The sequence below is a fragment of the Flavobacterium cucumis genome (assembly GCF_900148835.1).
In the GTDB taxonomy this organism is placed as follows: domain Bacteria; phylum Bacteroidota; class Bacteroidia; order Flavobacteriales; family Flavobacteriaceae; genus Flavobacterium; species Flavobacterium cucumis.
In genome coordinates this window covers 1-115,343 of the sequence record NZ_FRYK01000001.1, presented here as the reverse complement: position 1 = coordinate 115,343, position 115,343 = coordinate 1, and the positions used below count along the sequence as shown (strand labels likewise).

General features: G+C 33.3%; 107 protein-coding genes (1 of these 107 running past the window's edge). 45 read left to right on the top strand and 62 right to left on the bottom strand.

Annotated features, from left to right (window positions below; genetic code table 11):
• From BUE95_RS00535 to BUE95_RS00495, 9 genes are all read right to left on the bottom strand, one after another.
• On the bottom strand, positions 1–473 hold the 5' portion of the coding sequence (locus BUE95_RS00535; protein WP_143165206.1) for a leucine-rich repeat domain-containing protein. 64 nt of this gene lie to the left of the window's left edge; the window shows 473 of its 537 coding nt (coding positions 1–473); it begins with the start codon at positions 471–473; its stop codon lies beyond the left edge, outside the window.
• Positions 474–493: 20 nt separating this feature from the next.
• Positions 494–961, bottom strand: coding sequence for a hypothetical protein (locus BUE95_RS00530; RefSeq protein WP_143165205.1), 468 nt, complete (start codon positions 959–961; stop codon positions 494–496).
• Positions 962–992: 31 nt separating this feature from the next.
• Positions 993–1,334 carry an FEKKY domain-containing protein gene (locus BUE95_RS00525; RefSeq protein WP_073580432.1) on the bottom strand — a complete coding sequence of 114 codons (342 nt, stop codon included), beginning with the start codon at positions 1,332–1,334 and terminating at the stop codon, positions 993–995.
• Positions 1,324–1,656 carry a hypothetical protein gene (locus BUE95_RS00520; RefSeq protein WP_143165204.1) on the bottom strand — a complete coding sequence of 111 codons (333 nt, stop codon included), beginning with the start codon at positions 1,654–1,656 and terminating at the stop codon, positions 1,324–1,326. The genes BUE95_RS00525 and BUE95_RS00520 overlap by 11 nt, the downstream gene beginning before the upstream one ends.
• A gap of 25 nt (positions 1,657–1,681) precedes the next feature.
• Entirely contained in the window at positions 1,682–2,575 is an 894-nt protein-coding gene (locus tag BUE95_RS00515; protein WP_073580428.1) for a hypothetical protein, read from the bottom strand.
• A gap of 2 nt (positions 2,576–2,577) precedes the next feature.
• Positions 2,578–3,111, bottom strand: coding sequence for an RNA polymerase sigma factor (locus tag BUE95_RS00510; RefSeq protein WP_073582322.1), 534 nt, complete (start codon positions 3,109–3,111; stop codon positions 2,578–2,580).
• A 126-nt stretch (positions 3,112–3,237) separates the two neighbouring features.
• Positions 3,238–3,933, bottom strand: a complete 696-nt coding sequence (locus BUE95_RS00505; protein WP_073580426.1) for an ABC transporter ATP-binding protein — start codon at positions 3,931–3,933, stop codon at positions 3,238–3,240.
• 20 nt (positions 3,934–3,953) lie between these two features.
• Positions 3,954–5,417: a DUF5687 family protein gene (locus BUE95_RS00500; RefSeq protein ID WP_073580424.1), complete on the bottom strand. Its 1,464-nt coding sequence runs from the start codon at positions 5,415–5,417 to the stop codon at positions 3,954–3,956.
• A 49-nt stretch (positions 5,418–5,466) separates the two neighbouring features.
• A complete protein-coding gene (locus tag BUE95_RS00495) occupies positions 5,467–6,288 on the bottom strand; it encodes a DUF6929 family protein (RefSeq protein WP_073580422.1) in 822 nt (273 codons plus the stop codon).
• Positions 6,289–6,370: 82 nt separating this feature from the next.
• On the opposite strand from BUE95_RS00495, the gene BUE95_RS00490 reads away from it, so the two are divergent.
• From BUE95_RS00490 to BUE95_RS13610, 7 genes are all read left to right on the top strand, one after another.
• A complete protein-coding gene (locus tag BUE95_RS00490) occupies positions 6,371–7,246 on the top strand; it encodes a PPK2 family polyphosphate kinase (RefSeq protein ID WP_073580420.1) in 876 nt (291 codons plus the stop codon).
• A 17-nt stretch (positions 7,247–7,263) separates the two neighbouring features.
• Entirely contained in the window at positions 7,264–7,833 is a 570-nt protein-coding gene (locus BUE95_RS00485; RefSeq protein WP_073580418.1) for a cob(I)yrinic acid a,c-diamide adenosyltransferase, read from the top strand.
• A gap of 177 nt (positions 7,834–8,010) precedes the next feature.
• Entirely contained in the window at positions 8,011–8,232 is a 222-nt protein-coding gene (locus BUE95_RS00480; RefSeq protein ID WP_073580416.1) for a DUF2795 domain-containing protein, read from the top strand.
• 86 nt (positions 8,233–8,318) lie between these two features.
• A complete protein-coding gene (gene secA, locus BUE95_RS00475) occupies positions 8,319–11,672 on the top strand; it encodes a preprotein translocase subunit SecA (RefSeq protein WP_073580413.1) in 3,354 nt (1,117 codons plus the stop codon).
• A 132-nt stretch (positions 11,673–11,804) separates the two neighbouring features.
• Positions 11,805–12,377: a hypothetical protein gene (locus BUE95_RS00470; RefSeq protein WP_073580411.1), complete on the top strand. Its 573-nt coding sequence runs from the start codon at positions 11,805–11,807 to the stop codon at positions 12,375–12,377.
• A 1-nt stretch (position 12,378) separates the two neighbouring features.
• Complete coding sequence (locus tag BUE95_RS00465; protein WP_073580409.1) at positions 12,379–12,783, top strand: hypothetical protein; 405 nt, start codon at positions 12,379–12,381, stop codon at positions 12,781–12,783.
• A gap of 128 nt (positions 12,784–12,911) precedes the next feature.
• A complete protein-coding gene (locus tag BUE95_RS13610; protein ID WP_159433486.1) occupies positions 12,912–13,055 on the top strand; it encodes a hypothetical protein in 144 nt (47 codons plus the stop codon).
• A gap of 2 nt (positions 13,056–13,057) precedes the next feature.
• Here BUE95_RS13610 and BUE95_RS00460 read toward each other — a convergent pair whose 3' ends face one another.
• Together BUE95_RS00460 and BUE95_RS00455 are read right to left on the bottom strand one after the other, a co-directional pair.
• Positions 13,058–14,455 carry an FAD-binding oxidoreductase gene (locus BUE95_RS00460; protein WP_073580407.1) on the bottom strand — a complete coding sequence of 466 codons (1,398 nt, stop codon included), beginning with the start codon at positions 14,453–14,455 and terminating at the stop codon, positions 13,058–13,060.
• 236 nt (positions 14,456–14,691) lie between these two features.
• The gene (locus BUE95_RS00455; protein ID WP_073580405.1) at positions 14,692–15,600 is read right to left on the bottom strand and encodes an AEC family transporter; all 909 of its coding nucleotides are present in this window, start codon (positions 15,598–15,600) and stop codon (positions 14,692–14,694) included.
• Between the two features lie 96 nt (positions 15,601–15,696).
• On the opposite strand from BUE95_RS00455, the gene meaB reads away from it, so the two are divergent.
• Positions 15,697–16,782 (top strand): methylmalonyl Co-A mutase-associated GTPase MeaB, encoded by a 1,086-nt coding sequence (gene meaB, locus BUE95_RS00450; RefSeq protein WP_073580403.1) that lies wholly within the window; start codon positions 15,697–15,699, stop codon positions 16,780–16,782.
• Positions 16,783–17,061: 279 nt separating this feature from the next.
• On the opposite strand, the gene BUE95_RS00445 is transcribed toward meaB, so the two are convergent.
• The 6 genes from BUE95_RS00445 to BUE95_RS00420 form a co-directional block, all read right to left on the bottom strand.
• Positions 17,062–17,292, bottom strand: coding sequence for a hypothetical protein (locus BUE95_RS00445; protein ID WP_073580401.1), 231 nt, complete (start codon positions 17,290–17,292; stop codon positions 17,062–17,064).
• 26 nt (positions 17,293–17,318) lie between these two features.
• On the bottom strand, positions 17,319–18,728 hold the full coding sequence (locus BUE95_RS00440) for an MATE family efflux transporter (protein ID WP_073580399.1): 1,410 nt from the start codon (positions 18,726–18,728) through the stop codon (positions 17,319–17,321).
• Positions 18,729–18,831: 103 nt separating this feature from the next.
• Positions 18,832–19,533, bottom strand: a complete 702-nt coding sequence (locus tag BUE95_RS00435) for an ABC transporter ATP-binding protein (protein WP_073580397.1) — start codon at positions 19,531–19,533, stop codon at positions 18,832–18,834.
• A gap of 96 nt (positions 19,534–19,629) precedes the next feature.
• Positions 19,630–20,451: an O-methyltransferase gene (locus tag BUE95_RS00430; RefSeq protein ID WP_073580395.1), complete on the bottom strand. Its 822-nt coding sequence runs from the start codon at positions 20,449–20,451 to the stop codon at positions 19,630–19,632.
• A gap of 73 nt (positions 20,452–20,524) precedes the next feature.
• Positions 20,525–22,387: an ABC-F family ATP-binding cassette domain-containing protein gene (locus BUE95_RS00425; protein ID WP_073580393.1), complete on the bottom strand. Its 1,863-nt coding sequence runs from the start codon at positions 22,385–22,387 to the stop codon at positions 20,525–20,527.
• A 115-nt stretch (positions 22,388–22,502) separates the two neighbouring features.
• The gene (locus tag BUE95_RS00420; protein WP_073580391.1) at positions 22,503–24,353 is read right to left on the bottom strand and encodes a CocE/NonD family hydrolase; all 1,851 of its coding nucleotides are present in this window, start codon (positions 24,351–24,353) and stop codon (positions 22,503–22,505) included.
• A 91-nt stretch (positions 24,354–24,444) separates the two neighbouring features.
• Between BUE95_RS00420 and BUE95_RS00415 the strand changes: the two genes are divergently transcribed.
• The 10 genes from BUE95_RS00415 (at position 24,445) to ftsY (ending at position 31,938) form a co-directional block, all read left to right on the top strand.
• Positions 24,445–25,563, top strand: coding sequence for a glycosyltransferase family 2 protein (locus tag BUE95_RS00415; protein ID WP_073580389.1), 1,119 nt, complete (start codon positions 24,445–24,447; stop codon positions 25,561–25,563).
• A gap of 83 nt (positions 25,564–25,646) precedes the next feature.
• A complete protein-coding gene (locus tag BUE95_RS00410) occupies positions 25,647–26,966 on the top strand; it encodes a dihydrolipoamide acetyltransferase family protein (RefSeq protein ID WP_073580387.1) in 1,320 nt (439 codons plus the stop codon).
• An 81-nt stretch (positions 26,967–27,047) separates the two neighbouring features.
• Positions 27,048–27,818, top strand: a complete 771-nt coding sequence (locus BUE95_RS00405) for a 3'-5' exonuclease (RefSeq protein ID WP_073580385.1) — start codon at positions 27,048–27,050, stop codon at positions 27,816–27,818.
• Between the two features lie 73 nt (positions 27,819–27,891).
• Positions 27,892–28,503: a fumarylacetoacetate hydrolase family protein gene (locus tag BUE95_RS00400; RefSeq protein ID WP_073580383.1), complete on the top strand. Its 612-nt coding sequence runs from the start codon at positions 27,892–27,894 to the stop codon at positions 28,501–28,503.
• Between the two features lie 2 nt (positions 28,504–28,505).
• Entirely contained in the window at positions 28,506–28,850 is a 345-nt protein-coding gene (locus BUE95_RS00395) for an Hpt domain-containing protein (protein ID WP_073580381.1), read from the top strand.
• Between the two features lie 47 nt (positions 28,851–28,897).
• Complete coding sequence (locus BUE95_RS00390) at positions 28,898–30,145, top strand: CinA family nicotinamide mononucleotide deamidase-related protein (RefSeq protein WP_073580379.1); 1,248 nt, start codon at positions 28,898–28,900, stop codon at positions 30,143–30,145.
• A gap of 79 nt (positions 30,146–30,224) precedes the next feature.
• Positions 30,225–30,467, top strand: a complete 243-nt coding sequence (rpmB, locus tag BUE95_RS00385; RefSeq protein ID WP_008253904.1) for a 50S ribosomal protein L28 — start codon at positions 30,225–30,227, stop codon at positions 30,465–30,467.
• A gap of 21 nt (positions 30,468–30,488) precedes the next feature.
• A complete protein-coding gene (gene rpmG / locus BUE95_RS00380) occupies positions 30,489–30,671 on the top strand; it encodes a 50S ribosomal protein L33 (RefSeq protein ID WP_008253902.1) in 183 nt (60 codons plus the stop codon).
• A gap of 8 nt (positions 30,672–30,679) precedes the next feature.
• A complete protein-coding gene (locus BUE95_RS00375; RefSeq protein WP_014389076.1) occupies positions 30,680–30,832 on the top strand; it encodes a DUF4295 domain-containing protein in 153 nt (50 codons plus the stop codon).
• A 125-nt stretch (positions 30,833–30,957) separates the two neighbouring features.
• The gene (gene ftsY / locus BUE95_RS00370) at positions 30,958–31,938 is read left to right on the top strand and encodes a signal recognition particle-docking protein FtsY (protein WP_073580377.1); all 981 of its coding nucleotides are present in this window, start codon (positions 30,958–30,960) and stop codon (positions 31,936–31,938) included.
• Positions 31,939–32,146: 208 nt separating this feature from the next.
• Here ftsY and BUE95_RS00360 read toward each other — a convergent pair whose 3' ends face one another.
• Entirely contained in the window at positions 32,147–33,211 is a 1,065-nt protein-coding gene (locus tag BUE95_RS00360; RefSeq protein WP_073580373.1) for a serine hydrolase domain-containing protein, read from the bottom strand.
• A gap of 106 nt (positions 33,212–33,317) precedes the next feature.
• Here BUE95_RS00360 and BUE95_RS00355 point away from each other — a divergent pair, with 106 nt between their 5' ends.
• Together BUE95_RS00355 and BUE95_RS00350 are read left to right on the top strand one after the other, a co-directional pair.
• Positions 33,318–33,734: a lipocalin family protein gene (locus tag BUE95_RS00355; RefSeq protein ID WP_073580371.1), complete on the top strand. Its 417-nt coding sequence runs from the start codon at positions 33,318–33,320 to the stop codon at positions 33,732–33,734.
• Between the two features lies 1 nt (position 33,735).
• The gene (locus BUE95_RS00350; RefSeq protein WP_073580369.1) at positions 33,736–34,032 is read left to right on the top strand and encodes a DciA family protein; all 297 of its coding nucleotides are present in this window, start codon (positions 33,736–33,738) and stop codon (positions 34,030–34,032) included.
• Positions 34,033–34,094: 62 nt separating this feature from the next.
• Here the strand turns inward: BUE95_RS00350 and aceA are convergent, their stop codons facing one another.
• Entirely contained in the window at positions 34,095–35,372 is a 1,278-nt protein-coding gene (aceA, locus tag BUE95_RS00345) for an isocitrate lyase (RefSeq protein ID WP_073580367.1), read from the bottom strand.
• A gap of 81 nt (positions 35,373–35,453) precedes the next feature.
• Entirely contained in the window at positions 35,454–37,034 is a 1,581-nt protein-coding gene (gene aceB / locus BUE95_RS00340; protein WP_073580365.1) for a malate synthase A, read from the bottom strand.
• Positions 37,035–37,225: 191 nt separating this feature from the next.
• On the opposite strand from aceB, the gene BUE95_RS00335 reads away from it, so the two are divergent.
• The gene (locus tag BUE95_RS00335) at positions 37,226–38,704 is read left to right on the top strand and encodes a helix-turn-helix domain-containing protein (protein ID WP_073580363.1); all 1,479 of its coding nucleotides are present in this window, start codon (positions 37,226–37,228) and stop codon (positions 38,702–38,704) included.
• A gap of 56 nt (positions 38,705–38,760) precedes the next feature.
• Here the strand turns inward: BUE95_RS00335 and BUE95_RS00330 are convergent, their stop codons facing one another.
• The 3 genes from BUE95_RS00330 to BUE95_RS00320 form a co-directional block, all read right to left on the bottom strand.
• Positions 38,761–39,180: a nucleoside-diphosphate kinase gene (locus BUE95_RS00330; RefSeq protein WP_073580361.1), complete on the bottom strand. Its 420-nt coding sequence runs from the start codon at positions 39,178–39,180 to the stop codon at positions 38,761–38,763.
• Between the two features lie 47 nt (positions 39,181–39,227).
• Positions 39,228–40,823 (bottom strand): bacillithiol biosynthesis cysteine-adding enzyme BshC, encoded by a 1,596-nt coding sequence (gene bshC, locus BUE95_RS00325; protein WP_073580360.1) that lies wholly within the window; start codon positions 40,821–40,823, stop codon positions 39,228–39,230.
• A gap of 69 nt (positions 40,824–40,892) precedes the next feature.
• Entirely contained in the window at positions 40,893–44,924 is a 4,032-nt protein-coding gene (locus BUE95_RS00320; RefSeq protein WP_073580358.1) for a DUF7948 domain-containing protein, read from the bottom strand.
• A gap of 108 nt (positions 44,925–45,032) precedes the next feature.
• On the opposite strand from BUE95_RS00320, the gene BUE95_RS00315 reads away from it, so the two are divergent.
• From BUE95_RS00315 to BUE95_RS00300, 4 genes are all read left to right on the top strand, one after another.
• Entirely contained in the window at positions 45,033–47,249 is a 2,217-nt protein-coding gene (locus BUE95_RS00315) for a B12-binding domain-containing radical SAM protein (protein WP_073580356.1), read from the top strand.
• 90 nt (positions 47,250–47,339) lie between these two features.
• Positions 47,340–47,825, top strand: a complete 486-nt coding sequence (locus tag BUE95_RS00310) for a biotin/lipoyl-containing protein (protein ID WP_073580354.1) — start codon at positions 47,340–47,342, stop codon at positions 47,823–47,825.
• 118 nt (positions 47,826–47,943) lie between these two features.
• Positions 47,944–49,383, top strand: a complete 1,440-nt coding sequence (locus BUE95_RS00305; RefSeq protein ID WP_073582320.1) for an acetyl-CoA carboxylase biotin carboxylase subunit — start codon at positions 47,944–47,946, stop codon at positions 49,381–49,383.
• Between the two features lie 42 nt (positions 49,384–49,425).
• On the top strand, positions 49,426–50,967 hold the full coding sequence (locus tag BUE95_RS00300; RefSeq protein WP_073580352.1) for an acyl-CoA carboxylase subunit beta: 1,542 nt from the start codon (positions 49,426–49,428) through the stop codon (positions 50,965–50,967).
• Positions 50,968–51,038: 71 nt separating this feature from the next.
• On the opposite strand, the gene BUE95_RS00295 is transcribed toward BUE95_RS00300, so the two are convergent.
• Positions 51,039–52,487 (bottom strand): glyceraldehyde-3-phosphate dehydrogenase, encoded by a 1,449-nt coding sequence (locus BUE95_RS00295; RefSeq protein WP_073580350.1) that lies wholly within the window; start codon positions 52,485–52,487, stop codon positions 51,039–51,041.
• Between the two features lie 126 nt (positions 52,488–52,613).
• On the bottom strand, positions 52,614–53,996 hold the full coding sequence (locus tag BUE95_RS00290; RefSeq protein WP_073580348.1) for a Do family serine endopeptidase: 1,383 nt from the start codon (positions 53,994–53,996) through the stop codon (positions 52,614–52,616).
• 124 nt (positions 53,997–54,120) lie between these two features.
• Here BUE95_RS00290 and dapF point away from each other — a divergent pair, with 124 nt between their 5' ends.
• The 5 genes from dapF to BUE95_RS00265 all read left to right on the top strand — a co-directional run bounded on the left by dapF (position 54,121) and on the right by BUE95_RS00265 (position 58,171).
• The gene (gene dapF / locus BUE95_RS00285; RefSeq protein WP_073580346.1) at positions 54,121–54,909 is read left to right on the top strand and encodes a diaminopimelate epimerase; all 789 of its coding nucleotides are present in this window, start codon (positions 54,121–54,123) and stop codon (positions 54,907–54,909) included.
• Between the two features lie 15 nt (positions 54,910–54,924).
• Positions 54,925–55,455 carry a GNAT family N-acetyltransferase gene (locus BUE95_RS00280; protein ID WP_073580344.1) on the top strand — a complete coding sequence of 177 codons (531 nt, stop codon included), beginning with the start codon at positions 54,925–54,927 and terminating at the stop codon, positions 55,453–55,455.
• Between the two features lie 11 nt (positions 55,456–55,466).
• Positions 55,467–56,507, top strand: coding sequence for an endolytic transglycosylase MltG (gene mltG / locus BUE95_RS00275; RefSeq protein WP_073580342.1), 1,041 nt, complete (start codon positions 55,467–55,469; stop codon positions 56,505–56,507).
• A gap of 10 nt (positions 56,508–56,517) precedes the next feature.
• Positions 56,518–57,429, top strand: coding sequence for a DUF2279 domain-containing protein (locus BUE95_RS00270; RefSeq protein ID WP_073580340.1), 912 nt, complete (start codon positions 56,518–56,520; stop codon positions 57,427–57,429).
• A 97-nt stretch (positions 57,430–57,526) separates the two neighbouring features.
• Positions 57,527–58,171: a peptidoglycan-binding protein LysM gene (locus tag BUE95_RS00265; protein WP_073580338.1), complete on the top strand. Its 645-nt coding sequence runs from the start codon at positions 57,527–57,529 to the stop codon at positions 58,169–58,171.
• Between the two features lie 2 nt (positions 58,172–58,173).
• Here the strand turns inward: BUE95_RS00265 and BUE95_RS00260 are convergent, their stop codons facing one another.
• Genes BUE95_RS00260 through dnaA form a run of 3 tightly spaced genes read right to left on the bottom strand, consistent with a single transcriptional unit; the run spans position 58,174 to position 60,799 of the window.
• Positions 58,174–58,908 carry an SAM-dependent methyltransferase gene (locus tag BUE95_RS00260; protein WP_073580336.1) on the bottom strand — a complete coding sequence of 245 codons (735 nt, stop codon included), beginning with the start codon at positions 58,906–58,908 and terminating at the stop codon, positions 58,174–58,176.
• A 4-nt stretch (positions 58,909–58,912) separates the two neighbouring features.
• Complete coding sequence (locus tag BUE95_RS00255; protein WP_073580334.1) at positions 58,913–59,368, bottom strand: low molecular weight protein-tyrosine-phosphatase; 456 nt, start codon at positions 59,366–59,368, stop codon at positions 58,913–58,915.
• Between the two features lie 3 nt (positions 59,369–59,371).
• Positions 59,372–60,799 carry a chromosomal replication initiator protein DnaA gene (gene dnaA / locus BUE95_RS00250; RefSeq protein ID WP_073580332.1) on the bottom strand — a complete coding sequence of 476 codons (1,428 nt, stop codon included), beginning with the start codon at positions 60,797–60,799 and terminating at the stop codon, positions 59,372–59,374.
• Between the two features lie 204 nt (positions 60,800–61,003).
• On the opposite strand from dnaA, the gene BUE95_RS00245 reads away from it, so the two are divergent.
• Entirely contained in the window at positions 61,004–61,414 is a 411-nt protein-coding gene (locus BUE95_RS00245) for an acyl-CoA thioesterase (protein WP_073580330.1), read from the top strand.
• Here BUE95_RS00245 and BUE95_RS00240 read toward each other — a convergent pair.
• From BUE95_RS00240 to ribD, 4 genes are read right to left on the bottom strand one after another with little or no spacing between them, the layout of a single operon-like run.
• Positions 61,411–62,025, bottom strand: a complete 615-nt coding sequence (locus tag BUE95_RS00240) for an IMPACT family protein (RefSeq protein ID WP_073580328.1) — start codon at positions 62,023–62,025, stop codon at positions 61,411–61,413. The genes BUE95_RS00245 and BUE95_RS00240 overlap by 4 nt on opposite strands.
• Entirely contained in the window at positions 62,026–62,886 is an 861-nt protein-coding gene (locus BUE95_RS00235; protein WP_073580326.1) for a DMT family transporter, read from the bottom strand.
• A 6-nt stretch (positions 62,887–62,892) separates the two neighbouring features.
• A complete protein-coding gene (locus BUE95_RS00230; protein ID WP_073582318.1) occupies positions 62,893–63,495 on the bottom strand; it encodes an HAD-IA family hydrolase in 603 nt (200 codons plus the stop codon).
• On the bottom strand, positions 63,488–64,546 hold the full coding sequence (gene ribD, locus BUE95_RS00225; protein ID WP_073580324.1) for a bifunctional diaminohydroxyphosphoribosylaminopyrimidine deaminase/5-amino-6-(5-phosphoribosylamino)uracil reductase RibD: 1,059 nt from the start codon (positions 64,544–64,546) through the stop codon (positions 63,488–63,490). The genes BUE95_RS00230 and ribD overlap by 8 nt, the downstream gene beginning before the upstream one ends.
• A gap of 81 nt (positions 64,547–64,627) precedes the next feature.
• Between ribD and BUE95_RS00220 the strand changes: the two genes are divergently transcribed.
• Both BUE95_RS00220 and prmC read left to right on the top strand, forming a co-directional pair.
• The gene (locus BUE95_RS00220; protein ID WP_073580322.1) at positions 64,628–65,104 is read left to right on the top strand and encodes a GNAT family N-acetyltransferase; all 477 of its coding nucleotides are present in this window, start codon (positions 64,628–64,630) and stop codon (positions 65,102–65,104) included.
• A gap of 41 nt (positions 65,105–65,145) precedes the next feature.
• A complete protein-coding gene (gene prmC, locus BUE95_RS00215) occupies positions 65,146–66,027 on the top strand; it encodes a peptide chain release factor N(5)-glutamine methyltransferase (RefSeq protein ID WP_073580320.1) in 882 nt (293 codons plus the stop codon).
• Positions 66,028–66,133: 106 nt separating this feature from the next.
• On the opposite strand, the gene BUE95_RS00210 is transcribed toward prmC, so the two are convergent.
• Positions 66,134–67,375, bottom strand: a complete 1,242-nt coding sequence (locus tag BUE95_RS00210; RefSeq protein WP_073580318.1) for an ABC transporter permease — start codon at positions 67,373–67,375, stop codon at positions 66,134–66,136.
• A gap of 155 nt (positions 67,376–67,530) precedes the next feature.
• Here BUE95_RS00210 and BUE95_RS00205 point away from each other — a divergent pair, with 155 nt between their 5' ends.
• Both BUE95_RS00205 and hisS read left to right on the top strand, forming a co-directional pair.
• Positions 67,531–67,893: a four helix bundle protein gene (locus BUE95_RS00205; protein WP_073580316.1), complete on the top strand. Its 363-nt coding sequence runs from the start codon at positions 67,531–67,533 to the stop codon at positions 67,891–67,893.
• 56 nt (positions 67,894–67,949) lie between these two features.
• On the top strand, positions 67,950–69,320 hold the full coding sequence (gene hisS, locus BUE95_RS00200) for a histidine--tRNA ligase (protein WP_073580314.1): 1,371 nt from the start codon (positions 67,950–67,952) through the stop codon (positions 69,318–69,320).
• A 60-nt stretch (positions 69,321–69,380) separates the two neighbouring features.
• Here the strand turns inward: hisS and BUE95_RS00195 are convergent, their stop codons facing one another.
• The gene (locus tag BUE95_RS00195) at positions 69,381–70,160 is read right to left on the bottom strand and encodes a zinc ribbon domain-containing protein (protein ID WP_073580312.1); all 780 of its coding nucleotides are present in this window, start codon (positions 70,158–70,160) and stop codon (positions 69,381–69,383) included.
• A 2-nt stretch (positions 70,161–70,162) separates the two neighbouring features.
• Positions 70,163–71,278, bottom strand: a complete 1,116-nt coding sequence (locus BUE95_RS00190) for a Nif3-like dinuclear metal center hexameric protein (protein WP_073580310.1) — start codon at positions 71,276–71,278, stop codon at positions 70,163–70,165.
• 111 nt (positions 71,279–71,389) lie between these two features.
• Here BUE95_RS00190 and BUE95_RS00185 point away from each other — a divergent pair, with 111 nt between their 5' ends.
• The 4 genes from BUE95_RS00185 to BUE95_RS00170 are packed head-to-tail and all read left to right on the top strand — an operon-like array spanning position 71,390 to position 73,702.
• A complete protein-coding gene (locus tag BUE95_RS00185; RefSeq protein WP_073580308.1) occupies positions 71,390–71,644 on the top strand; it encodes a DUF2683 family protein in 255 nt (84 codons plus the stop codon).
• Positions 71,620–71,901: a Txe/YoeB family addiction module toxin gene (locus BUE95_RS00180; RefSeq protein ID WP_073580306.1), complete on the top strand. Its 282-nt coding sequence runs from the start codon at positions 71,620–71,622 to the stop codon at positions 71,899–71,901. Before BUE95_RS00185 ends, BUE95_RS00180 begins: the two co-directional genes overlap by 25 nt.
• A gap of 3 nt (positions 71,902–71,904) precedes the next feature.
• On the top strand, positions 71,905–72,918 hold the full coding sequence (lpxK, locus tag BUE95_RS00175; RefSeq protein WP_073580304.1) for a tetraacyldisaccharide 4'-kinase: 1,014 nt from the start codon (positions 71,905–71,907) through the stop codon (positions 72,916–72,918).
• Complete coding sequence (locus BUE95_RS00170) at positions 72,890–73,702, top strand: purine-nucleoside phosphorylase (RefSeq protein ID WP_073580302.1); 813 nt, start codon at positions 72,890–72,892, stop codon at positions 73,700–73,702. Before lpxK ends, BUE95_RS00170 begins: the two co-directional genes overlap by 29 nt.
• On the opposite strand, the gene BUE95_RS00165 is transcribed toward BUE95_RS00170, so the two are convergent.
• From BUE95_RS00165 to BUE95_RS00140, 6 genes are all read right to left on the bottom strand, one after another.
• Complete coding sequence (locus BUE95_RS00165) at positions 73,677–75,806, bottom strand: tetratricopeptide repeat-containing hybrid sensor histidine kinase/response regulator (RefSeq protein WP_084530203.1); 2,130 nt, start codon at positions 75,804–75,806, stop codon at positions 73,677–73,679. The two genes, BUE95_RS00170 and BUE95_RS00165, sit on opposite strands and share 26 nt — an antisense overlap.
• A 137-nt stretch (positions 75,807–75,943) precedes the next feature.
• A complete protein-coding gene (gene gap / locus BUE95_RS00160; RefSeq protein ID WP_073580300.1) occupies positions 75,944–76,954 on the bottom strand; it encodes a type I glyceraldehyde-3-phosphate dehydrogenase in 1,011 nt (336 codons plus the stop codon).
• Between the two features lie 103 nt (positions 76,955–77,057).
• The gene (gene lipA, locus BUE95_RS00155) at positions 77,058–77,933 is read right to left on the bottom strand and encodes a lipoyl synthase (protein WP_073580298.1); all 876 of its coding nucleotides are present in this window, start codon (positions 77,931–77,933) and stop codon (positions 77,058–77,060) included.
• Positions 77,934–78,133: 200 nt separating this feature from the next.
• Positions 78,134–78,697, bottom strand: a complete 564-nt coding sequence (locus tag BUE95_RS00150; protein ID WP_073580296.1) for an RNA polymerase sigma factor — start codon at positions 78,695–78,697, stop codon at positions 78,134–78,136.
• Positions 78,688–79,797 carry a glycosyltransferase gene (locus tag BUE95_RS00145; RefSeq protein ID WP_073580294.1) on the bottom strand — a complete coding sequence of 370 codons (1,110 nt, stop codon included), beginning with the start codon at positions 79,795–79,797 and terminating at the stop codon, positions 78,688–78,690. The genes BUE95_RS00150 and BUE95_RS00145 overlap by 10 nt, the downstream gene beginning before the upstream one ends.
• 12 nt (positions 79,798–79,809) lie before the next feature.
• Complete coding sequence (locus tag BUE95_RS00140; protein WP_073580292.1) at positions 79,810–80,013, bottom strand: membrane or secreted protein; 204 nt, start codon at positions 80,011–80,013, stop codon at positions 79,810–79,812.
• Positions 80,014–80,182: 169 nt separating this feature from the next.
• On the opposite strand from BUE95_RS00140, the gene BUE95_RS00135 reads away from it, so the two are divergent.
• Positions 80,183–80,530 (top strand): hypothetical protein, encoded by a 348-nt coding sequence (locus tag BUE95_RS00135; protein ID WP_143165202.1) that lies wholly within the window; start codon positions 80,183–80,185, stop codon positions 80,528–80,530.
• Positions 80,531–80,619: 89 nt separating this feature from the next.
• On the opposite strand, the gene BUE95_RS00130 is transcribed toward BUE95_RS00135, so the two are convergent.
• The 4 genes from BUE95_RS00130 to BUE95_RS00115 all read right to left on the bottom strand — a co-directional run bounded on the left by BUE95_RS00130 (position 80,620) and on the right by BUE95_RS00115 (position 87,638).
• A complete protein-coding gene (locus BUE95_RS00130; RefSeq protein ID WP_073580288.1) occupies positions 80,620–85,218 on the bottom strand; it encodes a DUF8202 domain-containing protein in 4,599 nt (1,532 codons plus the stop codon).
• A 273-nt stretch (positions 85,219–85,491) separates the two neighbouring features.
• Positions 85,492–86,436 (bottom strand): tRNA dihydrouridine synthase, encoded by a 945-nt coding sequence (locus BUE95_RS00125; protein WP_073580286.1) that lies wholly within the window; start codon positions 86,434–86,436, stop codon positions 85,492–85,494.
• 27 nt (positions 86,437–86,463) lie between these two features.
• A complete protein-coding gene (locus BUE95_RS00120) occupies positions 86,464–87,141 on the bottom strand; it encodes a carboxylesterase family protein (RefSeq protein WP_073580284.1) in 678 nt (225 codons plus the stop codon).
• 296 nt (positions 87,142–87,437) lie between these two features.
• A complete protein-coding gene (locus BUE95_RS00115; RefSeq protein ID WP_073580282.1) occupies positions 87,438–87,638 on the bottom strand; it encodes a hypothetical protein in 201 nt (66 codons plus the stop codon).
• A 266-nt stretch (positions 87,639–87,904) separates the two neighbouring features.
• On the opposite strand from BUE95_RS00115, the gene BUE95_RS00110 reads away from it, so the two are divergent.
• The 4 genes from BUE95_RS00110 to BUE95_RS13705 are packed head-to-tail and all read left to right on the top strand — an operon-like array spanning position 87,905 to position 89,570.
• A complete protein-coding gene (locus tag BUE95_RS00110) occupies positions 87,905–88,663 on the top strand; it encodes a hypothetical protein (RefSeq protein WP_073580280.1) in 759 nt (252 codons plus the stop codon).
• A 32-nt stretch (positions 88,664–88,695) separates the two neighbouring features.
• Positions 88,696–89,088, top strand: coding sequence for a DUF5675 family protein (locus tag BUE95_RS00105; protein WP_073580278.1), 393 nt, complete (start codon positions 88,696–88,698; stop codon positions 89,086–89,088).
• 31 nt (positions 89,089–89,119) lie between these two features.
• Complete coding sequence (locus BUE95_RS00100; protein ID WP_073580276.1) at positions 89,120–89,404, top strand: hypothetical protein; 285 nt, start codon at positions 89,120–89,122, stop codon at positions 89,402–89,404.
• Entirely contained in the window at positions 89,397–89,570 is a 174-nt protein-coding gene (locus tag BUE95_RS13705) for a hypothetical protein (RefSeq protein ID WP_200778593.1), read from the top strand. Before BUE95_RS00100 ends, BUE95_RS13705 begins: the two co-directional genes overlap by 8 nt.
• 206 nt (positions 89,571–89,776) lie before the next feature.
• Here BUE95_RS13705 and BUE95_RS00095 read toward each other — a convergent pair whose 3' ends face one another.
• The 17 genes from BUE95_RS00095 to BUE95_RS00010 form a co-directional block, all read right to left on the bottom strand.
• The gene (locus BUE95_RS00095) at positions 89,777–90,970 is read right to left on the bottom strand and encodes a hypothetical protein (RefSeq protein ID WP_073580274.1); all 1,194 of its coding nucleotides are present in this window, start codon (positions 90,968–90,970) and stop codon (positions 89,777–89,779) included.
• Positions 90,971–91,146: 176 nt separating this feature from the next.
• Positions 91,147–91,569, bottom strand: coding sequence for a DUF6943 family protein (locus BUE95_RS00090; protein WP_073582314.1), 423 nt, complete (start codon positions 91,567–91,569; stop codon positions 91,147–91,149).
• A 1,296-nt stretch (positions 91,570–92,865) separates the two neighbouring features.
• Positions 92,866–93,030: a hypothetical protein gene (locus tag BUE95_RS13535; protein ID WP_200778592.1), complete on the bottom strand. Its 165-nt coding sequence runs from the start codon at positions 93,028–93,030 to the stop codon at positions 92,866–92,868.
• Between the two features lie 61 nt (positions 93,031–93,091).
• Positions 93,092–93,547: a heme-binding domain-containing protein gene (locus BUE95_RS00080; protein ID WP_073580270.1), complete on the bottom strand. Its 456-nt coding sequence runs from the start codon at positions 93,545–93,547 to the stop codon at positions 93,092–93,094.
• The gene (locus BUE95_RS00075; protein WP_073580268.1) at positions 93,548–94,279 is read right to left on the bottom strand and encodes a DUF3347 domain-containing protein; all 732 of its coding nucleotides are present in this window, start codon (positions 94,277–94,279) and stop codon (positions 93,548–93,550) included.
• 11 nt (positions 94,280–94,290) lie between these two features.
• Positions 94,291–96,072, bottom strand: a complete 1,782-nt coding sequence (locus BUE95_RS00070; protein ID WP_073580266.1) for an efflux RND transporter periplasmic adaptor subunit — start codon at positions 96,070–96,072, stop codon at positions 94,291–94,293.
• Between the two features lie 2 nt (positions 96,073–96,074).
• Entirely contained in the window at positions 96,075–97,295 is a 1,221-nt protein-coding gene (locus BUE95_RS00065; RefSeq protein ID WP_073580264.1) for a TolC family protein, read from the bottom strand.
• Positions 97,288–101,112 carry an efflux RND transporter permease subunit gene (locus tag BUE95_RS00060; RefSeq protein ID WP_073580262.1) on the bottom strand — a complete coding sequence of 1,275 codons (3,825 nt, stop codon included), beginning with the start codon at positions 101,110–101,112 and terminating at the stop codon, positions 97,288–97,290. Before BUE95_RS00060 ends, BUE95_RS00065 begins: the two co-directional genes overlap by 8 nt.
• A 126-nt stretch (positions 101,113–101,238) precedes the next feature.
• On the bottom strand, positions 101,239–101,580 hold the full coding sequence (locus tag BUE95_RS00055; RefSeq protein WP_073580260.1) for a heavy-metal-associated domain-containing protein: 342 nt from the start codon (positions 101,578–101,580) through the stop codon (positions 101,239–101,241).
• A 186-nt stretch (positions 101,581–101,766) separates the two neighbouring features.
• The gene (locus BUE95_RS13530; protein WP_073580258.1) at positions 101,767–102,123 is read right to left on the bottom strand and encodes a hypothetical protein; all 357 of its coding nucleotides are present in this window, start codon (positions 102,121–102,123) and stop codon (positions 101,767–101,769) included.
• 71 nt (positions 102,124–102,194) lie between these two features.
• Positions 102,195–104,186, bottom strand: a complete 1,992-nt coding sequence (locus BUE95_RS00045; RefSeq protein ID WP_073580256.1) for a heavy metal translocating P-type ATPase — start codon at positions 104,184–104,186, stop codon at positions 102,195–102,197.
• A 6-nt stretch (positions 104,187–104,192) separates the two neighbouring features.
• The gene (locus BUE95_RS00040; RefSeq protein ID WP_072780921.1) at positions 104,193–104,558 is read right to left on the bottom strand and encodes a DUF3703 domain-containing protein; all 366 of its coding nucleotides are present in this window, start codon (positions 104,556–104,558) and stop codon (positions 104,193–104,195) included.
• A gap of 22 nt (positions 104,559–104,580) precedes the next feature.
• Entirely contained in the window at positions 104,581–105,849 is a 1,269-nt protein-coding gene (locus tag BUE95_RS00035; protein ID WP_073580254.1) for an efflux RND transporter periplasmic adaptor subunit, read from the bottom strand.
• Positions 105,850–105,860: 11 nt separating this feature from the next.
• Entirely contained in the window at positions 105,861–110,177 is a 4,317-nt protein-coding gene (locus tag BUE95_RS00030; RefSeq protein WP_073580252.1) for a CusA/CzcA family heavy metal efflux RND transporter, read from the bottom strand.
• A 96-nt stretch (positions 110,178–110,273) separates the two neighbouring features.
• The gene (locus BUE95_RS00025) at positions 110,274–110,600 is read right to left on the bottom strand and encodes a DUF6660 family protein (protein WP_234977613.1); all 327 of its coding nucleotides are present in this window, start codon (positions 110,598–110,600) and stop codon (positions 110,274–110,276) included.
• Positions 110,601–111,279: 679 nt separating this feature from the next.
• On the bottom strand, positions 111,280–112,335 hold the full coding sequence (locus tag BUE95_RS00015) for an endonuclease (RefSeq protein WP_073580246.1): 1,056 nt from the start codon (positions 112,333–112,335) through the stop codon (positions 111,280–111,282).
• Between the two features lie 183 nt (positions 112,336–112,518).
• Positions 112,519–113,715, bottom strand: coding sequence for a type I restriction enzyme HsdR N-terminal domain-containing protein (locus tag BUE95_RS00010; RefSeq protein WP_073580244.1), 1,197 nt, complete (start codon positions 113,713–113,715; stop codon positions 112,519–112,521).
• A gap of 231 nt (positions 113,716–113,946) precedes the next feature.
• On the opposite strand from BUE95_RS00010, the gene BUE95_RS00005 reads away from it, so the two are divergent.
• The coding region (locus BUE95_RS00005) for an IS1182 family transposase (RefSeq protein ID WP_073580240.1) at positions 113,947–115,343 on the top strand (1,397 nt) is incomplete at its 3' end.

The following is a 115,343-nucleotide window of genomic DNA, read 5'->3' as shown; positions in this document are numbered from 1 at the left end:
TTAATTTCTGTTGTTTCTAATTTTGGATTATTTGCTACATTCAAAGTGTCAGCTCTTTTATCATTATATAAGGGCATTTCAATACTAACTAGTTTATTATTAGATAAGTTCAGATTTTTGATAATTCCATTTGTGTAATAGAAGGATTCTATTTTATTATCAGAAAAATTAACAGATTCAAGATTTCTTATCTCATTAAAAACAACTTTTTTTGAAATTCTATTATGACTAAAATTTAGTTTTTTAATTCCTTTGGGAAGTTTGTTTTCTTCGAAAGTTGCTATTCTATTTTTAGAAATATTAAGATCAATAATCGTGAATTTTGATAAATCAGGTTGTGTTTTTAAATTTCTATTCGATAAATCAAGATGATAAATGGTGTCATATTGATTTAATTCATTCATATTGAATTTTGTGTAAGTTTTACAGCTTGATAGTTGAATAAGTATTATTAATAAAACAGCTTTCTTCATGAATTTTTTTTAAAGTAAAATTATAACTTCTTGAGTGTGTAATTATAAGGGTTATTAGATTCTAAATGCATAGTAAAATGTAAGTTACCATCCTTAAAATAGAATGATGCTTCTTTTTTTATTTTAATATTTGCAAGATTTGTTAAATCCAAAAACAGTAAGTTTTTGATCATTTCATAAGTTCCTTTGAAAGTTGGGTATATAGCTTTTTCTGAAAAAAAATAATAAAACTCATTCTCATTTCTAAATTCGAAAATCACTTCTCGATTATCGCCTCTAATTGAAGCTTTATAATCTTGTTGCGAAATTTTATTGCGATAGCGTTTTTGCATTTTTTCCGATAAAACTATCGAATCGTTTTCAACTTTATAAAAATAATCATTATTGAAAATTTCAATAACTTTCCATTTGCCAAGTAAAGCTTTGTTCTCTTGGCCAATTATCATATTCGATAAAAATACTATTAGAATCGTAATTATTTGCTTCATAAAAAGATATTTTTAAATTTCATTCCAAAATTCATTTCTTCTTCCACTTTTCAAAACCCATAACACTTGACTTGATTTCTTTTTGCCATTGCTTTCCAAATACTTTGTTGAGATGCTCAAAAATCAAGGCATTTTTAGCTTCATATTCTTTAAAATTTATCGGAGCTATACAACCAAAATCATGAAATTTCACATTGTATTTTTTAGCAAATGCCAAATCTTCTTTTGTGATTACAGAGGCAATTCCACCTAAGACATAAATTGTTTTAGTATTCGAGTTGATTTCGATTTTAATCGTGTCGTTTTGTTTCTTCTCTTGTGCATGAAGTGCAAAGCTGAATAAAACAATTATGATAATTTGTTTAAAGTTCATCTTTAAATTCTTTGTAGATTTTTATTCGTTTTTCTTTTGAGATGTTTTTTGTCGTAATGATGATTACACCAAATTTTCCTTTTTCACCATACATCGATTTAGCTTTTTCATCTTTCCAAACGGTTACAGATTCAATCTCATTAGGATTTAAATATTCCATAACTTCATATTTTAAAATGGAATCATTTACTACAATCAGAGGTTTTTCTCTATTAATTATGTTTGTAGACTTTTTTGGTTTAGTTATTATGGTGTCTTGACTGAAACTTAAGTGGAAAGTCATAAAAAATAGCAATAAGAATAGGATTAATTGTCTTTTCATAAATTGATACTTTAAGTATATTTTTTTATTTTTTGATTGTGATGATCACTACCCCTTTTTCTCCTTTTTTACCATAAATTTTTACAGCATCTGCAGGTTGGATGACTTCAATTTTTTCAATTTTTTGTTTGCTCAATGGTGCATACGGACTCGTAGGTTTTTCTCCAAATAACGATTCTTCTGAATATTCCACTCCGTTAATAAAATAGACAGGTTCTTTTAGTTCAATAATCGATTCAATTTCTTCTGGATTGATATTGTTTAGTGATTTTTTACTCACTTTTCCATCAATCAAAAGTAAATCGTCGTTGGTTGTTTTTTTGTCTGTTTCCTGAGTAGTTTCAGCTAAATTCATTGTGAAATCATAACGCTTCCCTTTTGCTAAATAACCAGAATCATTTGCAGAAGCTGAATTTGAAATGTTATTATTGTAAGTTGGAACCAAACTCGTTTTTGCCATTTCTTGAACTTCTTCCATAGCAATAGGAACCGGAATCATAATTTCTTTTTTTGATTTATAATTTATGGTGTCGTTAATTACAATGTTGTTTTGAATCACAATTTGTTGTTGTAAAATTTTTTCGGCGTCTTTTTTAATTTCGGGAGTTGTATTTACAAGTCCATTTGCTGTTTCGGGTGTTGAAATATTGTTTTTTGATGAATCAATTGTAGTAACTCTATTTTCTGGAGTAACTACACTTTCTTTTTTTTGTAGCAAGAAAAACGTTAATGTTCCCACCAAAACTAGCGATGCTGCAACCGCTAATTTTTTCCACAAATGTTTCTCCTTTTGAAGCGTTTGGGTTTCCATTTTGTCTTCCACGCGCGCCCAAATTTTCTCCATTCCTGGGAAGTCTTTTTGGGCTGCGTTTTCGGCAGCTTGTTGTATTTTTTTATATAATTTTTCTTCTGTTCCCATGACTATTTTGCTTTTTGATAATAAAAAGTTCTTACCAATTCTTTTAATTTACTTTTCGCCGCATTTAATTGCGATTTTGATGTTCCTTCACTTATGCCAAGTTGTTCTGCAATTTCTTTGTGCGAATAGCCTTCGATCACAAATAAATTAAAAATGGTTTGGCATCCATCGGGAATGTATTGGAGTAAATTGAGCAAATCTTCTTCTTCTAAATCGGTCACTTCATCGGCTAAGGGTTGCGAATTGTAACTCACATCTTCCAAGTACAAATTAAAATTAATGTTCTTTTTAATTTGTAACAGGCAATTGTTTACCGTTATTTTTCGTGCCCAAGCTTCAAAAGCCAAATCCTCTTTTAATTGATCTATTTTCGTAAATACGGTAAAAAAAGCATCGGCCAATACCTCTTCAATTTCTTCCTCCTTTTTTAAATACCGCTTGCATAAACGATAAAGTTTGGGTGCCATTATTTCATACACCAAGCGTTGCGCTTCGCGGTGTTGTTTTCGACAGCCTTGTATGTGTTTTACATCCATTGGTAAACTTGCTTTTTTATATAGAGAAGGAAAGTTGATAAAAGGTTGGGACGACTTTAAAATAGTTACATAAAAAAATCGCAAGCGATTAAACTTGCGATTATAAAAGTATAAAATAATATAGTGTTACACGGCGAAAAACGCTTCTAATTCTTTTAAGGTTTCTTCTGAGGTCATGATGTCTTTGACTACTTCTCCTTTATTTAAAGCTACAATACGATTGCAAACTTCAACAGTATGCATTAAATCGTGACTCGATATTAGAACAGTTACATTTGGATTTTCTGCCAATTCTTTTATAATTTTTTTTAATCGGTTTACCGTTGTTGGATCTAAATTAGCAAAAGGCTCGTCTAAAATTACCACTTCAGGATTTCCAATTAGAGTAGCGATGATACCTACTTTTTTCATGTTTCCTTTCGATAAATCACGTAGGTATTTTTTGGTGTTAAGAATTTCGTTGTTAAAAAATTCTTCATATTTTTTTAATAAAGCATCTACATCTGCTTTATTTTGACCGCGTAATTCCCCAATAAAATAAAAATATTCTTCAGCTGTTAAATAACCAATTAAGAAACTTTCATCTAAAAAGGCACCTGTGAAATTTTTCCAATTTTCGCTAGTATTTACGGCTACATTGTGATTGATAATGCCTCCAGAAGTTGGTTCGATTAAATCTAATAGTAAACTGAAAAAAGTTGTTTTTCCAGCACCATTATTCCCCACTAAACCAAAACTTTGTCCTTTAGGGATTTCTAGTTCTTGAATGTTTAAAACAGTGGTAGCGTTATATTTTTTGGTAAGATTTTGTACTTGTATCATGATAATTTATGGTATTTAAATTAATTTTTTTGTTTGTAAGCTACAATGGCATTGTATTTTTCTTTCTGAAATATTTTTTCAATAAGAAAGAAGATTCTCGATTTGAAAAGTAATCCTAATATTCCGAAGCAAGCAATTAAAGCTAGCCCGATATGAATATTATCTGCTAATAGGCCAACCCCAAATAGTAAAATTGGGATTATCATCTGAGACAGAGAAAATAACAACGTTTTTATATTGAACGCTTTTTTATCACCAAAAGCTCCCTTAGCTGATTCTAAATCTATTGCTGTTCGGGTGTAAGCTCCGGTAAATAACACTAAGAAAGAGTTAAATCCGATGTTATAAACTCCAACAGCTAAAATTGTTACGTAGATTTCCCATCCAAAGTAAATATAAAATGAGGCCAATAGCATGCTAATTGCTGTTCCTATCACCATTAACCACCATTTTGAATTCAAATATTCTTTATACGAAATACTTTGTGTCATCATGAGTTGATAATAGGAACTGTCCCAGCTAGGAACAAATTGTCCGAAGTTAATTAAAAATCCACCTGTTACGAAAACAGCTGCAAAGGCTTGCATTACCGAATTCTTGTAAATATCTTGGGTGAAGAAGATCAAACCATAAAGCAAGAAAAAGAAACTCATGTATAAAGTTGTTTTTGCTCGTTTGTTTCGCATTAATAATTTGATATCGTTTTTTAAAAAAGTTCCTAAAGTTCCAAACTGATTTAACCAAGTTAGATCGTTGGATTTGGCTAGATTCTTTTTTATGTGCAATCTTTCATCTAATGTTAAATCTTTTTTGAAGAAATTAAATGTAAAATAATAGATGATTAATAAGGCTAAAATTGGAAGTAAAACCATCCAAAATTGTTCATATAGACCTTGGAATAAGGATTGCGTATATATCGTTATGTCAAACAATTGATAATATTGAGATGCAATTAACCCTATAACAATTGTAACAACAATTCCAAAAAGTACATCTTTGTTATTGATTAAAATGTTTAAGAAATTAATAAATAGAATTACACTTAAAATTCCAATATGCCAAGTGATTACGCCTAAAGCATTATATCCATTTAATAGTAAAATAAGACTAAAGGGGATAAAGAAGAAAGCGTGTGTAGTGTTGAAATAGTTTAAAACTGTTTTGCCTAATGAAAAATGTACAATTGTGTCTTTTTTTATTGGTAAAACCAATAAAGGTCGAATAGTTAATGTTGGGATTTTTTGAAAAAAGTAACGCATTGTCATATCGACAAAAAGGTAATAAATCATGTATTTATTTACCGTTTCTAATGGTTCTAGGCCTACTTTTTTTAATCCGTAAAAAGCACCAATACCAGCAAAAGCAAACATGGTAGCAAAATATAAAAATAGAAGTGCCATGAAAATTTTAAAAGCCAAATTGGTTTTAAACGATGCCGACCGAACGAAAGATTTCCATTCAAGGGTAAGAAAATGTTTAATCATAATTTTTTAGTTTCTTATTTGTAGTATTTTCTTATCAATTGTTACGAGTTTATTTCAGAAAGTTTAGTTTGTATATTGTAGTTTCTAAAGTTTCGGTATCATTATCTTCACACAATAAGAATTCTAATTCGTTTTTAGTTTCATTGTAAAGTGTAATCCCTTCAAATTTTTGATGCTCTGAAAGTAAATGAATGTCAATTATTTCAAATGTTGGTGCATGCATAACGCCTAGAATAGTTCCTAAAACTTCACCATCTTCATAAGTAGATTCCGTATTTTCGGCACAAGCCAAGAAATATATTTTGTCGCCAACTAAAATGGCATCTGTAAAAGTTGTTTCAACATCATCTAGAGTAGGAAGTGTAATTGGTAGAAATCGGATACCATCTTCTTGATTGTTTGGAATTATAAAAATACCATTCTTGCCGTTTTTAGAGTTTCCTCTTTGGAATAGAAGCATGGTTTGATATGCATAAATGGCACCTTCAATATTCAATTGGTCATCGGTAAAAGAACCAACGGTTTTTAATTTTTGGTATAATGCCGTTAGATCTTGTATTTGCAGCACATCTGAACCCAAATCTAAAGTGAACATCGTATTTCGTTTTTGGGTAGAACCCGAACCCAGCATGATAAGCTGATTCCCATGTTGTGTAATGCATTCCAAATCGAGTTTGTGTTCTTTTTCGATATTTTCTCGGGCCTCTTTTACTAGTGGAAATTTTAATAAAAGTTTTTTATCCATGTCATATTGGTATAAAAAACTACTAGAATCGGAAATTACAAATAAGACCATTTGGGTGTATAATAGACCTGATGCAGCCGAAATACCTTTTATGGTAAAGAAGTTAGTAAGTTTGAATTTTTCCATATTTTTACAGAATAGTTATAAATTTTAGCGCAAATTAGTGTCTAAAAGTACTATTTTTACAGATATTTAAAAACCAACGTCGATGGAAAATATCAATATTGAAGATTTTAAAGTAAAAGGTAAAATAGAGTTGGGTGATTTTCTAACCAAGCTTCCAATTGATACGGAGAAAGAACAAGAAGAATTAGCTTTAGATGCGATTCAAAAAAAACTTTCTAAAAAGCAAGATGCTATGTATGCCCACAATCGTTATGCATTTTTAATTTGCTTGCAGGGAATGGATACCAGTGGAAAAGATAGTTTAATTCGTGAGGTTTTTAAAGAATTTAATCCCCGTGGAGTAGTAGTTCATAGTTTTAAAACGCCAAATGCAACGGAGTTAGAGCATGATTATTTATGGAGACATTATTTGGCGTTGCCTGAAAAGGGAAAATTTGCTGTTTTCAATCGTACCCATTATGAAAACGTATTGGTAACTCGTGTACATCCCGAATATATTTTGTTCGAAAACTTACCTGGAATTGAAAAAGTAGAAGATATCACGCCTCAATTTTGGGAAAACCGAATGGAACAGATTGTAAATTTTGAAAAGCACATTTCGCAAAACGGAACTAAAATTTTGAAGTTTTATTTTCATATGAGTAAAGAAGAACAAAGAAAACGTTTGTTGAAGCGTTTAGAGAATCCAGAAGATAATTGGAAATTCAGTACGGGCGATTTAAAAGAACGTGATCGTTGGGACGATTATATGAAATATTACGAAGAAGCGATCAATAAAACGGCTACTGATTTTGCCCCTTGGTATATTGTTCCTGCAGATGATAAAGGTGTTGCAAGATATATTGTAGCTAAAACGATCTGGGAAGAAATGCAAAAACTAACCGACATTACTGAACCTGAATTAGATCCAAAAGTAAAAGCGAATATTGAAGTGTATCGTGAACAGTTAAAAAAATAATTTTAAGAATACTAAAAATGAAAGTATATACAAAAACAGGTGACACCGGAACTACAGCATTATTTGGGGGTACACGTGTGCCAAAACATCATATCCGAATTGAGAGCTATGGGACAGTTGATGAATTGAATTCACATATTGGGTTGATTCGTGATCAAACCATTAATGATTTATATAAAAGTGTTTTGATTGAAGTACAAGACAGATTATTTACAGTTGGTGCTATTTTAGCAACACCACCTGAAAAAGAGACATTAAAGAATGGACAGCCTCGCTTACAAAACTTAGGAATAGTTGAATCAGATATTGAATTCTTAGAAAATGAAATCGATACCATGGAAGCGTCTTTACCGCCAATGACACATTTTGTGCTACCTGGCGGACATACAACTGTGTCATATTGTCATATTGCACGTTGCGTATGTCGAAGAGCTGAGCGTTTAGCGGTACACTTAAATGACATTGAGCCTACAGATGCGCGTGTAATTAAGTATCTAAACCGACTTTCTGACTATCTTTTTGTGTTGGCACGAAAGTTGTCTCATGATTTGAACGCAGATGAAGTACAATGGATTCCTAGAAAATAGTGTTCGGTACTTGGTTTTTAGTGTTCGCACGTATTAGTTTTACTAGAAAATAGTGTATTTAATTCATTTTTTGAATACTAAAAAAATACGTTCTTAAAAATTATTAAAAAAAGTAAAAAAAAACTTGATTTTTTGAGTAATAAATTTATTTTTGCATAAACTTAAATCGATAAAAAGATGTATTGGACATTAGAATTAGCGTCATATTTGAGTGATGCCCCTTGGCCAGCGACCAAAGACGAACTTATCGACTATGCTATCAGAACTGGAGCACCATTAGAAGTGGTGGAAAACTTGCAGTCTATAGAGGACGAAGGCGAAATCTATGAAATGATGGAAGAGATTTGGCCAGATTATCCTACGGACGAAGATTATCTTTGGAATGAGGATGAGTATTAAAAATAAATAAATGCAACAGAAAAAAGTCTCTTTACTGAGACTTTTTTTGTGGTTTCATGAGTAATTAAATAAAGAAAATTAAAATTATGAGTATCATCAATTCCATATTGAAGGCTTTTGTTGGAGATAAATCCGAGAAAGATGTAAAAGCAATTCAACCTATAATCACCAAAATAAAATCATTTGAGAGCGCTTTGCAAGCATTGTCTCATGATGAATTACGTAATAAAACAGCTGAATTTAAAGCTAAAATTCAATCTGCTCGTGCAGAAAAAGACGCTAAAATTGTTTCGTTAAAGAAAGATGCAGAGCAGACAGATGATATAGATGTACGTGAGGATATTTATGCTGAAATTGATAAAATCGAGAAAGAGGCTTATGAAATTTCTGAAAAAGTATTAAACGAAATTCTTCCAGAAGCTTTTGCAGTGGTAAAAGAAACCGCTCGTCGTTTTAAAGAAAACACTTCGATAACAGTAACAGCAACATCAAAGGATAGAGAATTATCAGCAACAAAAACATATATTGCTATAGAAGGGGATAATGCAACGTGGGCCAATTCATGGAATGCTGCAGGAAAAGCAATTACTTGGGATATGATTCACTATGACGTTCAGTTAATAGGGGGTGTTGTACTGCATCAGGGTAAAATTGCTGAAATGCAAACAGGAGAAGGGAAGACTTTGGTGGCAACATTACCATTGTATTTAAATGCCTTAACAGGAAACGGTGTGCATTTAGTTACGGTTAACGATTACTTGGCAAAACGTGACAGTACGTGGAAAGCACCATTGTTTGAGTTTCATGGTTTAACAGTGGATTGTATTGATAATCACCAGCCCAATTCTCCAGAAAGAAGAAAAGCATATGAAGCGGATATTACTTATGGAACAAATAACGAGTTTGGTTTCGATTATTTAAGAGATAATATGGCGCATGCGCCTGAAGATTTGGTACAACGTAAACACAATTACGCTATTGTTGATGAGGTCGACTCTGTGTTGATTGATGATGCAAGAACGCCTTTAATTATTTCTGGACCAGTTCCACAAGGAGACCGTCATGAGTTCTTAGAACTAAAACCAAAAGTTGAAAACTTGGTTACTTTGCAACGTAAATTAGCAACTGATTGCTTGACCGAAGCAAAGCGTTTGTTCAAAGAAGGGAATTCAAAAGACGCTGGTTTTTATTTGTTGCGTTCCCATAGAGCACTACCAAAGAGTAAAGCCTTGATCAAATTCTTATCAGAAGAAGGCGTTAAGCAATTACTCCAAAAAACAGAGAATTATTACATGCAAGATAACAACAGAGAAATGCCGAAAATTGATGAGGCATTATATTTTGTTATCGAAGAGAAAAACAATCAAGTTGAGTTAACAGATAACGGAATCCAGTTTTTATCAACTGATACGGATGCTCAGTTTTTTGTTTTACCTGATATTGGGACTGAAATTGCTAAAATAGAAAAGGCTAATCTTACTACAGAAGAAGAAGCAGAACAAAAAGAAGAATTGTTCAAAGATTTTTCTGTTAAATCAGAGCGTATTCACACATTAACCCAGTTGTTAAAAGCGTATACTTTATTTGAAAAAGATACCGAGTATGTTATCATGGACAATAAAGTAATGATTGTAGATGAGCAAACAGGTCGTATTATGGACGGTCGTCGTTACTCAGATGGTTTGCATCAAGCAATTGAGGCGAAAGAGAACGTAAAAATTGAAGCTGCAACGCAAACATTTGCTACGGTTACATTACAGAATTATTTCCGTATGTATAGTAAATTAGGAGGTATGACAGGAACTGCGTCAACTGAAGCAGGTGAGTTCTGGGAGATCTACAAATTAGATGTTGTAGAAATTCCTACCAATCGTCCGATGGCTCGTAAAGATAAAGATGATTTAATTTACAGAACGGTTCGTGAAAAATTCAACGCGGTAATTGAAGATGTGGTTGCGTTGTCTAATTCGGGAAGACCTGTACTGATTGGAACAACATCAGTAGAGATTTCAGAATTATTAAGTCGCATGTTGAAAATTAGAGGTATTCAACACAATGTATTGAATGCTAAAATGCACAAAAGTGAAGCTGAAATTGTAGCAGAAGCCGGAAAACCAGGAGTTGTTACGATTGCAACCAATATGGCAGGTCGTGGTACCGATATTAAATTATCAGACGAAGTAAAAAGAGCAGGAGGTTTAGCAATTATTGGAACGGAACGTCACGATTCACGTCGTGTTGACCGTCAGTTGCGTGGTCGTGCGGGTCGTCAAGGAGATGTGGGTAGTTCGCAATTTTATGTTTCTTTGGAAGATAACTTAATGCGTTTGTTCGGTTCTGAAAGAGTTGCGAAAGTGATGGATAGAATTGGTCTAAAAGAAGGAGAAGTAATTCAACATTCGATGATGACAAAATCTATCGAGAGAGCACAGAAAAAAGTAGAAGAAAATAACTTTGGAGTTCGTAAGCGTCTATTGGAATACGATGACGTTATGAATGCTCAAAGAGAAGTAGTATACAAGAGAAGACGTCATGCTTTACATGGCGAACGTTTGAAAGTGGATATTGCTAATATGATGTATGATACTTGTGAATTGGTTGTAGAACAAAATAAATTAGCAGGAGATTTTAAAAACTACGAATTCGAATTGATTCGTTACTTTTCAATTAGTTCGCCCGTTTCAGAAGCTGAATTTACTAAGCTGTCTAACCGAGATATTACAGGAAAAACGTACAAAGCTGTTTTAGAACATTACAACGATAAAATTGCTAGAAATGCTGCGGAAGCATTCCCAATTATCAAAAATGTTTATGAAAACAACAACGGTCAATATTTACGAATTGTTGTTCCTTTTACAGATGGAATCAAATCGCTGAATGTAGTAACCGATTTAGAAAAAGCATATACTTCAGAAGGAAAATCATTGGTAGCTGATTTTGAGAAAAATATCACTTTAGCTATTGTAGATGAAGCATGGAAAAAACATTTACGTAAAATGGATGAGTTGAAACAGTCGGTACAATTGGCTGTTCATGAACAAAAAGATCCTTTATTGATTTATAAATTTGAAGCATTCAACTTGTTTAAAAAAATGATTGATGATGTAAATAAAGAAGTGATCTCATTTTTATTCAAAGGAGATTTACCTTCTCAAAGTCCGTCAGAAATCCAAGAAGCAAAGCAAGTACGTCAAAAACAAAATTACACGGAAACTAAAGAAGATTTAGATAGTGATGATGCTGCTTCACAAGCAAGAAGAGCTGGAGAAATGGCAAGTCAAAGACCTCAAGTAACCGAGACTATTACTAGAGAAATGCCGAAAATTAATCGTAACGACACCGTTACTATAAAACATGTACTAAGTGGGAAAACTGAAACCATGAAATTTAAAAAGGCTGAAAGCATGTTGGCTTCTGGAGATTGGGTTTTGGTGCACTAAAAGTTTAGCACATAAAGTGAAAAGTCCTCAATTATTTTGTAATTGAGGATTTTTTTATGTTTTAAATTTACCGATAATCGTATTAAAAATTGTGGTTAATTTTCTATATTTGATAAATTTAAAACTTTTCAAATGAAATCTAAAATCCTTTTTATCGCAATCTTTGTTTTGCAAACAGTTACTGGTTTTTCACAAGACATGAACACTTTAAAGACAGAAGCTTTAAAATCATATAAAGCCGGTGCTAATATGAACTATGACGTAATTTTTGAAACGACTTACCCTAAGTTATTTGATATTATACCTAAAGAACAAATGAAGGAAATGTTTTCTCAAATGATGGAGAACGAACAGTTCATTTTAAAATTAGTTGAGGTGGAGCCTAATTTTTCATTTTCTGAAATTAAAACGGTTGAAAACAAGAAGTTTTGCGTTATTGATCATAGAAACGTTATGGTGATGACTTTTAAATCACCAGTTACAGAGGTAGAAGAAATGAAAAGTAGTTTTAAAGAAATAATGGGTGCTGAAACCATTGAATTTGACAAAGCTACGAACTCGTTCAGAATCGAATCTCGTGCTACATTATTAGCTGTTTCAGATGAGTTAACAAATGGAACATGGAAATTCTTAAACAAAGACAAAGACAATGTAATTTTTGCAATGGTTTTCAATGATAAAATTCAAAAAGAATTAGGATTTTAATATGAACGAAAACGAAATTATATTTTCTGATTTTTTCAACCAAGTTAGAGCAAGTATTACTAATGGCACTTTTGCTAAGTTAACGCTTGCTAAAACGGTTGGGAAACCAGAGTTACAAAACATTTACGTAAAAACTATCGTAGAAGACAACAGTTTAAAATTGGCGATGACGTATAAGATTTATACGACTGAAAAACAAGAATTGGTAAAAATCTGCAAATTAGACGATTTAGAAGCAGAACTCATTCCACATATCAATAACCCATTTTTATCCGCTTTGTTATTTACAACCGAAGCTGATATTACTATGAAATTGAATAAAAAGAGAAATGCTAGCATTATCGAACAACCACCAACGTTCAAAAATGCGGATGTAAGTTTGGTGGAGTTTTTGAATTTAAAGTAAAAAATGAAACCTACCATTTTAATAAATGGTCTTTAGTTATATTCGGAGGATTTTTATTCTCCGTTTTTAGTTTAACTTGTTTGCAAAATTTTCTAATTCCTGTCTCCTGTTATTATCATTCAAATGAAATGAATTATTTTATAGGTTTATTTTTTAGTGCATTATTCGCCAGAAAAGAATATCCTGATCCAAATTTAACAAATTTTATTGTTACGTCTTTGGTAGGAAGTTCAATTGGATTTGTGATTTTTAAAAAGTTTACGAAGCAATAAAATTATTCTCCATCAGGAAAAATCTTACCAGGATTCAAAACATTATTTGGGTCAAAAATGGCTTTAATGCGTTCCATTAATTCCAAATGTACTTTTGAAAACGCAATATCCATGTAGTTTTTTTGTACTAAACCAATACCGTGTTCACCAGAGAGTGTTCCTTTTAAACCAACGGTTAATTCAAAAATTTCACGAATTCCTTTTGGGACTTCCGTTTTCCAATTTTCATCGGTCATGTTGCCTTTGATGATGTTGACGTGTAAATTACCATCGCCCGCATGTCCATAACAAACCGATTGAAAACCATATTTTGTGCCAATTTCTTTGATACCTTTTAATAATTTTGGTAATTCATATCTTGGAACAACGGTATCTTCTTCTTTATAAATCGAATTCGCTTTCACCGCTTCCGCTACAGAGCGACGCATTTTCCAAAGGGCATTTTTTTGTTCTTCGGAGTCGGCAAATAATACTTCGTCAATTTCAAATTGCTCTACGACTGCCAAAATTTGTTCGGCTTCTTGCATCAAAATTTCTGGATAATTGCCATCCACTTCAATCAACAAATGTGCTTGAACGTTATCTTTGACTTCTACATTCAAATCCTCGACAAATTTCAAAGTCCAATCAATCGCATCGCGTTCCATAAATTCTAAAGCGCTTGGCACAATTCCTGCTCTAAAAATAGCTGACACCGCTTCACATGCTTGTTCTGCTTTATAAAACGGTACCAAAAGTAAAACGTTGTGTTTATTTTGAGGGATTAATTTCAATACAATTTTGGTTACGATTCCTAAAGTTCCCTCGCTTCCCACCATCAATTGGGTAAGGTTGTAGCCAGTCGAATTTTTCAAAGTATTAGCGCCTGTCCATATGATGTCACCAGTTGGTAAAACCACTTCTAAATTTAGTACATAATCTTTGGTAACACCATATTTCAGAGCTCTCGCACCACCTGAATTTTCAGCAATATTTCCACCAATAAAACAACTTCCCATGCTACTTGGATCAACAGGATAAAACAAGCCTTTTTCAGCAACCGCTTCTCTTAAAACTTGAGTAATTACACCAGGTTCGGTAGTAACTTGTAAATTTTGTTCATCAATTTCAATGATTTTATTAAAGCGTTCCATTGAAATCGCAATGCCACCATAAATCGATAAAGCGCCACCACTCAAACCCGTACGCGCTCCAATCGGCGTAGTCGGAATTTTATAGGTGTTGGAGATTTTTAAAATTTGCGCTACTTCTTCTGTATTGGCAGGTTTCACCACAACATGAGGCGGAAAACTCAGATCTTCTGTTTCGTCGTGACCATACGTTTTTCGTGTAGCTTCATCAGTAAAAATATAAGCCGAACCAACAATATTTTCAAGCGCAAGTATTATTTCAGGATTCATAGTGTGAAATTGAAGTGTAAAGATAAGTATTTGGGAAATAATTTTTTATTTTTTGGAACACAGATTTAACCGATTAGACGGATTTACAAAGATCTTTCATAGCAAACTTTTCATGCTGCAAGTCTCTCTTTTATGTATTTGGGCACACAATGAATTCAACTTAAACTTATATGTCTAATATGTTTAAAACATAGTGAAACTTCGTGCAAAACTTTGAGAAACTTTGTGCTAGAAAACTACAAACTCAAAACCCAATACCAAAAAGCCACCGTCAACAAAGACAATGGAATTCCAATTCCAATCATCATGCTACTTAATTTTGGTTTTAATCCGTAGTTGGTGGCTAAAATTGCTCCCGTAATCATTGGCGCCATGGCAGATTCCATGATAGAAACATCGATTTCTAATCCTTTTCCGTTCCATACTATTTTGTAAAGTAAGAAGAAAAAAGCGGGCATCAAAATCAATTTGAAAAGTAAGCCTAAAGTTAAGAAACGCCAATGTTTACTTCGCGTATCAATCTTTAATTGCAATCCAACGGCTACTAAAGCTACTGGTGTTACTGTATTTCCGATTCGTAAAAATGAACGCTGTAAAGCTTCTGGAAATTCAAGTTTAAAGATAGTACAACAAAGTGCAATCGTAAAAGCGATAAAAGGCGGGAATTTTACAATTTTCAATACGATTTCGGAAGTACTTGAATTCCCTCGTGAAAAACTCGCTGCGACTAGAATTCCTAATGTAGTTACGACTACGAATGAACCCGGCTGATCAACGATGATGGCGGTTTTCAATCCTTCGGCCCCATATAAAGCTTCAATAATAGGGAAACCAACGAAGGAAGTATTGCTTAATCCCCCTGTTAAAATCAAACAGCCAATTAGCTTTTTCGACCATTTGAAATAGGTTCCTAATGTATAGAAAAAAACAAATGACAATCCAAAACCTAACCATGCAATTCCTAACGGATATAATAAAGCGAGTGAAATGGTGATTTTTGGAATATAATATAGTGCCATTGCAGGAAGCGAAACGTATATTACGTATTGATTTAAACTTTGATACGCATTTTTAGGAAATTGCGGCACCTTTTGAAGCGCAATGCCTAAAATTAAACATAAAAATAGAAGAATAATGTTTTCCATGTCATAAAATCAAGTTCACAAAGGTAAATAAACCCTGATATTTAAATGTTTTGAATTCCTACAATTTTTGTATTTTTACAAAAAGCAAAATTCCTTTTGAAAACACCTAGTAAAAAATCGGCACTTTCAGAAATTCATGGTGTAGCCCAACCCGATACGTTGAGTACGGTTGTCGCGCATCAAATTCAACAATTCCGAAGAAAACAACCTTCGGCAGAGGAATTGATTGCTGGAATTTTAAAAGGTGATAAAACCGCTTTGAGTCGCGCTATTACTTTGGTTGAAAGTACTAATCCTGAACATTTAGCTAAAGCGAATGAAGTGATAAAAGGTTGTTTGCCACATGCGAATGAATCCGTTCGTATTGGAATTACGGGTGTTCCCGGTGTTGGAAAAAGTACGTTTATTGAAGCTTTTGGAAAATATCTCACTTCCATCGGAAAAAAAGTAGCTGTTTTAGCGGTTGACCCAAGTTCATCTATCAGTCACGGAAGTATTTTGGGCGATAAAACCCGAATGGAAGAATTGGTAAAAGATGAAAATGCTTACATTCGGCCAAGTGCTTCAGGTGATACATTAGGTGGAGTTGCCAGAAAGACTCGTGAAACTATCATTCTTTGTGAAGCTTGTGGTTTTGATACGATTATTATTGAAACCGTTGGAGTAGGGCAAAGTGAAACTGCCGTTCACAGTATGGTCGATTTCTTTCTATTGTTAAAAATTGCAGGGGCAGGCGATGAGTTACAAGGTATTAAACGCGGTATTATGGAAATGGCGGACACAATTGTCATTAACAAAGCGGATGGTGATAATGTGGCGAAAGCGAAATTAGCTAAAACCGAATTCAATAGAGCCTTACATTTATTTCCAGCCAAATCTTCGGGTTGGATTCCGAAAGTGACGACTTGTAGCGCATATGAGAAAACCGGAATTGATGGGATTTGGGAAATTATTTCCGAGTATTTCGAATTGGTAAAATCGAATCACTATTTCGAAGAAAAGCGTCAGAATCAAAACCAATTTTGGATGATGGAAACAATTAATGAACAATTAAAAAATCATTTTTACAATCATCCGAATATCATGCAACTATTAGAAGAAAATAAAAAAGCCTTGCAAAACAATGAAATTTCACCTTTTGCAGCGGCTATGAGTTTGTTGGAACGATATTTTAAAGGCTAAGAATTAATTTTATTAAACAGATAAATGCCCCAAAAAGACAAATAAAAATAAATATCCAATATTTTATAATATTGCTTTTTGTTGTTATTTCTTCAAATTTTTTCGTTCTTCTTACAGAAATATTCCATTGTTTTAATCCATAAAATATAAATGCAGAAAGTAAGAAAAAACAGGTGTAGAAAAAATTTTCCCAGCTTTTTGACTGAAATTCTAAAATTGAAAGAAACATTACTCTCTAATTAATTTAATATCTGAACACTTTTTACTTATCACTGAACACTATTCCTCCTCGTAACGTTCAATTTCTCTATCGTAGAATTCTCCGGCAATGGTAATTAAATGTTCCATTTCTGATTCCAATTCTTTTTCGTCTTCTTCTTCGATGTCTTCTAAAAATTCTACTTCGTCATCTTTTAAATTGATAACGAATCTTGGATATTCTAAATGGATTACGAAAATATCTTCTGGAAAATCGGTATTATCACCGATTACAAATTTTGGTAAGTTCATGTTTTTATGATTTTAATTTCTTCTTTTTATTGTAATTGAACTTGTCCCGAAGCTTCGGGATTGGTTTGCACTTGAACCAGTTTTTTGGTTAGATAATTAAAGCGAATATACAAAAAGATCGCTGCAGCTGTTAATCCAGCTAAAAGTCCAATCCAAACGCCAACGGCTTTTAATTCGGTTTCTAATCCTAAGTAGATGGATATTGGAAATCCAATTACCCAATATGCTATAAAAGTAATATACATTGGTATTTTCGCATCTTGCAATCCACGAAGTGCTCCTAAAACCACTACTTGTAAACCATCAGAAATTTGAAAAACAGCAGCTACCAAAAGTAAATTAGACGAAATCGCAATTACCTCCAAGTTTTCGGTTAGGTTTTTAGCATCGTTGATGTCTACAAAAATATAAGGTAAATGGGAGTGTAAAACCACAAATAATAAAGCAAAAAAGACTTCGATAATAATGGTTAATAAGAAAATGGAAATCGCTACTTTTCGCAAGGTCACATAATCATTCAAGCCTTTTTGATTTCCAATACGAATCATAGCCGTGACACTTAATCCCATAGCAAACATAAAGGTTACAGATGCCAAACTCAAAGCAACTTGATTAGCGGCTTGACTGGTTGTCCCAATCATACCACATAACCAAATAGCACCCGTAAACAAGGCTACTTCAAAGAACATTTGCATGGCGGAAGGCATCCCAATTTTTATAATTTTTTGATTGACTTCTTTTTTAATTTCTTTCAAACTAAAACCTTTGAAATAAGGATGAAATTTTGGTTTTAAATTCATCATGTAATGCATAAAACCTAACATCACAAAGCGAGAAACAATTGTTCCTACAGCAGCACCTACGATTCCCCATTTTGGAAAAATCCAAATTCCGTAGATTAAAAAATAGTTGATAACCACATTGGTAATATTTCCAATGATAGTTGCCCACATGGAATATTTCGTTTCGCTTAAACCATCGGCAAATTGTTTGTATGCTTGGTACATAATTAAGGGAATCAACGAAAAACCTACGATATCAAGATACGGTTTTGCCATCTCCACTACAGCTTCTGGCTGTCCCATGTAAGCAATAAGTGGTTTCGAAAAGAAAATTAAAGTGAATAAAGCCACACCTAAAATCGTACACAAATACAACCCGTGATGAAAAGCAGAACGACCGCCAGCCACATCATTTTTTCCATCAGATTCGGCAACTAAAGGGGTAATGGCAGTTGAAAATCCGATTCCTAAAGACATTGCAATGAAAACAAAACTGTTTCCTAATGACACAGCGGCCAATTCGGTTGGGCCTAATTTCCCAACCATGATGTTATCGACAATTCCTACAATTGTATGGCCTATCATTCCTAAAATAATAGGGTAGGCAAGTTTCAAGTTATATGAAAATTCTTTAGAGTAGTCAGAAAAAGTCATTTTGGCAATTTTGTGGCAAAGGTAGTTATTTTGAAAAGTAATTCAATGAAAAAAACCTGTCAGGATTCTAAATCGAGACAGGTTCAAATATGGTGAGTTAATTTTATTCTTTTGTATGAATATTTCGTGTATCACTTTCTATAATCCCATCTCGTAAACGAATAATTCTGTGCGCATAAGCGGCAATATCTTCTTCGTGTGTTACCAAAATTACCGTATTTCCGTTGGCGTGAATTTCGTTGAATAAATTCATGATTTCTACCGACGTTTTACTATCTAAGTTTCCGGTTGGCTCATCGGCTAAAATGATAGAAGGTTTGTTCACCAAAGCTCTCGCCACCGCCACACGCTGACGTTGACCACCCGATAACTGATTCGGTTTATGGTCCATACGGTCTTGAAGTCCCACTTGTGTTAATACTTCAGTAGCACGCTCCACACGTTCTGATTTCGAATGGCCTGCATACACCATTGGTAAAGCAACATTATCCAAAGCCGTCGTTCTTGGCATCAAGTTGAAGGTTTGAAAAACGAATCCAATTTCTTTGTTACGAATTCCAGCCAATTCGTCGTCTTGCATTTCACTTACGTGTTTTCCGTTCAAAATGTAAGTTCCAGAAGTGGGTGTGTCCAAACAACCTAAAATATTCATTAAAGTGGATTTTCCAGAACCTGAAGGTCCCATCAACGCTACATATTCGCCTTTATTGATTTCTAAATCGATGCCTTTTAATACATATACGATCTCGTTTCCTAAAGGAAAATCTCTTTTGATATTGGTTATTTTAATTAACGGATTTGCCATAATGAAATTAGAATTTAGCCTCTCGACTTCACTCGAGATGACACTATTATTGATATAACACTATTATAAGTAGAAAAACAAAGGAATTTGTTACAATTAAAAACGAATTCTTTCAAACAAGTGAGAACTAATCGTTTTATTCGGATTGATGATGAAATGTTCTTTTTCTTGCTCGGCTCTAAAAAACACGATTCCCCATTGAAAGGTGTCAATTGTCACCGAAACTTTTGGATGATTTTTGATAATTTCCCAAGCTTCTTCCATATCGGCTGACCAATGAATGTCATCGAAAATCCAAACGGAATCATTTGAAATCGTTGGTAGTAAAGCCTCAAAATAATCTAAAGTAGCTTTTTTGGAATGGTTGCCATCGAAGTAAATTAGTTGGCAGTGTTCAGTGTTCAGTTTACAGTTACTCAGATAGTCTTCAAATCTTGTGTTTACACATTCAACATTATTGATATTGAATTTTTGTAATTGCATTTGACATTGATTAGTTGTACTTAGACAACCTTCTAATGAAATTATTTTTGCATTTTTATTGCCTAATGATAGGGCAGAAGTAGCCAATCCTAATGAAGTGCCAATTTCTAAAATGCTTTTGGGTTGAAAATAACGAACAATTCTAAAAAGTAGTTCTGCATTTTTTGGATTAATTCCAGCGGTTTGTGCAATTTTTGAGATTTCTCTTGTATTCGATTTAAAAACTCTTGAACCTACGCCAAAATCCGTTACTTCAATCGTATTTTTATTTTCTAAAAGCGATTTTCGATACGATTTTAATACTTCATATTCTAGATATTTGGTGTTGTCATAAAAACATTTCGTAACCAAATCAAACACAAATGGTGAATGCACTCCATGTTCGTTTTTGGAATGGAAAAGGAATTTTAGATATGATTTGATTAAATGCTGCATTTTATAGTGATTAGTGAAAAGTGACTAGTAATTAGTCTGGCTATTCACTAATTACTATTCACTAATTACTTTATTATTCCATTTTCGAACTCAATTCAAACCAACGTTCTTCTTTTTCTTCTAAAGTTTGAATAATTTTTTGCAACTCGTTAGCTTTCACTTCAATTTTATCGTCTGTCACTTTTCCGTCGGCGAATTCTTGTTCGATTTGTTTTTTATTATATTCTAAATCTTTGATTTCTTTTTCAATTTTATTGAACTCTTTTTGCTCATTGAAACTCAATCCTGTTGAAACCGTTTGTTTTTCTTTCCAATTTGTTTTTTCAGTACTAACCGAATTCAGAACTTTTGGTTCAGCCGAATCTTCATACGCTCTAAAATCCGAATAATTTCCTGGAAAATCTTCAATTTCGCCTTCGCCTCTAAATACAAACAAGTGATCCACGATTTTATCCATGAAATATCTGTCGTGACTCACCACTAACAAACAACCAGGATAATCTAAAAGGAAACTCTCTAAAACATTTAGTGTTACAATATCTAAGTCATTCGTTGGCTCATCTAAAATCAAGAAATTTGGATTTTGAATTAAGACCGTACATAAATATAAACGTTTTAATTCGCCACCACTTAATTTTTCTACGAAATCATATTGTTTTTTAGCATCAAATAAGAAACGTTCCAATAATTGCGAAGCTGAAATAATTTTCCCTTTCGTCAACGGAATATATTCGCCATATTCTTTGATGATATCAATTACCTTTTGTCCTGGTTTCGGATTGATTCCGCTTTGTGTGTAATAGCCAATTTGAATCGTATCACCAATAATCACCTTCCCCGAATCAGGTTGCATGGTTTGGGTTAAAATGTTTAAGAAAGTCGATTTTCCTGTTCCATTTTTACCAATAATTCCAATGCGTTCGCCACGCTGGAATGAATAGCTGAAATCTTTTAAAATGGTTCTATCAGGGAAGTTTTTATTCACTTTTACCATTTCGATAATCTTACTTCCCATGCGCTCCATGTTGATCTCGAGCTCTACTACATTTTCTTTTCTTCGACTTTCGGCAACTTCTTTGATTTTATAAAAATCATCTTGACGTGATTTCGATTTGGTAGTTCTAGCTTTGGGCTGACGACGCATCCAAGCCAATTCTTTTACAAATAAGTTTTGAGCTTTATCGATACTCGCATTTTCAGAAGCTAAACGCTCTTCTTTTTTGGCTAAATAATAGGAGTAATTTCCTTTGTATTGATAGATTTTACCGTTGTCTAATTCGATGATTTCATTACAAACACGTTCTAAAAAGAAACGGTCGTGTGTCACCATGAACAAGGTTATATTTTCTTTTGCAAAATAATCCTCAAGCCATTCAATCATCTCTAAATCCAAGTGATTGGTTGGCTCATCTAAAATCAATAAATCAGGTTTACTAATTAAGATAATGGCTAACGATAATCGCTTTTTTTGTCCACCCGACATGTTTTTGACTTTCATTTTCAAGTCTTCCAACTTCAGTTTGTACAAAATTTGCTTGAATTGCGTTTCAAAATCCCAAGCATTATGGCGATCCATATCATCAAAAGCTCTTTGATACGCTTCTTCATCATTCGGATTTTCTAGAGCTTTTTCGTAACGTTCAATTACTTTTAGAATTTCATTATCCGAAGCAAAAATATTTTCTTCAATGGTTAATTCGTCTTGCAAATTATTGTTTTGCGACAGAAACGCCATTTTAATTTCTTTACGAATGATAACTTGACCTGTATCGGGTTCATCTAAACCATTAATCATGTTCATAATGGTGGTTTTTCCAGAACCGTTTTTAGCGATAAAAGCTATTTTTTGATCCTTGTTAATGCCAAACGAAACGTTGTCAAACAACACACGTTCGCCGTAGGATTTCGATATATTTTCGACTGATAAGTAATTCATAGTAATTTAGAATTCAGAAATTTGAATTTAGAATTGCAAAAATAGACTATTGCAATTGATGGTACAATGTTTTAGAATAAATAAAAAGCCATCATTTCTGACGGCTTTGTATTGATTATTTTAAAATTTCTACTTCTAAATGACTTTCTTCAAAGATTTTAATTAAAGCCTTAGTGTAATCTTGTTTTTCAGCCAAGTATGGATTCTCTAAAAATTGCTGTGGGTTAACAGCAATTAACGGATACCAAGTACTTTGTACTTGAATTTGAATTTTATGTCCTTTTTTGAAGGTGTGTAACACATCTTGCAATCTAAAATTAACTTCCGTTGTTGCGTTTGGTGTTAAAGCTTCTGGTTTTTCGAAACTATTTCTAAAACGAGCGGGCATCACTTCGCTACGAACCATTTGGTGATAGTTGGCATAAAGTACATTTGGTTTGTCCTTATTTTGAGGTTCGTCTGCGGGATATACATCGATTATTTTTACAATAAAATCAGCATCAGTTGCAGTTGAAGCAATTTTTAATTTAGCCATAATTTCACCTGCTAGCGTAACATCTTCTGTTAAGTAATCAGTAGTAAACGTAACGACGTCTGGACGACTTAAAGCAAATCTTTGGTCTTCCGTCATGTAATTTCTTGGTGTAAAACCATTATATTCTGCGTAATTGATACTGCTTGGAACCGGATTGTTCGGATCGCTGTAGTATTCGCTGAAATTTGCTGATTGACCTTTTTGGGTTTCTAATTTTCCATTTGAGCTTAGATAGAAATTCAGTTTAGTACTTTCTTTTGGAGGCCAATTTTGGAATGTTTTCCATTCTTTTTTTCCTGTATCAAACATATAAGCTTCTGGAAGTTGAGCAGCTTCTTTAGATTTTTCTTTTAAATAATGATTAAAGAATTTATGTTCGATATTCTTTTGATAAAAAGTAGCGATACTATCTCCAAAATAGATGTCGTTGTGATAATGTTTACCTGCTTCTCTCGACCATCCTCCGTGAGAAAATGGTCCCATTACGATGGTGTTTTTTGCTTTAGGATTATTTTTTTCAATTGTTTTATAAATGTTCAATGGTCCGGCTAAGTCTTCAGCATCGTACCAACCACCTACGGTCATCACTGCGTGATCAATTCCCTTTAAATGAGGCAATAAATTTCTTGATTTCCAGAAATCATCATAATTAGGGTGATTTACAATTTCTTGCATGAAAAAATTATCCTTGTAATATTTATCTACACCATCTTTTAAAGTACCCATTTCTCTGTAAAAAATGGAACCATCTCTTGAAATTGTTTTGATGGATTGGTCTGAATACCAAGATTTGGTTTCAGGTTTCGTTTTTTGAACTCCAAAAACAGGGAAAGTTTTGAAATATCCCATTAAAAATGCACCATTATGATGAAAATCATCGAAAAAGAAATCTGAAATTGGAGCTTGAGGCGAAGATGCAACTAAAGCAGGATGATTGGCTAAAGTTCCAACAGCAGTGTAAAATCCGGGATATGAAGTTCCATATTGTCCAACTTTTCCGTTATTATTTTTGATGTTTTTGATTAACCAGTCAATCGTATCGTAAGTATCCGTACTTTCATCAACATCTTTCTTTGATTTTTTGGAAACTTGAGGCGTCATGTTGGTAAATGTACCTTCACTCATGTATCTTCCTCGAACATCTTGATAAACAAAAATGTATTGGTCCTTTTGTAAAAATACATTTGGTCCCAAAGCCTTTTTATAATTGTCTTCCCCGTAAGGTGCAATGCTATAACAAGTTCGTTGCATCAAAATAGGATATTTTTTACTTGAAGCAATATCTTTTGGAGTGTAGATGGCTGTAAAAAGTTTTGTACCGTCTCGCATAGGAATATACACTTCCTTTTTGTCATAATTAGCTTTTATATCCTCTTGCGAGAAAATTGAAAATGATAATAAAAATAAAATTAGGGCAATTATTTTTTTCATAAAAATTATTTTAATTTTCGAAGATATTAAGTTTTTGTTCAAAATTTAGATGGACTAATGTTAAAATTAAACTTTTAATTATATTCGCATCATGCAACTATCCGTAATCATCCTTAATTATAACGTTCGCTATTTTTTAGAACAATGTGTTCTCAGTGTTCAAAAAGCATTAGAAGGCATTGATGGAGAAATTATTGTGATTGATAATGCTTCGTCTGATGATAGTTGTGAAATGATGAAAACCAAATTTCCGCACATCAAGCGTATTGAAAACAGTGAAAATTTAGGTTTTCCAAAAGGAAATAACATCGGAGTCGCTCAAGCCAAAGGCGAATACATTTGTATTTTAAATCCCGATACTGTGGTTGCAGAAGATACTTTTTCTAAAATTCTGAACACTGAAAACTGGACACGGAACACGGGTATTATCGGTTGTAAATTAATTGACGGTTCCGGTAATTTCCTTCCCGAAAGTAAACGTGGTGTTCCGACTCCTTGGGTGGCTTTCACGAAGATTTTCGGATTGTATAAAATCTCCAATTATTTTGGAAAATATTATGCCCAACATTTATCAGAAAACGAGTCGGGAAAAGTGGATATTTTAGTAGGCGCTTTCATGCTGATGAAGCGCAAATTGTATCTTGAAGTTGGTGGTTTTGATGAAAATTGTTTTATGTATTCCGATGATATCGATTTGAGTTATTTGGTTTTGAAATCAGGGAAATCGAATTATTACTTTCACGAGACTGCGGTGATTCATTACAAAGGGGAAAGTACCGTTCGCGATGGAACGTATATGAAACGTTTCCGTGAAGCGATGCAATTTTTCTATAAAAAACATTTTAAAAAATCATGGTTTTTTGATGTGATGATGCAAGTAGGAAGTTTTGTTTTTAGTCTTTTAAAGAAGCATCAGCAAAAGAATGAAGTTCGAACTATTGATGAATATGTCGTTTTTTCAAAAAGAAAATTAAAATTAGAACAGTCTAAAAGAACAACTTATTTGTCTGATTTTAATCAATTTGTACATCAGCCTCAAAAAAATATTGAAATAATATTTGATACAACCACATTTAATTTTACTGAAATTATTACTTTTATGCAGTTAAATAAGAGTAAGAATCTAAGTTTTAAGAATTACATTTCGAGTTCGAATTATCTAATCGGAAGTAATAATTCGAATGATAGAGGAGAAATAATTTTATTATAAAAATTATGTAATTCTTTATAAAACGAATGAAAAATTAGTATTTTTGCAAACCAAATACAAAAACACAACTTTAGTTTAAAGATATGGCAAAGTTTGAATTGAAATTACCTAAAATGGGAGAAAGTGTTGCTGAAGCAACTGTAACCAACTGGTTAAAAAAGGTTGGTGATAAAATTGAAATGGACGAGGCTGTTTTAGAGATCGCTACTGACAAAGTAGATAGCGAAGTGCCTTCTGAAGTTGCAGGAACACTTGTTGAAATTTTATTTAATACCGATGATGTAGTTCAAGTGGGACAAACAATCGCTATTATCGAAACCGAAGGTGGTGCTGTTGCATCAACTCCAGAAGTTAAAGCAGAAGCGCCTGTTGCAGTTGCTGAAGTTGCGAAAGCAGTAGAAGTTGCTAAAGAAACTGTTGCGCCAGCTGATTTTTCTGCATCTGATAAATTCTTTTCGCCTTTAGTTAAAAACATTGCGAAAGAGGAAGGGATATCTTTAGCTGAACTTGAGTCAATAGCTGGTTCTGGTAAAGATGGCCGCGTAAATAAAGAAGATTTATTAAATTATATCAAAAATAGAGGAAGTCAAGTTGGTGTTCAGTCAACAGTAACTAGTGTTCAGCCTGCATTGGAAACAAAAACAACTTCAAACGTGAAACCTCAAGCTTCAACAGTTCCAGTGTCATTAAACGGTGGTGACGAGATTGTGGAAATGGACAGAATGCGTAAGTTGATTTCGGGTTACATGGTGGCTTCGGTTCAAACTTCGGCTCACGTTCAATCATTCATTGAAGTAGATGTGACAAACATCGTAAAATGGAGAGATAAAGTTAAAAATGCTTTCGAAAAGAGAGAAGGCGAGAAGTTAACTTTTACGCCAATCTTCATGGAAGCAGTTGCAAAAGCATTGAAAGATTTTCCAGGAATGAACATTTCAGTTGATGGTGATTTTATCATCAAACGTAAAAATATCAACTTAGGTATGGCAGCTGCTTTACCGAATGGAAACTTAATTGTTCCAGTAATTAAAAATGCAGATCAATTGAACTTAGTTGGAATGGCAAAAGCGGTTAATGATTTAGGAAACCGTGCAAAAGCAGGAAAATTAAAACCAGACGATACACAAGGCGGAACTTACACGGTAACTAATGTTGGCACTTTTGGCTCTGTTTTTGGAACGCCAATTATTAACCAACCACAAGTAGGTATTTTGGCTTTAGGAGCGATTAGAAAAGTACCAGCAGTTATCGAAACACCAGAAGGAGATTTCATTGGAATCCGTCAAAAAATGTTCTTATCGCATTCCTATGACCACAGAGTAGTAGATGGGGCGTTAGGAGGAAGTTTCGTAAAACGCGTTGCAGAGTATTTAGAAGCTTTTGATGTGAATAGAGATTTCTAATTTGAAATAAATTATAAATGTAAACCCGATAGTTTTTAAAAGCTATCGGGTTTTTCTATCTTTGTCACATATATAAATGCTATGGAATTAAAGTTAACACGCCCTATCTGCTTTTTCGATCTTGAAACTACAGGAATTGATGTGGCAAGAGACCGAATCGTTGAAATCTCAATATTTAAAGTATACCCAAACGGAAATAAAGAAAGCAAAACTTGGTTGGTAAATCCAACGATTCCAATTCCACCACAAACTACGGCTGTTCATGGAATTACCGATGAAAAAGTGGCTAATGAACCAACATTCAAAGAATTAGCATCCCAAATCCATAATATGATAAAAGATTCGGATTTGGCTGGTTTTAATTCAGATCGATTTGATATTCCGCTTTTAGCAGAAGAATTACTTCGTGCGGAAGTAGATTTTGATATGAAAAACAGAGTTTCTGTTGATGTGCAAACGATTTTTCATAAAATGGAAGAGCGTACTTTGAGTGCAGCGTATAAATTCTATTGCGGACAAAGTTTAGAAAATGCCCACAGTGCCGAAGCGGATACGATGGCTACTTACGAAATTTTAAAAGCACAATTAGATCGTTATGAGAATTTGGAAAACGATATGAAATCGTTAGCTGAATTTACAACGCGTAAAAAGTCGGTTGATTTTGCGGGTTTCATCGCTTTAAATAACGAAGGGAAAGAAATTTTTACCTTTGGAAAACATAAAGGAGCTTTGGTGGATGATGTTTTTGATAAAGAGCCGGGTTATTTTGGTTGGATTCAAAACGCGGATTTCCCTCTATATACAAAAAAAGTACTTACAGGAATTAAATTAAGAAAGTTAAACACTAAATAGGGTAATTGGTAATAGGTAATGGGTAAATGGTTTTGCCCATCACCCATCACCCATCACTCATCACCCAAGAAAAATGAAAATAATATGTATTGGACGCAATTATGCTGACCATATTTCGGAATTGAATAATGAAAGACCAACAGAACCTGTTATCTTTATGAAACCGGATTCTGCTATTTTACCCAATAAAAATCCATTTGTGATTCCGGCTTTCAGTAATGATATTCATCATGAAGTGGAAATTTTAGTTAAGATTTGTAAAGTTGGGAAACATATCGATGCTAAATTTGCTCATAAATATTATGAAGAAATCGGTTTGGGGATCGATTTTACAGCTCGTGATGTGCAAAGTAAGTTAAAAGAGAAGGGTTTGCCTTGGGAAAAAGCTAAAGCATTTGACCATTCAGCGGTAATTGGTGCCTTTACGTCGAAAAAAAATTATTCTTCATTAGAAAATATTAACTTTGAGTTAAAATCAAATGGTGCAATCGTTCAAGAAGGTAATACCAATTTAATGTTGTGGAAAATAGATGAATTGATTTCATATGTTTCACAATACTTTACATTAAAAATAGGAGATATCATTTTTACTGGGACTCCAAAAGGTGTGGCAAAAGTAAATGAAGGAGATGTTCTAGAGGGTTTTATAGAAGGAAAGGCGATGTTTAAAATTCAAATCAGGTAGTTATGGCATTACAATACAATTTGGCAAAAGTTTATGAGATTTCTGAAAATGATATTGAATTTGCATTACAAATTGTGACTTTGTTTTTAGAAGAAGTTCCTGCAGAAATCAAATCTATAAAAATGGCAATTAAAGAAAAAGATTATTCTCGTACTTATTCTTCTTGTCATAAAATAAAGCCTACGCTTGACTTATTGGGAATGGATTTAGCTTATGAAGAAAACATTCAAATTATGACTTGGGCAAAAGCCGAAGGAAAAAGAAAAGAAATTAAAGAAGTGTTCAATTCTTTAAAAGATAGAATTAAATTAGCAGTTAAAGAAATTAAGAAAGATTTTAAGCTATAATTTTTCTTTCAACCCCAACCTCCAAAAAAAATCTAGTAAATTAAAAGATGAAAGCTGCTATAGTAACCATTGGTGATGAAATTCTTATTGGTCAAATTGTCGATACGAATTCTTCTTATATTGCAAAAGCTCTTGATAAAATTGGAATTGCAACACATGAAATGCTATCCATTTCTGATGATAAACAACATATTTTAGATACTTTTCATTCCCTTCAAAATAAAGTAGAAGTAGTTATTGTAACAGGTGGATTAGGGCCTACAAAAGATGATATTACAAAAAAAACTTTTTGTGAATATTTTGAGGATGAATTATTAGAAAATGAAGTAGTTCTCAGTCATGTAAGATCTATTATAGAAGGGATTTACAAACGTCCTATAACTCAAATTAATAGAGAGCAGGCTTTGGTGCCAACCAAAGCTAAAGTACTTTTTAATCAAGTTGGAACAGCTCCAGGAATGTGGATGGAGAAGGAAGGAACTGTTTTTATTTCCTTGCCAGGCGTTCCATATGAAATGAAATATTTAATTGATAACGAAGTGATTCCAAATCTGGTTCAAAAATATGAGCGTCCTTATATAGTGCATCAGACGATTATGACGTATGGTCGTGGGGAAAGTATGATTGCGGAGCAAATTGAGGAATGGGAAAACAATTTGCCCAATTTCATTAAATTGGCTTATTTACCTAGTCCAGGGAAGGTTCGTTTGAGATTAACAGCTAGAGGCTTAAATGAGGAGTTGTTGAAAAATGAAATAAAAAGACAAGTTGAAAAATTAGATTTGTTGTTGCACGATATAATTGTAGGGTATAATGAGGATGAGCCAATTGAAGTGGTTTTAGGGAGGTTGTTAACTGATAAGAAAGTTACCATAGCGACGGCAGAAAGTTGTACAGGGGGAAAAATTGCGGCAACTTTATCAGCAGTTCCAGGAGCATCTAATTATTTTAAAGGAGGTGTTGTAAGTTATGCTACTCAAGCTAAAATAGATGCATTAGGAATTGATGAGAATTTGGTAACAAAATATGGGGTAGTAAGTGCTGAAGTGGCTATTGCTATGGCGAAATCGGTTCAGCATATGATGAATTCAAATTATGCAATTGCAACTACTGGAAATGCAGGGCCAACAAAGGGGGATGACGGAGCAGAATTGGGAGTTGTTTTCATTGGAATTGCAACACCTGATAAGGTTTTTGTAGCGGAATTTAATTTTGGTCAACCTCGTGAAAAGGTTATTGATAGAGCGGTAAGTAAAGCGTTGGAACTCATTTACAAAGAAATTTTAAAAAAATAGCAAAAGATAGTTGTGTATATGAAATGGATTTTGTTTCTTTGCACCCTGATTTTAGATAACGAAATAAAGATTAGAAATAATGTCAAGAGTTTGTGAACTTACAGGTAAAAGAGCGATGGTAGGAAACAATGTTTCTCATGCTATGAATAAAACAAAGAGAAAATTCTCTGTTAACTTAGTTAAAAAACGTTTTTATATTCCTGAAGAAGATAGATGGGTAACGTTGAAAATTTCAACTGCTGCTTTAAAAACGATTAATAAAAATGGAATTGCTGCTGTATTGAAAAATGCAAAAGCTAACGGATTTGTTAAATCTGTATAATCCTTAAAAACATAGATCAAAATGGCAAAGAAAGGTAATAGAATCCAAGTTATTTTAGAATGTACGGAGCACAAAACTTCAGGAGTTCCTGGAACATCTCGTTACATCACTACAAAAAATAAAAAAAATACTCCAGACAGATTAGAGATTAAAAAATTTAATCCAATCTTAAAAAGAGTTACTGTTCACAAAGAAATTAAATAAGATAAGTCATGGCAAAGAAAACCGTAGCAACTTTACAAACAGCTTCTAAAAGATTAACTAAAGCTATCAAAATGGTTAAATCTCCAAAAACGGGTGCTTATACTTTCGTTGAGTCAGTTATGACTCCAGAAGAAGTTGATGAGTTCTTGAAAAAGAAATAATTCATTTTACATTATATAGATGAGCTACTTTCGTTTGAAAGTAGCTTTTTTATTTTTACATTTGTCCAAAAAAAATAGATCAAGAGCAGAATCAAAATCTTTAATGCTTAACCCTTAGTTGTAGTATGAGTTTTTTTAAAAAAATATTTTCTTCTGATAAAAATGAACCAAGTTTTAGTGAAGAAGCAAAACAAACTTTAGACAAAGGTTTAGAAAAATCGAAAACTTCCTTTTTTTCTAAGCTTACTAAAGCTGTTGCAGGAAAATCAAAAGTAGATGCAGAGGTTTTAGATCATTTAGAAGAGATTTTGGTTTCTTCAGATGTTGGTGTAAATACAACTTTAAAAATCATCGAACGAATCGAAGACCGTGTTTCTAAGGATAAATACTTGGGTACAGATGAGTTAAATAGCATTCTTCGTGAAGAAATAGCGGGTTTATTGTCTGAAACGAATTCGGGTGAAGCTACACAATTTGAAATACCTGCAAATACAAAGCCCTATGTAATAATGGTGGTTGGGGTTAATGGTGTGGGTAAAACCACTACAATTGGGAAATTAGCATATCAGTTTAAAAAATCAGGTTACAAAGTAGTTTTAGGTGCGGCAGATACCTTTAGAGCTGCAGCTATAGATCAATTGCAGATTTGGGCAGATAGAGTAGGAGTTCCAATTGTAAAACAACAAATGGGAAGTGATCCTGCATCTGTTGCTTTTGATACTTTGCAAAGTGCGGTAGCTCAAAGTGCAGATGTTGTTATCATTGATACAGCAGGTCGTTTGCATAATAAAGTGGGTTTAATGAACGAACTTTCTAAAGTGAAAAAGGTAATGCAAAAAGTGGTTGAGAATACCCCAAATGATGTACTTTTGGTTTTAGATGGTTCTACTGGTCAAAATGCTTTTGAGCAAGCAAAGCAATTTACAGCGGCTACAGAAGTTTCATGTCTTGCCGTTACTAAGTTAGACGGAACTGCTAAAGGAGGTGTTGTTATCGGAATTTCTGATCAGTTTCAAATTCCTGTAAAATATATTGGCGTTGGAGAAGGAATAGAAGATTTACAGGTGTTTAATAAATTTGAATTTGTTGATTCGTTTTTTAAATAAGATTTATAACAGTGAGAGAACTTTTACAATATAGAACAGTACAACTTTTTTTAGTTGCTGTAGTTTTAGCTTTAGTAGCTATACCTCTTGAAGACTTTGATTATATTTTTATAACGTTTAGATTGACATCTTTTGCAATCTTTATGTATTTGTTGGTAAAGCTTACTAGTGTCAAAAAGAAGGGTAATAAAAAATAAAATAAATGCTGTTAGTTGATAACAGCATTTATTTTTTGCCAAAGTTCATTATCAAATCCAGAAACTGCAAAATTTGGATTTGCAGGATTTGAAGCTTCTCCCATTCGAACAATAACTAATTTTTTACTTGGGATCACGTAAATTCTTTGATCGGCAGCTCCCATAGCGGCATACATTTCAGTTGGTGCATTGGGAACAATCGAACCGCTATAAGAAGTTTGTCCACCTGGCAGCATAAAGTTTGATGTGCCATTCAGCCACCAAAGATAACCATAAGCCGGATTAATATTCTGAGAGGTTGTTATGCTTTCATTGAAGTAGGTAGGATTTATAATTTGTTCGTTACTCCATTTTCCTTTATTCAAAGCAAGTAATCCAAAACGTGCCATACTTCGTGTATTGCTGTGGTAAATTTTATAAATAATTCCGTTGTTCCAAAAACCATTCATTCCTATTTTATTTTTTAATTTGACATTAAAATAGTTTTCAAATGTTTGACCACTAGAAACGGCAACAACATCCATTAATTTTTGAAAAACATTGTGATAGGACCATCGGGTTCCAGCATCAGCTAGATAGGTTAAATTTGAAAGAATTACTAAGTCGTTTTCATCATTAATTCCCGAAGTCATCGTTAGTAAATGACGTGATGTGATTAAATTTTCTTTATCTAAGGGTTCACTTGTCCAGCCAGTACCTAGATATTCAGAAACACTAGTGTTTATATTAATTAAATTTTCTTGTTGTGCTATACCAATGGTAGTAGCGGTGAGTGTCTTTCCAGCACTGTTCCATTGCCAAGTATCGTTTGCAGTATGACCATTAAAATAGTGCTCCATGACAATTTTTCCATTGTGTAAAACGATGAACCCTTTAGTGTTTTTTAGTTCTAAAAAGTCTAATAAAGGTTGTACTTGTGATGGGTTCCAACCTAATGAAGCAATTGTTTTGGTCTCCCAAGTTGAAGAGCCTATCGGAGGGAAGTACATTGTTTCTTCAATGGTTGAGCTGTTCTCTTCCGAGCTACAGCCTAAAAGTGAAAATAGTATAATTAGAGAAAGTGCTGCTTTTTTCATGTTTAGATTAAATGGAAATGTTTCAAATTAGACAATAAAAATACACAATAGTTTAATTCAATTGATATTAAATTGTAATTTTAGGGTCTAATTTGGTAGTTGTATTATGAAAAAAATTCTTTTAGTAATTCTTTTAGGTTCAGTACTTTCTTGTAAACAGAAAATTTCAGATACCGATATTTCAAATTTGAATGGGTATTGGGAGATAGAAAAAGTAGAACTTCCTGATGGGGATAAAAAAGAGTATAAGATAAATGAGACCCTGGATTTCTTTAAAATAGAAGCTAATAAAGGTTTTAGAAAAAAAGTTATGCCACAATTAGATGGTACTTATTTGGTAAACGATGTTCAAGAAGAGGTTGTGGTTGTCTTAAATGATGGAAATGCATCGTTACAATACAAAACAAAATATGCTTCTTGGAATGAAGAAATAGTAGCGCTAACAAAGGATAAATTGGTTGTTAAAAACCAACAAGAAATGGAGTATCACTATAAAAGACCAGCTAAATTTTCACTAAAATAAAATGGCAAAGCGATTTAATGAGGAAAGTCCGATAAGTGACGTATTAAAACAATTTATTTCACAAAATAAGTTGGAAGCAGGTATGGATATCGTAAATGTTCGTGATGCATGGAAAAATTTAATGGGAAATGGAGTTAATAATTATACAATAGAAATTCAGTTAAAAGGTTCTACTTTATATGTAGCTTTATCTTCAGCTGTTTTGCGAGAAGAATTAAGCTATGGTAAAGATAAAATCATAAAAATGATTAATGAAGAGCTAAGAAAAGATTTAGTAAAAAGTTTGGTTTTGCGATGAAATAAATCCCGACCTTTTAAAGTCGGGATTTTAAACAAATTAATATTCAAAAGGTATTCCAACTAAAATTGAGCGGTTTCTGTAGAATCTTTCATAGCAACAGTTGAAGTTAATCCTGCTGTAACTGTATTTTGTACTTCATCAAAATAACTTGTACCTACAAAGTTTTGATGTTTTACTGCTCTAAATCCTTCTGCTTGTAAAGCGAATTCTTTTTCTTGTAATTCAGAATAACCTGCCATTCCTCTTCTCTTATAAGCCAAAGCTAATTCAAACATTGAGGTGTTTAAAGCGTGGAATCCTGCTAGTGTTATGAACTGAAATTTATATCCCATTTTGGCAATGTCTTCACGAAATGTTTCCATTTGTGCAACTGATAATTTTGCAGCCCAGTTAAATGATGGGGAGCAATTATAAGCCAATAATTTTCCTGGATATTGCGCATGAATTGCTGCTGCAAATTTTCTTGCTTCTTCTAAATCAGGCGTTGATGTTTCTAGCCAAACCAAATCTGCATAAGGGGCATACGATAGTCCTCTACTAATTCCTTGTTCAATTCCTGCTTCTACATAGAAGAATCCCTCTGGTGAGCGTTCGCCTGTAATAAATTGTCTGTCTCTCTCATCAATGTCGCTAGTTAACAAGTTGGCAGCATCAGCATCTGTACGTGCTACAATTAAAGTAGGAACTCCCATTGTGTCTGCTGCTAATCGTGCTGCAACTAATTTATTAATGGCTTCTTGAGTTGGAACCAAAACTTTTCCACCAAGATGACCGCATTTTTTTGCAGACGAAAGTTGGTCTTCAAAGTGAACGCCAGCAGCACCGGCTTCAATCATACTTTTCATTAATTCGAATGCGTTTAAATTTCCACCAAAGCCAGCTTCAGCATCTGCAACTATTGGAACTAAATAATCTTTCTTGTTTTGAACTTTATTAACAGACTGAATTTGATCTGCTCGTAGTAAGGCATTATTAATTCGTTTAACAACTAAAGGTACACTATTTGCTGGGTATAACGATTGATCAGGATACATTTCGCCCGCTACGTTGGCATCTGCAGCTACTTGCCAACCACTTAAATAGATGGCTTCCAATCCAGCCTCAACTTCTTGAATGGCTTGATTTCCTGTTAAAGCTCCTAAACCTGCAACCCAATCTTGAGTATTTAATTTGTTCCAAAGCACTTCTGCACCTCGGCGTGCGATAGAATATTCTATTTGGTAAGAGCCTTGAAGTGTTACTACCTTTTCTGCTGTATAGGGTCTTTCGATACCTTTCCATCGAGGATTTGTTGTCCAATCTGTAACTAATTGTTGAATTCTTTCTTCAGTTTTCATAATTTTGCTGTGTTTTAGATAGTTATTATTTGATAATTATTTATGAATAGACTGTCGAATGTTGCAGCATTCGGCAGTTTTTTAATCGAGATACGGATAAGCTTTCAAGGTTAAAAACGCATCTAATTCAGAATTTAGAATCATTTCTGTAAAAAGTTGGGTGGCAAGTTCAAATTTTCCCGAGGTATAACGCTCCTCAGCAACATATGCTTTTATTTTAATTAATTCTTCTGCGATATATTTTTTATACAGTTCAACGGTACATTTTTCTCCGTTTTCAAGTAGTATTTCTTTTTTTAGCCACAACCACAATTGTGTTCTTGATATTTCGGCTGTTGCGGCATCTTCCATTAGATTGTATAGGGCAGCTGCCCCAATTCCCATCAGCCAAGATTCTGTATATAAAATCCCAATGTTGATGTTTTTTCGAACACCATTTTCGGTAATAGTCCCTTTTGGTAGTTCTAGTAATTGTTCTTCGGTAATATTTAATTCAGCTCTTTTAACGTGTATTTGATTTTTCGTCATCATATTTTCGTTAAAAACATTCAAAGCCAAAGGTACAAGCCCAGGATGTGCAACCCAAGTTCCGTCATGACCGTTTTTAACTTCTCTCTCTTTGTCGGCTTTTACTTTTTCATAAGCAACTTGATTTGCATGCTCATCGTCTTTTATCGGGATTTGAGCTGCCATGCCTCCAATTGCAAGTACATTTCTTTTGTGACAAACTTGAATAACTCGCTGCGAATAAGCGTTCATGAATGGGCTTGTCATGGTGATCTGATCTCTATCGGGAACGATAAAATCGGGCTGTTTTTTTAATTTTTTGATGTATGAAAAAATATAATCCCATCTTCCGCAGTTTAAGCCTGCCATATGCGCTCTTAGTTCATATATGATTTCATCTAGTTGAAAGCTAGCGGTAATAGTTTCAATTAAAACAGTAGCTTTTATGGTTCCAATCGGAATTTTTAAATATTCTTGTGCAAAAATAAATACGTCATTCCACCATCGTGCCTCTTTATAGTGTTCTAATTTCGGTAAATAAAAGAAGGGAGCTAATCCTTGTGCAATTAGATTTTCTGCATTATGAAAAAAGAATAGACCAAAATCTACCAAAGCACCAGAAAAATATTCTTCATCTAATCGTATGTTTTTATCTTCTAAATGCAAGCCTCTTGGGCGTACTATAAGCGTTGCTGTTTCTTTATTTAGAGTGTATTTTTTACCATTTTGTTCCAGTGAAATGCATTTATTTACAGCATCTTTTAAATTTCGTTGCCCTTCCAGAAGATTTTTCCAAGTTGGTGAACAACTGTCTTCAAAATCAGCCATGAATACCTTTGCGCCTGAATTTAGTGCATTGATAACCATCTTTCTGTCAACGGGACCTGTGATTTCAACCCTTCTGTCTAATAGAATTTCAGGAATGGCAGCAGCAGTCCAGTTCGCGTTTCTAATTTCTAAAGTTTCAATTGGAAATCTTGGCTTTTCCCCGTCATCAAATCTTTTTTGTTGTTCTTTTCGTTTTTCTAATAATTCAAGTCTTCTTGAATTAAATTTCAATTGAAGTGCTTCAAGAAATAACAAAGCTTCACGTGAAAGGATATCGGCAAAGGTATCTCTTACATTTATTTTAAGTTGTGATGTGCTTGTTTCCATGATCTTTAATTTTAATTTCGATTACAATATTATTAAATTAATAAATATAAAACAAGCGAACGTTCGCTAATTTTATAAAAAAATCAAAAAATAGGTATTCGCAAAAATGTATTATATTTGTGATCTACTGAAAAATAGGGTAAAGCGAATGAAAATAGTTTTCAAATTATTTTTCAAAAAATAATTAAAAGATGATAGAAGAAGAGTATGTTCGCCTAATTTTTGGTTTGAAATTGAAACAGATAAGAATAGAGAAGAATTTATCTTTATTTGGTTTGGCCAAAATTACGGGCTTATCGAAATCGTATCTTAATGAGATTGAAAAAGGGAAAAAATATCCTAAAAGAGATAAAATTATTCTTTTAGCAGACGCTTTGGAAATTTCATATGATCAATTAGTTTCACTCAAGTTAGACAAAAACCTTGCGCCGATTGGCGAAATTTTACAATCTAGAATTTTAAAGGAAATTCCACTAGATGTTTTTGGTATTAAAGAAAGTGATTTAATCGATATTATTGCAGAAGCACCAATTAAGGTAAATGCTTTTATAAGTACGCTTTTCGAAATTGCTAAGCATTATAATTTAACGCGTGAAAGTTTCTTTTTAGCGGCTTTGCGTTCGTATCAAGAAGCCAATAATAATTATTTTGATGATATTGAAACTCAGGTTGAAAAATTTGCTAAGGCTTACTCTCTTGATTTAAACAAACGCTTAAGTTTGGTTGATTTAGAAGAAATTCTTACCGATGAATATGGCTACATAATTAATAATGAAGAGCTTACTCAACATAAAGAGTTGAACAATTTGCGTTCGGTTTTTGTGCCAACCTCTAAAACGTTATTAGTTTCTTCGGAAACGGATGATTCTCAGCGGATGTTTATTTACGCAAAGGAAATAGCATACAATTTTTTAAATATTACGGACAGATTATATACGTTCTCCTGGATTAAATTTGAAAGTTTTGACCAAGTTTTAAATAATTTTATAGCTTCATATTTTGCTGGAGCTTTACTTATTCCAAGAAAAGTGTTAGTTAAAAAATTAAAGAGTCTATTTGAGAAGAAAACATTTACCCCTCAAGATTTTCTATTGGTGATGGATGAATTTACGGATTCACCAGAGACTTTTTACCAACGTTTGACCAATGTATTACCTAAGGATTTTAATCTGAAAAATCTTTTCTTTCTTCGTTTTAATTTTAAACCAGAGCGTGGTGATTTTCAGTTGACTAAAGAATTGCATATTACCAATTTACTAGAGCCGCATGCAAATGAACTTAACGAGCATTATTGTCGGAGATGGATTTCTTTAAAGACCATTAAAGAATTAGCTGAAACAAATGTGAATCATGTGTTTGATAGTCAAATTTCTTCGTATAATCATACCGATAATGAATATTTTGTGATTTCTTCGGCAACAAAGGATCCTTTTAGAAAAGGGTATTACCGAAGTATAGCTTTAGGGATAATGATCAATCAACATTCGCTAGCTAAAATTTCTTTTTTGCAAGACGAAACACTAAAACGGATGAAAGTCGGTGTAACCTGTGAGTCATGTTCGATTTTAGATTGTGCTGAACGCGCTGCACCACCTAAGAATTTAGAACGAAAAGCCCGATTTTCGCAAACAGATAATGTTGTGAAGGATATTATGAATAAGTATAAATAAAAAAATCCGATTCAATTTTAAATGAATCGGATTTTAAATTATAAATCTTTATGAGATTAGAATTGCTCTCTTCCTGCAAAGTGGAAAGCACCTTCTATAGCTGCATTTTCATCAGAATCAGATCCGTGAACTGCATTTTCTCCAATTGAAGTAGCATATTTTTTACGGATAGTTCCTTCAGCTGCATCAGCTGGATTTGTAGCACCAATTAAAGTTCTGAAATCCTCAACTGCATTCTCTTTTTCTAAGATAGCTGCTACGATTGGACCTCTTGTCATAAATTCAACTAATTCACCAAAAAATGGTCTTTCGCTGTGTACTGCATAGAATTTTTGTGCATCTGCTACAGTTAATTGCGTTAATTTCATTGCTACAATTCTGAAACCAGCTTCAGTAATCATATTTAAAATTCCACCGATGTGCCCGTTTTCAACAGCATCTGGTTTAATCATTGTAAAAGTTCTGTTTGTTGCCATTTTTTAAATTTTTTGCAAAATTAGTGTAATTTTTAATACTACCAATTTTATAAAGTTATAATTGCGAATTTTTGTTCAAAGGGTTTTAGATTAGTGGCTATTTTATCTAAAAATGATTCGTAATTATCGATTTCTTTTAAAAAAGTTGAAAAATTTTGATTTCGCTCTTGTAGACTTTTTCCTGGAAATAATTCGTTTTGAACTTCGAAAATTCGTTCCAATTTTGACGCATGATTTTGACGTTCGGCTTTTAACAATCTCTTTTCTAAATTTTCTAAACCTTTAATTTGTTTTTTTTCTTGTGCTTTCACAGCCCCTATAAACGATTTATCTGTTTGAAGGGCTATTTGATGAAGTTGTTCAAATTGTTTTTCTAAAATTGCTTTTTGCTCTGAAAAATCAATTGTGAATTTTGAAAATTCTTTCGTTTTTTTATCGGATAATGATTTTTGCTTTAGGAACAGTTCTTCCCAATTCACATTTAGCTTAGCTAATTTTGAAACTTGTTTTTCTGTTACTAGAAGTACCGAATTTCGTACTAAAAGTATTGGGAAAGGCACATTGTTAGCTTCAAAATTCGATTTTAATTCTAACCAATAGGCAATTTCGCCACCACCGCCAATGTAACAAAGATTTGGTAAAATCACTTCTTGATACAGCGTACGTAAAATTACATTAGGACTAAAATTCTTAGGATTATTTTCTAATTCTGTTAGTATTTCGCTTTCTGAGAATGATAAGGAAGTATTATTAATTTTGTAAAATCCGTTTTCAAAAATAATACGCTCTCTCAAATCGTCCTGAATGTAAAATAAATTGATTTCACGAGGATTTACTTGAACATCGTAATTTGATAATAGCGGAATCGTTTCGTTCACCTTCTTAAAAGAAGTTTGGTGTAACAATTCTTCTTTAGCATATGGAACAAACAATTTTTTTAATTTAGAATCATCGCCATCAATAATTACTAAACCTTCATTTTTGAATAATTCATTCGCTAAATAACGCGTAGCATCCGCTAAATTGTCGTGTTCTAAATATGATTTTTTAAATAAATCACGAAGATACTTTGCATTATTTCCTAACCCGAGTTCGTTTGAAAATTCCTCAAAAACTTCATGTAATCCAGAAGTATTTAGTCTTCCAACGGGACCCTTACTTTCTTTTTCCCATTGGATCTTCTTTCCATTGAAATTGAAGTAATTGATTTCTTCAAAATCGTGATCTTCAGTTGCCATCCAATAAACGGGTACAAAATTATTTTCCGGATAAGTAGTTTTTAATTCTTTCGTTAAATTTAATACCGAAATAATTTTATATAAAAAATACAAAGGTCCCGTGAACAAATTCAGTTGGTGACCTGTTGTAATTGTAAAAGTATTCGAATTTTTTAAAAGTTGAATATTAACAGAAGTTGTTTCTGAAATGGCAAACTTTTGGTATTGATTTAGTAATGCATCAGCTAGTATCTCTCTGTTTTCAAACGGGAAGTTTTTATTTTTTTCTTCTATTTGATCTTTAAAATTTTCTACTGATGGAAACCTATTGTACAACGATTTCAATTCAGTCTTTTGGTCTAAATAAGCTACAATTAGTTTTGAAAAATATCCCGAATTTTGATACGTAATACAGTCACTTGGCATTTTGCAATTTTTTTGCTAAAATACTGAAAATTTCAAAGTTTTAATACAGTTTAACAAACGCTTATGAAATTATCGCTTGAGTGTAAAATGGCCTCTGTGTTCTTTACCGCCTTCTCTTATAACTACAAACCAATAGTCTGTTGCAGGAAGCGCTTTGTTGTTAAGTGTCCCATCCCAACCATTGCTTGTTGAATCGAATTGCTTGATTAATTTTCCATATCGATCAAAAATTGTGATTGATATGTTCGGTTCGTTTTCAGAAAGTTTAATTTTCCAATAATCATTATATCCATCCCCGTTTGGAGTAAAAAACTTCGGATACATTAATACATAAACATCTTCTGAGCTTACGCCACAACCGTTTTTATCACGAACATAAACAGTGTATTCCCCATTTTCTAAACCATAAAAAGTATTGTTATCTTGGAAATCAATACCATTTAATGAATATTCGTAATTTCCTGAGCTATTTGATGAAAGTAAAACAGAAATTGTATTTTCGTTTTGTGTCCAATCAGAGGTAATAATTTCTGAAATAGTTCCAATATTTGAATTTACAACAGTGAAATTTTTAGTTGTTGAACAAACTAATGAACCATGATTTTCTGAAACGATTACCGAATAGTTTCCAGGTTGCGTTATTGTAATTGAGTTATTTGTATCATTTGTAGACCAAAGGTAATTGTCAAATCCAGATCCAGCATCAATGGTAATCGAACTGCCTTCGCAAATAGGCATAACATCATTGATATTGACAAATGGTTTACTAACCAAATTAAGATCTAGTGTTACAATTTGGAAACAAGTATTTGGAGATTCAATTCTTACGTAAACTATGTTGTTGCCAATTGATAAATTGTAATTATTACTATTCTGTATTTCATCAGCAGGCAATTGATTTTGAGCACCGTTTAAAGAATAGTAATATTTGAAAATGTTTCCTGATGAAGCAATTAATGCCCCATTATAGTTACTTAGATTTACAATTTCGGTTCTATTGTTTAAATCGTCACAAATGGCTTCAGAATAATTGTTGGCATTTAATGTGTTGATTAATTGAATTGAAACAGCCAATCTTGTTGGACTTTCACAACCATTTATGGTTTGAGAAGCGTAATAAGTTCCTCCATTTTGTAATAGTGTTGAAGTTGATAAAATAGTACTTCCACCCAAGCTGTTATACCAAATAACATCCGTCCCAGTTACAGCTATATTGTTCAAAGTAGCATTTTCAGTACTACAAAAACTTTGATTTTGATTTCCTGTTGGTGCAGCTGTGTTTTGGATAGTTACTAAAACTGGAACTCTTGCACTTTCACATCCATTTATGGTTTGTGAGGCATAATAAGTTGTTCCGTTTTGTAAAAGTGTAGTAATAGGAAGTAAGTTTCCACTAGTTATTGCATCATACCATTTTATGTTTTGACCAGAAATTACTATGTTGTTTAGTGTTGCGTTTTCTTGGATGCAGAATTGTTGTTCTGATGTTGGAGTTGGTAACGCAACTGATGAAATTGTAACATTTTGTGTTTGTGAACTCGTATTGCCATTTCCATCATTATAATTCCAGGTAATGGTGTAACTTCCAGGAATTGAATATGTTAATGGATTTGTTGTTGTTGCAATAATAGTTCCTGCGCAATTGTCTGTTGCTGTTGGAATTGTTGAGATGACAGTATTGCAATCTCCAGTAATAACAGGTAAATTTGTGTTTGTGGGTATTGGCATTTCAAAATCTCCAACCACAACATTTATAGTAACAGTGTTATCACAATCACCTGTTCCGGTAATTTCGCAACTATATTGACCACTGTGAGATGCATTTGAATTGAGAATTATGGGGTTTTGATCTGTAGAAGTAAAACCATTTGGCCCTGTCCAAGAATAGTTGGTTCCACCAGAAGCAGATAATTCTAGATTATTTCCAATACAAATAGGGGAATTGGAATTCACAGAGGTAGATGATTGGCAGTCTAGAAATTTTACAAGAAAGGTATCCTCATTAGATGCTTGATAATATTGGTGTGAGTTTGGAGTAGTAATTCCAGTGCTATTACCATTTGCATTTCCATATAAATAAATACTATTTGAATTATCAACTTCTAATATAGCGTTTTGAGTTGCTCTATCTCCAGAATAGTATGTTCCCCAAACTCTTTGAGAATTTTCATTTAGTTTTATGAGATAGACATGGAGATAATTGTTTCTTGTAGTCTGATAACCATCAGGTGTAGCTATTCCTGTATAGCTGTAGGTTTCACCACAAAAATAGACCTCGTTTAAATTATTAACTGACAATTGGTGTACTTTTTCTGTAAAGTAAGTTCCCCAAACTTTAGTTTGGTTAATTAAATCAAATTTAATCAAAGCATTTGATGAGCCATAAGAGTGATTTAATTGATATGTTTCAAAAAAAGTTCCAGGTGTTGCGATATTTGTTGTGCTATATGTTGGACCAATTAAATAGATGTTGTTGTTAACTAGATCACCTTTTAAACCTAAAAAATCATTTTCTTCACCCCCAATATAGGTTCCCCAAATTAAATTGCCATTTAAATCAAATTTTAATATCATACCGTCACTTCCTCCTAAATTTGTTGTTTGATAAGAGCCAGGCGTACTAATGTTTGAGGTACTGTGGGTTACTCCTGTCAAGTAAAGAAAATTATCATTGTTTACAAAACAATTAAATAAGCCATCTGGGTTTTCGCCTCCATAATAAGTTGCCCAAAGGCGTAAACCTTGATCATTAAATTTCGCTATAAATGCATCCGTACTATCATCACTAGACTCCTTTATTGATTGATGTGAATTTATTGAAGCAATTTGAGTGTTACTATTAGTTTCGCCACATAAAAAAACATTATTCAAATTATCAAAAGCCATACTATGTATAAAATCATTTTTTTCCCCTCCAAAATAAGTCCCCCATTGCCTTATTCCTAAACTATTAAATTTCACAAGGTAACCGTCGTTATAATTACTTTTAATTGGTTGATGAGTACCAGGTGTAGAAATATTTGAAGAAATCAATGTTTGTCCTGAAAAGTAAACATTCAAATTGTTGTCAACTTTAACATTAATTATGTTTGCTAAATAATAAGATCCCCATGATCTCATTCCATTGGAATCAAATTTAGCTATGAATCCAGCAGTTATGCTATTCATCGATGATAGATGAGCGTCTGAGGTTGCCATGTTATTAGTGCTATATGTTAAACCTGATATATAAATATTATTGTTTATATCAGAGGTTATATCGTAGGCAAGCTCGATATCATTTCCCCCATAATAAGTCCCCCACAATCTAATAGGTACGGGATCAATTACAATAGTTTTCTCTGAAGAATTTAAATCTCCTTCAAAACCATAAACATTCTTTTTTATCTTTTTATAGTTGATTTTAATTTCACTTTTACCATTTTTTTGTTCGGTCCAACTCATCGGAATAGTTTCTTCCATTCCTCCAAAGCGAAGTTGCATTCGTATCTTGTTTTCCAATAATTCAGTTTTTCCACCTCTAAATTGTAATTGAATATCAGATATTTTTCCACCAGGTTTTATAATAAAGTTATATTCTACCGCTTTTGTGGAATCATTTGGAATAAAAAAAACAACATCAATTTGATTGTAAATGTTCTTGTAGGTGACTTTTTGGTATTTATGGACATTGATAATCCCTTCTGGTGAATGGACAATATTGTAGTAATTGTCGTAATCTTTGGATTTTTCTTCTGCTATCAGCTGAGTGTTTGGATTAGCATTCAAAAAGTCAATATCAATTCTATGATATTTATATTTTAAGGAATAATCGGGTGTTTTAATTCCGTTATCAAAATTTGGATTAGAAGAATAGAAATCTTTGTCTTTTTTGGTTAAGGGATTTTTTTCTGTTTCGTAAACGTCATAAGAAAAACCTTTTTCTCGTAATTGGACATTTAGACCATTAGTGTTCAAAAGATATTTTACACTTGGGTTAGGTCTACTTTTTTGATCTACAATTTGTCCTTTGTTTTCAATAAAACCAGTGGAGTTGTGTTTAACCTGACTGAATGTCGATATTGCGAAAAAAGAAAAAAAGAATAAAACGAAGGCTCTCATGCAAAATATTTTCTTCAAAAGTAACAATTTCCAGATAAGATTATGCCTAAATTACACAAATTAGTTCGAAATAATTTTTAATATTACCTTTGCAAAAAATCTCACGACTTGAAAGATATTCTCCTTATCACACCACCTTTTACCCAACTAAATACACCTTATCCAGCCACGGCTTATTTAAAAGGTTTTCTGAATACCAAGAACATTTCGGCTTACCAAATGGATTTAGGTATTGAAGTGATTTTAGATATGTTCTCCAAAAAAGGTCTAACCGAGATTTTTTGTCACATCGAGCGAAGTCGAGATGCAGATTCTCCCAACTCCCAACTTCTAACTTCTAACTCCCAAAGAATTTATTCCCTCAAAGACGATTACATCAAAACAATTGATTCCGTAATCGCTTTTCTCCAAGGAAAGAATCCATCCTTGGCGCGACAAATTTGCTCCGGAAATTTTCTTCCAGAAGCTTCTCGTTTTGAGCAATTAGACGATATGGAATTTGCTTTTGGTTCGATGGGAATGCAAGACAAAGCGAAACATTTAGCAACCTTATATTTAGAAGATTTATCTGATTTTATCGTGGAATGTGTAGATGAAAATTTCGGATTTAGTCGCTATGCCGAACGTTTGGGAAGGAGTGCCAATTCTTTTGATGAATTATACGAACATTTACAACAAGATGTAACGTTTATCGATGAAATCACAATCAAAATTCTGAAAGAAAGAATTGAAGAAGTACAACCCAAATTAGTTTGTTTTTCAGTTCCATTTCCAGGTAATCTGTACAGTGCTTTTCGTTGTGCCCAATTTATAAAAGCTAATTTTCCAAAAATAAAAACCGCAATGGGTGGCGGTTTTCCAAATACGGAACTCCGTGAATTAAAAGATCAAAGAGTTTTTGAATTCTTCGATTTTATTACGTTAGATGATGGGGAATTACCTGTTGAATTGCTTTATAATTTTGTTTGTCATTCTGAACTTGCTTCAGAATCTGAATTTAAGAGAACATTTTTATTAGAAAATAACCAAGTCGTTTATAAAAACAATTCCACTCGTCACGATTACAAACAAGCAGAAGTGGGAACCCCAGATTATTCAGATTTATTACTTGATAAATACATTTCGGTTATAGAAGTAGCCAATCCAATGCACAGTTTGTGGAGCGATGGGCGTTGGAATAAACTGACTATGGCGCATGGTTGCTACTGGGGGAAATGTACTTTTTGTGATATTTCGTTAGATTATATTAAACTATACGAACCCATTGCTGCCAAGATTTTGGTGGATCGAATGGAAGAGTTAATGGCTCAAACAGGTGAAAATGGATTCCATTTTGTGGATGAAGCTGCGCCACCAGCTTTAATGCGTGAAGTGGCGTTGGAAATCATCAAACGAAATTTAGTAGTCACTTGGTGGACCAACATCCGTTTTGAAAAAAGTTTTACGGCGGATCTGTGTTTGTTGTTGAAAGAGTCAGGTTGTATTGCGGTTTCAGGCGGGCTAGAAGTAGCTTCAGATCGATTATTAGCCTTAATCAAAAAAGGAGTAACTGTTGCACAAGTAGCACAAGTAACCCGAAATTTCACCGAATCTGGAATAATGGTTCATGCCTATTTGATGTATGGTTATCCAACACAAACTATTCAAGAAACAGTAGATAGTTTGGAAATGGTGCGTCAATTGTTTGAATTAGGTGTTTTACAAAGTGGTTTTTGGCATCAATTTGCCATGACAGCGCATTCCCCTGTTGGCATGTTTCCAGAAGAATTTGGAGTCATTCCGGAACAAAATGAGATTACATTTGCTAATAATGACGTTAATTTTAAAGATAAAACCGGAATCAATCACGATAAGTTTAGTTTTGGATTAAAGAAATCGTTATTCAATTATATGCATGGAATTTGTTTCAATTATGATTTGCAAGATTGGTTTGATTTTAAAATTCCAAAGACTAAAGTTCCCTCAGATTACATTTACAAATGCCTTCAAAGCGAACAAAATTTCACCACAAAGCCCAATGCAAAAATCGTTTGGCTAGGCGGAAAGCCTCAAACAGAAATTTTCATTAAATCTAAAAAAGGAAATTCTTGGGAAATGATGAAACTAACCTTTCATTCTAAAACCCAAACGTTTGATATTTCAGTAAATGCTGATGAAGGAAAATGGCTTGTTGAAGTTTTGGAAAAAAATTCAGTTTCCTCAGATTACAAAATGACTTTTTCACAATTAAAAATGACTTTTGAACAAAAATGGGAAGATTTTGAATTGTTTTGGTATTCAAAACCAATGATGACTTTGAGACAATTTGGTTTAGTAACATTGTAAAACCTATACCATTTTCACAAATTTTATGAGATTTGATATTTACGAAAACGTTTTCTTTTCGTAAGTTTACCTCCACTAAAAAAATCTCATATGAGCACAAATTACAAACTTTTAGTAAACAATTCCGCTTCGTTTGAAGTTACTGAAAATAGTCTTCAAAATTTAAATGCCGTAAAGGTAGAAAAAGCAAAGTTTCACGTACTAAAAGACAACAAACCCCATAAGGTCGAAATTGTTTCGGCTGATTTTCTCTCAAAAAAATATACAGTAAGAGTTAACAACAACACGTATGAAGTGGTAATTTCGGGTGCTATAGACGAATTAATCAAGAGTATGGGAATTGAACGTGGTAGAACCAAAGTGGTGAATGCAATCAAAGCTCCAATGCCAGGTTTAATCTTAGAAATTAACGTTTCGGTTGGACAGGAAGTAAAAGAAAACGACCCATTATTGATTTTAGAAGCCATGAAAATGGAAAACTTGTTTCTTTCGCCAAGAGATGGTATAATCAAGTCGATAGCTGTTGAAAAAGGAAATGCTGTAGATAAAGGACAATTATTAATTGAATTCGAATAAATAGTTTAGGTTCAGGTTTCAAGTTTCGTTATGAAGTAAAGTAAAACCAATCGAAACTTTTACACAATTTTATTTAACCTGAAACCTCAAACTTGAAACAAAAATAAAGATGAAAGAAATTAAAAAAATATTAGTAGCCAATCGTGGAGAAATTGCCATTAGAGTAATGAAAACTGCGAAGAAAATGGGTATCAAAACAGTTGCCGTGTATTCTGCAGCCGATAGAAATGCTTTACATGTAAAATATGCTGATGAAGCAGTTTTGATTGGTGAGGCTGCATCAAGTCAATCGTATTTACGTGGTGATAAAATTATTGAAGTTTGTAAGGAATTAGGTGTCGATGCCGTGCATCCAGGATATGGATTTTTGAGTGAAAATTCAACTTTCGCAGAAGCTTGTGAGAAAAACAATATCATTTTCATCGGACCAAAATCAAAAGCAATTGAAATGATGGGAAGTAAACTAGCGGCAAAAGATGCTGTAAAAGCTTACGGAATTCCGATGGTTCCGGGAACGGAAGATGCTATTACCGATATTGAAGCAGCAAAGAAAATTGCAACTGAAATTGGTTTTCCAATTTTAATTAAAGCTTCAGCCGGTGGTGGTGGAAAAGGAATGCGTGTGGTAGAAAAAGCAGAAGATTTTGTTTCTCAAATGGATAGAGCCATTTCGGAAGCTACGAATGCATTTGGAGATGGTTCCGTTTTTATTGAAAAATATGTGACCAAACCACGTCACATTGAAATTCAGGTAATGGCCGATAGTCACGGAAATATTGTTTATGTTTTCGAAAGGGAGTGTAGTATCCAACGTCGTCACCAAAAAGTAGTAGAGGAAGCGCCATCTGCAATTTTAACTCCGGAGAAACGCAAAGAAATGGGTGAAGCTGCCGTGAAAGTAGCAAAAGCTTGTGATTACTTAGGAGCAGGAACTGTTGAGTTTTTGATGGATGCGGATCATAATTTTTACTTTTTAGAAATGAATACGCGTTTGCAAGTAGAACATCCTGTTTCAGAATTGATTTCAGGATTAGATTTAGTAGAGTTGCAAATTCGTGTGGCACGTGGTGAGGCATTACCAATGAAACAGGAAGACTTACAAATAAAAGGTCATGCCATGGAACTTCGTGTGTATGCTGAAGATCCTATGAATGATTTCTTGCCAAACGTTGGGTTTTTAAGTACTTATAAATTACCAGAAGGAGAAGGAATTCGTGTAGATAATGGAATTGAAGAAGGTATGGATGTTCCAATTTACTATGATCCAATGCTTTCAAAATTGATTACGTACGGAAATACTCGTGAAGAGTCTATCGAATTGATGATTAAAGCGATTGATAATTATTTAGTTGAGGGTGTAGCTACTACTTTACCTTTCGGAAAATTTGTAATGGAGCATGAAGCATTCCGTTCAGGAGATTTTGATACTGGTTTTGTGAAAGCCTACTATGATGCTGAAAAACTAAAATCAAAGTTAGATACAGAAGCCGAAATAGCAGCTATGATTGCATTTCAACAATATATAGAAGATCAAAAAGTATTACGATTACCAAATTAATTGGCACATCGACAAATTGTCTAATTGACTCATTGAAAAAAAATGGAAGATAAAATCAAAATATTAAACGATAAAATCGCTTTAGCCAAGCTAGGTGGGGGCGAAAAACGAATAGCAGCTCTTCATGCTAAAAAACGATTAACAGCAAGAGAACGTGTTGAATATTTATTGGACGAAGGCTCGTTTGAAGAAATCGGAATGTTGGTTACACACCGAACTACTGATTTTGGCATGGAAAAAGAAATTATTTATGGTGATGGAGTAATAACGGGTTATGGAACTATTAACGGAAGATTAGTGTATGTTTTTGCACAAGATTTTACTGTTTTTGGGGGTTCTTTATCGGAAACACACGCTGAAAAAATTTGTAAAGTCATGGATATGGCGGTGAAAAATGGCGCACCTATGATTGGATTAAATGATTCAGGTGGGGCTCGTATTCAAGAAGGTGTACGTTCATTAGGTGGTTATGCTGATATTTTCTACAGAAATGTTCAAGCTTCTGGAGTAATTCCACAAATTTCTGCAATTATGGGGCCTTGTGCTGGTGGAGCCGTTTACTCTCCAGCGATGACCGATTTCACCATGATGGTAGAAAATAATAGTTATATGTTCGTAACTGGACCAAACGTTGTGAAAACTGTAACTAATGAAGAAGTAACTTCGGAGGAATTAGGGGGAGCAGCAACGCACGCTTCAAAATCGGGAGTTTGTCACATTACATCTCCAAATGGGGTAGAATGTTTGGAAGATATTAAAAGATTGTTGAGCTATATTCCACAAAATAATAGGGAAACTACTCCAAAATTACCTTTTGTATTGCAAGATGAGGTGCGTGAGAAATTAGATACACTTGTACCTGATAGTGCGAACAAACCATACGATATGCACGATGTAATCAGTGGAATTATTGATGAAGATTCATTTTTTGAAATTCACAAAGATTTTGCTGAAAATATTATAGTTGGTTTTGCTCGTTTAGGGGGAAGAAGTATTGGAATAGTTGCCAACCAACCCATGGTTTTAGCGGGTTGTTTGGACGTTAATAGTTCGATTAAAGCGGCTCGATTTGTTCGTTTTTGTGATTGTTTCAACATTCCTTTGTTAGTTTTAGAAGATGTACCAGGTTTCTTACCCGGAACTGATCAGGAATGGAATGGAATCATAACGCACGGTGCTAAATTATTATACGCCTTTAGCGAAGCTACTGTGCCTAGAGTTACCGTAATTACTCGTAAAGCATATGGTGGTGCTTATGATGTTATGAATTCAAAACACATTGGTGCTGATATGAATTTCGCTTGGCCAAGTGCCGAAATTGCAGTTATGGGTGCAAAAGGAGCATCCGAAATTATTTTCAAAAAAGAAATTAGTGAAGCGACTGATGCTGCAGCCAAATTAGCAGAAAAAGAAGCCGAATATGCGGAGTTATTTGCAAACCCTTATACAGCAGCGCAACGAGGCTTTATAGACGAGGTTATTTTGCCAAGAGACACGCGTAGAAAATTAATAAAAGCGTTTAGTATGTTAGAAAACAAAGTTGTTGATACACCAAAACGCAAACATGGGAATATTCCATTATGATGAGCTGTTCAAAACAAAAAAGCTCTTCAACAATTGAAGAGCTTTTTTGTTTTGAACTATTTTGAAGTCTACTAATAATACGTATATCTTCTTACTTTAGCAATGTATTTGGCTAAACGAATTACTTGGTGACTGTAGCCATATTCGTTATCATACCAAACATACATTACAATGTTTTTACCGTCTCCTGAGACAATAGTTGCGTTACTGTCAAAAATTGCAGGAGCAGAAGTTCCTACGATATCCGAAGATACTAACTCATTGTTTAAAGAGTATTTAATTTGCTCTACAAGATCACCTTCTAAAGCGTATTTTTTCATAATGTTGTTTACTTCTTCAATAGAAGTGTTTTTTCCAACTTCTAAATTCAATACAACTAATGAACCGTTTGGAACTGGTACACGAATAGCGTTTGAAGTTAGTTTTCCAGCTAATGCAGGTAATGCTTTAGCAACAGCACTTCCAGCACCAGTTTCAGTAATAACCATGTTTAAAGCAGCAGCACGACCTCTACGGTATTTTTTATGCATGTTATCTACTAAGTTTTGGTCATTCGTGTATGCATGAATGGTTTCTAAGTGCCCTTTTACAACACCTAGTGTGTCTTCAACTGCTTTTAAAACAGGAGTAATTGCATTGGTTGTACAAGAAGCTGCTGAGAAAATATTTACTTCGTCTGGATTGTAATCTTCATGATTTACTCCGTAAACAATATTTGGAACTCCTTTTCCAGGTGCTGTCAATAAAACTTTGTCAGCTCCTTTTGAAGTTAGATGACGTTTTAATGCTTCTTCTGTAGTAAAAGCTCCTGTGTTATCGATTACTAATGCATCTTCGATTCCGTAAGCGGTATAATCAATTTCTTCTGGTGTATTGGCTGTAATGATGTGAACCGTTGTTCCGTTAATCAATAAAGCATTGTTTTCTGGGTCAGCAATAACCGAACCAGCAAAATCGCCGTGAACTGAATCATAACGTAATAAAGAGGCTCTTTTTTCTAATAAAACAGCATCACTTTTATCTCGAGTTACAATTGCTCTTAAGCGTAATTGTTGTCCTTTACCAATTTTAGACATCATTTCGCGAGCTAATAAACGACCAATTCTACCAAATCCGTATAGCACAACATCCTTTGGTTTAATTTCTTGATAGTTTTTTGCGTTTTTTAATTTGTCAATTACAAATGCTTTAGCATCATTATATTTGTCATCTTCTAAATGATATTCATAGGTTAATTTTCCGATATCGATTCTTGATGGTGGTAAATCTAGATCTACTATGGCGCTTGCAATTTCAACAGAATCAAAAACATTGATTGGTTTTCCAACAAAAGCACCAGCGTACTCGTGTAAGTTAATGATTTCACTTACATTTTTATCGATTAATTGATTGCGGAATAAAATTAACTCGATAGATTTATCATACCATAGGTCACTGATGATTTTAATAAATTCTACACCCGCTTTTCTACGGTCTGCTTGAAAGGCAATTTCTTTCTCGTACAAAGTTGTATTGTTCATTTCAATAAATATTGTGTGTTTATGAGTGCAAAAGTATAGATTTCAAACGTTTTCGTGAAATTTTTTTTAACAAAAAACCAGACACTTCTGATGCCTGGTTTTAAATGATGGTTATACTTGGTTTTTTTACATGATTATACTATACATCTGACCATTTTTAGAGATGATTTGATATCGTGCTTTTTGATTTTCTTTTTTAGCTAAATAGCTTGAAACACTTTCCATGTCTTTTACGGGTCTACCATCAATACTCAAGACTACTGCACCATCTAAAATGTCACTGTATTCTGAATATTCAGGATTGTTAACTTTTTTAATTTTAATACCTTCTTTTATATTGAACTGTTTTTTATCAGCGGTATCAAGATCTTCAAATTCTATTCCGTTAAATTCATAGTTTAAAATCTCTTTTTTGGTTAACTTAACCGGAAGGGTTCTTTGCTTTCCATCACGTAAAACACTAACTTGAATAACGTCGTTTGGTCGTTTTGTGTTGATGTATGCTGACAATTCTGAAAAACTGGTTATTTTTTTATCATCCAATTGAATGATAATATCCCCTTTATTTAATCCGGCTTTTTCAGCTCCAGAATTTTTAGTAACCTTGTTTATGTAAAATCCTTGCGTTTCTTTAATCCCTAATTCTTTTGCGAAGTTAGAATTCAATTCACCTCCTTCAACGCCTAACACTCCTCGTTGAACGTTACCAAATTGCATTAAATCTTCAATGATTTTTCGGGTAAGATTTGAAGGTACTGCAAATGAATACCCTGTGTAGCTTCCTGTTGGAGATGAAATCATCGTGTTAATTCCAATTAATTCCCCACGAGTGTTTACCAATGCACCACCACTGTTTCCTGGATTTACGGCGGCATCTGTTTGAATGAAGGATTGAATCCCATTGTTGGATAAATTTCTAGCTTTTGCCGAAACAATTCCAGCGGTAACAGTAGAATTCAAGTTGTATGGATTTCCTACAGCTAAAACCCATTCGCCTACTTTAATAGCTTCAGAATCTCCAAAAACTACATAAGGTAATTTTTCATCGGCATCAACTTTTAAAAGGGCAATATCCATTTTTGAGTCGGTTCCAATCAATTTAGCTTTATAGGATTTATTATTATTTAAAGTTACCTCTAATTCAGTTGCGTCTTGTATAACGTGGTTGTTGGTAACGATGTAACCATCTTCTGTAATAATTACCCCAGATCCAGTTCCTATTTGTGTTTGCTCTCTTGGGCCTTGATAACCGTAGAAAAATTCCATTAAAGGATTACTAGGTACTTTTGAAACACTTACATTTTTAACGTGAACCACTGCATGAATAGTGTTTTCTGCTGCAGTTGTAAAATCAATATTTTCTGCTCCCAAATTTACATTCTTACTATAATTAGGTGAAGCAATAGTTAATTTTCCAGCATTATTCGGCTCTAAAAAGAATTTGTAAGCACCTAATGTTACAGCGCCACTTAAGAGCGATATTGCAAATAAACTTCCAAATTTTTTCATTTTTTTTTAAATTTTATTTACTCAAAAATATAACAAAAAATATTCCAAAATAGCACTTTAACGCTCGATTAACATTGTTTAACATCTTATTAATATTCGTACTTTTGTATAAATTAATTACGCAATGCAACTTACATTTTATAAATATCAAGGAACAGGAAACGATTTTGTCATGATTGATAATCGTACTGAATTTTTTCCCAAAAATAATACCAAACTTGTTGAACAATTGTGTGACAGAAGATTTGGAATAGGTGCTGATGGGTTGATACTGTTAGAAAATCATCCGCAATATGATTTTAAAATGGTCTACTACAATTCAGATGGTAACGAAAGTTCGATGTGTGGTAATGGTGGAAGATGTTTAGTGGCTTTTGCCAAACAAATGGGTGTAGTGGAAAACAGAGCCGAGTTTGAAGCAGTGGATGGATATCATTTTGCTACAATCGATGCGCATGGAATCGTTGCACTTCAAATGAAAGATGTTGACGCAGTAAATCAACATGAGAACTATACCTTTTTAAATACGGGTTCGCCACATCATGTGCAAATGGTGAAGGATTTAAAAACACTAGATGTAAAATCAGAAGGTTCAAAAATTCGTTATTCCGATTTGTATGGAAGTGCAGGAAGTAATGTCAATTTTGTACATCAATTAGAAAATGACATTTTTGCAGTTCGCACTTACGAACGCGGTGTTGAAGATGAAACTTTGTCGTGTGGAACAGGCGTAACAGCAGTTGCTATTGCGATGCATCAAACAGGAAAAACAAACAATAACATCATAGATTTAAACGTAGAAGGAGGAAAATTGAAAGTACAGTTCGATGTAGATAACGGAAAGTATTCCAACGTTTTCTTGATTGGACCCGCAACTTTTGTTTTTGAAGGGAAAATTGAAATCAATCAATAATCAATTTTAAATATTTTGACTACACTTAAAGGAAACAACATTTATCTACGCGCACTCGAACCCGAAGATTTAGAGTTTATCTATAAAATAGAAAACAACGAATCGGTTTGGGAAGTTAGCAATACACAAACTCCATATAGCAGATTTTTGATTCGTCAGTATTTGGAAAATGCGCATCAGGATATTTATGAAGCAAAACAATTGCGCTTGGCGATTTGTCTAAATGACACTTTTGAAGCAGTAGGTTTAATCGATTTATTTGATTTTGATCCGAAAAACAATCGAGCAGGAGTTGGGATTGTAATTTCAAGTGAAGCCAATAAAAATTCAGGAATTGGTTCTGAAGCTTTGCAATTGGTAATCAATTATGCATTCAATCAGTTGCAGTTGCATCAGTTATATGCAAATATTGGTTCGAAAAATGAGATTAGTATTTCCCTTTTTACTAAATTTGGCTTTCAAAAAATCGGAGTAAAAAAAGATTGGAATAAAATTAACAATCAATACGAAGATGAGATGTTATATCAATTAATCAATCACATTTAAAAAATTACCCCTTGAACGTAAAAAAACTTATTTCAATAATAGCTGTTGCTGGAATTGTTATCGCAACTGCAGTCGGTATTTATGTTTACTTTAAAGCATTTACATCAAACACTCAGTTTTCACAAGATGAGATTTATGTTTACATTCCAACGAATTCAACTTATGAACAAGTAGTTGAAATTGTAAAACCATTGGTAAAAGATTTTGAAAAATTTGACTTTGTAGCTACATCAAGAAATTATAGTACGAATGTAAAAGCGGGAAAATTTCTTTTCAAAAAAGATATGACCAGTTTTGATATGGTTAGAAGTTTGCGTTTAAATGTACCCGTACAAGTTGCATTTAATAATCAAGAAACATTAGATAAATTACTACAACGTCTTTCTACACAATTAGAGCCAGATACATTGGTGTTAAAAGAGGCCTTTACTAATGAAATCTTTTTAAATGAAAACCAATTGTCCAAGGAAACGGCTTTGACACTTTTTATTCCAAATACCTATGAGTTTTATTGGAATACCTCTGCTACAAAAATTGCTAATAAAATGGCAAAAGAACATCAGAAATTTTGGAATCAACAACGTCTTGAAAAAGCAAGAATATTAAATATGTCTCCAGCTGAGGTATATATACTGGCTTCTATAGTTCACAAAGAAACAGTTAAAGCTGATGAACGTCCAAGAGTAGCAGGAGCCTATTTAAATCGTTTAAATCAAGATATGCCATTGCAAGCTGATCCTACCGTCATTTATGCTATTAAAGCCACTACTGGAGATTTTGATCAAGTTATTAAAAGAGTGGGTGGGAAAAATCTTTTTGTTAACTCACCTTATAATACTTACATTAATAAAGGATTACCTCCTGGACCTATAGCAATGCCTGACATTTCGGCTATTGATGCGGTTTTAAATGCAGAAAAGCACGATTATATTTATTTTTGTGCCGATCCTAGTCGTCCTGGATATCATGCATTCGAAACTACATACGAAGCACATTTAATAAATGCAAAAAAATACGCAGAGTGGGTTAATAAACTCGGAATAAAGTTATAACACATAGTAAATGCTTAGGCTTAAAATATTTTTTTTGTTGCTATTGTTTGCTAATTTAGTTCAAGGACAAGCAAAGCATTTTGAGCCTTTTTTTAAACCTTCTGATACGTTAAATCAATCAAGAAAAAAAGGGGTTTATTTAGCGACATCATCCACTTTAGGAATCACTTTGATAGGTTTGAATCAACTTTGGTATAAAGATTATCCTAAATCCGATTTTCATTTTATTAATGATAATGATCAATGGTTGCAAATGGATAAGTTTGGACATCTCTATTCTAGTTATCATTTAGGTAGAGTTGGAGTAGAAATGTTGCAATGGAGTGGGGTTCCCAAGAAAGAGCAGTTAATCTTTGGTACTACTTTGGGATTAGGCTTTTTAACTGTTATAGAGGTTTTTGATGGTTTTTCACAAGAATGGGGTGCATCTTCAGGCGATATTATAGCAAATGTTTCCGGAACAGCCCTCTATGTCTCTCAAGAATTATTATGGAAAGAACAGCGTATCACACCTAAGTTCTCATTTCGTCAAACTAAATTTGCTTCACAACGTTCAGAAACTCTAGGAGCTTCTTTTAATGAAGAAATTTTAAAGGATTATAATGGTCAGACGTATTGGTTGTCATTTAACATTCATTCGTTTACAAAAGATACCTTTATTCCTAAGTGGTTAAATTTAGCTATTGGCTACGGAGGAGAAGGAATGTTGTATGGAAATGATGCAGAAGCAATTGAAAACGGAATAATTCAAAACCCATATCGACAATTTTACCTAAGTTTTGATATTGACTTAACGAAAATTACTACAAAATCACATTTTTTAAAGACCCTTTTTTCTGTTTTTAACACCATTAAAATTCCAGCACCAACGTTGCAATATGATGATTTTAACGGAGTTAAAGCACACTTTATCTACTTTTAAGAATTATTAACAAGCTGTAAATCAATATTCTAATTTTTTATAGTATCTTTGCATCGCTAATTTCAGATGGGTGACAGACGCTGAGAAATAACAATTCATGATAAAAAAAAGGTCGTATTTTATAGGATTGACACTCCTAGTATTAGTCGTTTCTTCAGGTTTTATAACCTTCAAGAAAGAAAAGTTAGAAGGATTTCATTTGTCGAACTACGAAGGTATTAAATATCATGTTCCAAATGAAAGTGAAAACGAAGAGGTATTACCAATTAAAGTGCCACAAGTTGGTAAATCATTTACAGGTTTTGCTCAAAAAATGGCTTATAAAGAGTCTAGAGGTAAGTTGCATTTAGTGAATCCATACGGGTATATGGGTAAATACCAATTCGGAAGAAGTACACTACGTGCTGTGGGTATTTATGATTTTCAAGAATTTTTACGCAACGCTGAATGGCAAGAGGAGGCTTTTAAAGCCTTAATCGCTAGAAACAAGTGGGAATTGCGTAGAGAAATTCAAAAATATTCAGGCAGAGTTATTAATGGTGTAGAAATTACGGAATCTGGTTTAATTGCGGCAGCGCATTTAGGAGGAGCGGGTTCAGTAAAAAAATATTTAAGAAGTAATGGACGTAATGGTTTCAAAGATGGTTTTGGAACATCATTATCAAGCTACATCAGAAAATTTTCAAATTACGATATTTCTAATATTGCAGCGAATGCAAATGCTAAAGTAGATTTAGAGTAGTTTTAAACTTTATGAATAATAAAAATACAAGGTCGATTTTGTAAATCGGCCTTTTCTTTTTTCCATTGACTAATCGTTTTTGTTTGGATGAATTCTGTGGGTAGTGTAATATCACATGCCACACATAAGAGCGTATTCGGTTGTAAAATCTGTAACAAGTCTTCCATCAGTTTAGTATTGCGATACGGCGTTTCAATAAACAATTGCGATTGATTTTTGTCTTGTGATAAACGTTCGAAATTTTTCAACGCTTGTTTTTTATCGTTTTTGTCGATAGGTAAATAGCCATTAAAAGCAAAACTTTGTCCGTTCATCCCACTTGCCATCAAAGCTAATAAAATAGAACTTGGACCTACTAACGGTACTACTTGAATCCCTTTTTCATGTGCCAATTTTACAATAACAGCACCCGGATCAGCTACGCCTGGACAACCTGATTCACTCATTAATCCAATATTTTTACCTCTCAATAAAGGTTGGATGAATTCATTATGTGCTGCAAAATCGGTGTGTTTATTAAGTACAGAAATCTTTAAATCGGGTTGTTTTTTATCTGGATGAATACTTTTTATGAATTTACGCGCGGTTTTCTCGTTTTCAACAATATAATAATCTATGAAATCAATGGTTCTTTTTATGGTTTGAGGTAAAACATCTTCCGGTGCTACAGAAGTTTCTCCAGGATTGGATAATGTAATAGGAATTAAATAGAGTTTGCCTAAAGTGTTTGTTTTCATGATGTTATTGCTTTAATTTTCTTGCGATTTCCTCACAAGCTTGGTCTAACATGTCAAAAACGTTTTCAAACCCGTCTTGGCCACCATAATAAGGGTCGGGAACATCAACATTTTCATTTGGAAAAATTTCGTTTAGTATGAGCTTGACTTTTAATTTGGCTTCTTCATTTGGAGCTAAAGTCATGATGTCTTTGTAGTTAGAATTATCCATTACAAAAATAGAATCAAAAATCTCAAAATCACTTTGCTTGAATTGTCTTGCTCTTTGATTGGTAATGTCTAAACCTCTATTTTTAGCTGTAGCAGTCGAACGCTTATCGGGTAATTCTCCGGCATGCCAACCTCCTGTTCCTGCTGAATCTACAATAAAATCTTCGGAAAGTTTAGAACGCAAAATACCTTCTGCCAAAGGAGAACGGCAAATATTTCCCAAGCAAACCATTAAAATTTTTGTAGCCATAAATTACAGCGATAACTTCTTGTTGATATCGTCTACGTATTTTCGGAATTGTTTGTCAGTAGTGACCAAGTTGTCAACGGTTTTACAGGCATGGAGAACCGTAGCATGATCTCGATCACCAATTTGTGAACCAATATTTGCTAAAGAAGCTTTTGTGAATTTCTTTGCAAAGAACATTGCTAATTGTCTTGCTTGTACTACGTGACGTTTTCTGGTTTTAGACTGTAATGTTTCAACATCCAATTGGAAATAATCAGAAACAATTTTTTGAATATAATCGATTGAAATTTCACGTTTTACGTTTTTAACGAATTTTTCAACTACTTGTTTTGCTAAATCAATGGTAACCTCACGTTTGTTAAAAGAGGATTGTGCGATCAATGAAATGATAGCACCTTCTAATTCACGAACATTAGATTTGATATTTTTAGCAACGTATTCGATAATTTCTTCTGGCATTTCTACACCATCACGGAACAAAATGTTTTTCAAAATTGAAATACGCGTTTCATAGTCAGGTTGGTGTAATTCTGCTGATAATCCCCATTTAAAACGAGATAGTAAGCGTTGCTCAATATCTTGCATGTCAACAGGTGCCTTGTCAGAAGTTAAAATTACCTGTTTCCCATTTTGGTGTAAATAGTTGAAAATGTGGAAAAACACATCTTGTGTTCCCGATTTTCCTGATAAGAACTGTACGTCATCAATAATCAAAACATCAATTAATTGATAAAAGTGAATGAAGTCGTTACGTGTATTTTTCTTAACAGAATCAATATACTGTTGTGTGAATATTTCTGCCGAAATATACAACACGGTTTTTTCCGGATATTTGTCTTTAATCTCAACTCCAATAGCATGGGCTAAGTGAGTTTTCCCTAGTCCAACACCTCCAAAAATTAATAAAGGGTTGAAAGAAGTTCCGCCGGGTTTGTTAGCTACCGCCATACCTGCACTTCTTGCCAAACGGTTGGAATCTCCTTCAAGGAAATTATCAAAACTATAATTGGCGTTAAGTTGTGATTCGATTTTTAAATTACGAATACCAGGAATGATGAATGGGTTTTTTAATTCTGGATTTTTGTTCACAATAGGGACATCAACTTCCTGAGGTTTTACCGCTGTTCTGTTATAACTTGGAATTTGCTCAGTAAATGGAAGTTTGTTGCCATAAGTGTTCTCCATTTTAATTTTATACAATAACTTTGCGCCCGGGCCTAATTCTTTAGTTAGGGCAACTTTTAATAATTTTACATAGTGTTCTTCTAGCCATTCGTAGAAGAATTTACTAGGTACTTGAATTGACAACGCATTATCGTTTAGCTCAACTGACTGAATAGGTTCAAACCAAGTCTTGTAAGCTTGATCTTGAATATTGTCTTTTATGAAAGACAGACAGTTATTCCATACCGATTGCGCAGTTTTTGTCATAAAATCAATTAATTATTACTAGTTTATTTTAGTTTTGTAGAAGCTACAAAAATCGAACAAAACTGTTTTTTTGTTCTTGTGTTTTGGGTTAGCAAATATGTGAACAAAATTCTGTAAAAAAAATTTTTTTAACCTTGATTTTTAAAAAAAAATATTGTAAGACAGTATAGCAATTTTTTAAGAATAATTTAATAGTAGTTTAATATGAAAGAATATCAATTTCAAGTTCGAGTGCGTTATGCCGAAACCGATCAAATGGGAGTAGTTTATCATGGAAATTATGCACAGTATTTTGAGATGGGACGCGTGGAATGGCTAAGAAATTTAGGGGTTTCTTATAAGTGGATGGAGGATAATGGCGTAATGCTTCCAGTAGTTTCATTAACTATGAATTACAAAAAACCAGCGCGTTATGATGATTTGTTAACTGTTAAGACAATATTAAAAAGTCAGACTTCTGTAAAGATAGAATTTGACTATGAAATCTATAATGAAGCGAATGAGTTATTAACAACAGGTTATTCTATGTTGGTGTTTGTTGACATGAAAACGGGTCGTCCAATTTTGCCACCAGAGTATGTTTCTGAGAAGATTAATTCGTTTCTAGAAGTTTAAATTTCAGTAACTTTTATTTCGTATAAGTTTTCAAAAATGTCCAATAAATTTTGGACATTTTTTTTTCGAGTAGTTATTTCGATTTCGCATTCCATTTCCATTTTTTGAGAAACGATTCGTAGGTTTTTTTCTTTAATGATTCGCATTACTTTATTCATGTGTGCGTATCCAAATGAAATGATAAAATGTTTGTCAATAGTTTTTTCTATAATTTCCGAATTTTCCAATGCCATTTGTGCCGCAATCTTATATGCTGAAATTAAGCCACCAACCCCAAGTTTTACACCTCCAAAATAACGAACCACAACAACCAATATATTTGTGACATCAAAGGACTGAATTTGCCCGTAGATAGGCATCCCGGCACTATTGTTTGGTTCGCCGTCATCATTTGCACGATATTGAATTTTTTCTGTACCAATTTGATAGGCATAACACCAATGACGTGCTGAAAAATGCTCTTTTCTTAAACGGTCTATGATTTCTTTAATTTCTTCTTCTGTAGTTACGGGAAAAGCATAGCCAAAGAACTTACTGTTCTTTTCTTTATACAACACCTCTTCTGAAGGGGTGAGAATGGTTTTGTAGGTGTCTTTTTCTGAGAAATCCATTTAATAGGTAACTAAAAATAAAGCAAATAAAGCTAATCCAATTCCAAATGCGTTACGAAGAGAAATCCGCTCGCTAAAAAAAAGAATGCCTACAAATGTAGAAACTAAAACGATAGAAATATTATGTATAGTAAACAAAGTGGCACTTTGAAAAGCTTTTGCCTCTAACATTTTTACTAAATAATACAAAGAAAAGTAATTGGGTAAGCCTAGTGCAATTCCTCCTAAAATAGACCTTGCCGAAAATTTGATTTTACCACGAATGGTCAGAAAGATAAGGGTTAGAATTCCAACACTAAAAGCACAAAAAAAAGTTATTGATGAAAACAAACCTATTTTTTCCGATGGAACATGAAATGTTTGTAAGTATTTTAAACTAGCATCTATGGTTCCAGCACCAATAAAAACTAAAATTGGATAGAGTAGGTTTGAAGATTGTTGGACTTCTCCTGTTTCTTTTTTGGAAGTGAAATAAACAGCAATCAGGGCTAAAAGAATTCCCGTAATTTTGACGAAGCCAAGCTTTTCATTATATAAGATGACACCTAAAGTAATCGGAATTATTATGGACATTTTCGAAGCTACTGAGGCCACAGAAAGCCCATTTCGTTGTGATGTTAGTGTTGTAGCATAGAAAGTAGCTATAAAAATAAAACCTAAAAGAATACTTCCTTTTAACCAATATTGACTGATAATTTCGGTTGGAACTATAGGGGTGTCAAGAAATAAAAAACCAACTAAAGAAGCTACAAAATAATTTACTACTAAAGCTTGTAAAGCATCTATATTAAATCTAGCAAACAGTTTAATAATAACAAAAAGAGAAGCATTGAATATAATGCTAAGAAGTAAGTAGGCCACAATGGATTAAATTAGTATTTTATCAAATAATTGCGTAACATCTTCAAGCTCTGGTTGAATGTTCCAAACTTGAAAGCCTAATTTTTCTGCAACATCTGTATTTTCTTTTTTGTCGTCTACAAATAAGGTTTTCTTTGGATTCAAATTATGATTGTTTATTAGGTATTTAAAAACATTTTCATCTGGTTTGCGAATTCCGATTTCGTATGAAAAATAAACTTTTTCAAAACAACTATAAAAGTCACGAGCAAAGGTTTGTCCTTCGTTGTGCTCAAATTTTTCAATATGCGTATGATCAGTATTGCTTAAAAGAAATAAGCGGTATTTAGAAGCTATCATTTGCAAAAACTCCAATCGTTTTAATGGGAAATCTCCTAATATAGAATTCCAAGCTGCTCTAATTTCAGTCAATTCAGCATTGGGTAAATACTTTTGGAATCCTAGCATGAATTCGTATTCATCAATTTTTCCAATTTCATACTTTTTATTTAAAACATCTAAATCGTCATGCCAAGCAGTTAACCCCAATTTTCTAAACTCAGAGTCAATAGCTTGTTTGTTCAAGTTAATAAAAACATCGCCAAAATCAAAAATAATTGCTTCAATCATAATTCTTGAAAATTTTAAGTTCATCATTCATTATGTCAAAACTAGCAACCGGATTTCCGGAAATATTTGGGGCTAACGTGCCGTTTTGAAATGTTATGTCTCCTTTGAAAACTCTTGCTTCATCCCATAAATTCACATCTATGAAGGATTGTAGTGTTTTACTTCCTCCTTCAATTATAACGGATTGTATATCGTTTTGGTATAAAATCGAACAAATTGAAGAAATGAGGTGAGTATCAAAGATAGCATTTTCATAGATACAATTTTCAGTTGAAATGAAATTTTCGCTTTCCGTAATAAAAATTGTCTTTTGTAAAGTATCTTTAACGTGATAGTTTTTTGAAATTTTTCCTGATTTGTCTAATACAATTCGAACGGGATTATTTCCTGAAAAATCACGTGCATCTAATTTTGGATTATCGTTTAAAACCGTATTTGTACCCACTAAAATTGCTTGTTCTTCCGTACGCCATTTATGAACCAATTGTCTTGAATATTGATTTGTAATCCAAACAGGTTTCAACTTGTCATGCTGAACGGGTTTCAGGATCTCAGGCGCAATAAATCCATCAGCGGTTTCCGCCCATTTTAAAATAATATAAGGTCTTTTCTTTTGATGAAAAGTAAAAAAGCGTTTGTTGAGTTCGTTACATTCTTCTTCTAAAATTCCAACGGTTACATTTTTGCCGCTTTCAATTAGTTTTTTTATGCCATTTCCAGCCACTTTTGCAAATGGGTCAACGGTTCCAACTACAACATTCGGAATTTCATTCGCAATAATTAAATCACAACAGGGAGGCGTTTTTCCAAAATGACTGCACGGTTCTAAACTCACATATATCGTAGCTTCTTTCAATAACGATTTGTTTTTGACGGAATTCACTGCATTGACTTCTGCATGAGGTTCGCCAGCTTTTTTGTGCCAACCTTCGCCAATAATTTTACCTTCGTGTACAATCACACTTCCCACTAACGGATTAGGATACGTAGTTCCCAAACCATTTTTGGCGAGTTCAATACAGCGTCTCATGTAAAATTCATGTGTCGTCATACTACAAATGTAGTATTTTTGAGATAGAATTAATAATCGATTCTACCAATTTGCGTACTTTTGTGCGACAATAAATAAGCTATGATAATAAGAGAAATCCAACAAAAAGATAATGAGTCGATTGCTAAAGTAATTCGCGATATTTTTCATGAATTAAATGCGCCTAAAGTAGGAACAGCTTATGCAGATCCAATTTTAGATACGTTGTACGAAGTATATCAAGCACCTCGTTCTGTTTATTATGTGGTAGAAAATGAAGGAAAAGTGGTTGGAGGTTGCGGTATTGCACCTCTAGAAAATGGAGATGATTCGGTTTGTGAATTGCAAAAAATGTATTTTGCCCCCGAAATTAGAGGAACCGGTTATGCAGAGAAAATTATCGGAAGATGCTTAGAATTTGCCAAAAATCAAGGTTTTGAAATTTGTTATTTGGAAACTTTATCATTCATGACTACCGCTCAAAAACTTTACAAACGAATAGGTTTTGAAAATATAGATGGTCCAATGGGTAATACAGGACATAATAGTTGCGAAGTTTGGATGACGAAGAAGTTGTAGTATCAAGATTTGAGTATTAAGAATTAAGACCAATTTAGCTCATGCTACTAAAACACTACAAAGGCCATTTTTTCGATTCATTAAAAAACATTCAAGACGAACAAGAAATCGAAAGTTTCTTTTTCATCTTAACGGAATATTTGCATAATTTAAAGCGGGTAGATGTAGCTTTGAATCCGAATTTTGAAATTTCAGATGCAGCAATTGAAAAATGGAATGCTATTTTAGTGGATTTACAACAAGAAAAACCCATTCAGTATATCACAGGTGAAGCTTGGTTTTACGGCTTGCGATTTGAAGTCAATGAAAATACCTTAATTCCTAGGCCAGAAACGGAAGAACTTGTTGATTGGATTTTGAATTCACCCATTACCCAAAACCTAACACCTATCACCATTTTAGACATTGGAACGGGTTCAGGTTGCATTCCTATTTCATTAAAAGCAAATTTACCACAAGCAAATGTTTCAGCGATTGATGTTTCCGAAAAAGCTTTAGAAGTTGCTAAAAGAAACGCCGTATCAAACAAAGTCGAGATCAATTTCATTCAAGCCAATATTTTAGAAGTTGAAGATTTATCTCAACTCCCATCGCCCATTACCCATTACCCATCACCTTACAATATCATCGTCTCCAATCCTCCTTATGTTCGTAATTTGGAAAAAGAAGAAATCAAGAAAAATGTCTTGAACTACGAACCTCATTTGGCTTTGTTCGTAGAAGATACCGATGCGTTACTTTTTTATAGAAAAATAGCACAATTGGCTTTGAAAAACTTGTCGTCAAACGGATTGTTGTTTTTTGAAATCAATCAGTATTTAGGAAAAGAAACGGTTGAATTACTTGAAAATTTAGGGTTCAAAAACATCGAATTGAAAAAAGATATTTACGGTAATGATCGAATGATTAAGTGTTCGATTTAGGTTTGTAACACAACGTTTCTCAAAGTTTTTTCACAAAGTAGCACGAAGATTTATTTTCAAAACCTTGTAAAATTTGTGCCTTCTTTGTATTTCTTGTAGTTAATTTTTATTCATAGCGCAATGCTTCCACAGGATCTAATTTAGAAGCTTTTATGGCAGGATATAGTCCAGAAACAATGGTAACTATAAACGTTGTTATAAATGCGGCAATAATTGCCATCCAAGGAATTGTAAATGAAAATCCGATAGCGGATGCAATTCCAAATCCGATTAAAATTCCTAAAATGATTCCAACAACGCCACCTAATTGACCAATGACTAATGTTTCAGTGAAAAACTGCCACGCAATTGTGCTTCGTTTTGCACCAAGTGATTTTCTAACACCAATTTCACGCGTTCTTTCGGTAACGGAAACCAACATGATGTTCATCAATGCAATAGAAGAACCAAAAACCGTAATAATTCCAATTACCCATGCTGAAATTGCCAATACCGCTGTATTAGAAAGTAAGGTTTGAATCAAATCGTCGCTTCGTTCAATTCCGAAATTATCTTTTTCAACTGGACTCAATTTACGAACTCTTCGCATCGTTATTATTGCATCATCCACCGCTTCATCTAATAAACCTTCGTTCATAACCATAACGTCTAAATCGTAATTGATATTCGGAGCAGAAAATAATGAACGTGCCACTTGTGTTGGAATCAAAACACGTAAATCTTGACTATTTCCAAAGGTAGAACCTTTCTCCTTCAAAACGCCAATCACTTTGAATTTGGCACCACGAATCGAAATGGTTTTATCTAACGGATTAATATTTTCAAATAGTCCTTTTTCAAAGTCCGAACCTAATACACAAACATAATTGTTATTGGATATATCAAAGGAATTAAAATTCCTTCCTTTAACTACTTCTAGTCCTTTGTTAGGACAAAAATTTTCATCTACTCCAATGATAGAAATTTCTGGATCGGTCTTTTTTTCGCCATATTTTACTTCTACAGCCGAACCAGCTGTAAAAGATAAAGAGGTTGTAGTAAATGGAAAATCAAATTTATCTTGAAACGATTTTGCCTCAGGATAACTGATAATAGGATTGACACGTTGCTCCGTATCATTTTGATTGATTTCTGAAGAAAAATCGTATTGGCTAATAGAAAAAGTATTCGCTCCCATAGAAGCAAAATCTTTCAAAATCGTATTCTCTAATGCTGAAACTACCGTTAGAATTCCAACTAAAGCCGTAATTCCAATAGCAATAATCATTACCGTCAACGAAGTACGCAAAGCTTGACCTTTAATAGAATCAAGCGCAATTTTTGTGTTTTCTTTAAATAATCCTACCATGCCTATAAGACTATAGTATGAGTGAAATGTTACACAAATGAAGTAAGAATTTAGAATTTAGAATTTAGAAAGTGAAAATCATGAAATTTTAAATCTCTGAATTGATTTTTAATACTGCTAAATATATTCGATATTTGCATCAAAATAATTCGTTAATGAAAGAATTTGACTTAAAGAAACGAACAAAATCATTTACAATCTCAATTTTGAATTTGGTAGATAATTTACCAATGAAAAGTTCTACAAGAATTATTGCAAATCAATTGGGGAAATCTGGGAGTTCTGTTGGGGCAAATTACAGAGCTTCTTTACGAGCAAGAAGTGATAATGAATATTTATCAAAGATGAATATTGTTTTAGAAGAAACAGATGAATCTCATTTTTGGTTAGAAGTTCTTCAAGAATTAAATGTTGTTGATCAAAAAGTGTTGAACGAACTTCTAAATGAAGCAAATGAATTAACTGCAATTTTTGTAACAACTTTAAAAAACACAAAAAGCAGAATTAATAATAAATAAATTATTTTTTAGATTTCTCATTTTCAGAATTCTAAATTCTAAATTCTAAATTTAAAATGGCACAAAAACCAAGCATACCAAAAGGAACCCGAGATTTTTCACCAGCAGAAGTGGCGAAACGCAATTATATTTTCAGTACGATTAAAACCAATTTTGAGAAATTTGGCTTTCAACCTATTGAAACGCCTTCGTTTGAAAATTCGGAAACCTTAATGGGAAAATATGGCGAAGAAGGTGATCGCTTGATTTTTAAGATTTTGAATTCGGGAGATTATTTGGATAAAGTTCCAATGGAAGAACTTCAAACCATAAATTATAAACAACTAACAGGTAAAATCTCTGAAAAAGCACTTCGCTACGACTTAACCGTTCCTTTTGCGCGTTATGTGGTGCAACACCAAAACGAAATTGAGTTTCCGTTCAAGCGTTACCAAATTCAACCGGTTTGGCGTGCGGATCGACCTCAAAAAGGACGTTTTAGAGAGTTTTATCAATGTGATGCGGATGTGGTAGGTTCGAATTCGCTTTGGCAAGAAGTGGAGTTGGTGCAATTGTATGACTCGGTTTTTAGTCAGTTAGGTTTAGGAGGCGTTACGATTAAAATTAACAATCGTAAAATATTATCTGGAATTGCTGAGGTTATTGGCGCTTCGGATAAATTGATTGATTTTACGGTAGCATTAGATAAATTAGACAAAATAGGAGAAGACGGCGTGAAAAAAGAAATGTTGGAAAAAGGCATTTCGGAAACAGCGATTGAAAAAGTACAACCGTTGTTCAATTTCACAGGAACCATCAACGAAAAAATAGAAAAATTAGCGAAATTATTAGCTAATTCAGAAGAAGGAATGAAAGGTGTTAACGAGTTGCAATTCATTTGTGATAACGTTACAACTTTAGGTTTACAAACTGCTTTCTTGGATTTAGATGTTACGTTAGCGCGTGGTTTAAATTATTACACAGGTGCCATTTTTGAAGTCGCTGCACCAAAAGGTGTGGCAATGGGGTCGATTGGTGGCGGTGGACGTTATGATGACTTGACTGGTATTTTTGGATTGAAAAACATGTCAGGTGTTGGAATTTCATTTGGTTTAGATCGCATTGCTTTGGTAATGGAAGAACTAGGTTTGTTTCCGGAAACTGTAACTGCAACTTCAAAAGCCTTGTTTTTAAACTTTGGTGATAAAGAAGCCTTATATGCTATGAAAGCCATTGGTAAATTACGTCAAAAAGGAATCAAAGTAGAATTATATCCAGATAAATCAAAAATCGATAAGCAATTCAAACATGCCGATAGAAGAGGAATTCCATTTGCCGTAATTGTAGGAGAATCTGAACTAGAGCATGAAGAGTTTGGCTTGAAAAATTTAGCTACTGGTGAGCAACAAAAAGTAAATTTTGAAACGTTACTCACGATGCTAAAATAGAGAAATAAAAAAATAGGCTATCTTAAAAAGGTAGCCTATTTTTTTATGTTTGGGTATAAATTAAATACTTGCAAATAATTTATCCATTTTCTCTTTTTCTTCGTCAGCTAAAAGACCATCTACTAAGATTCTTCCACTGTGTTCATCAGTGATGATTTTTTTACGAGAAGCAATTTCCATTTGTGTTTGAGGTGGAATGGTAAAGAAGGATCCTGCAGACGCACCACGTTCAATAGAAACAACGGCAAGACCATTTCTTACACTATTTCTAATTCTGTCATATGCAGCAATTAAACGCTCTTCTATTTGACCTCTAAATTCTTCAGATTTCGCTGTTAGGAAGTTTTCTTCTTTTTCAGTTTCAGCCATAATATCACTTAACTCTGCTTTTTTATGCTTTAAGTGGGTTTGCTTACCGTCTAGTTTTTCTTTTGTTTGAGCAACTACTTCTTTTTTGTGTTCAATAGAAGCTTTCATTTCTTTGATATGTTTTTCAGCCAATTGAATTTCCAATTCCTGAAATTCCACTTCTTTTGTTAAAGAATTGAATTCTCTATTGTTACGTACATTTTTTTGTTGCTCTAAATATTTTTTAATCGCAGCTTTGTGCTCGTCAATAGCATTTTTCTTTACCTTGATTTGCTCGTCAATAGTTTCTAAATCACTTTTTAGTTTTTCTAAACGAGTAGAAAGTCCTGCAACTTCGTCTTCTAAATCTTCTACTTCAAGAGGCAATTCTCCTCTTACATTTCTTATTTCGTCAATTTTAGAATCAACTAGTTGTAAAGCATAAAGGGCTCTTAACTTATCTTCTACACTTAGCTCTTTGATTGTTGCCATATTTAAAAGTACTTAACGGGATTTGTATTTTCTTCTGATAAAATAATTCCGCTTTGCAGCGAATTGGGTGCAAAATTAGTGATTTTTTCTTTAAGAAAATCAACAATGTAGTTTTTTGTAAATCTTTCGCTTTCAAAATGTCCAATGTCGGCTAAAAGCAATTGATTTTCAGCCTCATAGAATTGATGATATTTTAAGTCGGCCGTAAGGTAAGCGTCTGCACCTGAGGAAATTGCATTCTTTATTGCAAAACTACCGCTACCTCCTAAAACAGCAACTTTTTTTATTGATTTTCCAGTAAAACCTGAATGGCGAATACCCCCACATTGCAATTTCTCTTTTACCAATTGTAAAAATTCGGTTTCAGAAAGGGAATTATCGAACATACCTATGCGGCCAAGACCAATATTTTGATGTTTGTTTTCCAATTGATAAATCTCGTAAGCCACTTCTTCGTATGCATGATTTTTAAACAAAGCTTTTAAGATCTTACCTTGTAAATGCTTTTCAAATGTCAACTCGATTTTAATTTCTTCGTTTTCTACAAATTCAAAGCGTTCTCCAATTTCTGGCTTCGAATTTTCATTTCCCATATACGTTCCAATTCCTTTAGAAATAAAACTACAATCTTCATAATTTCCAATCGTTCCAGCACCAGCATCAAACAAAGCATTTCTTAATTTTTCAGCGTTTTCAGGAATCGTATAGGTAACCAATTTTTGAATGTAATTTTCTTTCGGAATTAAAACTTTTGAATCTTTTAAACCTAGTGCATCACAGAAAATTTTATTCACGCCTTTTTGATGATTGTCCAAAGCAGTATGAACGGCATAAATGGCAATATCATTTTTAATCGCTTTCAAAATCGCGCGTTCCACATAATTTTTCCCCGTGATTTTCTTAATTCCCGAAAACAAAATAGGGTGGAAGCATACTACTAAATTACATTTTTTTGAAATCGCTTCATCAATCACCGATTCTAACGCATCATGACAAACTAAAACGCCTGAAATCTCCTGATTTGGATTCCCAACTAAAAGTCCAACATTATCAAAATCTTCGGCATAACCTAGTGGTGCCATTTCTTCAAGAACAGAAAGTATATTGGAAAGTTTCATTTGTTTAAATTTATATATCAAAGATAAAAAAGCAATTCGTTTATATTATGATTTTTGACAGAAAATATATTAGCACGGTTTTTGTATATTTGTAAAACAAATTAATCTGTCATGACAACAATAACCATAAAAATAAACGAGCGTTCAAAAAAAGGTAAGGCTTTCCTAGAATTTGCTAAGACTTTTTTTGCCGAAGGTAAAGACGTTGAGATTGTTAAGTCCGATGATAAAAAACCTAAAAAAGAAAAGAGTATTTACAGCGATGCTTTTATTGCAAAAATGAAAAAAGCTGAGGAAAATATTAAAAATGGTGATTGTGTAACTATTGATCCTAACGATGTATGGGGAAGTTTAGGCTTAAAGTAACTAAAATTGCTCAAAAAGATATTGATAATCATATAAAGTCAGGTAATAAAAATTCAATTAAAGCCATAGAGAAAATTATGGTAGAATTAACTGATAATCCTTTTGAAGGTTATGGAAATCCCGAAGCTTTAAAATATGAATTTTCAGGGTATTGGTCGCGTAAAATAAATCAAAAAGACAGAATGATTTATAAAGTCGAAGAAAATATCGTTACAGTAACAATAGTTTCTGCAATGGGGCATTATTCTGATAAATAACCTATGAATTTCCTTCGAAAAATACTTTTCCCTTTAGCCTTTTTCTACTGGCTCATTACTTATATTCGAAATTGGCTATATGATAAAAATATTTTTAAAGCTAATGAATTTGAAATTCCAATTATTGCTGTTGGAAATTTAAGCGTTGGCGGCACCGGAAAAACCCCTCAAATCGAATATTTAATCCGATTACTTTCTGGAAAGTATAAAGTGGCAGTTTTGAGTCGCGGTTATAAACGTACCACCGAAGGTTTTATCTTGGCTGATGAAAATGCAACTGCAGTTTCCATTGGTGACGAACCTTTTCAGTTTTATTCAAAATTCCCAAATATTCAAGTAGCTGTTGATGCCAATCGTAAAAACGGAATTGAAAAATTACTACAACTTCCAAATAAACCAGACGTCATTTTATTAGACGATGCTTTTCAGCACAGAAAAGTAAAAGCTGGTTTATATATTTTATTAACTGCTTACGACGATTTATTTTGCGACGATTACATTTTGCCTTTCGGAAATTTACGGGAACCCTCTTCTGGAAAAAAACGCGCAGATATGATAATTGTCACAAAATGTCCAAAGGATTTGTCCGAACTTGCGCAGCAGAAAATCAGAGAAAAGTTAAAGGTAAAACAGCAAGTTTTCTTCACCACGATTCAATACGACGATTTTGTTTTTGGTAATGATGAGCAATTGTTAGTTTCCGAAATTCAAACCGAAAGTAAAGTATTGGTGGCAGGAATTGCAAAACCAAAATTATTCTTCGATTTTCTAAAAAATGAAAAGAATGAAATTTTGGTTTTCCCGGATCATCATCATTTTTCACAGCAAGATTGTGAACAAATTTTAGCTAAAGCCAACGGAAGAAAAATAATTACGACAGAAAAAGATTTTGTTCGTTTAAATGGATTATTGCCTACGAAGCAATTGTTCTATTTACCAATAAAATCAGTTTTCTTAAAAACAAACATTGATAAAACGATACAAGATTATGTGGGACAAAGTTCAGGAAACAGTTAATTACATTAAGAATAAAACTAATTTTACACCACAATACGGTGTGATTCTAGGTTCGGGATTAGGTGGATTTACAGAAGATATTAGCATTGCATTTGTTTTGCCTTATACTGAAATTCCAAATTTTCCTGTTTCAACAGTTCAAGGTCACAAAGGCGCTTTAGTTTTTGGAACAATCCAAGGAAAAAAAGTAGTGGCAATGCAGGGTCGTTTCCATTTTTACGAAGGCTACGACATGAAGCAAGTAACATTTCCTGTTCGTGTAATGAAATTTTTGGGCGTTGAAAAATTAATTGTATCGAATGCTTCGGGCGGCGTAAATCCTGCGTATAAGGTAGGGGATGTTGCGGTGATTACAGATCACATCAACATGATGCCCGAACATCCATTACGCGGTCATAACGATGAGCGTTTTGGGCCAAGATTCGTAAATATGAGCGAACCGTATTCTAAAGCGATGAATGCTAAAGCATTTGAATTAGCCAAAGAACTTAACATCGATTTGAAAAAAGGAATTTATTTGGGATTGCAAGGACCAACATTTGAAACGCTTGCGGAGTATAAAATGGTAAAAGCGTTGGGCGCTGATTGTGTTGGTATGTCAACCGTACCCGAGGTTATTGTTGCGCGTCACATGAATATGGAATGCTTTGGTGTTTCTGTTATTACCGATATGGGGGATGAAGACAATATCGAGGAAGTGAATCATGATGAGGTCTTAGAAGCGGCTAAAAAAGCGGAACCTCACGTAAGAAATTTAATTAAGAATCTGATAGCAAGGGATTAGTTAGGTATTGGGCTATAATTTTATAGAAATGTTTAGGTTCAAAAGGTTTTGTAATTACTTCATTCATGCCAAAAGACAACAGCATTTCTCTGTTTTCGTTAAGAGAGATTGCTGTTAATGCAATAATTGGAATGGTAGAATTAAATTTTCTAATTTCAGTTGTAGCTTCAGTTCCATTGATGCCAGGAAGGTGTACATCCATTAAAATTAAATCGTAATTGTTAACCTTTATGTCTTCAATTGCATCCTCACCATTATCAATAATTTTACAATCAATAGCCACTTTCTCCAACATTTTTTGTGTTATCATTTGGTTTATTTTATTGTCTTCAACCAAAAGAATCTTTTTTGAGGTGAATATATTGAGGTAGTTTTCGGCATCCTCTTTTATGATTTTATTGGCTCCCTTCTCAAAAATTAATTCGAACGAGAAGGTACTTCCCTCACCAAATTCACTAGTTAAATGAATTTCACTGTTGACTAATTCCAAAATCTTCTTAACAATAGAGAGTCCTAAACCAGTTCCGCCATAGGTTCGATTGATTTCAACGGAACCCTGACTAAAACTATCAAAAATAGCTTTTTGCTTTTCTTTTGGAATACCTATACCATTGTCTTTCACTTCAAAATATAGGGTAACAATACCATTATGGGTTTCATTTTTTTGTTTGATTGTAAGCCAAACATCCCCATTTACACTGAACTTAATGGCATTATTGAGCAGGTTAATTAAAATTTGAGATAATTTGGTAGGATCTCCTTTTAGATTATAATTAATCGATTTATCGATATCTAAATGACAATTGATATTGTTTTCATGAATAAACTCTTGAAATGAGTTAACAATGTTCTCGGTAAGTTCGATTAAGTTAAAATCAATCTTTTCAATTACCACTTTGTCCGATTCTAACCGATTGATTTCTAAGATATCATTTATGAAATTCAGCAAGTAGTTTCCAGAGAATTCGAGTGATTTCAGGTAGTTCAATTGACTTGCTTTTGGCTTTTCTTGTAGTAATAGATAAGTAATCCCATTAATAGCATTTAATGGTGTTCTTAGTTCGTGACTTACAGTTGAGAGAAAATCGGCGCGCGCTTTTGACGCAAGTTCGGTTCGCTCTTTTTCAGCTAATAATTCTTTATTTTTCTCTTTTAATAATTTATTAGTGCTAATTCTTATCTTGTTATTTCGATATAGCGATAAACTTAAGAGTGATAAAATAGAAATTAATGCGATACTTAGGATACTGATTAGTTTAGAAAAACGTAAGGTTTTTTGTTGGCTCTTTTTTTCCTTGTCGAGCTGTTCAATGGTTTTTAATTGTTCGTCAAACTGACTTTTATCAATCATGTTTTCAGAATCATAATTAATAAAGGTTTTTTCAATAGAATCGTTTAAACGGGTAAACTTTTTTAAATAGGTAAAAGCTTCAAAATTATTTTTGTTTTTTTCATGTGCCTCGCTTAATTGTTTAAATAACTTTTTCTTTGATTCTACATCAACATTATTCTTTTCATTGATTTCGAGAGCTTTTTTGTAAAAAAGAATTGCTTTTGCATATTCATTTTGTTTCATTTCAATTTCGCCAAGTTGAAAAAAGGCTTCTGTTTTGGTGCTTGAAAAAGCATCGTCTTCTAATTTATTGACTACAGATTGAATGATTTTTTTTGATTCTGAATAATTTTTCTTTTCTTTTTGAATAATTCCTTTCTGCAAATTAATAAGCTCTATTGCTTCAGTGAAGTTTAGTTTTTTATATAAAAGAGCTGCCTTCTCAAAATAAATTTCGGCTACCCGTATATTGTCTTTTCTAAGATAACATTTACCCAAACCATAATAAGAAAGCGCTAAGTTAGTCAGAGGGAAATTTTTATTATATCCATTTATAGCTCTGATATAATAATCTATAGCTAAATCATTTTTTTCAATATCATAATAAATAGTAGCTAATTGCAAATAACACTCGGTGAGTTTTGAGTTGTTTTTTTTTTCTCGTGCTAGTTCAATTGCTTTTTCAGTATAATCGATTGCTTTGTTGTAAAATTTTTTCTCATCTTTATTAAACAATCCAATTTCTAAATAATAATCGATACTATCATTCATAGTGGCGTTTTCTCTAAATACAGTTTGCGTAAAAGAGAGTTGGATGAATAGAAAAAAAACTGTAATAGTGTGTTTTATCAATTTTAAAAACGAATTTGATACTGCAATTTAACTTTTTTAAAAAGAATAAAAAAACTTTATTTTTTAGAAACGAATGTAATTAAGTCAATCAATCGGGAAGAGTACCCCACTTCGTTGTCGTACCAGCCTACAATTTTAACCATTCTATCAATGACGGATGTTAATTGTGCATCAAATAAACACGAGTTTTGATTTCCTATGATATCAATAGAAACAATTGGGTCTTCGGTATAGTCTAAAATTCCTTTAAAATTCGTTTCAGCCGCTTTTTTAAAAGCATCATTAATTTCTTTGATTGAGACCTTACGCTTTACGTTAAACGTAATATCCGTTAACGAACCATCTGGAACAGGAACTCGGATTCCACAACCCCCTATTTTTCCTTCCAATTCTGGAAATATTTTGGTTAACGCTTTTGCAGCTCCGGTTGTAGTGGGAACTATAGATTGTGCTGCCCCACGAGCTCTACGTAAATCTTTATGGGGTTGGTCGTGTAAACTTTGATCAGTGGTGTAGGAGTGAACAGTTGTAATATAGGCTTGTTCTATATCACATAACTCCTGAATGATTTTAATCATTGGAGCGGCATTGTTAGTCGTGCAACTTGCATTAGATATAATGGCTTCACTTCCATCTAAAATGTGCTCGTTTACGCCTAAAACAACCGTTTTTATTTCATCTACTTCTGATGGTGCTGAAAGAATTACTTTTTTTGCTCCAGCTAAAATATGTTGGTTAATGTCTTCAAACGTTTTGAATTTCCCCGTCGATTCAATAACAATATCAACATTTACCGATTTCCAATCTAAATTTTTGATATCTCTTTCGTGAAAAAATAAAAATGATTGGTCAGCAATTATAATCGAATCTTCAGAAAACGAAACGTTCTGATTCAAAACACCATGAATGCTATCATATTTTACTAAATGCGCCATGGTTTTATTATCAGCAATGTCGTTGATGGCAACCACTTCAATAGTAGGATGATTTAAAAGTAATCGGAATAAATTACGTCCAATTCTTCCAAAACCATTAATTGCAATTTTTATTTTTGTTTCAGGTTTCAAGTTTTGTTTGTTTCAGGTTTCAAGTTGAAAAGTTTGTGCTGCAAGCTAAATTAGTACAATTCAGAATTTAAAAACTTCTAGCATTCATCATCTAGCTTCTCGCTTAATGAATATGTTTCTCCGCATGGTAAGAAGAACGCACTAAAGCACCACTCTCTACATGTCGGAATCCTAAATCTTTTCCAATTTGTTCGTATTTTGCGAATTGTTCTGGTGTGATGTATTCTTTAACCGGCAAATGTTTTTTACTAGGTTGCAAGTATTGGCCTATCGTAACAATATCAACTTTTGCATCGGCCAAATCATGTAAAACTTGAATTACTTCTTCTTCTGTTTCACCTAAGCCTAACATGATACCTGATTTGGTTCTTTTGATACCTTGCTCTTTTAAGTAACGCAGCACTTCTAAGCTTTTTTCATATTTAGCTTGAATACGAACCTCACGCGTCAAACGTTTTACGGTTTCCATATTGTGGGAAACAACTTCAGGAGCAACTTCAATAATTCGGTCTAAGTTTCTAGTATTTCCTTGAAAATCTGGGATTAAGGTTTCTAGGGTCGTATTTGGATTCATTCGGCGAATGGCCTTTACGGTTTCTGCCCAAATAATTGACCCCATATCTTTTAAATCATCACGATCCACGCTCGTAATGACTGCATGCTTGATGTTCATAATTTTGATGGAACGCGCTACTTTTTCCGGTTCGTCCCAATCTACGTCCTCAGGACGCCCCGTTTTTACACCACAAAAGCCGCACGAACGCGTACATATGTTTCCTAAAATCATGAAAGTTGCTGTTCCTTCTCCCCAACATTCGCCCATATTAGGACAACTCCCAGAAGTACAAATCGTATTCAGTTTGTATTTGTCTACTAAGCCTCTAAGTTCGGTGTAGTTTTTACCCGTTGGTAATTTTACGCGCAACCATTTTGGTTTGGGTTCTCTTGGTGGTAAAACAGTGTCAATAGCTGTGTCCATAATCAAAATTTTGATAGGCAAAGATACGATATGAAATCGCTAAAAACAAACTCGTTTGCTTGCAAACACCGATAAAAAGAAAGCGATTCTATATGACCTTAAAAAAAACAATAAAAGAGCCATATAAAATTTAGAATTTAGAAATATGAATTTAGAAAATTAGAAAACTTTAGTAAAGTTTTAGGAAATGCAAACATTAATTACTTCCCCGAAATAATCTCAGCCAATAATTTCTTAGCTCGAAGCAGTTTGATTTTGATGTTATTTAGCGGTTCATCAATTTGTTCTGCCATTTCTTGGTAGGTCATTTCTTGAAAATAACGCATTTGAATGACTTCCTGATAGGCGGGCTTCAATTGTTTGATGTATTGTAGTAATTGCGCCAAATTTTGCTCGATAATCAATTCGTCTTCAGCAGAATTGGAATCATCGGCCACACTGTAAGCTTGGTGGTCTTCTTCGTCATTCATTTCAATAAATAAAGACGATTTCTTTTTGCGAAGCATGTCGATGTGTACGTTTTTTGCAATCGCAATCAACCAAGTATTAAAACCATATTCTGGATTGTACGTAGCAATTTTATCAAAGGCTTTCGCAAAAGTTTCTATGACAATATCTTCGGTATCGGTTTCGTTTTCGGTGCGTTTAAGCATGAATCCGTATACTTCATTCCAGAAAAAATCCAATAAAAATGTGAAAGCAACTTGGTCTCCCTTTTTTGCTTTTTCAATGTTTTCTTGAATGATTACTGAATTTACTTCCAATGTACAGGTTTTGAGAAAAGGTTTTTAAAAAATACGCTTAATTGGGTAAATATAAGCACAATTTCAATAATTGGATACCAATACATGACATCTTTCTCTTTTAATTTTCCAGCGGCATAACCTAAAGAAAGCCAAGTAAAAAAATATCTAAAGACAATAATCGCAGTCACAAGCATCCATTGGAATTGAAATGCTAACAAAACAATCGCCAAAACTAAAAACCAAAACTGACTAACGAAAAATAATGCCAACTGAAATTTATCAAATCCTTTGTAGTATTTTGCAGTCGTTGCATGTCTTCTTTTTTGATACATCCAGGATGAAAAGGTCGTTTTGGGTTCCGAAAATGTAAAGCTTTCGGGTGAAAATAAAATTGCGGTATTCTTTTTGGTAGCCGCTTGATTGATAAACAAATCATCATCACCTGAACGTACTTTCATATGGTCCATAAAACCGCGAACGTTGAAAAATTCTTCTTTTTTATAGGCTAAATTGCGCCCAACACCCATATAAGGTTTGCCGATTTTTGCCCAAGAAAAATATTGCGTAGCCGTTAACATTGTTTCAAAACGAATGATTTTATTAAGGAATGATTTTTTTACTTTTTCATAAGCACCATAACCTAAAACAATCGTTTTTTCTCTAGTGAATTGACTCGAAATTTGCAATAACCAGTCATTTGTGGCTGGGTAACAATCCGCATCGGTAAATACTAAATACTCGTTTTTTGCGGCTTTGATTCCTAAAGTTAACGCGAATTTTTTATTACCCCAAAAAGCTTCATTGTTTTGAACTTTTACCAATTTTACATTCGAATATTGTTTTTCATACGCTTCGAAAAGTTCTGCGGTCTCATCACTTGAAGCATCGTCAATTAAAACAATTTCATAATCTGGATAATTTTGTGTTAGTAACGTTTGAAAATACTTTTTGATATTTTCAGCTTCGTTTTTAGCGCAAATGATTACAGATATTGGAATATTTTTAGGCTTTTCATTTGATCCCTTAGCAAATGAAAATTTTCCAAAAATAAAGATATAGTAAAGGAATTGTATAAATACAACAACCGCAAATGCGATCAAGAGTATTGTTAATAGCATAAGTTACGACAATTAAGAATGCGAAGGTTCACTGCAATCTTTCATTTGTTCGGGAGTTTTACCACAGAAACTGCAGTTTTCGCCATCTTTGTTTAAAAACGGACTCTGACTAGCACAAGTTCCTGCAAATTTTCCGTCTTTTTTTGCCCAAATTTTGATAGCAATTCCTGCAAAAGCTATTCCTAAAAGTCCAATGGTTACTAATATAAGTTTCATTTTATTCCTGTTTTAAAATGCAAATTTACAAAACATATTTTACTTATTTTAAAGTTTTGAAGTCAAGTTATCATCGTTTGTGATTTTTTCTTCTGTAACAATAATGTATCATTTTTTTGATGGATATACGCACTTTTTTTCTTACTTTTCCTTTTTTAAATTTTTATTTATGGAAATAGATGAAGAAGCTAAAAAAGTAATTTGGTCGCTTCAAGAAAATAAACGGAATGAAGAACAACGCAATGTATTTAAACCAACGGGAAGGAAGCCAATAAGCAAAAATTTACTTTACTTGGTTGCCGTGTTAGTAGCCACTTTTTTGATCAGTTTTGCTTTATCGCTATTTTCGAAATCAACTGTCTTTTTTTGTTTTTTTATAGAAGATTTCTGTTTTACTTCTACAGAAAATGTTGCATTGTATGTTTTGTATATCTTTATGAATCTTTGGATTTTAATTATAGGAATTGCAATTGCTTATTGGATAGGAAAAAAGTTGGGAAATAAATTCAAAGTTTAGCAATTACGTTTCGGTTCATAGTTAAAATTTAAAAGCCCAACAATTACTTAAAGTAGGTGTTGGGCTTTTTAAATGCGCATTGCATAATCTTAATTTAAAATCATTTTTTTATCGATATAGTCCCCGTTTTTAGTTTTAATTTTAAGGATATACACCCCAGTTTCTAAATTGTTTACGGGAGCTTTAATGGAACTATCGTTAGTGTTAACTTTCCAAAAATGTATTCTTTGGCCCAAAATTGAGAACAAGGTAATGTCTTCAATCTCGATGTTGTTATTGTTTATAACTTCAATCACGCTTTCGGTAGAATTAAAATAAACCTGTGCTGTATTGTTCTCAAAATCACTATGAGAAAGCGTCTGATTGGTAAAGCGCAATGAAAATCTTCCAGTGAGTTCCCCTGCAGGAAGTGTTGCTTGAAAATCGTTAATCAATAAATTGTGATAAGTATCATGTAACCCATCATGAATGTAAATTGGATTTGCGTCATCATAGTTTTCTAATCGTTCAATTGTAATACGAACATTGTTATTGTTTACATTAGATTTTATAGTAAGTGGGTATACCAAGTTGGTATTGAAATGCCCAACCCCTTGAATTACTAACTTTTTTGCATTCAGTTGAAAATACACATCACTATCTTGAAGGCCCATAAGTTCTCCATCATACCCATAGTTGAACTCGTTATTGGCATTTTCATTCATGAAACCAAGAAGTATTTCACGATGGAAGTTAGTTGTTAGCGATGTGAACTTCAAGGCTATTTTTGTGTAATTTTCGATGGAATAAAGATCATTGCTATTATCGTACGCTATACTTTGGGTCTGATTTCGGAATAAAATATTAGAATTAACATCATCTTCTTTTACAAATAATCTTTGGCCATTATTAAACGTTACTGATCCACCCGTCGCGTTACCTCTAATAAAGAAAGCTTGTCCAACAGGGATAAATTGTTTTGGTGTTCTAGAACTTGAACCTAGTCCGCTTATTTGTGCTGGTGGAACAGGTGCGACGCTCCCGGTTTTTGTATAAGTAGCGTAACCTCCTTGATAGGCAGCGTAAATATGACTATTGTTTGTTGGGAAATGCTCCCAAAAGTATAAGGCACCTGTAATAGCACCAATGTTATCATCTATGAATTTTGAGGCATCTAAAGCAGAAGGATATGGATTGCCAATTAAATTAAGATTGTTGGGTCCTACAGTAAGACCACTATGGTTAATGGTACCATTGTTAGGTTTTCCAGTAAATACATAATTTTGAGTCACAATATTGGGAGCAGTAGCAATCCCAGTTCCCTTCATTGTAATTCCATGCCCTGTTTGTATAACGGTATTTTGATTCACCAATTCCCAGTTCGCATAAGCAGGTGAGGAGTTTACATAACGATGTAGCCATCTTAATGAAATACTCAACGGACTAGATGAACCATCTAATGCGGATGTCCAAGTAATTGCCGCAGGAGCTGCAGGATTGGTTCCGTCTTTTAAAGCATTATTAAGGGTGAACCCCGTGTTGTTAGCAATAGTGCTAGTAACTGTACTTACGGGAGAAGACCAATAATTATAATTGTACTTATTTCCTGTACCTTGTTGGTCCCTCTCTAGAGTTCCTGTTCCGCTTGGGTCTAAATCACTGTTGTTTGTTTGAATTAACTGTGACTTACCCACTAAATCAATTTTTCCATTAATCTTTAAATGATGCGTTACTTCAAGTTTAGAATCATTGTCGATTCGTAATGTATTATTATCAATCACTGCTGCCAATACGGTTTTATTTCCTGACGAAGTGATATTGTGGGTTGTTTTGATGATGTTCCAGTCTATTTTTGTTACAACACCATTAATGGTTAGGGAATTATTTGGATAGTACATAGCGCCACCATTTGCCCAAGCACCAGAAGTTTCCCAAGCACCATCCGCAGCTGAAACATAAGGGATAGGAGCAGACTGTTCTTCCATGGTATAGAAACTAGCGTTATTCATACTTCCTCGGAATTTTTTTCCTGAAGCTTCGTTAAGATTTGTTCCTATATAATGGTTCATATTGAAATAAGCAAAAAGACTATTATCCCATGTTCTTGTACTAATATCATTTTTAGTAACGGATGCGGGTATAATTTTACCTCTAATCGCAACCCCATTTCCTTTTTCAATTTCTTGATTCATTATAAAACGAATTTCATCAACAGTTAGGGCTGCATTCCAAATGTGAATTTCCTCAAGTTTACCTTTAAAGAAATCCACGGTACTGCTTTCATCTACATAACGCCCACCTATGGTTAGAACATTCGTCATATCCGTACGAGCATTCATGTTGCTTTGGATATCCAATACACCATCGACATACAACCTTCCCACATTTGACCCGTCAAGTGTAAAAGCCACATTACGCCATTGATTGGTTGATAAAGTTGTATTACTCACTATTTCCGACATTGTAACACCATTGTGAAAACGCATCACTAATTTATTGGCATTATTTATCAAAAAATGATAGCCCGTTTGTGTAGCCCCTTTTTTAGCTACAATTGTTTTGTCGTTATTCAGGGTATTTGAACCCTCACAATTTACCCATGCCGAAATAGAAAATGCAGCAGTAATACTTGTTACATCATTACATCGGATAAAATCATTTGTGCCATCAAATTTGATGTGACGAGAAGCTATTACTTCTTCGGCTACACCAAGTTTCATGTATTTTGTCCCGTTAAAATTATAGGTAGTTTCTAAATTTGAACCAACCGTTTTTAAAAATACAGTTTCTACATTGGTCGTGAAATTAGCATCGTCTGCTAAAATCAATACGTAATCACTATTTCCTGATAATGCGGGTAGCGAACTTACTGAGGATGTAGGTAAAGAAATTTTTACGTTCCCAACATCTGTTGTAGCTCGTTCTACAAACTTCCAAGTTCGATTTGTTACCCGTGTTGAAGTGGTTACCAAACTGCTTCCTAAGTTAACTTGAATAGGCGAAGCCATTTCGGTTAATGGTAATAAATTACTTCCCCAAACTAGATAATCTTTATTGTTGATAAACGTGTTTGTATTTAATGCATTTGTAGTGTAAATGTCGCGTAGACCAACCGTTAAAAAGCTTTCGGGATCGATACTTTTGCTTTGTTTTTGATTTAAACCTGTGGCATCGTCTCTTCCAATTGCGCCTATATTGTACGTGTAACCATTACTAATTGTAGTATTCCACAAAGCCACTCCATCAGAATCTACAAGTTCTCCAGGAACATGTGGTAAACTAATAGCAGGCACAGGAAATAGTCCAGGATTAATTCCATATTTAATGGCCAAATAGGATTCTATTTTCTTTCTGTCTGAGTCAGATTTTCTTTCTGAAAACATCATAATTTCCATTACATCACCATTAAAACTAGGGCCAAAGTATTCACTTCGTCCTATCCAAAAACGCGAATTTAAAATTTGTTTAAAAGTGCCAGTATTAACCTCTTTCATCAATGTAGGACTGAGGGTAACGCCTAAGTCAACTCCATCGAGATACAAATTCATTCCAGTTCCACCCGCATTAAGTCGAGCATTAAAAATCACCGGTCGATCATAAGTTATAGTACTTGATGTGATGGCTATTCCATAATTGGTTAAAGCGCCTTGATTATAAGCCGCTATATTCGGTACACCTGCGCCATACCGATTAGAGGTGTTATTGATGGAAAGTCCTGTTATGTCTTGGCTACCTGCGATTTCTATGAAATCATCACCCATTAAGACATCTTGAGCTGCATAAGCAGAGCTAACTGGAGTGCCGGGATTTACAACAATATAAATATCATGGTTGTAAAATCCTTGTCGGGTAAACATTGATTTAGTTCCATCAAAATTTACAACAGGATTAAAATTGACATTGCTTGTTGAGTTGTTTTTGTATAAAGGTCTTGTAGTTGTAGTTCCAACTGCATTTGTCCAACTAGTGTTTATTCCAGTACTGTTTGGCCATGAATCGATTGGGTCATTATTTGCTGATGTTGACAAACTCTCAGGTTTATACCAAACTTCTAATTTATTAAAAGCGCTATAGCTGGGATAAGTTTTAGCTGTTACAGGATATCCTGTAATTTTGAAGTCATCAATTGCAACACCTCTGTAAGAATTCATAGTTCCGTCAGATCTGAATTGTATAGCGAATCTAATATTATTCTTATTGTCAAAACCTTGTGATGGTAAGTCAATGCTAGCATTAAACCAAGTGTTTCCGGGATTTCCAGACCATCCCCTCTGATCTGTTCCAAATGCTCGAACATTTGAACTGGTATACCAATTAATTGCTTGATCGTTTTCTTTTCCTAAAGTGCGCCAAGTTACTCCGTCGTCAGTTGAAAATAAAATTTTAAAACCATCATAATCCAATTCGGTTTGAAAATTAAATTTTAATGAAAGAGTAAGTCTTTCATAGCCAGTTAAATTAATCGTTGGTGTGATAGCAGACGTATTTAAACTATTTGCATAACCTGCAAGATATAAATATGGAGAAGTAGCACCTGTAGTAGTGAAATTACTGTTATTGTTTCCTCTTGTCCAACTTCCTAACGTGAATGCATTATTACCAGTTCCGCTAGAAAAATCGGCATTAAAAATAGTGGTTTGTGCTTGTGCTTCTACAATAATGAAGAAAATAAACAACAAAAAGTGCTTTAGGGTAGTTTTAAATTCCATAAGGGGTGGGTTTAGGGTTTATACCAAAAAAATAACATGTTGTGTCACTACCAAAACACAATACATTATTGCTAACGAATATAGTTTTGGTTAAATTTTATGAATCAGATACATTTGGGATTTTTTGTTATTGGATTTTTTGTTTCATGGATTTTAGTATACAAACATAACACTAATGCTACTGGCGAAATAAGACTGTTTGACAAGTGTATGGTTTTGTCTTATAAGTGTATCAAATAGTTTTTTTGATAACACAATAAGTTGAAAAAAACATTAGCCGTTTTTAAAAATTTCTTTCACTGCAGCCTCATAGTTTTTACTATTTCCTGCTTTTTTTATTTTTTTGAAGGTCTTTTGTGGGTTAGAAAAAGATTGTGAAAAATATTCCCAGAAACCCAACATTTTCATTCGGATTGGAGTAGGACCTTGTAGATAAGCATCATATTCACGATAGATTTCGTCATGAAAAACTTCAAAAATTTCGAATTTATTTTTTGGATATTCTGTGCTGTTCTTCTTAATCATAGAGGGTAAAAAAGGGTCTGCTAGTAATCCTCTTCCTATCATAAAATGGGCTATCGAAGGAAATCGCTCTTGCAGCTCTTTGAATTTACCAACAGATGTGATATCACCGTTGTAGTATATTTTTTGTTTAGAAGTATCTAAACATTTTTGAAAGGAATCTAAATCCACTCCTCCTTTGTAGAGTTGTTTGCCAATTCGAGCATGAATGGCTATGTTCTTTATTGGATATTGTTCTAAAATTGGGAAAACATCTAAAATTTCGGTTGGATTTTCGTACCCCATCCGCATTTTCATAGAAACTACAATATCGGTTTCATTATGAACTCGTTTTAAAATGTGTTCAATTTGATCCGTATTTTTAATCAATCCCGAACCCATACCACATTTCGCAACCATTGGATACGGACAACCTAAATTCCAGTTTAATTCTTTGTATCCTAGTTGCTGAACATACTTTGCTACAAATAAAAATTCTTCGGCATCATTCGTAATTATTTGTGGTATTACCTCTAAGCTGCTATTGTTTTCTGGAAGAATATCACGTTCATAGGATCCTTTGATGGTCAATTTTCCATTCAGTTTGATATAAGGCGAATAAAAAGTATCGATTCCGCCAAAGTGTTTGTGAAAAGCATTTCTAAATCGAAAATCAGTAAATCCTTGAAGTGGTGATGATAATAATGTGATATTCATTTGGCAAAGATAAGTGAAAGAGTTGAATTACTCTCTTTTCTGTTCAAATAACCAGTTGTACATTGCGTCTTGATGGAAAATATTTTCTACACTACTATGATTTCCTCCTTTAATAACGGTAAAGGTGAGATTGGCTTTTTTGTTGCATTTTCGTATGCTATTCACTACTTTTTGAGATTCTGAAATGGGAACAATATAATCTTTATCGCCATGCTGAATCCAAAGAGGAATACTTCCTAATTTACAAGCATCGCTAATATTTCCGCCCCCACAAATTGCTACGGCAGCTGTAATTTTATCAGCATGTTTTCCTGCAAAATGTAAGGTACCATAACCGCCTAAACTCATTCCACAAACATAAATGCGGGATGCGTCTACATTGTAATTTTCCTTTACATGCACTAAAATTTCTAAAACCTTATCGGGGTCCCAACTTCCTTTTGCTAGTTGAGGAGCTACAACTATCGCTGGAATTTTTCTGCCTCTTTCCATCGCTCGTAAAACACCATAGCGTTTTACCCGATTCAAATCAGTTCCTGAAAGACTTTTTCCATGGAGAAAAATTAAAATAGGTTGTTTTTCGGTACTTTCATTTTCAGGAACACTAATCCAAAATGGGTACGTAGTTTTGTTAGTAATGGTTTTTAGTTGGCCAAACGATATAGAAAAGAAAAGCGAGGTTACTAATAGAAAAGTAAGTTTCATATTTATTAAATTAAAGTATGTAGTGTTTTTTTGATGAAAAGTAAAAAACCCACTAAATCGTTGAATTTAGTGGGTTTTAGTACCGTTTGTATTTCTACTGGCGGAGAAAGAGGGATTTGTGTAAACCTCTAAACTCCTTATTTTGCTGGTGCTTTTTTCGGACTTTTAAAAAGTGCCCCGAATTGTACCCCTTTGATTTTATTCAGTTTTATTGCCTTTTGATGACAATACAAATATACAAAAAGCTAATTGAAAAACACTAATCACTTGTTTAAAAATTAAATAAGTTGATGGTGCTAATCAATCAGTGGTAAAACATGTTCGATATTTAAGCCAGTATGCAAACAAAACTCTTCTATACTTACAAGGCTATTTTTAGGCTTTCTAAGCGACTTTCTTATTTCATTTAATATTCTTGTGCTTTGACGATAGCTTTTACCTGTAATGCGTTGTATGTCCTTTGGATAGATACAAACTCGTTTTGGTACTTGATTCATACTTTAACCTTGCTTTTGAGTTGGCTTTGAGATAAGTTAAAGGTACTTAATTAATCTTTTCATTTAACGTTGATTGATAAGGTTCTTATAATGTATTTTAGGACGTTTAAGGACAAATGTGTCGATTTAGGACATTTGGTATGGTGTGTGGTTTTTTGATGGGTTTTGTGTGGGAAATTTGCAGTGTAATTATTTCAGAAAGTGTTGCAACCGAGTTTTGAATGATTTATGAAAGTGAAAGAATGTTGAACTAAAATTTTGAAGTTATGGCTAGACAGAAAGGCATAATTAAGTTAAAAGGTACTATCGGGGATATTACTTTTTATAAGACGCAGGATGGGCATTTAGCTCGTGAGAAGGGTGGAATTGAGGCAAGTAGAATTGCAAGTGACCCTGCGTTTCAAAGAACGCGTGAAAATGGTTCTGAATTTGGTAGAGCAGGGAAGGCTGGTAAACTTTTGAGAACCGCTTTACGCCCCTTGTTGTTGAACTCTGCGGATGGTAGAATGGTGAGTCGTTTGACGCAACAAATGGTAAAGGTTATCCAAATGGATGCGGTGAGTGAAAGAGGATTACGAAATGTAATTGATGGCGAGATTGAACTGGTTCTTGGTTTTGAATTTAATATTCGTGGGAAATTAGGAACTTCTTTGTTTGCTCCTTTTACTACGGATATTGACCGAGTAGCGGGTACATTGGATGTGGCTATTCCTCCTTTTGTTCCTGCGAATATGATTGCTGCTCCTAGTGGAACGACTCATTTCAAAGTGATTTCTGGTGGGGCTGCGATTGACTTTACGGGAGAAACCTATGTAGTGGCAACTTCTGAAACGGCTATAATGCCTTGGGATGCTACTGCAACAGCTGTAATTAACTTGAGTAATGCGGTGACTGCTAACTCTACTCACCCACTTGTTTTGGCTCTTGGTGTGGAGTTTTACCAACAAATTAATGGGCAAATGTATCCCTTAAAAAATGGTGCTTTTAACCCGTTATCGATTGTGGCGGTTGACGGTGGCGTGTAAGCTGGGAGCTGGAAGTTAGAAGCTGGGAGTTTATGATATTGTTTTTAACCAGAACTTATTTCCCTGAAGGAACGAATGGAAAATTGGAATGTGAGGGCAAATTGATTAGTTATACGATTGAATTGCCGTGGAAGCGAAATGAACGTGGGATTTCCTGTATTCCGGAAGGGAAATATTTTATTAGAAAGCGATATAGTGCGAAGTACAAATGGCATTTGGAATTGGTGGATGTACCAAACAGAACGTATATTTTGATACATCCTGCTAATAATGCGCAAAAGGAATTACGTGGCTGTATTGCTCCTGTTACGAAACTTTCTGGACCTGGATTAGGTTTGATGTCTAGAAAAGCTTTTACGAAGTTGAAAGACTTAGTTTATAAAGCTTTGGATAGCAAAGAAAGTGTGGAATTGATTGTACAATAGATCCTTTACAGGATGACAAAATTGAAAGATTATGAATGTAGTAGAACGTGCTAAGGCACCCACTCCGAAATTTTTTAAGGTGTTGCGCACCATTGGATTAGCCTTATTAGCAGTAAGTGGAAGCATTGTAGCTGCTCCAGTAGCTTTACCTGCTGTTGTTGTAACCGTTGCAGGTTATGCTGCCGTTGCAGGCGGTGTTTTATCGGCAGTGAGCCAGATTACGGTTGATGACACCCTTCGACAAGCTCAGGATGACACCCGAGGCAACAAAAAAGATGAGGTTAAGCCCGAAACTGACGTTGGAGGAAATGGATAATTCCTTAACTTTGAAGGCAGGAACTTTTGGAGGATTTGCACTGAGTGTTATACCTAATTTAACCTCAGCAGATGTCTTAAAAACAATAGTTTTAGCCTTTATTGGAGCAGTAGTGAGTTTTGGTGTTACCTTGCTTTTAAAACACTTAACATCGAAAAAAAAATAAGCTCAGTTTTGATTGGTAACCTTTACTGAGTATGAGAAAGCCTAGTCGGAAGACCAGGCTTTTTTTAGTATACGTTTTGCGGCTACAAGTAGTGGCGTAATCCATTACCAAGCCATAACAAATATAAACTTATTTTAGAAAATTCGGAGAATTTTCGGAATAGTACTGAACTAGCCATTACTTGTAACCGCTGTTACCAGTAGTTTTTATTGTATAGGATTGAAAACTTCTTTATATACTTTCGGTTCTCCTCTTTTCATAAGTTTATCTCCAACATAATAGTCTAAAATTTTTCCAATGAAAAAGATAGGAATCTGTCCAACATAGTTTATGTCTGAAGATATTTGATGATTTTCAATCATGTCATTATTATATTTTTTTAAAGAATATTGATGAAGAAAAAAATTAGAACTGTCTATTCCTGCCAAATAAGCTGAATAGCCATTTAAGCTATCAATTTTTATTTTTTTTACAAACTTTTTTTCTAAATACTCGTCTGTAGGTTTAAAATCCACTTCTGATTTAATAAGCTCTAAATATTCAATCCATTCAATAATATTTTCTCTGTTTCTTCTAAACATTACTTTGTCTTTGATTTCTTTTAGTCTTTGGATTTGTTCTGTAATGTTCTTTTTATAAATTTCATTTCCGTCAGTTGAACCAGTTCCTTTTTTGTCTGTTACTATATCTTGTGTCGTGAAAGCTGTGGTAAATTTTCCAGTATCAGATTTCATTATAATACGCCCAGTAGGAACTACTCCAGGATTTTTAATAGGCTTTACTAATTCAGCGTATTCTTGATAAATAGGATCATAATCATCAAAACTGCTCGAACTTGTTACATCAAAACTCGCAAGATTTAGTAAAAAGTATAGGATGTTAAAAACTAGATAATTAACAACACTAATTTTTATAGCTAGCTTTCGATTATTTTCGATTGCAAATCCAATACTTATAAGTAAGTATATTGTTGCTAAAGCTGAAAAGATGCCAGAAAAAAATTTATAGGCATAATTTTCAAAATTTAGATACATTGCATACGGTAGAATTGACAATGGTAAGATGAGCAATATGTATGTGAGAACAAATAGTATAATTTTAGTCGAATAGTTTCCTTTAGTTGCTATCCGAGTACTTAATATTATTATAAAGACTGATGGAATTAAACCATAAAGATTAAGTATTCCTGGTTTAATCCAATCTGTGAATGAATTTGTAGGAGTTAAAAATATGAATGAAGCGCAATAGACAATAAAATAAAACAAATATTGTCTTAGAATCTCTTCCTTACTTTTTTCAAGAGTCTTTTGAATATATTTTCCTGGCTTGACTAGAAAAAACAAGTAGTCAGTAATCCATTCTGTAATTTCTTCAAGGTTAAAATCTTTAGTTATTTGCATTTTTGGTGAATAAAATTACTGGTAACTTGTTTATATGCGCAATAAAGTTGCGCCAATCTACCCAATTTTGGTTGTATTTGCGCAATTGTTTAGATTTTATCAAATATAAATACATTATTTCAAATAAATATTCCCTTTTAGTAAAAAAGCCTAGACAAATTAGTCCAGGCTTACTCTTATTTATTCCTATACCTCATCATAATAGCGTTTTTGAGTTCGTTGATGAGGTGAATGTTTTTGTTGAAATGGTTTTCTTGTTCCTGCAGCAGCTTTAGTGCTTGAATGTTTTTTTTGTGTAGTTCGTGTTCTCGCATTAATCTTGTTGCTCTTGGGTTGAACTCTTTTTTGAATTCATAGAGCGATAAGAAAGGAATAACGGAACCTCTCAGATATTGGTGCCAGAATTTGGATTTCCAGAGGCTCATGGCTATCCAGTAAACGTCTTCTTTTTGTTCTTCGGTTTGAAAGATTAATACAAAGCTATTTGTGTAGGCTTCGTGATGCGGTTTGCCGCTGTTTAATCCTTTGTTTAAAACGAAAAAATGTGGTTTGGCATAGTTCATGCCGGCACGGTGGGATTTGATAAAAATTGTGTCCATAGTAAAAGGATTTAACAGGTTAACTTCCTTCGTCTTTCCTTCGTGATTGCCCGAAATGTGATTGAAAACCGAGATGCCCCACACACATTTTTGCAAAAGAAAAAAGGAAAAAAAAGAAAGCCGTCTTGCCTTGTGGAGGGTTTCAAAAAAGCAAGTTTTCTGGATAAAATACTACCCAACTGAGGAGTGTTCAGTGGTCAGTTTTTAGTGTTCAGGAAAGAAGTGAACTGGAAAAGTAAGGGTGGAGATTTTATCCGGAACCGAAGGCTTGAACTTGCTTTTTTGAATACCCGGAACAAACCTTTGGCTTCTTTTTTATCCTTTTTTTTGTAAAAATGTTTACCCCAAATTTTCTTGTGAACTGGGGTTATAGGGGGTGTTCAATCGGGAGTGGTGAACAAGGGGGTGGTTTTCTTTTTTTTGCTAGACGACCTCGACTAGACACGGTTTGACAATATGGCTTTATGAAGATGATAAAAAATAAAAACACACTCTTGTGGTGGTTTGATTTTTGAGGATGCTTTGAAAGTGTTCAGTGGTCAGTTTTTAGTGGTCAGTGAACTGGAAATGGGAAGCATCTTCAAAAAACAATATGATACTTCCTAGTGAGAGGGCAGTAGCGGAACAAGGGTATGGTTTTTTTGAGTGATTAGTGAATAGTGAATAGTGATTAGAAAACCATACTCTTGTGGGGGAAATTTGATTTTTGATAATGCCTGATGGTTTAGTTGGCAGTCGCGGTTTTCAGTTAGCAGTTATGGTCTACTGGAAATGGGAGGCATTTTCAAAAAACAATGAAAATTACGTTAGCGGTAGCGTTCCTATTATTCTTCGGGTGGGTGCGGCTGGGCGCGGATATTTTACATAATAACTGTTATAACTGCCGTTGGCGTAGCATTGGGAGATGGAAGGCATTATAACACTTATTATGTAATAATAGCTTGGGAGTGGTTTTTGTGTGTTTTTAGTGTTTGTTTTTTGGATTGGGTGTAAGTGGATAAAAAAAGGCGGACTGTGCGCGAGGGGTTGGGAAAACAGGGAGCCTTTTTTTATTGACTTACTGTGGGGAAAACAAGTGCTAAAAACACACAAAATACCACTTGTGCGGTGGGGAGCGTTGGACTGGGTGGGCGCAAATAACTTAGCGAAGCGTTCCTATTAAAAACAAAGAAACCAAGAAAGCCATTTGTTTACTTTTTAGCCCCGATGGGAGTGATACCGTGTTTAACGGACAGCGGGAATATGGAAACCAAGAATGCCCGAGCCTTTCGCTTCATAATATTCTGTATATGAGTACTAAAACAAAAGACCTTGTGGAGAATTATCTAATTTAGTTGCTGTTAGATTTACTTCATAGGGATAGGCAAAATTATTGATTGGTTCGTGCTGTAACCATTTGGATTCGTCTTCTGGTTTTAGAATGATTGGCATTCTTTTCTTGGTGTTGTGAATTTCTGCCATTAGTTGCAAATGGCATCGCAATTATCTCTTAATTCTGAAAAGAATATGTATTTGATTAAGGTTATTCATTTTCCATTTGTAACTTGGTTATCCAATCTATGATTTCTGTTTTCTGTTTTTGTGTAAGAACTGCATCTTTGTGGATTAATGTATATGATATAAGCGGCATTTTATCGTCCTCAATTTGACTAACAATGGATTTTAACTTACTTTTTTTTCTTCTATTAGAATAAGTATTCCAATCACTAAAATTTAATTCTGCTTTGCCTTCTTCAATATGATTTTCTAAAAACCAAGCAACTGGTTGCACTTTATTGTACCACGGATAATAGGTGTTATTACTGTGACAGTCGTAACAAGACGTTTGTAATGTATTTTTAATACTATTAGGCACATTGTTAACTATCATAAAATCAGTATTGGGTACAATTTCACTTAGATTGCGTTTTGTGGGAATGAATTGAATTCCCACAAACACAATCAGTAAAATCAGTAAGATGATTTTAAAAATTTTCATTTAGTTAATTTGTTTTTTTATACTACCACATTTTAGCATTTTTGAACCAAAATAGGGGTTTTTAATTTCTTTAACTTCACTTAACCAATTTGCTCCTTTATTGTTATTAGCCATAGGGCAATAGTCTTGATAAATTACTTTGTCTGTTCCAAGAAGTGCTACTAAATCAGTCATATCAGTGCTTAATGCTTCTAAATGTTCTCTTTGATGATCAATTGGGCTTTTTACGATATGTTCTGCATGTTCTTTAGCACTTTCTGCAATTTCCATATACTTTGTATGTGTATCTCCAGTTAATTTTGACATATCAAATTTTTCAATAGCAGCTATAAGAGAATTTCCTCCTGTTGCTGTTTTTTCTTTACTATCAGCAACTAAACCATTTTTGATTTCAAAATAAGCATCAAGTATGGCTGATGTAGCAGTGTTTTTTGTGCTATTTTGAGTAATTGTTCTTTCTGTACTTTCGTTATTACCATGGTCGTGTCCGTCTTCGTGATTTGCTTCAGAGTGGTTGTGTGTTTCAACTGCTTCTAAATCCATTCCACATTTTGGACATGAACCTGCTTCATCATAGGTTTTATCGCCTTCGCATTTCATTGGACAAGCATACTTTGTATGATTATCGCTCATTTCATTATGCATTTCATCTTTTTGCTCTCCTTTGTTGTCTTTACAAGAAATTGTTAAGCTTAATAAAGCTACTGCTAAAATTCCGATTACTTTTTTCATGATTTTAAAATTTATTTGTTATTAATTGTTTCTTTTACTTCTCCACATTTTAACATGGAAGCTCCAAAATATGGGTTAACTACTTTATTCTCTTTACTTAACCAATTTGCTCCTTTATTATTATTTGCCATAGGACAAAACTGAACATAAGTAGTTTCGTTTAAAGGGTTAAAAGCTTTTGTCATTACTACCATTACATTTGAAATTGGTTCTAAAGACATTCTTAATCCTTTAATGTTTTTTATGTGTGTAGCGTGTAATGTTTGTTTTTTTAACTCTGCTTGGTAACTCATCCATATTTTATGAGCATCTCCTTTAAATACGCTCATGTTTATTTTATTAAACGATTTTTCAAATTCTAAAAGGGCTTTTTTAGCCGAATTAAAATCATCTTTTGTCAAAGCATCTTTAAATTGAAAATAATCTTTATACAATGGCTGTAAGCTCTTTTTGGCTTCTGCACTAATTGCTGTTTTATCTTCTTTTAACACTACTTTTTTATCATCATTCATAGGCATTGGCGAACCTCCATGATTGTGTCCTGTATTTACTTTGCCACCTTCAATATTCATCATACTTGGTTTTCCGGCTAATTGTGCAGCAGCATCCACATTAAAAGTACCATTTGCTACTATTTCTTCGCCAATTTCTAAACCTTTCTCAATTATGTAATCGTTTCCTAATAATGGTCCTAAGGTAACTTCGCGTAATTTGAATGTTATTCCTTTGTCTGTTTCATTTTTTACATATACAATTGAGCGTTTTCCTGTCCACATTACAGCAGATTTTGGAACACTTAATGTTGATTTATTTGTACTTATTTGAGTTTTTAAAGTACCTGTTGCAAACATTTCGGGTTTGAATTTTAATCCTGAATTAGCTACCTCAACTCTTGCTTTTGCAATTCGTGTCAGTGGGTTTATAAATGGGTCAATAAATGCAATTGTTCCTGAAAATGTTTCTCCTGGAAAAGATGCCACTGTATAGTTGATTTTATCTCCTTTTTTAACCCAACTCATATCTGATTCGTAAATTTCAAAAAGAACCCATACGTTTGATAAATCTGCAACATCATATAATGTTTGTCCTTTTTGAAGATAATCGCCTAACTCAACATTTTTCTTGATAATATATCCCGATACATCGGCATAAACAGGAAATCTATCTTGGGTTTTACCTGAAGAAATAATACTGTTAATAGTAGCATCTGAAACTTTCCAATTTTTCAATTTCATTTTTACCGATTCAAATAATTCAGGTTGAATGTCTTTTACAGTATATGCTTCAATTAATTCTTGTTGTGTGCTGGCTAATTCAGGAGAATACACATAAGCAACCACTTGACCTTTTTTTACATATTCGCCCACAAACGAAACTTGAATTTTTTCGATTCGACCTGGTATATGTGATGATTGGCTATAAACGGTTCTTTCATTAACTTCAACTTTTCCATTAAGTGAAATTTCTTTAACACCATCGGTATTTCCTACTTTGTAAGTAGAGATTCCAGCAATAATCATGGCCGATTCCGACATGCTAATTGCATCAGGATCTATATCTTCATCTCCTGCTTCCAAAGGGATTAAATCCATTCCACATATAGGACAATCACCTGGTTCTGGCTGTCTAATTTGTGGATGCATAGAACAGGTCCATGTTTCTGCTTTTGATGAAGCATCTGTTTTATTTTCAACTTTTTCTTCAGAGCTTCCACCAAATAACAAAGCACCTAATAATAGCCCAACTAATAAAGTTACTGCTAATAGTATTTTTGTTTTTTTATCTATGTTCATGATTAAAATTGTTTTGCTGTTAAATAATCCAATTCCGCTAATTTTATATAAAAAGTACTAATGCTTGACAACTGCATTTTTTGATACTTTAAAAGCTCTTGTTGCATACGTAATACTTCTTCAAAATCTTTATTGGCGTTACTGTAGTAGGCAAATAATAGACTTAAACTTTTGGATAGTGTTATTACTTGTCCTTCATATAATTTTAACAAATCTCTTTCTTTTTGCAATTCAAAAACAAGTTTGTAATAGGTTCCGTTCAATTTGTTTTCATAAGCTTCTTTTTGAAAAGCATAACTTTCTTGCATTAGTTTTGCTTCGGTAACTGCTGCGTCGTATTTTTTTCTAAAAATGGGCAAACTAACTGTAACCATAGGCATAATAACATCTTTACCCGAATCTGGAAAATTATTCATTCCGTTACCTACAAAAACATAATCTAAACCAACACCTAATTTTGGCAAACCTTGCTTTCTGGCTACTTCAATTGTAGCTTCCGAAGCTTGCTTTTTTAATTCTAGTTCTTGTAGTATAGGGTTAGTAGCTATTGAATCTTTACGATATTCTATGGGTAATTCTATTGTTTCTATTTTTTTAGAAACAACAATTTTTTCATCATACTTTCTATTTAGAATACTGTTGAACCAAGATGTTAATGCGGGTTCTTTTTTATTTAAAATTTCTAAATTAGTTTGAGCATCTTTTATCATAATATCCACACGCAAGACATCTACTAAACTTCCTTTACCATTTTCAAATTTCGCATTGGCAATGTTTTTGTATGATTCTAGAATTTTGATGTTTTCTTGTTCAATTTCTTTTAAACCGTGCAATTCATATAATGGATAATATACAGCGGCTACTTGTGAAAACAATTGGTTTTTAGCATTTAAGAATGCTTGATATTTACTTTCTGCAAGTAAAGTTGCTGCATTTTTTTGTGCTTTTAAAGTACCAAACCAAGGAAACATTTGCGAAAGAGATAATCGAACATTTTGCGGTCCAAGTCTTGTTTCTACGGGTGAGATAAAATACCCCATTGAAAGATTAGGATCGGGCAAAGAGCTAACTTGTGGTATTTTTTGCATGGCTGCTTCAAACTCTTTATACTTTGCTTTTAATTCTGGATTATTTTCCGCAGCAATAGTATAATAATCGTTTAAAGATTGTCCTTTAGCATTATAAGCAAAAAATAAAATGAATATAATTATTAGTTTACGCATTTCTCTTTTCTTTATTTTTAATTACTGTTTCTCTCCAAAATGCTTGTAATACTGGTACTACAAACATGGTCATAATTTGAATGGTCATACCTCCAAAGGTTGGAATTGCCATTGGAATCATAATATCTGAGCCTTTTCCTGTTGAGGTTAAAACTGGTAGCAAGGCAATGATTGTTGTAGCCGTTGTCATCACAGCAGGTCTAACTCTCATTTTACCAGCTTCAACTACAGCATCACGAACTTCAGACACTGTTTGCGGATCTTTTTCTTCAAAAACTTGGTGGATATAAGAACCCATGATTACTCCATCATCTGTTGCTATTCCAAATAAGGCTATGAAACCTACCCAAACAGCTACACTTAGATTTATGGGATGCATCTGGAATAAATTCCGCATGTTTACACCAGCAACGTCAAAATTCATAAACCAATCTTGTCCATATAACCAGAGCATAATAAATCCTCCTGCAAATGCAACAAATACTCCAGAGAAATGGATTGACGATGCAATAACAGTCTTGAATTGAAAATAAAGTAACAAAAAGATAACGATTAAACAAATAGGAATTACAATTGAAAGTCTTTTCATTGCTCTTATTTGATTTTCATAACTTCCTGAAAATTTATAATTTACACCTTGAGGCACTACCAATTCGCCTGAATCAATTTTAGCTTGAATTGCTTTTTGAGCATCATTTACTACATCAACTTCGGCATAGCCATCATTTTTATCGAATAATACAAAACCAACCAGAAAAGTATCTTCACTTTTAATGGCTTGAGGTCCTTTTTTGTATTCAAACTGAACTAATTGACCTAACGGAATCTGTGCGCCAGTAGGAGTAGCTATTAATATTTTTCCTAATGCTTCAGGGCTATCTCTTAATTCTCTAGGATAGCGAACTCTTATAGGATAGCGTTCTCTTCCTTCAACAGTTGAAGAAATTTTCATTCCTCCAATTGCTGTTTCAATAGCTTGTTGAACATCTTCTATATTTAAGCCAAATCGAGCAATTTTTTCTCTATCAATATTTAAATGTAAATAAGGTTTTCCTACGATTCTATCGGCAAAAACAGCTTCGCTTTTTACAGAAGGAACTTCTTTAATAATGGCTTCTAATTCTAATCCAAATTCTTCAATAGTTTTTAAATCGGGTCCAAAAACTTTTATTCCCATAGGTGCTCTCATTCCTGTTTGAAGCATAACCAAACGTGTTTCGATAGGTTGTAATTTGGGAGCAGATGTAACACCTGGTATTTTAGAAGCTTTTACAATTTCATTCCAGATATCATCGGGTGATTGAATTATATCGCGCCAATTTCTATAGAAAGAACCATCTTCGTCATGTATTAAATTTTTTACAGTAATTGCCTGTTTTAGTGCTTCATCATGTGAAAGTGTATCACCAGATTTTGTAATGTAACGACCTTTATTATCGGTTTTAAACCGCATTCGATGTCCGTTAGCATCCAAAATATATTCTGGCTTATAATTGATAACGTTTTCATACATAGAAATAGGAGCAGGGTCTAAAGCACTTTCTACACGTCCTAATTTCCCAACTGCCATATCAACTTCGGGAATGTGGTTTAGAATCATATCCAATTGACCCACCACTTTTCTATTTTGTTCTACACCTGCATGAGGCATAGATGTTGGCATTAGCAAATAGCTTCCTTCATTAAGCGTTGGCATAAACTCGGAACCAATACCCGGAAAAGTGTGAGCAGGAACTGACCATACTTTTGAAGTTTTGATATTCCAACCAATTTTGTCAAATCCTTTTGCCACAAAACCAAAAGTACTTTCAAAACCAATCCAAACTAACACGCCAAAAAACAAAGTCACTATTGGTAACAACATGAATTTACCTTTATTTTCTAAACACCAACGTAATACTCTTTCATAAGAACTGACAATATATAAAAGAGCTCCTATTATTATTCCTAACAGAACAATTACAAATAGATAATTACCGATTACGCTTATTTGTGGCCCTAAAGGCATCCATTCTTGAGTTAAAAAGAAAGAAACAATAAATAAAACTACAATTAAATTGAAATGTTTTGTATAGGGTTGATATTTTTGAGGTATTTTGTGATTTAAGAGATCATATAATCCCATTAATGTTAAAGCTAAAGGAAGCCAAATTTTAAAATAAATACTCAATAATATACCTCCAGAAATAAATACATACGCCCAAAAACGTTTTACTCTTTTTTTGTCGTAGTCAATCCCAAAAATATAATGAGCTAAAGATGGAAGAATAATTAATCCTAAAACAAAAGCACCTAATAAAGCAAATGTTTTAGTAAATGCTAAAGGTCTAAATAATTTTCCTTCGGCAGATTCCATAGCAAATACAGGAATAAAACTTACAACCGTAGTTGCTAAGGCAGTTGTAACAGCTGAAACAACTTCAGTAGTTGCTTCATAAATTACCTGCATTAATTTTTTGCCTTTTGCGCCATGGTTTTCTGGCATTTCGAGATGTCGAATAATATTTTCGACAAACACGACGCCTACATCTACCATTACTCCAATTGCAATAGCAATTCCTGATAAAGCCACTACGTTAGCATCTACACCAGCATAACGCATTACAATGAAAGTCATTAATACTCCAACGGGCAATAAACTGGAAATGATTAAAGAAGCTCTTAAATTTAAAACCAAAAGTAAAACTACAATAATACTTATTAATACTTCATGCGAAAGAGCCATTTCTAAGGTTCCAATTGTTTCCTGAATTAATTCTGTTCGATCATAAAAAGGAACAATTGTTAATTGGCTTACAACACCATTAGCTAATGTTTTTTTAGGTAAACCTGGTGCAATTTCATTGATTTTAGATTTTACACCATTAATTACTTCTAATGGATTAGAGCCATATCGTGCAATAACAACACCACCTACGGCTTCAGCACCTCCTTTATCTAAAATCCCTCTTCTTGTTTCAGGTCCTAATGCAACTACACCTATATCTTTTATACGAATTGGAACATTGTCTTTAACTGCTACAACGGCCAATTCAATATCTTCTACTTTTTTTACATATCCAAGACCTCTAACCAAATATTCGGCTTGGTTGATTTCAATTGTTTTGGCACCAACATCTTTATTTGATTTTTGAACCGCAGTCATTACCTGCATCAAACTGATATTATACGCTTTTAATGCATCAGGATTAACGTCTATTTGGTACTCTTTTACAAAACCTCCGATAGATGCTACTTCTGAAACTCCTTGCACAGCATTTAATCCATATTTAATATAGAAATCTTGTGCTGTTCTAATTTCTTGTAAATCCCATCCACCTGTTGGATTTCCATCTTTATCTCTTCCTTCAACTGTGTACCAATACACTTGCCCTAATGCTGTTGCATCTGGTCCAAGTGATGGTTTTACATTTTCAGGTAATAAACTATTAGGTAATGAATTTAATTTTTCAAGTATTCTGGATCTAGACCAGTAGAATTCAATATCATCATCGAAGATTATATAAATACTTGAAAAACCAAAAATAGAATTACTTCTAATGGATTTTACACCTGGAATACCTAATAAATAAGTAGTCAAAGGATAAGAGATTTGGTCTTCAATATCCTGTGGTGATCTACCTTGCCATTGTGTAAAAACAATTTGTTGATTTTCACCAATATCTGGAATAGCATCAACCGCAACTGAATCAGAAGGAAGGAAAGGTATTTTCCAGTTAAACGGAGCTGTGGAAATACCCCATAAAATTAGAACCATCAGAATAAGAACAGTTACTAATCTATTTTCAAGGAAATATTTAATTATTTTATTTAACATCTGAATATAAAATTTATAACCATAGAAATACTATTTACCAAATATTTTGGCAATCAAGTTTTCAATATTCCTCTAAAGTTTTTTTGCTTTAGAGGAATAGGTTAATTACAACTGATTAAAGCACAATTACTCACGATCATACTGACAACAACCTGGAAGGTTGTCGTAATCTTCATCTTTTGCTTTGGCAAGTTCTGAATCATATCCAGCTAAAGCAATACGCTTTGCTATTTCTTCTTTATTTGTTTTAGATTCATCGTATGTTACTGTTGCTATTTTAGTTTCTTTGTTCCATACTACTGTAGCAATATCATTGATGTTTCCTGCTTTTTCTATCGTTTTTTTACACATTCCACAATTACCTGAAACTTTCACTTCCTCTGTTTTTGTGTTTTTTGTTTGTGCACTCATAGTGGTTGATAACAATACTGTGATTGCTATCATTATTTTTACTAATGATTTTTTCATTGTATATGATTTTAGTATTCAAAAAGAATTTTTCTTGAATGATTTTTTGAAATAAATTTAAATTGAATAGCAGCTATAATAAATTAAATAAGCATGTTAAACATGATAATTTAAGATTCAAAAGTCTGTTATAAAAAATAGCAAATGCTATAAATTTGACATAAGTATGGCTGTCAAATTTTAAATTTAGCTTATTTTAGGTATAAGCCATATAGAAGAATAACCATCTGACGGTAAGTTTACAGTATGGTAAAATTTTGTTTTACTTGTAGAAAAATCAAAATTATTATTTGTAAATTCTATTTCATTAAAGAAAAAAGCACTGAAACTAACAGAAGAAGTTGTTGTGCAATTTGAGTGTCCGCAACTTCCATTACATCCTTCATCATCCATGCTGTTGTCACAACAGCTTTTTTCTTTTGTATTAGAAGTAGAAACTTCTTTTTCACAAGATTGTTGATTGTCACTACCACATGCAAAAGAGCTGTTAGGAATAAAAAATATACCTAAAAGCAATATTATTATGATGTATGACTTTTTCATTTTTTGTTATAAAACGTATCAAAGTTAATCAAAATAAATTAATTTTTATAAAGAAAATGTTAATAATACAATCAAAACTTCATTCGTTGTATTCTAACAGCGTTTAATATTGCTAATAAAGCGACTCCTACATCGGCAAAAACCGCTTCCCACATAGTTGCTAAACCACCAGCACCTAGAATTAGAACTATCGCTTTTACTGTAAAAGCTAAAGTGATATTTTGCCAAACAATTTTCTTGGTTTGTTTTCCAATGTTTATTGCCATTGGAATTTTTGAAGGTTTATCGTCTTGAATTACTACATCAGCCGTTTCAATTGTTGCATCACTACCTAAACCTCCCATTGCAATACCCACATTACTTAAAGCAACTACTGGAGCATCATTAACACCATCACCTACAAAAGCTACTGTTTGGTTTTTAGCTATAATTTCTTTGACTTTATTTACTTTATCTTCTGGTAATAAATCACCAAACGCATTTGTAATTCCTAATTTTTGAGCCACAAATTGTACTACATTGTTTTTATCTCCACTTAACATAGTAGTTTTGATTCCTAATGCTTTTAGTTTATCGATAGTTTGTTGTGCATCATCTTTTATACTATCTGCAATGGTTAAATAACCCACAAAATTATTATCATAAGCTACTGCAATTAAAGTATAAACAATACTTGATGGATCAATATCATATTTAATAGAAAATTTATCCAATAATTTAAAGTTACCCACTAACAGTTCTTTACCATTTACAACAGCTTTTAAACCATGTCCAGCTATTTCTTCCACATTTTTAAGTTCAATTGAGCTATCAATTTTTCCAACAAAATCATGAATAGCTGTAGCTACTGGATGTGTACTTTGGCTTTCAATAGCGTTTACTAATTGAAGTATTTCTTTTTGGTCAAATTCCGATTTAAAAACTACTTCTTGTACTTTAAAAACACCTTCTGTCATGGTTCCTGTTTTGTCCATCACTACGTTTTGAATAGAAGCCATTACGTCTAAAAAATTACTTCCTTTGAAAAGGATTCCGTTTTTAGAAGCTGCTCCAATTCCACCAAAATATCCTAATGGAATACTAATAACTAATGCACAAGGACATGAAATTACCAAGAAAATTAAAGCTCTATACAACCAATCGTTAAAAACATAATTTTCTACAAAAAGCATTGGCACTAAACATATTCCAATTGCTAAAAACACCACAATAGGTGTGTAGATTTTAGCAAATTTTCTAATGAATAATTCGGTTGGAGCTTTTTTAGATGTTGCTTCTTGCACCATTTCCAGAATTTTTGATAATTTACTATCTGTATAAGCTGTTGTTACTTTAACTTGAGAAACCGAATTCAAATTAATCATTCCTGCTAAAACTGTTTCTCCTTTTAGTTTTGAATCTGGTTTACTTTCTCCCGTAAGAGCTGCTGTATTGAAGGAAGCTTTATCTGATACTAATTCTCCATCTAAACCTAATTTTTCCCCAGCTTTAAGTTGGATTATATCTCCGATTTTAGCCGTTGATGCTTTAATGGTTTTAGCTACATTATTCTCTATAATAGTAACTTCGTCAGGTCTTTGATCTAATAATGATTTTATATTTCTTTTGGCTCTTTGTACTGCCAATGATTGAAAAATTTCTCCAATGGCATAAAATAGCATTACCGCTACACCTTCAGGATATTCACCAATAGCAAAAGCCCCTATAGTAGCAATAGACATTAGTAAAAATTCAGAGAATACATCACTTTTACGAATACTTTGTATGGCTTCTTTTATAACTGGGAGTCCGACTGGTATATAGGCTGCAACATACCAAACTATTCTAACCCAACCCACAAACCAAGATTGGGTAAAATAATTATCAAAACCAATGGCCAACAATAATAAGCCGAAACTTATTATTGCTGGTAAAAATAATTGGAAGGTAGATTTTTCTTTAGAAGTATGGTCATGATCATGTCCATCATCTTCTGCATGTTGCTCTTCTGCTTTATTAATTTTTTCTTCTATTCTACAGCATTCTGCATCGTCTTCTATTTGGTGTGATTTTTTATCTGTCATAGTAATCTAAGTGTTTACGTTTAATATTTTTTGAATGTCTTCAGGAATTTCCATTGCTCTTAATGGTGGAACATTTGCACCACCTGTATTTCCGACAGGAATGTGACCCACAAATGATTTTACACCACCTACTAGTAATCTTGGTATTTGACCAAAAATTTCTTTGGCATTTTTAATTTTAAATCCAAACTGTAACATTTTCCAATGGACAAATGTATGTTCATACGGATATTTTTGTCCGATTATGTGTGCTCTTTCTAAATGAAACCAAGACTTTTGTAAATTATTTTCCTTAAAATTATTTTTTGCTAATTCTAGTTCAGCATTATAAAAAGGTTTCAATTTTGTAGGCATATTGGTATTTACTTTCATCTCTATTTTTTGTTATAAATTATTAATGAACGTGTTCTCCACCACCTTTTGAAGCTGCTAATAAATAGAATGCTCCTTTTACAACTATTTTTGCATTTGTTTGAATTTCATCTACTAATTTAACTTCAGTATATCCTAAATCGGTTGTTCCAGGAACTACTTCAATTGCTTTAAAGTGTACTTCGTCGTGTTCTTTTTCGGTAGCTTCTTCGTCATGATTATGTGCTTCTCCTTCTTTATGAACGTGTGCTTCTTTTTTTGCTTTTGGAGTTTCTTCTGTATGTTCTTCTTGCATATAAATATAATATTTATCTCCGTTTCTTACAATTGCGTCTTTAGGTAATGCTTGAACCGTTTGATTTGTAATGTTAATATTAGCTGCCACATACATTCCAGAAATTAAATCTTTTGTGTCATTTTCATTAATCTTGGCATGTACTGCAACCGATTTACTTTCGTTTGAAAAGGATTTGTTAATACCAAATATTTTTCCTTTAATGACTTTATTCGATTGATTGGTTAGTACGAAATCAACTTCTTGACCAATAGAAATTTTACTCATGTCTTTTTCAAAAACGTTCAAATCGAGGTGCATTTGTTTGTTGTCAATTACTTCAAAAAGAGTAATTCCTGTGTCTGCAAAAGCTCCTTTTGTAATGCCTATTTTACCCACATAACCACTTATAGGAGCAATGATAGGAATGATAGAAGAGTTCCCTGATAGACTTACATTTAATGCTTGTAATTTGTTTTTGGCTGCTTGTGCTCTTGCTCTTTCAGTTGCCAATTTAGCTTTTACTTCTTGGAATACTTTGCGAGGATTTACATCTTCTTCACTCAAAGTTTTTTGACGATTGTATTCTAATTGTAAATATTCAATATTTGCTACAGCAGCATTGTAATCTTCTTGCATTTCTGCCACTTGAAGGTTTTGAAGTGTAGCCAAAGTTTTTCCTTTTGCTACATAAGTACCTTCTAATACAAAGATGTCTTTTACCACTCCACCAATTAAGGTTGAAACATCTGCTCGGTTTTGAGGTGGAACAGTTGTGTAACCATTGGCTTTGATGATTGTATTGAGGTTTTTCATTTCAATACTACCCATTTCAATGCCCACGGTTTCGAATTGAGCTGTTGTTAATGCAACTTCTGTTTCCGATTTTTCTTCTTCATGTTCTTCTTCTGTTTTCTTTTCTCCACATGAGTTTAGAATCAAAAGGAAAGAAGAAAGAAGAAATATTTTAAAAATTGAACCTATTTTATAATTTGGTTTTAAAGATATATTGATCATTGTCGTGAGTATTAATTGTTATTGAAAGATGGAAATTGCATTTGAATAGCACTTTGATTGTAAGCGTTTACTGCTTCGATATTTTGCTTTTTAATATCAATGGCTTGATTTAAGAAACTGATGTAAGACCAGTAACTCATATCGCCATTGGCATAACTTTTTTGAGCAGTAGTGATTATCTGTTCTGCATATTTTAACCCTTCTTTTTCAAAATATTGAATTGCTTTTTCTTGTTTAGAAAATTGGTTTACTAATTGTTCTTTTTGCAGTTTTAAAGTTAATTTTGTTTTATCAAATTCTAATTGCGATTGCGACATACTTATTTCAGAAGCTTTAGCACGAGCTGTATTTGCACCGCTAAACAAAGGAATTTGCAAACCAACAGTAAATCCTTGAAAATAAGATTCTTTGTTTAATGTTTGACCAAAGTAACCCAAGCCTAATTTTGGTGCTCTAGATTTCTTAAAAGCATTTGATTCTTTTTCAAAAACCGTTGCTTGTTGGGTATAATAATCACTTACTAATGTTTCTACCTTATTTTCATTTAAAGCAGCTGCATGTATATATTTTAAAGGAGTTGTACTCTCTGGAAGTATATCTTCATTTGTCTGTATAAAATACTGTAACTGTTTTTGGTAGATTACTAAATCAAGAAGCATTTGTTCTTTTAAGGTTTCTATTTCCTTTACTTTAGCTTTTGCACTAATTACTTCTATGTTTCCGCTTTCACCTGTTTTAAAACGAAGTTCTGCATTTTTTAGAAATTTTGAATACACATCATACAATTCGTCATTTAGCTTTTGGATTGAAATACCATATAAATATTGATAGTAAGCAATAGTTACCGCTTTTTCAATTTCATATTCAGATAAAGCCTTTCGTTTTTCAGCCAATTTTGCTAATTCTTCCTGAAGCTGTCTGTTTGCTTTTGTATTTCCACCAATTGGAAAATATTGCTGAATACTTACATTATTATCATAATCTACACTATTGTATTGTCCACCCATGTATTCAATTTGCAAAGGATCTGCTTGAAAAGCTGTTTTCTTAAGAACTGTTTGTTTTTCAATTTCCTTATCGGCAATTTTTAAATCCATATTATTGGTTTTAGCCATTGTAATAGCTTGTTCTAAAGTTATGGGTTTGCTGTTTTGAGCAAATGAAAACGTACTAATAAATAATACGATTAGGGTCATGATTGAATTTGACATTTTTTTTCTTTTTTTAAAACCTTTCTCAACTAATAAATAAAGAATAGGTAGAACGATTAAGGTTAGTAAGGTTGCAGAAAATAAGCCACCGATAACAACCGTTGCTAATGGTTTTTGCACTTCCGCACCACCACTTGTTGATAAAGCCATTGGTAAAAACCCTAAAGAAGCAACAGCAGCTGTCATTAATACAGGTCTAAGTCTGGTTTTAGTTCCAATTAAAACGCGTTGTAATGGGTCTGTAATTCCTTCTGATTTTAATTGGTTGAAATAGGAGATTAGTACAATTCCATTTAGTACTGCAATACCGAATAAAGCAATGAAACCAATACCTGCTGAAATACTAAAAGGCATTCCTCTCAACCATAAAGCAAAAACACCACCAATTGCTGATAATGGTATAGCTGTAAAAATTAATAAGGCTTGTTTCATGCTATGGAATGTGAAGAATAACAACACCATGATTAATGCCAATGCAATTGGTAAGGCTACAGAAAGTCGTTTGTTAGCTTCTACTAAATTTTCAAATTGACCACCATAGGTGATGTAATATCCTGCTGGAAGTTTATAATTGTTTTCTAATTTTTGTTGGATTTCTTCGACTACACTTTTTACATCACGACCACGAACATTTAAACCCACAGTTATTCTTCGTTTTCCATTTTCACGAGATACTTGAACAGGGCCTTGTTCGTATTCCACAGAAGCTACTTGATACAGTGGAACTTGTTGGCCGCTTGGTAATGGAATAAATAGGTTTGAAACATCTGAAATATCACTACGATTTTCAGCATTCATTCTAACTACAACATCAAAACGTTTGCTTTCTTCATAAATTTTACCTGCACTTTCACCTGCAAAAGAAGCTCTGACTATCTTATTTACGTCTGTTATATTTAGTCCATATAAAGCTATTTTATCATAATCATATTTTATTGTAATTTGTGGTAAACCTGTTACTTTATCGGCTTTTAAATCACCCACACCTTCAATTTTATTGACTTTTGAAATTAATTCTTTAGCTTTTACATCTAATATTTCCAAATCATCCCCAAAAATCTTTATAGCAATATCACTTCTACTACCCGTCATTAATTCGTTAAAACGCATTTGTATGGGTTGGGAAACTTCAATATTAGCACCAGGAATAACTTCCATTTCTTCTTTCATTAGATTGGCTAAATCTTCCCAATTATCAGCAGAAGTCCATTCTGATTTATCTTTTAAAACAATAATTAAATCACCACTTTCAATAGGCATTGGGTCTGTTGGTATTTCACCACTACCAATTTTTGTAACAATGGTTTTAATTTCTGGAAATTTTGCTTTTAGAATTTTTTCGTATTTAGTAGTTGTTTCAATCATCTGCGTTAATGAACTTCCTGTCATTATCGTTGCATTAATAGCTAAATCTCCTTCTTCGATTGTAGGTATAAATTCACCTCCCATATTTTGGAAAACTACTAATGCCATTACAAATAATCCGACAGCAATTCCTAAAACTACTTTTTTGATTTGTAATGCTTTGTCTAAAAATGGAGTGTATATTTTTTCAAACCATGCCATCATTTTATCGCTAAAGTTTTCTTTATGCTCGGTGTTTTTAGATAAGAACATTGCACTCATCATAGGTACATAAGTTAAAGAAAGTACGAAAGCTCCAATTACTGCAAATCCTACCGTCATTGCCATTGGCTTGAACATTTTACCTTCGGTTCCAACTAATGCTAATATTGGTAAATACACAATTAAAATTATTATTTCTCCAAATGCTGCACTATTACGAATTTTGGAAGCAGATTTATATACTTCGCTATCCATTTCTAATTGGGTTAAGTTCTTTTGTCTCTTGAGTTTTTGTAAATGATGCATTGTGGCTTCCACAATAATTACTGCACCATCGACAATAATTCCAAAATCGATAGCACCTAAACTCATTAAGTTTCCACTAACACCAAAATGATTCATCAAAATAACTGCAAATAGCATTGACAACGGAATTACCGAAGCTACGATTAGTCCTGCACGAAGATTTCCTAAAAATAAAATCAATACAAAAATTACGATTAATGCACCTTCTAATAAATTTTTAGTAACTGTTCCAATGGCACTATCTACTAATTTCCCACGGTCGATAAAAGCTTCTGCAACGACTCCTTCAGGAAGTGTTTTGTTGATTTGAGCCATTTTTTCTTTCACTCGTTCTACAACTGCTTTAGAATTTTCTCCTTTTAGCATTAATGCCATTCCACAAACAATTTCACCTTTACCATCTTTTGTAGCTGCTCCATATCGCATAGCATATCCTTCATTAACTGAAGCTACATCACGAATTAAAACAGGTGCACCGTTTCTGTTTTTTACAACAACATTTTCTAAATCCTTACTTCCGGTTGCCATACCTACACCACGAATAAAGTAGGTCATTTGATCTTTTTCTATATATGCACCCCCAGTATTTTGGTTGTTTTTTTCTAAAGCTTCAAAAATTTCAGTTATGGTTACATCTAAACTCTTTAAAGTATTTGGTTTAACAGCTATTTCAAACTGTTTTAATTTACCACCCCAAGTAGCAACTTCTGCAACACCTTCAATCCCTTGTAATTGTGGAATGATAATCCAATCTTGGATAGTTCTTAATTTGATTGCATCGTATTTATCTTCATATCCTTTTTTAGCATATACATCGTATTGAAATATTTCTCCTAAACCAGTTGAAATGGGAGCCATTTCTGGAGAACCTGCATATGCTGGGATATTTTCTTTGGCTTGACTTATTCGTTGAAAAATTTGATTTCTTGCCCAATAAATATCTACATCATCTTTAAAAACAACAGTAACAACAGAAAGTCCAAAACGAGAAATACTTCGCAGTTCTATAACTTTTGGAATTGTTTTTAAAGATTGCTCTAATGGATATGTAATGAGTTGCTCAATTTCTTGACTGGCTAAAGTAGGTGCATTTGTAATAATTTGCACTTGATTATTAGTAACATCTGGTAATGCGTCAAGTGGTAATTGTTTTATTGAATAGCTTCCCCAAGCTACTAACACAAGTGTAAAAAGTAGTATAACGAATTTGTTCTTTATACTGAATTGTATGATTTTGTCTAACATTGAAAATATTATAATGAATTAGAAATTAGCAAATTAAAAATTTGCCATAATTTGTGGTAAAACACAAGTTTCTAACCCGAAATTACTCGGGCTTCATTATACTATTTGAGGTGGTTGCCAAATACCCCCAAAGAAATTGGAATACAAATTAGATTTGTAAATGGAGTTTAGCGTTTGAATTTCTACTGTTGGAGTATGAAAATTAAAAACTATTGCAGGAACATAAGATAAAACACTTTGTCCGCAACAATTACAAACACAAAAAGGAGAACAAGCGTCATTTTCCTTATCGTGTGAATGATTTTCGTGGTTTGTGTCTATTTTACTAGAAGTGTGCGTAAAACTAGTTGCTTCCACATCTGCACATGGCAAACATGAAAGTACTACTAAATACAGATATAATATGTAGTTTAAAAATTTCACAGCTGTAAAAGTAGTAAAATTAATTTTTAATTTTTACTTTTTTTTATGCTTCTTTACTATTCAACTTAAAACTAGAACTAAATTTATCTTTCAAAATTTTCATATCCTCACTTACTTTTCTATCCAACACTTTTGCGTAATGTTGTGTTGTATGAAGGTTTTTATGTCCTAGCATTTTGGTCAGTCGCAGTGTTGAGATTGCAGTGGTTGTGTGCTGAAAACTGATGGCATTGACAAAAAACAATGCAACTACTATCCGATGTATCCGCACCGTATGTAAAATAATTTCCGTAAAAGTTCTTAGGACTTCCCTATTATCTGGTTTTGAATTGAAATACTATTTGTGTTTATGGGAGTGGTTTTTGTGTGTTTTTAGCGTTTGTTTTTGAATTGGGTGTAAGTGGATAAAAAAAGGCGGACTGTGCGCGAGGGGTTGGGAAAACAGGGAGCCTTTTTTTATTGACTTACTATGGGTAAAACAAGTGCTAAAAACACACAAAATACCACTTGTGCGGTGGGGAGCGTTGGACTGGGTGGGCGCAAATAACTCAGCGAAGCGTTCCTATTAGAAAAAGAAACCAAGAAAGCCAATAGTTTACTATCTAGCCCCGATGGGAGTGATACCGTGTTTAACGGACAGCGGGAATATGGAAACCAAGAATGCCCGAGCCATTCGCTTCTAGTTCAAAATTACTTTATATGATTTGGTTTTATTCTCTGACTGTAGTGTAATAAAGTAGATGCCTTTTGAATTACCTGATAAATCTATTGTATTGGTTGTAGTATTGGTAGTTATTAATTGCCCAAGTGTGTTGTAAATAGTGTAATTATAGGTCTTGTTTTCAGTATTGTTGATGTAGATATAGTCCTTTGTGATTGTTGGGTAAATTAGGTTGTTTGAAAGTGTATAATCATCTGCAGCTAATACACCCCATGTATCTGTTGCTTGTGGACCATTCCAAATGATTGTTGCTAGATATGGGTTGTCTATGAAAGGATTTCTGTTGCCTTGTATGGTGTTAAGAATATTGTTTCTATTTATTTCATATTGTGAAACTGGATCTTGAGCATTCCAATCTAAGAATACGTTTGGCATATCTCCATAATTGGAATATGAAGAACTACCTACTCCAACATTGTTTGGTAAACATTGTGATGGATAACGAACATACATGTACATAATCATTCTAGCAACATCGCCTCTCCATTCATCACCTGGATACCAATTACCTGCAATTGTAATGTAAGACATAATACTGCCACTCCCATCTTCAAATTTCCTATTACTTCTTGAATTATTTCTATCACTATCAATAGAACGTAAATGATGCGCATCGGCACCGGCAAACTCGAAACCAAGATTTGGAGTACCAAGGGAACGAGGATATACATGTTCTCTTACCCATAAACCACTACAAGAAGAGGTATGACAAGAAGATGTTTGAGCTCTTGAATAATCGTTTGTGATATCTGCATCTGTATCATTCCAACCATAAATTAAAAGGACATTGTTAGTGTTATTTGGGTTTAAGTCGGTTTGATATAATGCATCCCAAGTGTCTGTAACGCCTGTAGCTGTATAAGGTAAGTTTGTTGTATGTGTGTTTGTAATAAGCGTAGTTAATTGGTTTTTTAAATAATCACCCTCTTGACTAAAATCAATTGAAGAGTAATATGCTGGAATTTGGGCATAGAATAAAGTTGGGACTAATAGAAATAGTACTTTTTTTAGCATAGTTTTACTTTTAATTGCTTTGTTTTATTCAAATTTAGTGCAAAAAATTAAATACTTAATACTTTTGTCTAGTTTTGAAATGTTTAGTAAAAGCTTAATTTAGTTAGAATACGAACAACCACGCGATGGGAACAGTGAAGTAGCAAAGAGTTTCATTGTTTGTGCTTTGTAAGCAACGAAACATTAGCTAATAGCTGAAGCCTTTTTATGTTTTCTAAATTCATCTCTCAAAATTGCATATTCAATTAAGTTTTGAATAAATTTTTGCGTTTGTTCTTGTTGAGAATTAATATCATTTTTAAAGTTTATTTCTCCCAAAATAATTTGATTATCTATCAATATATTATTTTCTTTTGAAGCAATAAAGTCAATTAAATCTTGTCTTTTGGCTGCTCCAAGTTTTCCTATTGTAATTGTTGCATCGTGCCAAATTTTTGCCGTATGATTTTCAATATTTATGTATTTGTCACAGCGAAGTTGTAAAGAAGAGTGCGAGTGTTCGTTAGTTTCGATTGCAACAAATAAACTCGTTCCAATAGGTGAATTTTCTCCACTAGACATACTATTCAATCCTAAAAAAATAATTGGTTTTTCTTCTATATTTTCTAATAAAAATGCTCTGTATTGTTGTGTAAAATTACCACCACCTGCATTTCCAAATTTTGTAAACTTTATTCCTATATCTTTAAAGTTTTCATCTAATTGAAGTTTGTCTTTTTCATCTTGTATCCAACCATAAAGGTTAATTAAGAAAGGAAATAATTTTTTATTTGTTCCATTACCTATAACACCATAGTCGAATAAATCATTTAGTTCTTCTTCATTAATTGGATCTTTGTAGTTTGGTCTAACGAAATCTTCAAAAATTAAATCTTCAATTAAAACTTCTTCGTTATCTAAACATAAATTTGTATATTTTGGATGTTCTGCATATTTCACTGCAATTACATTATCATTTTCATAGTCAAAACTTATCAGGTCTATTTGGTTTCCAATTACAACACCAACATAATCAATTGTGTTTATTGCTTCAAAATAATCCATAGCTTGGCTATAAACATTATCTGTAAAACTTTCCGTTTCTTTTTTACACTCGTAAACAATAAAAGGAATATTTTCGTGGTCTAATACTAAAACATCCATTCTGCCTTTGTTGCGTATTTCAGTTTCAGATTGATGATGAGAAACTGGTTCTTCAACTAACAATTGAGTTCTAGGAATTTTTACTTCTTTAATTAAGTAATTTAGAAAAGATTGTCTTACGGTTTCTTCTGGAGTTATATGAATTAGCATTTTTCTTACTCGGCACAAATACTTTTTTGTGCCTTGAACATCGTATACAATTTTAGGTTTATGTTTTTCTAAATTAAATTCAATCATTTTCTCAAGTTCTATATTTTATTCGTTCTATAATGGCTTCAGCTAACGGTTTGCAGCTTGGCGAAGTGGCGGATTTAGAAGTACTTACTTTCAATTTAGCACTAATTTTCATTTGAAAACCAAATGTTCAATTTAGCACTGAACCCGCCATTTTGCCAAACTGCTGTGCTTGTTGCACAACTCAAATATACAAATACTTGCATAAGAAAGAGATATTTTGTAAATTTATTCATGCAAGGAAAGAAAAATTTTACACCACAATTATTTGTTTCGGTTAATTTGTTGGACATGGTTCCAGCGGATAATTTTTACAGAAAATTGTTAACCGAACTCGACTTACATTTCATTTATAAAGCTACCCAAAAGTATTATGGTAAAGAAGGTCAAGAGAGTATTGATCCTGTTGTATTCTTTAAGATTTTGTTAGTAGGTTATTTGAATAACATCAACTCAGATAGGCAATTAATTGCTTTTTGTAGCGACAGTTTATCGATACGCTTGCTTTTAGGTTATGATGTTCATGAGTCGTTGCCATGGCATAGCACCATTAGCCGTACACGAGGTTTGTATGGTGAAGAAGTGTTTTTGAGTTTGTTTAAAGAAGTCTTGAAAATGTGCATAAATAAAGGCATGGTTCGAGGCAAGCGTCAAGCGGTAGACAGCGTTTTTATCAAAGCCAATGCTTCTATGGATAGCTTGGTGGAGAAAGAAGTTTTGGAGGATGCTAGTGCTTTTGTAAACGAATTAGAAGAGAACAGCGAATTTAAAACCACTAGTACCAGAAAGAAATTAGTAGCACAACACCACGCTTGGAAAGAAGAAGCTTACAAAGGAATGCCCAACGCTACAGGGAAAGACAAAGTAGATGAATTTGGGAATATCATCCGACCCAAATATGTATCGAATCACACGCATTATTCGCCCACAGATAGCGATGCAAGAGTGAGTGTAAAACCAGGCAAAGCCAGGCAGTTAAATTATTTTGGACAAATCGCTGTAGACGATGCACACCATGTTATTACTGGAGCGTGTTCTGATTTTGCCGACAAGCGCGATAGCCAGTGTTTAGAACAAATTGTGGAACTTATCGAAGAAAACCTAAAGGAAAACGACATTGAGTTAGAAGAACTTTTAGCCGATGGCGGTTACAGCAGTGGCGAAGCGTTGGCGTATTTACATAAAAAAAACATCAACGCTTATATACCCAACTTCGGACAATACAAACCCGAGCGAGAAGGCTTTACCTTCAACAAAGAAGAAAATTATTACCAATGCACAAAACCCGAAGGCAACCAAGCGAAACTCCTTTTCAAAGGCGAAAAAACGGATAGTAAAGGCTACACCAAACGCACCTACCGTAGCAGTGAGAGTGATTGTAAAAACTGCCCACTCAGAGCGCAATGTTGTGGTAAAAGTACCAAGTTTAAAAAGCTAGACGACAGCATCCACAAAGAACATTACGACCGCATGCATCAAAAACTTACACAACATGCGAAATATGCCAAAAATATGTCGAGAATACGAAGTAAAACCGTAGAACCCGTAATTGGAACTCTCGTGAATTTTACCAATATGAAGCGAGTCAATACAAGAGGCATCAAAAACGCAAACAAACACGTACTCATGGC

What these genes read in the sequence shown, in the direction of transcription:
- BUE95_RS00110 (WP_073580280.1), top strand. Translation starts at nt 87,905, where the DNA reads ATGGCTAGACAGAAAGGCATAATTAAGTTAAAAGGTACTATCGGGGAT.
- BUE95_RS00125 (WP_073580286.1), bottom strand. Translation starts at nt 86,436, where the DNA reads ATGAATATCACATTATTATCATCACCACTTCAAGGATTTACTGATTTT.
- BUE95_RS00060 (WP_073580262.1), bottom strand. Translation starts at nt 101,112, where the DNA reads ATGTTAAATAAAATAATTAAATATTTCCTTGAAAATAGATTAGTAACT.
- hisS (WP_073580314.1), top strand. Translation starts at nt 67,950, where the DNA reads ATGGCACAAAAACCAAGCATACCAAAAGGAACCCGAGATTTTTCACCA.
- BUE95_RS00165 (WP_084530203.1), bottom strand. Translation starts at nt 75,806, where the DNA reads ATGAATGATAGTATCGATTATTATTTAGAAATTGGATTGTTTAATAAA.
- BUE95_RS13530 (WP_073580258.1), bottom strand. Translation starts at nt 102,123, where the DNA reads ATGAAAAAGTCATACATCATAATAATATTGCTTTTAGGTATATTTTTT.
- BUE95_RS00185 (WP_073580308.1), top strand. Translation starts at nt 71,390, where the DNA reads ATGACAACAATAACCATAAAAATAAACGAGCGTTCAAAAAAAGGTAAG.
- BUE95_RS13610 (WP_159433486.1), top strand. Translation starts at nt 12,912, where the DNA reads ATGAATTATTTTATAGGTTTATTTTTTAGTGCATTATTCGCCAGAAAA.
- BUE95_RS00310 (WP_073580354.1), top strand. Translation starts at nt 47,340, where the DNA reads ATGAGCACAAATTACAAACTTTTAGTAAACAATTCCGCTTCGTTTGAA.
- BUE95_RS00440 (WP_073580399.1), bottom strand. Translation starts at nt 18,728, where the DNA reads ATGACTTTTTCTGACTACTCTAAAGAATTTTCATATAACTTGAAACTT.
- BUE95_RS13535 (WP_200778592.1), bottom strand. Translation starts at nt 93,030, where the DNA reads ATGGCAGAAATTCACAACACCAAGAAAAGAATGCCAATCATTCTAAAA.
- BUE95_RS00455 (WP_073580405.1), bottom strand. Translation starts at nt 15,600, where the DNA reads ATGGAAAACATTATTCTTCTATTTTTATGTTTAATTTTAGGCATTGCG.
- BUE95_RS00290 (WP_073580348.1), bottom strand. Translation starts at nt 53,996, where the DNA reads ATGAAAAAATTTGGAAGTTTATTTGCAATATCGCTCTTAAGTGGCGCT.
- BUE95_RS00135 (WP_143165202.1), top strand. Translation starts at nt 80,183, where the DNA reads ATGGAAATAGATGAAGAAGCTAAAAAAGTAATTTGGTCGCTTCAAGAA.
- BUE95_RS00525 (WP_073580432.1), bottom strand. Translation starts at nt 1,334, where the DNA reads ATGAACTTTAAACAAATTATCATAATTGTTTTATTCAGCTTTGCACTT.
- BUE95_RS00410 (WP_073580387.1), top strand. Translation starts at nt 25,647, where the DNA reads ATGGCAAAGTTTGAATTGAAATTACCTAAAATGGGAGAAAGTGTTGCT.
- BUE95_RS00270 (WP_073580340.1), top strand. Translation starts at nt 56,518, where the DNA reads ATGCTTAGGCTTAAAATATTTTTTTTGTTGCTATTGTTTGCTAATTTA.
- rpmG (WP_008253902.1), top strand. Translation starts at nt 30,489, where the DNA reads ATGGCAAAGAAAGGTAATAGAATCCAAGTTATTTTAGAATGTACGGAG.
- BUE95_RS00245 (WP_073580330.1), top strand. Translation starts at nt 61,004, where the DNA reads ATGAAAGAATATCAATTTCAAGTTCGAGTGCGTTATGCCGAAACCGAT.
- ribD (WP_073580324.1), bottom strand. Translation starts at nt 64,546, where the DNA reads ATGACGACACATGAATTTTACATGAGACGCTGTATTGAACTCGCCAAA.
- BUE95_RS00460 (WP_073580407.1), bottom strand. Translation starts at nt 14,455, where the DNA reads ATGAATCCTGAAATAATACTTGCGCTTGAAAATATTGTTGGTTCGGCT.
- ftsY (WP_073580377.1), top strand. Translation starts at nt 30,958, where the DNA reads ATGAGTTTTTTTAAAAAAATATTTTCTTCTGATAAAAATGAACCAAGT.
- BUE95_RS00255 (WP_073580334.1), bottom strand. Translation starts at nt 59,368, where the DNA reads ATGGCTACAAAAATTTTAATGGTTTGCTTGGGAAATATTTGCCGTTCT.
- lpxK (WP_073580304.1), top strand. Translation starts at nt 71,905, where the DNA reads ATGAATTTCCTTCGAAAAATACTTTTCCCTTTAGCCTTTTTCTACTGG.
- BUE95_RS00515 (WP_073580428.1), bottom strand. Translation starts at nt 2,575, where the DNA reads ATGGGAACAGAAGAAAAATTATATAAAAAAATACAACAAGCTGCCGAA.
- BUE95_RS00445 (WP_073580401.1), bottom strand. Translation starts at nt 17,292, where the DNA reads ATGAACTTACCAAAATTTGTAATCGGTGATAATACCGATTTTCCAGAA.
- BUE95_RS00140 (WP_073580292.1), bottom strand. Translation starts at nt 80,013, where the DNA reads ATGAAACTTATATTAGTAACCATTGGACTTTTAGGAATAGCTTTTGCA.
- BUE95_RS00040 (WP_072780921.1), bottom strand. Translation starts at nt 104,558, where the DNA reads ATGAAAGTAAATACCAATATGCCTACAAAATTGAAACCTTTTTATAAT.
- BUE95_RS00130 (WP_073580288.1), bottom strand. Translation starts at nt 85,218, where the DNA reads ATGGAATTTAAAACTACCCTAAAGCACTTTTTGTTGTTTATTTTCTTC.
- bshC (WP_073580360.1), bottom strand. Translation starts at nt 40,823, where the DNA reads ATGCCAAGTGACTGTATTACGTATCAAAATTCGGGATATTTTTCAAAA.
- BUE95_RS00470 (WP_073580411.1), top strand. Translation starts at nt 11,805, where the DNA reads ATGAAATCTAAAATCCTTTTTATCGCAATCTTTGTTTTGCAAACAGTT.
- BUE95_RS00055 (WP_073580260.1), bottom strand. Translation starts at nt 101,580, where the DNA reads ATGAAAAAATCATTAGTAAAAATAATGATAGCAATCACAGTATTGTTA.
- BUE95_RS00045 (WP_073580256.1), bottom strand. Translation starts at nt 104,186, where the DNA reads ATGACAGATAAAAAATCACACCAAATAGAAGACGATGCAGAATGCTGT.
- BUE95_RS00500 (WP_073580424.1), bottom strand. Translation starts at nt 5,417, where the DNA reads ATGATTAAACATTTTCTTACCCTTGAATGGAAATCTTTCGTTCGGTCG.
- BUE95_RS00210 (WP_073580318.1), bottom strand. Translation starts at nt 67,375, where the DNA reads ATGGTAGGATTATTTAAAGAAAACACAAAAATTGCGCTTGATTCTATT.
- BUE95_RS00490 (WP_073580420.1), top strand. Translation starts at nt 6,371, where the DNA reads ATGGAAAATATCAATATTGAAGATTTTAAAGTAAAAGGTAAAATAGAG.
- prmC (WP_073580320.1), top strand. Translation starts at nt 65,146, where the DNA reads ATGCTACTAAAACACTACAAAGGCCATTTTTTCGATTCATTAAAAAAC.
- aceB (WP_073580365.1), bottom strand. Translation starts at nt 37,034, where the DNA reads ATGGAAACAAGCACATCACAACTTAAAATAAATGTAAGAGATACCTTT.
- BUE95_RS00145 (WP_073580294.1), bottom strand. Translation starts at nt 79,797, where the DNA reads ATGCTATTAACAATACTCTTGATCGCATTTGCGGTTGTTGTATTTATA.
- BUE95_RS00015 (WP_073580246.1), bottom strand. Translation starts at nt 112,335, where the DNA reads ATGCTAAAAAAAGTACTATTTCTATTAGTCCCAACTTTATTCTATGCC.
- BUE95_RS00090 (WP_073582314.1), bottom strand. Translation starts at nt 91,569, where the DNA reads ATGGACACAATTTTTATCAAATCCCACCGTGCCGGCATGAACTATGCC.
- BUE95_RS00035 (WP_073580254.1), bottom strand. Translation starts at nt 105,849, where the DNA reads ATGATCAATATATCTTTAAAACCAAATTATAAAATAGGTTCAATTTTT.
- BUE95_RS00120 (WP_073580284.1), bottom strand. Translation starts at nt 87,141, where the DNA reads ATGAAACTTACTTTTCTATTAGTAACCTCGCTTTTCTTTTCTATATCG.
- BUE95_RS00425 (WP_073580393.1), bottom strand. Translation starts at nt 22,387, where the DNA reads ATGAATTACTTATCAGTCGAAAATATATCGAAATCCTACGGCGAACGT.
- BUE95_RS00170 (WP_073580302.1), top strand. Translation starts at nt 72,890, where the DNA reads ATGTGGGACAAAGTTCAGGAAACAGTTAATTACATTAAGAATAAAACT.
- BUE95_RS00405 (WP_073580385.1), top strand. Translation starts at nt 27,048, where the DNA reads ATGGAATTAAAGTTAACACGCCCTATCTGCTTTTTCGATCTTGAAACT.
- BUE95_RS00205 (WP_073580316.1), top strand. Translation starts at nt 67,531, where the DNA reads ATGAAAGAATTTGACTTAAAGAAACGAACAAAATCATTTACAATCTCA.
- BUE95_RS00190 (WP_073580310.1), bottom strand. Translation starts at nt 71,278, where the DNA reads ATGAAACTTTCCAATATACTTTCTGTTCTTGAAGAAATGGCACCACTA.
- BUE95_RS00435 (WP_073580397.1), bottom strand. Translation starts at nt 19,533, where the DNA reads ATGGCAAATCCGTTAATTAAAATAACCAATATCAAAAGAGATTTTCCT.
- BUE95_RS00360 (WP_073580373.1), bottom strand. Translation starts at nt 33,211, where the DNA reads ATGAAAAAAGCAGCACTTTCTCTAATTATACTATTTTCACTTTTAGGC.
- aceA (WP_073580367.1), bottom strand. Translation starts at nt 35,372, where the DNA reads ATGAAAACTGAAGAAAGAATTCAACAATTAGTTACAGATTGGACAACA.
- BUE95_RS00180 (WP_073580306.1), top strand. Translation starts at nt 71,620, where the DNA reads ATGGGGAAGTTTAGGCTTAAAGTAACTAAAATTGCTCAAAAAGATATT.
- BUE95_RS00375 (WP_014389076.1), top strand. Translation starts at nt 30,680, where the DNA reads ATGGCAAAGAAAACCGTAGCAACTTTACAAACAGCTTCTAAAAGATTA.
- BUE95_RS00195 (WP_073580312.1), bottom strand. Translation starts at nt 70,160, where the DNA reads ATGGCAACAATCAAAGAGCTAAGTGTAGAAGATAAGTTAAGAGCCCTT.
- BUE95_RS00080 (WP_073580270.1), bottom strand. Translation starts at nt 93,547, where the DNA reads ATGAAAATTTTTAAAATCATCTTACTGATTTTACTGATTGTGTTTGTG.
- BUE95_RS13705 (WP_200778593.1), top strand. Translation starts at nt 89,397, where the DNA reads ATGGATAATTCCTTAACTTTGAAGGCAGGAACTTTTGGAGGATTTGCA.
- BUE95_RS00100 (WP_073580276.1), top strand. Translation starts at nt 89,120, where the DNA reads ATGAATGTAGTAGAACGTGCTAAGGCACCCACTCCGAAATTTTTTAAG.
- BUE95_RS00465 (WP_073580409.1), top strand. Translation starts at nt 12,379, where the DNA reads ATGAACGAAAACGAAATTATATTTTCTGATTTTTTCAACCAAGTTAGA.
- BUE95_RS00010 (WP_073580244.1), bottom strand. Translation starts at nt 113,715, where the DNA reads ATGATTGAATTTAATTTAGAAAAACATAAACCTAAAATTGTATACGAT.
- BUE95_RS00485 (WP_073580418.1), top strand. Translation starts at nt 7,264, where the DNA reads ATGAAAGTATATACAAAAACAGGTGACACCGGAACTACAGCATTATTT.
- BUE95_RS00295 (WP_073580350.1), bottom strand. Translation starts at nt 52,487, where the DNA reads ATGAACAATACAACTTTGTACGAGAAAGAAATTGCCTTTCAAGCAGAC.
- BUE95_RS00300 (WP_073580352.1), top strand. Translation starts at nt 49,426, where the DNA reads ATGGAAGATAAAATCAAAATATTAAACGATAAAATCGCTTTAGCCAAG.
- BUE95_RS00495 (WP_073580422.1), bottom strand. Translation starts at nt 6,288, where the DNA reads ATGGAAAAATTCAAACTTACTAACTTCTTTACCATAAAAGGTATTTCG.
- BUE95_RS00075 (WP_073580268.1), bottom strand. Translation starts at nt 94,279, where the DNA reads ATGAAAAAAGTAATCGGAATTTTAGCAGTAGCTTTATTAAGCTTAACA.
- BUE95_RS00510 (WP_073582322.1), bottom strand. Translation starts at nt 3,111, where the DNA reads ATGGATGTAAAACACATACAAGGCTGTCGAAAACAACACCGCGAAGCG.
- BUE95_RS00320 (WP_073580358.1), bottom strand. Translation starts at nt 44,924, where the DNA reads ATGAGAGCCTTCGTTTTATTCTTTTTTTCTTTTTTCGCAATATCGACA.
- BUE95_RS00505 (WP_073580426.1), bottom strand. Translation starts at nt 3,933, where the DNA reads ATGATACAAGTACAAAATCTTACCAAAAAATATAACGCTACCACTGTT.
- BUE95_RS00105 (WP_073580278.1), top strand. Translation starts at nt 88,696, where the DNA reads ATGATATTGTTTTTAACCAGAACTTATTTCCCTGAAGGAACGAATGGA.
- lipA (WP_073580298.1), bottom strand. Translation starts at nt 77,933, where the DNA reads ATGGACACAGCTATTGACACTGTTTTACCACCAAGAGAACCCAAACCA.
- BUE95_RS00240 (WP_073580328.1), bottom strand. Translation starts at nt 62,025, where the DNA reads ATGGATTTCTCAGAAAAAGACACCTACAAAACCATTCTCACCCCTTCA.
- BUE95_RS00420 (WP_073580391.1), bottom strand. Translation starts at nt 24,353, where the DNA reads ATGAAAAAAATAATTGCCCTAATTTTATTTTTATTATCATTTTCAATT.
- BUE95_RS00260 (WP_073580336.1), bottom strand. Translation starts at nt 58,908, where the DNA reads ATGAAAACAAACACTTTAGGCAAACTCTATTTAATTCCTATTACATTA.
- dnaA (WP_073580332.1), bottom strand. Translation starts at nt 60,799, where the DNA reads ATGACAAAAACTGCGCAATCGGTATGGAATAACTGTCTGTCTTTCATA.
- secA (WP_073580413.1), top strand. Translation starts at nt 8,319, where the DNA reads ATGAGTATCATCAATTCCATATTGAAGGCTTTTGTTGGAGATAAATCC.
- rpmB (WP_008253904.1), top strand. Translation starts at nt 30,225, where the DNA reads ATGTCAAGAGTTTGTGAACTTACAGGTAAAAGAGCGATGGTAGGAAAC.
- BUE95_RS00430 (WP_073580395.1), bottom strand. Translation starts at nt 20,451, where the DNA reads ATGCAGCATTTAATCAAATCATATCTAAAATTCCTTTTCCATTCCAAA.
- BUE95_RS00070 (WP_073580266.1), bottom strand. Translation starts at nt 96,072, where the DNA reads ATGAACATAGATAAAAAAACAAAAATACTATTAGCAGTAACTTTATTA.
- BUE95_RS00480 (WP_073580416.1), top strand. Translation starts at nt 8,011, where the DNA reads ATGTATTGGACATTAGAATTAGCGTCATATTTGAGTGATGCCCCTTGG.
- BUE95_RS00335 (WP_073580363.1), top strand. Translation starts at nt 37,226, where the DNA reads ATGATAGAAGAAGAGTATGTTCGCCTAATTTTTGGTTTGAAATTGAAA.
- dapF (WP_073580346.1), top strand. Translation starts at nt 54,121, where the DNA reads ATGCAACTTACATTTTATAAATATCAAGGAACAGGAAACGATTTTGTC.
- BUE95_RS00330 (WP_073580361.1), bottom strand. Translation starts at nt 39,180, where the DNA reads ATGGCAACAAACAGAACTTTTACAATGATTAAACCAGATGCTGTTGAA.
- BUE95_RS00030 (WP_073580252.1), bottom strand. Translation starts at nt 110,177, where the DNA reads ATGTTAGACAAAATCATACAATTCAGTATAAAGAACAAATTCGTTATA.
- BUE95_RS00230 (WP_073582318.1), bottom strand. Translation starts at nt 63,495, where the DNA reads ATGATTGAAGCAATTATTTTTGATTTTGGCGATGTTTTTATTAACTTG.
- BUE95_RS00065 (WP_073580264.1), bottom strand. Translation starts at nt 97,295, where the DNA reads ATGCGTAAACTAATAATTATATTCATTTTATTTTTTGCTTATAATGCT.
- BUE95_RS00095 (WP_073580274.1), bottom strand. Translation starts at nt 90,970, where the DNA reads ATGCAAATAACTAAAGATTTTAACCTTGAAGAAATTACAGAATGGATT.
- BUE95_RS00520 (WP_143165204.1), bottom strand. Translation starts at nt 1,656, where the DNA reads ATGAAAAGACAATTAATCCTATTCTTATTGCTATTTTTTATGACTTTC.
- BUE95_RS00530 (WP_143165205.1), bottom strand. Translation starts at nt 961, where the DNA reads ATGAAGCAAATAATTACGATTCTAATAGTATTTTTATCGAATATGATA.
- BUE95_RS00350 (WP_073580369.1), top strand. Translation starts at nt 33,736, where the DNA reads ATGGCAAAGCGATTTAATGAGGAAAGTCCGATAAGTGACGTATTAAAA.
- BUE95_RS00355 (WP_073580371.1), top strand. Translation starts at nt 33,318, where the DNA reads ATGAAAAAAATTCTTTTAGTAATTCTTTTAGGTTCAGTACTTTCTTGT.
- BUE95_RS00265 (WP_073580338.1), top strand. Translation starts at nt 57,527, where the DNA reads ATGATAAAAAAAAGGTCGTATTTTATAGGATTGACACTCCTAGTATTA.
- BUE95_RS00400 (WP_073580383.1), top strand. Translation starts at nt 27,892, where the DNA reads ATGAAAATAATATGTATTGGACGCAATTATGCTGACCATATTTCGGAA.
- BUE95_RS00115 (WP_073580282.1), bottom strand. Translation starts at nt 87,638, where the DNA reads ATGAATCAAGTACCAAAACGAGTTTGTATCTATCCAAAGGACATACAA.
- BUE95_RS00390 (WP_073580379.1), top strand. Translation starts at nt 28,898, where the DNA reads ATGAAAGCTGCTATAGTAACCATTGGTGATGAAATTCTTATTGGTCAA.
- BUE95_RS00220 (WP_073580322.1), top strand. Translation starts at nt 64,628, where the DNA reads ATGATAATAAGAGAAATCCAACAAAAAGATAATGAGTCGATTGCTAAA.
- BUE95_RS00395 (WP_073580381.1), top strand. Translation starts at nt 28,506, where the DNA reads ATGGCATTACAATACAATTTGGCAAAAGTTTATGAGATTTCTGAAAAT.
- BUE95_RS00415 (WP_073580389.1), top strand. Translation starts at nt 24,445, where the DNA reads ATGCAACTATCCGTAATCATCCTTAATTATAACGTTCGCTATTTTTTA.